General features: G+C 43.9%; 105 protein-coding genes and 3 pseudogenes (2 of these 108 cut by a window edge). 66 read left to right on the forward strand and 42 right to left on the reverse strand.

Features of this window, described 5'->3' with window-relative positions; translation table 11 throughout:
* Positions 1-273 carry the 5' end (the start) of an aspartate/glutamate racemase family protein gene (locus tag SNR28_RS01830; RefSeq protein ID WP_375749318.1) on the reverse strand. The gene continues 414 nt to the left of window position 1, outside the view, so the window shows 273 of its 687 coding nt (coding positions 1-273); it begins with the start codon at positions 271-273; its stop codon lies beyond the left edge, outside the window.
* Positions 274-414: 141 nt separating this feature from the next.
* Between SNR28_RS01830 and SNR28_RS01835 the strand changes: the two genes are divergently transcribed.
* Together SNR28_RS01835 and SNR28_RS01840 are read left to right on the forward strand one after the other, a co-directional pair.
* On the forward strand, positions 415-1,308 hold the full coding sequence (locus SNR28_RS01835) for a LysR substrate-binding domain-containing protein (protein ID WP_375749319.1): 894 nt from the start codon (positions 415-417) through the stop codon (positions 1,306-1,308).
* Positions 1,309-1,538: 230 nt separating this feature from the next.
* Entirely contained in the window at positions 1,539-3,161 is a 1,623-nt protein-coding gene (locus tag SNR28_RS01840) for a methyl-accepting chemotaxis protein (RefSeq protein ID WP_375749320.1), read from the forward strand.
* A 97-nt stretch (positions 3,162-3,258) separates the two neighbouring features.
* Here SNR28_RS01840 and SNR28_RS01845 read toward each other — a convergent pair whose 3' ends face one another.
* Positions 3,259-3,978, reverse strand: coding sequence for an SDR family oxidoreductase (locus SNR28_RS01845; RefSeq protein WP_375749321.1), 720 nt, complete (start codon positions 3,976-3,978; stop codon positions 3,259-3,261).
* 165 nt (positions 3,979-4,143) lie between these two features.
* On the reverse strand, positions 4,144-4,704 hold the full coding sequence (locus SNR28_RS01850; protein WP_375749322.1) for a carboxymuconolactone decarboxylase family protein: 561 nt from the start codon (positions 4,702-4,704) through the stop codon (positions 4,144-4,146).
* A 236-nt stretch (positions 4,705-4,940) separates the two neighbouring features.
* Here SNR28_RS01850 and traF point away from each other — a divergent pair, with 236 nt between their 5' ends.
* Positions 4,941-6,068, forward strand: coding sequence for a conjugal transfer protein TraF (gene traF, locus SNR28_RS01855; RefSeq protein ID WP_375749323.1), 1,128 nt, complete (start codon positions 4,941-4,943; stop codon positions 6,066-6,068).
* 1 nt (position 6,069) lies between these two features.
* Here traF and SNR28_RS01860 read toward each other — a convergent pair whose 3' ends face one another.
* The 3 genes from SNR28_RS01860 to SNR28_RS01870 form a co-directional block, all read right to left on the reverse strand.
* Positions 6,070-6,345: a hypothetical protein gene (locus tag SNR28_RS01860; RefSeq protein ID WP_375749324.1), complete on the reverse strand. Its 276-nt coding sequence runs from the start codon at positions 6,343-6,345 to the stop codon at positions 6,070-6,072.
* Between the two features lie 99 nt (positions 6,346-6,444).
* Positions 6,445-6,837 (reverse strand): SirB2 family protein, encoded by a 393-nt coding sequence (locus tag SNR28_RS01865; RefSeq protein ID WP_375749325.1) that lies wholly within the window; start codon positions 6,835-6,837, stop codon positions 6,445-6,447.
* A gap of 72 nt (positions 6,838-6,909) precedes the next feature.
* Entirely contained in the window at positions 6,910-9,177 is a 2,268-nt protein-coding gene (locus SNR28_RS01870) for a nitric-oxide reductase large subunit (protein ID WP_375749326.1), read from the reverse strand.
* A 277-nt stretch (positions 9,178-9,454) separates the two neighbouring features.
* Between SNR28_RS01870 and glgC the strand changes: the two genes are divergently transcribed.
* A complete protein-coding gene (glgC, locus tag SNR28_RS01875; protein ID WP_375749327.1) occupies positions 9,455-10,729 on the forward strand; it encodes a glucose-1-phosphate adenylyltransferase in 1,275 nt (424 codons plus the stop codon).
* A gap of 77 nt (positions 10,730-10,806) precedes the next feature.
* On the opposite strand, the gene SNR28_RS01880 is transcribed toward glgC, so the two are convergent.
* From SNR28_RS01880 to norR, 3 genes are all read right to left on the reverse strand, one after another.
* Entirely contained in the window at positions 10,807-12,147 is a 1,341-nt protein-coding gene (locus tag SNR28_RS01880; protein WP_375749328.1) for an MATE family efflux transporter, read from the reverse strand.
* A gap of 94 nt (positions 12,148-12,241) precedes the next feature.
* Positions 12,242-13,081, reverse strand: coding sequence for a helix-turn-helix transcriptional regulator (locus tag SNR28_RS01885; RefSeq protein WP_375749329.1), 840 nt, complete (start codon positions 13,079-13,081; stop codon positions 12,242-12,244).
* Between the two features lie 38 nt (positions 13,082-13,119).
* Positions 13,120-14,691 carry a nitric oxide reductase transcriptional regulator NorR gene (norR, locus tag SNR28_RS01890; RefSeq protein ID WP_375749330.1) on the reverse strand — a complete coding sequence of 524 codons (1,572 nt, stop codon included), beginning with the start codon at positions 14,689-14,691 and terminating at the stop codon, positions 13,120-13,122.
* A 194-nt stretch (positions 14,692-14,885) separates the two neighbouring features.
* On the opposite strand from norR, the gene SNR28_RS01895 reads away from it, so the two are divergent.
* From SNR28_RS01895 to SNR28_RS01915, 5 genes are all read left to right on the forward strand, one after another.
* The gene (locus tag SNR28_RS01895; RefSeq protein WP_375749331.1) at positions 14,886-15,659 is read left to right on the forward strand and encodes a ferredoxin--NADP reductase; all 774 of its coding nucleotides are present in this window, start codon (positions 14,886-14,888) and stop codon (positions 15,657-15,659) included.
* A gap of 17 nt (positions 15,660-15,676) precedes the next feature.
* The gene (locus SNR28_RS01900; protein WP_375749332.1) at positions 15,677-15,802 is read left to right on the forward strand and encodes a hypothetical protein; all 126 of its coding nucleotides are present in this window, start codon (positions 15,677-15,679) and stop codon (positions 15,800-15,802) included.
* Positions 15,803-15,894: 92 nt separating this feature from the next.
* The gene (locus SNR28_RS01905; RefSeq protein ID WP_375749333.1) at positions 15,895-16,335 is read left to right on the forward strand and encodes a hemerythrin domain-containing protein; all 441 of its coding nucleotides are present in this window, start codon (positions 15,895-15,897) and stop codon (positions 16,333-16,335) included.
* A 6-nt stretch (positions 16,336-16,341) separates the two neighbouring features.
* On the forward strand, positions 16,342-16,599 hold the full coding sequence (locus SNR28_RS01910; RefSeq protein ID WP_375749334.1) for a DUF2249 domain-containing protein: 258 nt from the start codon (positions 16,342-16,344) through the stop codon (positions 16,597-16,599).
* Positions 16,599-17,894 (forward strand): hypothetical protein, encoded by a 1,296-nt coding sequence (locus SNR28_RS01915; RefSeq protein WP_375749335.1) that lies wholly within the window; start codon positions 16,599-16,601, stop codon positions 17,892-17,894. The genes SNR28_RS01910 and SNR28_RS01915 overlap by 1 nt, the downstream gene beginning before the upstream one ends.
* A 69-nt stretch (positions 17,895-17,963) precedes the next feature.
* Here the strand turns inward: SNR28_RS01915 and SNR28_RS01920 are convergent, their stop codons facing one another.
* On the reverse strand, positions 17,964-18,851 hold the full coding sequence (locus SNR28_RS01920) for a DMT family transporter (RefSeq protein WP_375749336.1): 888 nt from the start codon (positions 18,849-18,851) through the stop codon (positions 17,964-17,966).
* Between the two features lie 189 nt (positions 18,852-19,040).
* Between SNR28_RS01920 and SNR28_RS01925 the strand changes: the two genes are divergently transcribed.
* From SNR28_RS01925 to SNR28_RS01945, 5 genes and pseudogenes are all read left to right on the forward strand, one after another.
* Positions 19,041-19,748 (forward strand): helix-turn-helix domain-containing protein, encoded by a 708-nt coding sequence (locus tag SNR28_RS01925; protein ID WP_375749337.1) that lies wholly within the window; start codon positions 19,041-19,043, stop codon positions 19,746-19,748.
* A 96-nt stretch (positions 19,749-19,844) separates the two neighbouring features.
* Positions 19,845-20,768: a DMT family transporter gene (locus tag SNR28_RS01930; protein WP_375749338.1), complete on the forward strand. Its 924-nt coding sequence runs from the start codon at positions 19,845-19,847 to the stop codon at positions 20,766-20,768.
* Positions 20,769-20,812: 44 nt separating this feature from the next.
* The gene (locus SNR28_RS01935; protein WP_375749339.1) at positions 20,813-22,483 is read left to right on the forward strand and encodes an EAL domain-containing protein; all 1,671 of its coding nucleotides are present in this window, start codon (positions 20,813-20,815) and stop codon (positions 22,481-22,483) included.
* 267 nt (positions 22,484-22,750) lie between these two features.
* Positions 22,751-23,680 (forward strand): annotated as a pseudogene (locus tag SNR28_RS01940) (CHASE3 domain-containing protein); the annotation flags it as partial.
* On the forward strand, positions 23,675-24,829 hold the full coding sequence (locus SNR28_RS01945; RefSeq protein ID WP_375749939.1) for a methyl-accepting chemotaxis protein: 1,155 nt from the start codon (positions 23,675-23,677) through the stop codon (positions 24,827-24,829). The pseudogene SNR28_RS01940 and the gene SNR28_RS01945, both read left to right, overlap by 6 nt.
* Positions 24,830-24,933: 104 nt before the next feature.
* Here SNR28_RS01945 and SNR28_RS01950 read toward each other — a convergent pair whose 3' ends face one another.
* From SNR28_RS01950 to SNR28_RS01965, 4 genes are all read right to left on the reverse strand, one after another.
* Entirely contained in the window at positions 24,934-26,064 is a 1,131-nt protein-coding gene (locus SNR28_RS01950) for an ABC transporter ATP-binding protein (RefSeq protein WP_375749340.1), read from the reverse strand.
* 71 nt (positions 26,065-26,135) lie between these two features.
* The gene (locus SNR28_RS01955; protein ID WP_375749341.1) at positions 26,136-26,618 is read right to left on the reverse strand and encodes a glycosidase; all 483 of its coding nucleotides are present in this window, start codon (positions 26,616-26,618) and stop codon (positions 26,136-26,138) included.
* Positions 26,619-26,685: 67 nt separating this feature from the next.
* Positions 26,686-27,678, reverse strand: a complete 993-nt coding sequence (lpxD, locus tag SNR28_RS01960) for a UDP-3-O-(3-hydroxymyristoyl)glucosamine N-acyltransferase (protein WP_375749342.1) — start codon at positions 27,676-27,678, stop codon at positions 26,686-26,688.
* A 20-nt stretch (positions 27,679-27,698) separates the two neighbouring features.
* Positions 27,699-28,745 carry a porin gene (locus SNR28_RS01965; RefSeq protein ID WP_375749343.1) on the reverse strand — a complete coding sequence of 349 codons (1,047 nt, stop codon included), beginning with the start codon at positions 28,743-28,745 and terminating at the stop codon, positions 27,699-27,701.
* A gap of 441 nt (positions 28,746-29,186) precedes the next feature.
* On the opposite strand from SNR28_RS01965, the gene SNR28_RS01970 reads away from it, so the two are divergent.
* The 6 genes from SNR28_RS01970 (at position 29,187) to SNR28_RS01995 (ending at position 35,796) form a co-directional block, all read left to right on the forward strand.
* Positions 29,187-30,377 carry a maltose ABC transporter substrate-binding protein gene (locus tag SNR28_RS01970; protein WP_375749940.1) on the forward strand — a complete coding sequence of 397 codons (1,191 nt, stop codon included), beginning with the start codon at positions 29,187-29,189 and terminating at the stop codon, positions 30,375-30,377.
* A 3-nt stretch (positions 30,378-30,380) separates the two neighbouring features.
* Positions 30,381-31,667 (forward strand): carbohydrate ABC transporter permease, encoded by a 1,287-nt coding sequence (locus SNR28_RS01975; RefSeq protein ID WP_375749344.1) that lies wholly within the window; start codon positions 30,381-30,383, stop codon positions 31,665-31,667.
* 2 nt (positions 31,668-31,669) lie between these two features.
* A complete protein-coding gene (locus tag SNR28_RS01980) occupies positions 31,670-32,503 on the forward strand; it encodes a sugar ABC transporter permease (RefSeq protein WP_375749941.1) in 834 nt (277 codons plus the stop codon).
* 16 nt (positions 32,504-32,519) lie between these two features.
* A complete protein-coding gene (locus SNR28_RS01985; RefSeq protein ID WP_375749345.1) occupies positions 32,520-34,304 on the forward strand; it encodes a glycoside hydrolase family 13 protein in 1,785 nt (594 codons plus the stop codon).
* A 56-nt stretch (positions 34,305-34,360) separates the two neighbouring features.
* A complete protein-coding gene (locus SNR28_RS01990; RefSeq protein ID WP_375749346.1) occupies positions 34,361-35,152 on the forward strand; it encodes a TrmB family transcriptional regulator in 792 nt (263 codons plus the stop codon).
* 122 nt (positions 35,153-35,274) lie between these two features.
* Positions 35,275-35,796, forward strand: coding sequence for a DUF2058 domain-containing protein (locus SNR28_RS01995; protein WP_375749347.1), 522 nt, complete (start codon positions 35,275-35,277; stop codon positions 35,794-35,796).
* Positions 35,797-35,901: 105 nt separating this feature from the next.
* Here the strand turns inward: SNR28_RS01995 and SNR28_RS02000 are convergent, their stop codons facing one another.
* The 7 genes from SNR28_RS02000 to SNR28_RS02030 all read right to left on the reverse strand — a co-directional run bounded on the left by SNR28_RS02000 (position 35,902) and on the right by SNR28_RS02030 (position 41,944).
* Positions 35,902-36,291, reverse strand: a complete 390-nt coding sequence (locus SNR28_RS02000) for a VOC family protein (RefSeq protein WP_375749348.1) — start codon at positions 36,289-36,291, stop codon at positions 35,902-35,904.
* A 60-nt stretch (positions 36,292-36,351) separates the two neighbouring features.
* Complete coding sequence (locus SNR28_RS02005; RefSeq protein ID WP_375749349.1) at positions 36,352-36,756, reverse strand: helix-turn-helix transcriptional regulator; 405 nt, start codon at positions 36,754-36,756, stop codon at positions 36,352-36,354.
* Positions 36,757-36,923: 167 nt separating this feature from the next.
* Entirely contained in the window at positions 36,924-38,246 is a 1,323-nt protein-coding gene (locus SNR28_RS02010; RefSeq protein WP_375749350.1) for a flavodoxin domain-containing protein, read from the reverse strand.
* Positions 38,247-38,261: 15 nt separating this feature from the next.
* Positions 38,262-38,438 carry a hypothetical protein gene (locus tag SNR28_RS02015; RefSeq protein ID WP_375749351.1) on the reverse strand — a complete coding sequence of 59 codons (177 nt, stop codon included), beginning with the start codon at positions 38,436-38,438 and terminating at the stop codon, positions 38,262-38,264.
* Positions 38,435-39,664: an FMN-binding protein gene (locus SNR28_RS02020; RefSeq protein WP_375749352.1), complete on the reverse strand. Its 1,230-nt coding sequence runs from the start codon at positions 39,662-39,664 to the stop codon at positions 38,435-38,437. The genes SNR28_RS02015 and SNR28_RS02020 overlap by 4 nt, the downstream gene beginning before the upstream one ends.
* Before the next feature lie 168 nt (positions 39,665-39,832).
* Positions 39,833-40,720, reverse strand: coding sequence for an AraC family transcriptional regulator (locus tag SNR28_RS02025; protein WP_375749353.1), 888 nt, complete (start codon positions 40,718-40,720; stop codon positions 39,833-39,835).
* Between the two features lie 564 nt (positions 40,721-41,284).
* Positions 41,285-41,944 (reverse strand): GntR family transcriptional regulator, encoded by a 660-nt coding sequence (locus tag SNR28_RS02030; protein WP_375749354.1) that lies wholly within the window; start codon positions 41,942-41,944, stop codon positions 41,285-41,287.
* 251 nt (positions 41,945-42,195) lie between these two features.
* Between SNR28_RS02030 and SNR28_RS02035 the strand changes: the two genes are divergently transcribed.
* Genes SNR28_RS02035 through SNR28_RS02050 form a run of 4 tightly spaced genes read left to right on the forward strand, consistent with a single transcriptional unit; the run spans position 42,196 to position 46,480 of the window.
* The gene (locus tag SNR28_RS02035; RefSeq protein WP_375749355.1) at positions 42,196-42,528 is read left to right on the forward strand and encodes a UxaA family hydrolase; all 333 of its coding nucleotides are present in this window, start codon (positions 42,196-42,198) and stop codon (positions 42,526-42,528) included.
* 2 nt (positions 42,529-42,530) lie between these two features.
* Complete coding sequence (locus SNR28_RS02040) at positions 42,531-43,706, forward strand: UxaA family hydrolase (protein ID WP_375749356.1); 1,176 nt, start codon at positions 42,531-42,533, stop codon at positions 43,704-43,706.
* Positions 43,707-43,754: 48 nt separating this feature from the next.
* Positions 43,755-44,876 carry a mandelate racemase/muconate lactonizing enzyme family protein gene (locus tag SNR28_RS02045; RefSeq protein WP_375749357.1) on the forward strand — a complete coding sequence of 374 codons (1,122 nt, stop codon included), beginning with the start codon at positions 43,755-43,757 and terminating at the stop codon, positions 44,874-44,876.
* A 32-nt stretch (positions 44,877-44,908) separates the two neighbouring features.
* Complete coding sequence (locus SNR28_RS02050; protein ID WP_375749358.1) at positions 44,909-46,480, forward strand: BCCT family transporter; 1,572 nt, start codon at positions 44,909-44,911, stop codon at positions 46,478-46,480.
* 469 nt (positions 46,481-46,949) lie between these two features.
* Here SNR28_RS02050 and SNR28_RS02055 read toward each other — a convergent pair whose 3' ends face one another.
* The 3 genes and pseudogenes from SNR28_RS02055 to SNR28_RS02065 all read right to left on the reverse strand — a co-directional run bounded on the left by SNR28_RS02055 (position 46,950) and on the right by SNR28_RS02065 (position 50,969).
* The gene (locus SNR28_RS02055) at positions 46,950-47,705 is read right to left on the reverse strand and encodes a helix-turn-helix transcriptional regulator (RefSeq protein WP_375749359.1); all 756 of its coding nucleotides are present in this window, start codon (positions 47,703-47,705) and stop codon (positions 46,950-46,952) included.
* Positions 47,706-47,739: 34 nt separating this feature from the next.
* A complete protein-coding gene (locus SNR28_RS02060; protein ID WP_375749360.1) occupies positions 47,740-49,575 on the reverse strand; it encodes a hybrid sensor histidine kinase/response regulator in 1,836 nt (611 codons plus the stop codon).
* Positions 49,576-49,938: 363 nt separating this feature from the next.
* Positions 49,939-50,969, reverse strand: a pseudogene (locus SNR28_RS02065) (acyltransferase).
* A gap of 262 nt (positions 50,970-51,231) precedes the next feature.
* Here SNR28_RS02065 and SNR28_RS02070 point away from each other — a divergent pair.
* Both SNR28_RS02070 and yghU read left to right on the forward strand, forming a co-directional pair.
* Entirely contained in the window at positions 51,232-51,912 is a 681-nt protein-coding gene (locus SNR28_RS02070; RefSeq protein ID WP_375749361.1) for a glutathione S-transferase family protein, read from the forward strand.
* Between the two features lie 63 nt (positions 51,913-51,975).
* On the forward strand, positions 51,976-52,833 hold the full coding sequence (yghU, locus tag SNR28_RS02075) for a glutathione-dependent disulfide-bond oxidoreductase (protein WP_375749362.1): 858 nt from the start codon (positions 51,976-51,978) through the stop codon (positions 52,831-52,833).
* Between the two features lie 67 nt (positions 52,834-52,900).
* On the opposite strand, the gene SNR28_RS02080 is transcribed toward yghU, so the two are convergent.
* Complete coding sequence (locus tag SNR28_RS02080) at positions 52,901-53,500, reverse strand: TetR/AcrR family transcriptional regulator (RefSeq protein WP_375749363.1); 600 nt, start codon at positions 53,498-53,500, stop codon at positions 52,901-52,903.
* 297 nt (positions 53,501-53,797) lie between these two features.
* Between SNR28_RS02080 and SNR28_RS02085 the strand changes: the two genes are divergently transcribed.
* Positions 53,798-53,986: a hypothetical protein gene (locus SNR28_RS02085; RefSeq protein WP_375749364.1), complete on the forward strand. Its 189-nt coding sequence runs from the start codon at positions 53,798-53,800 to the stop codon at positions 53,984-53,986.
* Positions 53,987-54,067: 81 nt separating this feature from the next.
* Here SNR28_RS02085 and SNR28_RS02090 read toward each other — a convergent pair whose 3' ends face one another.
* Positions 54,068-56,029 carry a TonB-dependent receptor domain-containing protein gene (locus SNR28_RS02090; RefSeq protein WP_375749365.1) on the reverse strand — a complete coding sequence of 654 codons (1,962 nt, stop codon included), beginning with the start codon at positions 56,027-56,029 and terminating at the stop codon, positions 54,068-54,070.
* Between the two features lie 381 nt (positions 56,030-56,410).
* On the opposite strand from SNR28_RS02090, the gene SNR28_RS02095 reads away from it, so the two are divergent.
* Positions 56,411-57,568, forward strand: coding sequence for a GGDEF domain-containing protein (locus SNR28_RS02095; protein WP_375749366.1), 1,158 nt, complete (start codon positions 56,411-56,413; stop codon positions 57,566-57,568).
* Positions 57,569-57,622: 54 nt separating this feature from the next.
* Here SNR28_RS02095 and SNR28_RS02100 read toward each other — a convergent pair whose 3' ends face one another.
* Positions 57,623-58,279 carry an NAD(P)H-dependent oxidoreductase gene (locus SNR28_RS02100; RefSeq protein ID WP_375749367.1) on the reverse strand — a complete coding sequence of 219 codons (657 nt, stop codon included), beginning with the start codon at positions 58,277-58,279 and terminating at the stop codon, positions 57,623-57,625.
* A gap of 234 nt (positions 58,280-58,513) precedes the next feature.
* Here SNR28_RS02100 and SNR28_RS02105 point away from each other — a divergent pair, with 234 nt between their 5' ends.
* The 3 genes from SNR28_RS02105 to SNR28_RS02115 are packed head-to-tail and all read left to right on the forward strand — an operon-like array spanning position 58,514 to position 60,102.
* Positions 58,514-59,056 (forward strand): helix-turn-helix domain-containing protein, encoded by a 543-nt coding sequence (locus SNR28_RS02105; RefSeq protein WP_375749368.1) that lies wholly within the window; start codon positions 58,514-58,516, stop codon positions 59,054-59,056.
* Complete coding sequence (locus tag SNR28_RS02110) at positions 59,040-59,771, forward strand: AzlC family ABC transporter permease (RefSeq protein WP_375749369.1); 732 nt, start codon at positions 59,040-59,042, stop codon at positions 59,769-59,771. The genes SNR28_RS02105 and SNR28_RS02110 overlap by 17 nt, the downstream gene beginning before the upstream one ends.
* On the forward strand, positions 59,764-60,102 hold the full coding sequence (locus SNR28_RS02115; RefSeq protein ID WP_375749370.1) for an AzlD domain-containing protein: 339 nt from the start codon (positions 59,764-59,766) through the stop codon (positions 60,100-60,102). Before SNR28_RS02110 ends, SNR28_RS02115 begins: the two co-directional genes overlap by 8 nt.
* Before the next feature lie 53 nt (positions 60,103-60,155).
* Here the strand turns inward: SNR28_RS02115 and dcuC are convergent, their stop codons facing one another.
* Positions 60,156-61,523 carry an anaerobic C4-dicarboxylate transporter DcuC gene (gene dcuC / locus SNR28_RS02120; RefSeq protein WP_375749371.1) on the reverse strand — a complete coding sequence of 456 codons (1,368 nt, stop codon included), beginning with the start codon at positions 61,521-61,523 and terminating at the stop codon, positions 60,156-60,158.
* Positions 61,524-62,101: 578 nt separating this feature from the next.
* Between dcuC and SNR28_RS02125 the strand changes: the two genes are divergently transcribed.
* A complete protein-coding gene (locus SNR28_RS02125) occupies positions 62,102-63,409 on the forward strand; it encodes a dicarboxylate/amino acid:cation symporter (protein ID WP_375749372.1) in 1,308 nt (435 codons plus the stop codon).
* A 78-nt stretch (positions 63,410-63,487) separates the two neighbouring features.
* Here the strand turns inward: SNR28_RS02125 and SNR28_RS02130 are convergent, their stop codons facing one another.
* The 4 genes from SNR28_RS02130 to SNR28_RS02145 form a co-directional block, all read right to left on the reverse strand.
* A complete protein-coding gene (locus SNR28_RS02130; protein ID WP_375749373.1) occupies positions 63,488-64,447 on the reverse strand; it encodes a LysR family transcriptional regulator in 960 nt (319 codons plus the stop codon).
* Between the two features lie 14 nt (positions 64,448-64,461).
* Positions 64,462-64,767 (reverse strand): DUF1330 domain-containing protein, encoded by a 306-nt coding sequence (locus tag SNR28_RS02135; protein ID WP_375749374.1) that lies wholly within the window; start codon positions 64,765-64,767, stop codon positions 64,462-64,464.
* Between the two features lie 182 nt (positions 64,768-64,949).
* Positions 64,950-66,284, reverse strand: a complete 1,335-nt coding sequence (locus tag SNR28_RS02140; protein ID WP_375749375.1) for a diguanylate cyclase — start codon at positions 66,282-66,284, stop codon at positions 64,950-64,952.
* Positions 66,285-66,668: 384 nt separating this feature from the next.
* Complete coding sequence (locus tag SNR28_RS02145) at positions 66,669-67,553, reverse strand: LysR family transcriptional regulator (protein ID WP_375749376.1); 885 nt, start codon at positions 67,551-67,553, stop codon at positions 66,669-66,671.
* A 205-nt stretch (positions 67,554-67,758) separates the two neighbouring features.
* Between SNR28_RS02145 and SNR28_RS02150 the strand changes: the two genes are divergently transcribed.
* Both SNR28_RS02150 and fghA read left to right on the forward strand, forming a co-directional pair.
* On the forward strand, positions 67,759-68,907 hold the full coding sequence (locus SNR28_RS02150) for an S-(hydroxymethyl)glutathione dehydrogenase/class III alcohol dehydrogenase (RefSeq protein WP_375749377.1): 1,149 nt from the start codon (positions 67,759-67,761) through the stop codon (positions 68,905-68,907).
* Positions 68,908-68,966: 59 nt separating this feature from the next.
* On the forward strand, positions 68,967-69,806 hold the full coding sequence (gene fghA / locus SNR28_RS02155; protein WP_375749378.1) for an S-formylglutathione hydrolase: 840 nt from the start codon (positions 68,967-68,969) through the stop codon (positions 69,804-69,806).
* Positions 69,807-69,884: 78 nt separating this feature from the next.
* Here the strand turns inward: fghA and yegD are convergent, their stop codons facing one another.
* On the reverse strand, positions 69,885-71,237 hold the full coding sequence (gene yegD / locus SNR28_RS02160; protein ID WP_375749379.1) for a molecular chaperone: 1,353 nt from the start codon (positions 71,235-71,237) through the stop codon (positions 69,885-69,887).
* Between the two features lie 209 nt (positions 71,238-71,446).
* Between yegD and SNR28_RS02165 the strand changes: the two genes are divergently transcribed.
* The 13 genes from SNR28_RS02165 (at position 71,447) to SNR28_RS02225 (ending at position 84,773) form a co-directional block, all read left to right on the forward strand.
* Positions 71,447-73,135 (forward strand): pyridoxal phosphate-dependent decarboxylase family protein, encoded by a 1,689-nt coding sequence (locus tag SNR28_RS02165; RefSeq protein ID WP_375749380.1) that lies wholly within the window; start codon positions 71,447-71,449, stop codon positions 73,133-73,135.
* Positions 73,136-73,309: 174 nt separating this feature from the next.
* Positions 73,310-74,065: a DUF3450 domain-containing protein gene (locus SNR28_RS02170; protein ID WP_375749381.1), complete on the forward strand. Its 756-nt coding sequence runs from the start codon at positions 73,310-73,312 to the stop codon at positions 74,063-74,065.
* A complete protein-coding gene (locus SNR28_RS02175; RefSeq protein WP_375749382.1) occupies positions 74,062-75,399 on the forward strand; it encodes a MotA/TolQ/ExbB proton channel family protein in 1,338 nt (445 codons plus the stop codon). Before SNR28_RS02170 ends, SNR28_RS02175 begins: the two co-directional genes overlap by 4 nt.
* A 56-nt stretch (positions 75,400-75,455) precedes the next feature.
* On the forward strand, positions 75,456-75,941 hold the full coding sequence (locus tag SNR28_RS02180) for a MotA/TolQ/ExbB proton channel family protein (protein WP_375749942.1): 486 nt from the start codon (positions 75,456-75,458) through the stop codon (positions 75,939-75,941).
* 16 nt (positions 75,942-75,957) lie between these two features.
* Positions 75,958-76,362 (forward strand): ExbD/TolR family protein, encoded by a 405-nt coding sequence (locus SNR28_RS02185; RefSeq protein ID WP_375749383.1) that lies wholly within the window; start codon positions 75,958-75,960, stop codon positions 76,360-76,362.
* Positions 76,363-77,040 (forward strand): energy transducer TonB, encoded by a 678-nt coding sequence (locus tag SNR28_RS02190; protein ID WP_375749384.1) that lies wholly within the window; start codon positions 76,363-76,365, stop codon positions 77,038-77,040.
* Positions 77,037-78,224, forward strand: coding sequence for a hypothetical protein (locus SNR28_RS02195; RefSeq protein WP_375749385.1), 1,188 nt, complete (start codon positions 77,037-77,039; stop codon positions 78,222-78,224). Before SNR28_RS02190 ends, SNR28_RS02195 begins: the two co-directional genes overlap by 4 nt.
* 124 nt (positions 78,225-78,348) lie before the next feature.
* Entirely contained in the window at positions 78,349-79,095 is a 747-nt protein-coding gene (locus tag SNR28_RS02200) for a substrate-binding periplasmic protein (protein ID WP_375749386.1), read from the forward strand.
* Positions 79,096-79,220: 125 nt separating this feature from the next.
* The gene (locus tag SNR28_RS02205; RefSeq protein WP_375749387.1) at positions 79,221-79,871 is read left to right on the forward strand and encodes a CoA transferase subunit A; all 651 of its coding nucleotides are present in this window, start codon (positions 79,221-79,223) and stop codon (positions 79,869-79,871) included.
* Positions 79,872-79,876: 5 nt separating this feature from the next.
* Positions 79,877-80,542 (forward strand): 3-oxoacid CoA-transferase subunit B, encoded by a 666-nt coding sequence (locus SNR28_RS02210; RefSeq protein WP_375749388.1) that lies wholly within the window; start codon positions 79,877-79,879, stop codon positions 80,540-80,542.
* Entirely contained in the window at positions 80,539-81,723 is a 1,185-nt protein-coding gene (locus SNR28_RS02215) for an acetyl-CoA C-acetyltransferase (protein ID WP_375749389.1), read from the forward strand. Before SNR28_RS02210 ends, SNR28_RS02215 begins: the two co-directional genes overlap by 4 nt.
* Before the next feature lie 147 nt (positions 81,724-81,870).
* Positions 81,871-84,135 (forward strand): EAL domain-containing protein, encoded by a 2,265-nt coding sequence (locus SNR28_RS02220; RefSeq protein WP_375749390.1) that lies wholly within the window; start codon positions 81,871-81,873, stop codon positions 84,133-84,135.
* A 92-nt stretch (positions 84,136-84,227) separates the two neighbouring features.
* Positions 84,228-84,773, forward strand: coding sequence for a cytochrome b (locus SNR28_RS02225; protein WP_375749391.1), 546 nt, complete (start codon positions 84,228-84,230; stop codon positions 84,771-84,773).
* A gap of 13 nt (positions 84,774-84,786) precedes the next feature.
* Here SNR28_RS02225 and SNR28_RS02230 read toward each other — a convergent pair whose 3' ends face one another.
* Positions 84,787-85,935, reverse strand: a complete 1,149-nt coding sequence (locus tag SNR28_RS02230; RefSeq protein WP_375749392.1) for an amidohydrolase — start codon at positions 85,933-85,935, stop codon at positions 84,787-84,789.
* Positions 85,936-86,133: 198 nt separating this feature from the next.
* Between SNR28_RS02230 and SNR28_RS02235 the strand changes: the two genes are divergently transcribed.
* The 3 genes from SNR28_RS02235 to SNR28_RS02245 all read left to right on the forward strand — a co-directional run bounded on the left by SNR28_RS02235 (position 86,134) and on the right by SNR28_RS02245 (position 88,859).
* Positions 86,134-87,114 (forward strand): LysR family transcriptional regulator, encoded by a 981-nt coding sequence (locus SNR28_RS02235; RefSeq protein ID WP_375749393.1) that lies wholly within the window; start codon positions 86,134-86,136, stop codon positions 87,112-87,114.
* Positions 87,115-87,156: 42 nt separating this feature from the next.
* Positions 87,157-88,485 (forward strand): D-serine ammonia-lyase, encoded by a 1,329-nt coding sequence (locus tag SNR28_RS02240; protein ID WP_375749394.1) that lies wholly within the window; start codon positions 87,157-87,159, stop codon positions 88,483-88,485.
* Between the two features lie 80 nt (positions 88,486-88,565).
* Entirely contained in the window at positions 88,566-88,859 is a 294-nt protein-coding gene (locus SNR28_RS02245; RefSeq protein WP_375749395.1) for a hypothetical protein, read from the forward strand.
* A gap of 17 nt (positions 88,860-88,876) precedes the next feature.
* On the opposite strand, the pseudogene SNR28_RS02250 reads toward SNR28_RS02245, so the two are convergent.
* Positions 88,877-89,230, reverse strand: a pseudogene (locus tag SNR28_RS02250) (Lrp/AsnC family transcriptional regulator); the annotation flags it as partial.
* Positions 89,231-89,407: 177 nt separating this feature from the next.
* Between SNR28_RS02250 and SNR28_RS02255 the strand changes: the two are divergent.
* Together SNR28_RS02255 and SNR28_RS02260 are read left to right on the forward strand one after the other, a co-directional pair.
* Positions 89,408-89,737: a hypothetical protein gene (locus SNR28_RS02255; protein ID WP_375749396.1), complete on the forward strand. Its 330-nt coding sequence runs from the start codon at positions 89,408-89,410 to the stop codon at positions 89,735-89,737.
* A 255-nt stretch (positions 89,738-89,992) separates the two neighbouring features.
* A complete protein-coding gene (locus SNR28_RS02260; RefSeq protein ID WP_375749397.1) occupies positions 89,993-90,523 on the forward strand; it encodes a transposase in 531 nt (176 codons plus the stop codon).
* A gap of 234 nt (positions 90,524-90,757) precedes the next feature.
* On the opposite strand, the gene SNR28_RS02265 is transcribed toward SNR28_RS02260, so the two are convergent.
* Positions 90,758-91,423, reverse strand: a complete 666-nt coding sequence (locus SNR28_RS02265) for an NAD(P)-dependent oxidoreductase (RefSeq protein WP_375749398.1) — start codon at positions 91,421-91,423, stop codon at positions 90,758-90,760.
* Between the two features lie 101 nt (positions 91,424-91,524).
* On the opposite strand from SNR28_RS02265, the gene SNR28_RS02270 reads away from it, so the two are divergent.
* Both SNR28_RS02270 and SNR28_RS02275 read left to right on the forward strand, forming a co-directional pair.
* Entirely contained in the window at positions 91,525-92,412 is an 888-nt protein-coding gene (locus SNR28_RS02270; RefSeq protein WP_375749399.1) for a LysR family transcriptional regulator, read from the forward strand.
* A 107-nt stretch (positions 92,413-92,519) separates the two neighbouring features.
* Positions 92,520-92,726 carry a hypothetical protein gene (locus SNR28_RS02275; protein ID WP_375749400.1) on the forward strand — a complete coding sequence of 69 codons (207 nt, stop codon included), beginning with the start codon at positions 92,520-92,522 and terminating at the stop codon, positions 92,724-92,726.
* Between the two features lie 61 nt (positions 92,727-92,787).
* Here SNR28_RS02275 and SNR28_RS02280 read toward each other — a convergent pair whose 3' ends face one another.
* From SNR28_RS02280 to SNR28_RS02295, 4 genes are all read right to left on the reverse strand, one after another.
* Entirely contained in the window at positions 92,788-93,228 is a 441-nt protein-coding gene (locus SNR28_RS02280; RefSeq protein WP_375749401.1) for a MarR family winged helix-turn-helix transcriptional regulator, read from the reverse strand.
* A 155-nt stretch (positions 93,229-93,383) separates the two neighbouring features.
* Positions 93,384-93,608: a hypothetical protein gene (locus tag SNR28_RS02285; protein ID WP_375749402.1), complete on the reverse strand. Its 225-nt coding sequence runs from the start codon at positions 93,606-93,608 to the stop codon at positions 93,384-93,386.
* A 116-nt stretch (positions 93,609-93,724) separates the two neighbouring features.
* The gene (locus SNR28_RS02290) at positions 93,725-95,083 is read right to left on the reverse strand and encodes a phosphomannomutase CpsG (protein WP_375749403.1); all 1,359 of its coding nucleotides are present in this window, start codon (positions 95,081-95,083) and stop codon (positions 93,725-93,727) included.
* A complete protein-coding gene (locus tag SNR28_RS02295; RefSeq protein ID WP_375749404.1) occupies positions 95,080-96,435 on the reverse strand; it encodes a glycosyltransferase in 1,356 nt (451 codons plus the stop codon). The genes SNR28_RS02290 and SNR28_RS02295 overlap by 4 nt, the downstream gene beginning before the upstream one ends.
* Before the next feature lie 312 nt (positions 96,436-96,747).
* Between SNR28_RS02295 and SNR28_RS02300 the strand changes: the two genes are divergently transcribed.
* The 7 genes from SNR28_RS02300 to SNR28_RS02330 all read left to right on the forward strand — a co-directional run bounded on the left by SNR28_RS02300 (position 96,748) and on the right by SNR28_RS02330 (position 106,308).
* Positions 96,748-98,445, forward strand: a complete 1,698-nt coding sequence (locus tag SNR28_RS02300) for an alpha-amylase family glycosyl hydrolase (protein ID WP_375749943.1) — start codon at positions 96,748-96,750, stop codon at positions 98,443-98,445.
* A gap of 65 nt (positions 98,446-98,510) precedes the next feature.
* Positions 98,511-99,860, forward strand: a complete 1,350-nt coding sequence (locus SNR28_RS02305; RefSeq protein WP_375749405.1) for an ABC transporter substrate-binding protein — start codon at positions 98,511-98,513, stop codon at positions 99,858-99,860.
* Positions 99,861-99,984: 124 nt separating this feature from the next.
* Positions 99,985-100,848 carry a carbohydrate ABC transporter permease gene (locus tag SNR28_RS02310; RefSeq protein WP_375749406.1) on the forward strand — a complete coding sequence of 288 codons (864 nt, stop codon included), beginning with the start codon at positions 99,985-99,987 and terminating at the stop codon, positions 100,846-100,848.
* A 6-nt stretch (positions 100,849-100,854) separates the two neighbouring features.
* Complete coding sequence (locus SNR28_RS02315; RefSeq protein ID WP_375749407.1) at positions 100,855-101,817, forward strand: carbohydrate ABC transporter permease; 963 nt, start codon at positions 100,855-100,857, stop codon at positions 101,815-101,817.
* Positions 101,818-101,821: 4 nt separating this feature from the next.
* Complete coding sequence (locus SNR28_RS02320; protein WP_375749408.1) at positions 101,822-102,919, forward strand: ABC transporter ATP-binding protein; 1,098 nt, start codon at positions 101,822-101,824, stop codon at positions 102,917-102,919.
* A gap of 153 nt (positions 102,920-103,072) precedes the next feature.
* On the forward strand, positions 103,073-104,080 hold the full coding sequence (locus tag SNR28_RS02325) for a LacI family DNA-binding transcriptional regulator (RefSeq protein ID WP_375749409.1): 1,008 nt from the start codon (positions 103,073-103,075) through the stop codon (positions 104,078-104,080).
* Positions 104,081-104,439: 359 nt separating this feature from the next.
* Positions 104,440-106,308: a methyl-accepting chemotaxis protein gene (locus tag SNR28_RS02330; protein ID WP_375749410.1), complete on the forward strand. Its 1,869-nt coding sequence runs from the start codon at positions 104,440-104,442 to the stop codon at positions 106,306-106,308.
* 82 nt (positions 106,309-106,390) lie between these two features.
* On the opposite strand, the gene SNR28_RS02335 is transcribed toward SNR28_RS02330, so the two are convergent.
* Positions 106,391-107,098, reverse strand: a complete 708-nt coding sequence (locus SNR28_RS02335; RefSeq protein WP_375749411.1) for a substrate-binding periplasmic protein — start codon at positions 107,096-107,098, stop codon at positions 106,391-106,393.
* Positions 107,099-107,191: 93 nt separating this feature from the next.
* A complete protein-coding gene (locus SNR28_RS02340) occupies positions 107,192-108,088 on the reverse strand; it encodes a LysR substrate-binding domain-containing protein (protein ID WP_375749412.1) in 897 nt (298 codons plus the stop codon).
* Positions 108,089-108,353: 265 nt separating this feature from the next.
* On the opposite strand from SNR28_RS02340, the gene SNR28_RS02345 reads away from it, so the two are divergent.
* The 5 genes from SNR28_RS02345 to SNR28_RS02365 form a co-directional block, all read left to right on the forward strand.
* On the forward strand, positions 108,354-109,733 hold the full coding sequence (locus tag SNR28_RS02345; protein WP_375749413.1) for an aspartate aminotransferase family protein: 1,380 nt from the start codon (positions 108,354-108,356) through the stop codon (positions 109,731-109,733).
* Positions 109,699-110,517, forward strand: a complete 819-nt coding sequence (locus SNR28_RS02350; protein ID WP_375749414.1) for a 3-keto-5-aminohexanoate cleavage protein — start codon at positions 109,699-109,701, stop codon at positions 110,515-110,517. The genes SNR28_RS02345 and SNR28_RS02350 overlap by 35 nt, the downstream gene beginning before the upstream one ends.
* Before the next feature lie 103 nt (positions 110,518-110,620).
* A complete protein-coding gene (locus tag SNR28_RS02355) occupies positions 110,621-111,520 on the forward strand; it encodes an ABC transporter six-transmembrane domain-containing protein (RefSeq protein WP_375749415.1) in 900 nt (299 codons plus the stop codon).
* The gene (locus tag SNR28_RS02360) at positions 111,517-112,656 is read left to right on the forward strand and encodes an efflux RND transporter periplasmic adaptor subunit (protein ID WP_375749416.1); all 1,140 of its coding nucleotides are present in this window, start codon (positions 111,517-111,519) and stop codon (positions 112,654-112,656) included. The genes SNR28_RS02355 and SNR28_RS02360 overlap by 4 nt, the downstream gene beginning before the upstream one ends.
* Positions 112,653-115,343, forward strand: the 5' portion of a protein-coding gene (locus SNR28_RS02365) for an efflux RND transporter permease subunit (RefSeq protein ID WP_375749417.1). The gene runs 411 nt beyond the window's last position; only the first 2,691 of its 3,102 coding nucleotides appear in the window; the start codon lies at positions 112,653-112,655; the stop codon falls past the right edge of the window. The genes SNR28_RS02360 and SNR28_RS02365 overlap by 4 nt, the downstream gene beginning before the upstream one ends.

Raw genomic sequence — 115,343 nt, forward strand, 5'->3', positions numbered from 1 at the left:
GTTTAGCCAATAATGAGCCGTGTTACATGGAATAACCACTTTTGTTGCACCAGAGTCTTTCAAAGACATCAGGTTATTTAGCATAGTGTTCAACGGATCTTCCCCGTTTTCCATGATGCATTTGGTTCGGTCTGGAATAATTGGGTTATTCGAAATTATCATGGGTATATGTTCTTGATCAGAACGAGCAGGACTTTTCTCCACAACACGTTTTACGAAATCAACAGTTGCCATTGGCCCCATTCCGCCTAATATACCTAACATCTTACTCATGATAACTCCTTTGTTGAGGTAAAAGTTATCAAATAAAACTTGGGTAAAGAAATGAAATAACTGGCACAGCTATGCATGAACCGCATAGCTATAGGGTCGTGAATACTTCTATACTCATTGTGGGCAGAAAAGGAAAACTACGTGACTAATATAGAAACAAAATGGTTGTTGGATTTTTTAAAGTTGGCGGAACTGCGTAACTTCTCAAAAGCGGCCATTGAGAGAAATGTCACGCAGTCTGCATTCAGTCGGCGCATTCAGGCGCTGGAAAATGCGGTTGGTTGTCAGTTATTTGATCGAGAGAAAACCCCGATTGCTCTGACCGAAAACGGAAAAGCATTCCGAACGAGTGCCAGAAGTTTAGTGACTCAACTGGAGTACGATCTGGAGCGGTTGAATGATCTGTCTGTATTGGGCAATCAAAAAGTCAGTCTGGTGGCCGGACACTCTATTGCCACGGACATCCTACCGAGAATTCCTTTGAACCTTTTTACAGAAGAACGAGAAATCATCTTAGATGTAAGGGCTTTGGATATCGATGATGCGGTAGACATGTTGCAGGAAGGCGCGTGCGACCTTGTGATGAGTTACAAAAACACTCAATTGCACTATCAGCCTTATATTTCGCACAAGCTTGGTGAGTCGAAACTCTTTTGCGTTACCGGGTTAGATGACAAAGGAAAACCCAAGTACCAACTATCAAAAGATAAAATTACCCCCTGGGTTATGCATTCGACGCGCAGTTTCATGGGACGGCTTACGCGAGAGGTGAGTAACCAGTATGCGCTGAAACCGATTTTCTCTTCGTCTATGACAGAGTTAGTAAAAGCTTTGATTATCCGTGGTGAAGGGATAGGTTGGTTGCCAGAACATTCCATTCATGACCAGCTAGCAGCAGGACAACTGGTGGTACTAGATGAACCTGACAACTCAATGATTGCAGAGATCTATGCTTACCGTTCACAAACGAAATTGCATCCGGCAGCCGAACGAGTCTGGCAAAAGCTGACGGAATATACTCAGGTCGAATGGTGATTATTTAACCAAGCGAGTATTAAGCAACTGTATTAATATCGAGACATCAGGATTGATGTCTCAGATTACTATATTCATAGCCTAGATTTTGGGTATTTCCATTTTATTTTTTAATGTATGTTCTATGTTTATATATGCATGGCTTATAAAGGTAATGTTTATAAGTAAATGCTTAAAAAGTACATAGTTTATTAATGTGCATAAAAATAAATATACGCTAGGGATACGTTATGGCTTGGTTAGGTAATCTATCAATTAAACGGAAGTTACATCTACTTGTTTTTATATCGTCCATCATTATTACAGCAATTGCCCTCTATGGTTTGATGGAGCAGAGGAGAAATGCGCTTGTTGAACGTAAGGCTAAGTTAGAGTCTCAGGTTGAGCAAACTGTTGCTTTGGTTAATTATTATCGGAACCTTCAGACAGAAGTTGAAGGTATGACCGCCAAAGAGCGTGCCCTCAAGGCTCTCAGCGCTCTTCGATACGATGAGAAGAACTACTTCTGGGTGACAACGCCGAACCTTGAAGTGTTGATGCACCCGATCAAACCCAACTTAATTGGTAAAGATGCAACTGGCTTTCAGGATGGAAATGGAAAGTTCCATTGGCAGGAAATGGCCAGAATCAGTCGTACACCAGAGCAAAAAGGCTTTCTTGATTATGCGTGGAAGTCGCCCGATGGTGAGCTTCTGGAAAAAGTTTCTTATGTCTATTATGTCAAAGAGTGGAACTGGATTATTGGCTCGGGAATTTTAGTTTCCGATATTAATCAGGCCTTTATTTCTAATGTGGTAAAAACAGCCGTTGCTATATTTATCGGCATGTTATTGCTGGCAACAGTCAGTTTTATCATTGGCAGAAATATCGTTAACCCTATTGAGTACCTGTTAAATAAAGTTCATCTGATTTCAGATGGGGATATGACCATACGCTTCAATACAAAACGTAAAGACGAAATTGGTGATATTAGCCGTGATATGAATCAGATGTTGGAAAGGCTGCAATCCGCTCTGGTACTGGCTAGTGAGTCAGCTCATCAATCGGTTGATCTTGTCAGCAGTATCGCCTCATCAAGTGAACAGACAGCGCAAAGTACTAACTCGCAACACACCCAATTGGAACTTCTGGCTACAGCAATGAACCAGATGAGTACGGCAAATGCGGAAGTATCCCGAAATGCCGGACACGCATCTACAACAACGGAATCTGTCTCTGAGCTTGCTGACCGTAGTAGTAAAGATATGGAAGTGATGGTGCGGAGTATTGAGGATGCGGATAACCAAATGGCGAAGACATCAGATTTGGTTGAAGAACTGAATGCGGGAGTGTTGGCCATAGCTGAAGTGATTGATGTCATTAAGGGGATTTCTGAACAAACCAATCTACTAGCGCTCAATGCGGCAATTGAAGCGGCACGAGCAGGAGAGTATGGAAGAGGTTTTGCTGTTGTTGCTGATGAAGTCAGAATGCTGGCAACTAATACCAATAGCTCGACAGAGCAAATTCAGGATTCAATTACAAAGTTAACGTCTAGCGCTGAGAATGCTTCAAGTGCGGTAGGCTCTAGCAGGGAAAAGGTTCGTGAATGTGTTTCTAAATCAGAACACACACGTAACGAGCTTATCTCTATGATAGAGATACTGAGTCAGGCGAATGACATGGTGACCCAAATAGCCTCATCTTCTGAGGAGCAGCATGCGGTATCCAATGAGATTAACGAAAATATCGTTCTTATCAGTCAATCGGCCCATGAAGTGAGAGAAGCTGCAACTGGGGTTGCTGGTCAAAGTCAGGCGTTGGTAGATAACGCCGATCAGCTAAATTCCAGTTTAAGATACTTTAGTGTTTGATTCCTCTATCTCTATAGAACAAAAGCCTCACATCATCGATTACATATAGTAACTAAAAAGATGTGAGGCTTTCTGCAATAAGGGCCGAACCTTTTAATTAAGGCTGTTGGCGAGTTGCAGCGATAACTACTTCGCGGATACAAACACCTTGAGGTTGCTGGTATGCATACTCAACAGCGCGAGCGATATCGTCAGCGACCAATGCACCACCCATTGAGCCTTTCCACTCTTCGTAACCATTGATGATATCATCAGAAGTCGTATGAGAAAGTAGTTCAGTCTCTACGGCACCTGGTGCGATAGTTGTTACTCGAACATTCGAGTCAGCCACTTCTTCACGTACATTTTCAGAGATAGCGTGTACAGCAAACTTAGTACCACAGTATGCCGCATGGCTTGGGAAAGTCTTGCGTCCTGCTACCGAGCTGATGTTGATGATGGTACCAGACTGACGCTCTTTCATCGGAGCAAGCACTGCGCTCATGCCGTTCATCAAACCAATCACGTTTACATCGAACATGGTTTTCCATTCAGCAGCGTCTTGTACATCCAGTGGGCTTAGCAGCATAACGCCAGCGTTGTTAACGATGCAGTCTGTTGGGCCGTAAGCTTTTTCTGCTTTTGCGATAGCCGCTTCAAATGATGCTTTGTCAGTTACGTCTACTTTTTCACAAAGAGTGTTTGGCAAATCAAGTGCTTCAAGACGGTCGATACGGCGTGCCAGAAGAAGAAGTGGGTGGCCTGCATCACTAAGACGACGAGCAATAGCTTCACCAATACCTGAACTTGCACCTGTAATCACAACTAACTTTTTCATAATAATCTCCTGTTGAGCAACGCCAATCGCTGCGATGGAGGTATATTAAGAAATTGCTTAGTGTTGATATATAGGCTTTAAGTTCAAAGACTGTTGTTGCTGTGCAACAATAACTGGTGGGGATGTAACCAGCACCTGAGTGCTGGTCTATTTTTTTTCGAAGGCTTATTCAGGGTTCTTTGGCGTTGGTATTTTACAAAACCCCTGAGCAGGTACGTCGAGTGCGGCATTGAACTTACTTGAAAGGTTTTGAAACGCAATTAACCCGGTCAGTTCTACCACGCCATCGTCATCGAAGTGCTTTTTCACCTCAGCCATAATCTCGTCAGTGACTTGCTGATCTGAGTATGTCACAGCTTCAGTATAAGCAAGCACCGCGCGTTCTTTCTCATCGAACAGGTCGCTTTCTTTCCAATTATCCAACGCCTCTACTTTATCCATAGACCCTGCACGATTTGCCAGTGTCATAGAGTTGATGTCTACGCAGAATTCACACCAGTTGATCTGAGAAACCCGGACGGTTACGAGTGAACGTAGTGAAGGTGAAAGGGGAGAACTTTTTCTGTCGAGTGCTCCATAGAGTAACGCCACGGTCGAGAACAGCTTTGGCACACGTCCCCAGACTAATCCGGGCATCAGGACTTCACCGTACCTTTGTTTTTGACTCCAGAAAAATGGTTTGAGGAACAATGGGTACTCTTTTAGCGACTTGACGGAAACTCTCATAGCTTGCCTTTTGTATTGGGTTATTGGCGGTATCTTGCCTAAAACTAATAGACTTTAAGACCGGCTGCAAATGAAAAATCATTCAGATTAACTATAACTGTTTACCAGAGCTGACCCATTTCTGACTTTCTTTCAAAAACTTAACAGGCATGCCTTGCGAACTATGATGTCTGTTCAGGAACGAATCGCTGATGGTAGGCACTATTTTCTTTCTTATCAATAGATGGATTTGAGTCGTGAACATAAGAGTTAAACAAGGCGTATGTATTTGCGCAGCATTGATACCGCCAACCAGTTCTGCATCGGATGCGCGAAGCGCTGCAATGGGAAACGCAGGTGTAGCAAGCGCAGACTATATGTCCGCTTCTCTATACAATCCTGCGTTACTATCGGCATCTTCATCGCACAATTCTATCGGCTTGATGTTTACCGGAGATAGAAGTTTTATCGGCAATGAAGAGCGTTTAACCAGCCTGGAGAACATCGATACATTTGGTGATTTATATGAAGATTCACCACAAAACATAACTTCTCAGTGGATTGAGCAGGTAAACCGGGATCTTGATTCTGTCGATGGAAAAGCTCATGGCGTGGTTAACACAAACGCTGCTGTTGTTCTTGCGATACCTAACTCTTCTTTGCCAATGAGTTTTTTTATGCAGGGGCGGATGACGAATATATATAGCTCAACGTCCGGTGAATATAAAACTGATAGTGCAGCAGACACCTATGAGAGAGTAGACAGTTCCGACAGATTTCTGAACGGAGTAATAGTGGCCGATTATGGTGTCACTTTCTCACGATCATTCGACCTGAAAGGCTCAAGCGTTTCCTTTGGTATCTCTCCAAAGTTTCAGGCTTTGGCAATCTACGAGCTCCTGAGCGATGGTAATGATGAACCCAGTGGCGATGATCTGGATTTTAGCGAGTACGGATTTAATATGGATATTGGTGCCGCGTGGAAACGAGGCCATTGGCAAGCAGGTATAGCGGTTAAAGACATAGCAAAGAAAAGGCTTGGACTGAGAGACGGTGGTTATTACGACCTGAATCCGCAAGCGACATTAGGTGGTGCCTATCTTGGAAGCAATTATGTGGTCACGGCAGATATTGACCTGAACGAGCAGAAGCACTTTTCTCATATAGAGGATGAAACCCAGTTTGTAAGATTAGGAGCTGAGTATAGCCCTTCAAACTGGCTGCATCTGCGCCTTGGTTATCAGTCCGATATGGAGCAAACCGTAGATGATATGTTTACCGTAGGCATTGGAGTGAGTCCCTGGGATAAAGTTCATCTGGATTTCACCGGGGGATTTGGAGAGGAAGCACTTGGAATGAAGATGGATGTAAAAGTGCTTATTTAGATCAAAGGATATTGTTTCTTACCAGGCCACGTCTGACATTGGTACATAACTTTCCAAAGCGTCGGATATCATCGAAGTTAGGTGATATCCCTCTATTTATCGAGTTCTCCCAATACGACAGTTCTGAATCCACCAGTTCCATCAACTTCTTCGGGCACCCAATGCAATTGTTTTCGGTCCCACATACAAAAGTATCTTCCTCGTACAAAGGTAGCTCTTGTTTTGCTTGCTCAATGATGCTGCGCATTGCAGTTATGCGATCGGGTTTAACACTCATGCTGTTGGCTTAATGAAATGCTGATCCAATGTAATGATGGCTGTCGATTATATCTGGTTAGACATAATTCGCTATTACCCTGTAGAAGTATCTTATTTGCTAGAACAGTAAAGCAGTATTCTTGCCAATAGCCAATGTCACGATAAAAACCAGCCAACCAATTGAGGCCGAAAAATAGAAGTAGCGGCTTTTGATGCTCGCCTTTTTCCTCATCGCCAGGAAGCCACAAAAAATATAAAAGAAAACCCCACATAGTTTGAATGTTAGCCATGGAGCCGCATCGGTAAATGGGGTAAAGCCGGTTACCGAGATAAGTGCAATACCACTCGATAGCAACAAGGTATCGTTGAGGTGAGGCAGGTGTTTAAACCATGTAGGTTGCAGCTTAGCTATTTCAAAACGGTAGTAGCGGAAAAAACGAAAAAGATAGAGAGAAATACTAATGAGTACAGTGAGTACATGGAACTGCTTTAACTCCAGATACATTGTCATCAACTTAACCCTTCTTAGAATGATGAAGCCCGGTTTCCTATTATTGGTTGCCGGGCTTTGATTTACTTAAAATTAAGAAGCCGTTGCTGCTTTACCGCTGGTTTTGCGAGTAGGAGAAAGCAGAAGCTTGGCAAAGAATGCCGCGAGCATCAGGCCACCGATACCAAATACGATATCACCAGGAACTCGGAGCCATACCAACATTTCAACAAGGTCACTGTGAATGACTTCTGGTGAACGTGCGTACCAGTAACCGTGTTCGATAACAGCGAAGAACTGAACGATACCGACAGGTAATAGTGACATAAAGATCATGCCTAACAAGCCCAGGTTCATAGACCAGAATGTCCACTTAAGCAGTTTGTCGTCCCAGTTTGCAGATTCGCTCACCAGACCGCGCATACACGTTAACATCAGACCAATACCCAGCATTCCGTATACACCCATAAAGGCACCATGAGCGTGAGTAGCGGTTGTGTTCAGACCCTGAATAAAGTACAGAGCGACTGGCGGGTTGATAAGGAAACCAAGGATACCTGCACCAACTAAGTTCCAAAATGCGGTTGCAACGAAGAACATGATTGCCCACTTATAGCGAACCATCCACTGCGTGCTCTTTTGCATTCTGTATGTTTCAACAGCTTCAAATCCGATAAGCGCAAGTGGAACCACTTCCAGAGCAGAGAATACAGAACCCCAGGCAATAACGGATGTTGGTGTACCAGTGAAGTACAAGTGGTGCAGTGTACCAATCAACCCACCTGTCAGGAATACAACGGTTGCGAATAATACCGCACTGTTTGCTGATTGGGCTCTAATCAGGCCAAGACGGACAAACATGAGCGCGATTACCGATGTCGCAAACGTCTCGAAGAAGCCTTCTACCCATAGGTGAACGACCCACCAACGCCAGTATTCTGCAATGGCAAGGTTAGTGTGCTTGCCCTGGAACAGACCTGCACCATAGAACAGACCGATAGCAACACAAGACGCGTATAGTACCCATACGACAGACTTCATTTCGCTGTCTTTTGATAGTGCTGGTTTGATAGCTGCAGTGACCAGTGCTAACCAAATCAGAAGGCCAACAAGCAACAGGATTTGCCAGATACGGCCAAGATCAATGTACTCCTGACCCTGATGTCCTATCCAGTAACTCAAGTTGATATCAAAGTACTGTTGCACTGCCATCCATTCACCAGCCATGGAGCCAAGGACCACAATGACAAGCGCAACCCAAAGTACGTTAACACCCAGTCGCTGGAACTTAGGTTCATGTCCTGACAGTGCAGGAGCAATGTATAAACCTGTGCCTAACCAGGCTGTCGCAATCCAGAACACCGCCAGTTGCGTGTGCCAGGTACGGGTAACAGAATATGGAAGTATTTCAGCCAGAGGGATACCGTAGAACTCTTGTCCTTCAACTGCATAGTGAGCGGTGATACCTCCAAGGAAAACCTGAAGTAAGAACAGACCCACAGCGGTAATAAAGTACTTGCTAAGAGCTTTTTGTGATGCAGTTGGTTTGATACCAAATAGCGGATCTTGCTTTGGAAGTGAAGGTAACGGATGCTCCTTCAGCGTCGCGTGATACCAGGCTAAAGCACCGACACCGGCAATCAGAACAACAACACTCAGAATTGACCAGACAATATTGTCAGATGTCGGTGTGTTACCAACGACAGGATCGAAAGGCCAGTTGTTTGTGTAAGTGTAGTTTTCTCCAGGACGCTCTGTCACGGCTGCCCATGCACCCCAAAAGAAGAATGCCGAAAGCTTATCGCGGTTTTCTTCAAGAGCGATGGTGTTTTCCTTCATCGCATAATCTTCACGAGTTGGCTGAAACTCTGGGTTGTCTCCAAACAGGTTGGTGTAGTAGCTCTGAAGTTGCTTGATCGCTTCAGAACGCATGTCTGAGATGATTAGCTCGCCTGATTCTTTGTTATATCCATTCGGTCGGATATCACTGCGTAGCAGGCTTTCAAGTTTGGCCCTATCGGCTTCAGAAAGTTGCGAAAGAGGTTGAGAAAACTGGGTTTTCGCAGCAATTTCAAGCCAAAGTTCGGATTCACGGTGAACCCAGTCGGCGGTCCAGTCAGGCGCAACATATGAGCCATGCCCCCAAATTGAACCTAATTGGTGACCACCCATAGTACGCCATACTAGCTGACCATCCTGAATGTCATTTTTAATGAAAATGACCTCACCGCTTTCAGATTTCACCACTTCTGGAATGGGTGGTGCTTGTCGATAGATTTCGCTCCCCAGGCTAAGAAGGATAGCGAAAGAGGTGATGCAGACGATCACCAGTGCTATCAGCGAGTACTTTTGTTTAACCATGCTCTGATCCTTTCATTTGTTATTTATTGCGTTGGCTCGTGCATGGCTTATTACAATTGGCGTGCCAGATTTTAAGTGATTGATATTTAAGAGTTGACTCTGGATTGTTGTCATAATGATTGTGTTGTTGATTTGTCAAAATGAGCATTGTTGTCATATTGATTGTAGGTTTGGTGCTGAAATTTTGATCAGGTCGACTAAAGTCAAATCGCATGCACCAAAATATCAACTATGTTTATGGGGTAATGGACTTAATAAATACACAGGGACACTTAAAATGCCTCATGCCTATGATCGACATATAAGTAATCTCACCAAAAATACCTACGCAGTTATTCTGGCTGGTGGTCGGGGAAGCCGGCTTCATGAACTTACCCAATGGCGGGCTAAGCCTGCTGTCTATTTCGGTGGCAAATACCGGATCATCGATTTTCCACTATCGAACTGCTTTAACTCGGGTGTCTGCCGGGTTGGAGTCGCGACACAATATAAATCGCACTCACTGATTCGTCATATTAACCGGGGATGGGGACATTTTCGGGCAGATCTGTCGGAATTCGTAGAGATACTTCCCGCATCTCAACGCCATGGTGATGACTGGTACGCCGGAACGGCAGACGCCGTCAGACAAAATCTGGATATTATCCGAAAGACAGGCGCTAAATACGTTTTGATTCTGTCCGGTGACCATGTCTATCGGATGGACTACGGTACTCTTATCGCGCAGCATGTTGCCAATAATGCGGACATGACGGTCTGTTGTGTGGAAACTTCCGTGGATGAAGCGCGTGGCGCATTTGGTGTGATGGCTGTTGACGAAAACAACCGCGTTCAGGCATTTGATGAAAAACCGGATGAACCGAAAGAGCTACCTGGTAAACCGGGGTATTGCCTTGCTTCAATGGGGAACTATGTTTTTGATATAGAGTTCCTTTTTGAGCAACTGGAGAAGGATTGTATTAATGAGGCGTCAAGTCATGACTTTGGCAATGACATCATCCCGTCTGTTATCAGCTCTCACAACATCTTCGCATTTGCTTTTACCGACCCGGACAGCAGCAAAAAGCCTTACTGGCGTGATGTGGGTACGCTGGACTCGTTTTGGGAAGCAAACATGGAGTTAGTGGAGCCAGAACCTCAGTTGGATTTATACGATAAGACCTGGCCTATGATGACCTATCAGGAGCAACTGCCTCCCGCCAAGTTTATATTCGATAATGATTTCCGTCGTGGAACCGCTCTGGATTCTACCGTTTCAAGTGGTTGTATTATTTCAGGTTCTACGATTCGTAAATCTCTACTGTATTCACGAGTACATACCCACTCTCACAGTCTGATTGAGTATTCGGTGTTGATGCGTGGATGCGATATTGGGGAGCATGCAAAGCTGCGTCGGGTTATTGTCGATGCTGAGTGCCGGATACCTGAAGGGCTGACCATTGGCTATGACAGGGAGCAAGACATAGCCAATGGTTTTCGTGTATCAGAAAAGGGTATTACCTTAGTGACAAAAGATATGCTGAATGCGCTAGCAAAGCGCAAACAGAATTAGAGAAGCGCAATCAGGGTTAGAGAAGCGCAATCAGAACTAGAGGACTAGATGGCTTAACTTAATTTAGACCTAGGTAGTTAAGCCATTTTCAACTGCATATTTTGTTGCTTGATAAAGGAAAGCAACATAACTGCGCTAATCCCTGCAGTCAGTAATTCTGCAAAAAAGATGCTAAGCCAAATGCCGTTAACAGGCATGATAATTGGTAATAACAAGATCCCCAATACGACGAATACAAAACCCCTAGCCAATGAAATGATGCTTGCCTGAGCAGGTTTCGCGATTGCCTGAAACAAATTCGCCACCACCATATTGAACCCCATAAACGGTACGGAGAAGAAGAAGTAGAGTAGGGCTATTGCCGACAGTTCGACCAGTTGCTCTGAACCTGAAAGATATACTGAAGCGATCATCTCCGAAGTCACACTAACGACCAGTAAGAAAGCGATACCGCTACCAATGGAAGCTTTAAGGCCAATGTTCAAAATTTCCCTAACTTTTTCAATGCGATTCGCACCATGGTTAAAACTGATGATTGGCTGGCAAGCCTGAGTGATACCAACGATAACAAACATAGCAAATACACCAATACCGGAAGTCAGACCATAAGCGATGATGTAATCTTCACCGAATTGGCGCAGTAGGACATAGTTGAACAGGATAATGGTCATTGCTGATGTCACTTCGATAAAAAACACAGGCATACCTATTTTCAAAATGCCTTTGCTATGACTCAGACCAACGCCATTCAGATTCAGTTCTAGGACACCTTTTTTATATACGAAATGAGTAATCAGAATAAGCGCAATTGAAATTTGAGCCAGACCAGTTGCTAAAGCCGCACCTTTCATCCCCCAACCAAACTCCATTACAAAGACGTAGTCCAGAATCAGGTTCACAATGGCACCTGCTGACATCGCATACATTGTCAGTTTAGGGTTAGTGTCGTTTCGGACGAATGAAGACATGACCCAGCACAATGAGTACAACACGTAAAACTTAAGTAACACAGACAGATATTCATGGGTCAGATCGGCCATATGCCCGCTAGCACCCATCCAGCCAATGATTTCTTCGAGCCAGATAAGGAATACGATTACGAAGAAACCGGTAATGAGGAAAGTCATTAACATGGCCTGACTAAATAAAGTCTGACCAATTTTTGTGTTTCCTTTACCAAACTCGATAGACATCAGCGCCGCCCCACCGATACCAATCATCATGGCAAGTGCAGAGAAAAACGAAAAGGCAGGAATAGCCAGAGACATGGCACCAAGTCCCTGGGGACCAACACCTTGCCCGATAAACCAGGCGTCACCCATAATAAACAGGGACTTAATCACCATCCCAGTTAGTGCAGGAAGCAGGTACTGAACAAAAGATTTTCTGACAGGATCGGTGGACAGATTAATAGACATGAACTCGCTCTAAGTAATACCAATTAACAGATTGGTTGGCATTATCGACACTTAGAGTCATCGATTAAAGGGAGATTCTGACTATAATATGGCACTATTTGAACGTCGCGTTCCTAAGGGACAGTGGCGAGTAGCCAGTATGATTCGCGTAAAAGCGTCCAAAATAGGAAGGGTCACTGAACCCTAACTCTAACGCGATGTTCTTTACTGACTTAGTCGTGAAGATCAAATCTCTATTAGCTTCAAGGATGATTCGCTCGTGAATTAACGTGGTGACGGTTTTGCCCATAGCCGCTCGGGTAAGTTCATTTATGCGCTTATTAGTGAGTGAAAGCTTATTTGAGTAGAAATCGCATCGCTTTTGAGTTTTATAATTATCTTCTATCAAAGAAAGAAGTTCAGAGACACGCGAGTCTCGCTGGTTTCTGACCACATCGTCCAGCGTTGAATAACGGGCAACGTAAAACAGAAAGCTGATGGTTAACGACTCTATCAGATCCCAGTTTGGCTTTTCTCGGTTGGTTTCTTCATGAATCAGCTGGAATTGAGCATCCAGATATGGATAAGCGTCATCAGTCGTGTCGATATAAGGTGAACGATTTGCCTGTATTGAGAAAAACTTGTCTAGTAAGGCCTGCTTGCGGTATCGCTTGTCGACAAAGTCGGTGGAAAAAATGAGCATGTTTGTCCGCCCGCAATCAGGCGCGGTTTCGTGCACCTGTCCTGGTGTCAGAGCGAAAATTCTGCCTTTCTTGTTCTCATATTTTTGAAAATCGATGACCTGAGAGCCGTGATTATCTAAACACCAGACAAACTCAAAGTAACTATGCCGATGTGGAATGGCATATTTACCTTGATCTTCTTCTCCTGTTAATACTACGGATTTACAGGGTGTTCCGATTTTTAGTTCAATCAGGTTGTGTAAGTCTTTCACACGGTATCCCTCTGGAAAGTTCTAAGCTCTGCTCGTCATTACTTTTCGGAGTCACCCTTTAGCTTCAATCGTTTCATTAACCGATGTAGATTTCCGGGATTCACTTTTAGTTGCTTTGCCGTAGCGCTCAGTTTTTTATCATTTTCCAGATAAACCTTTTGAACAAGCTGGGTTTGGAACTGATCCATCGCCTCTTTTAATCCCAGTTCTTTGAAAGAGGAAAAGTCCTGTTCTAGTTCAAGTGGGACACTTTGGTTTTGTTCCGTCAGATTGGCTGAACCATTTGTCGATAAGTTAAAGTGAGAAGGAATTAACGTCAGTTGGTCGCTCTGATTGTTGGCTCTGGCGATGACAGAGGCACGATTGATTGCATGCTCCAGCTCACGAACGTTTCCGGGCCAGGTATAACTTTGAATCGTGGCCAGCGTTCCCGGAGCAAGGCTGATACTGGTTACTCCCAACTTGTGGGCGCAACGTTCGGCGAAAAAGCCAGCTAATAGCACGGGATCTTTTTCTCGCGCTCTCAACGGAGGAACAAACAAAGGGAATACGCTGAGTCGGTGGTACAAGTCAGCGCGGAACGTTCCCTTGGTGACTTCTTCGTGCATAATTCGGTTTGTTGCTGCGATGATGCGCACATTGACTTTGATATTTCGGTCATCACCGACACGCTGTATATCACCATACTGAAGTGCTCTGAGAAGTTTTGCTTGTAAAGAAAGAGACAACTCTCCAATTTCATCCAGAAAAAGAGTCCCGTTATCAGCAAGCTCAAACTTACCTTTTCGGTTGCTGATGGCTCCGGTAAACGATCCTTTCACATGACCAAATAGCTCACTTTCAGCTACGGATTCTGGAAGAGCCGCGCAGTTAAGGTAAACCAAAGGTTCTTTGTTTCTGGAGGAGTGAGCATGAATTGCATTGGCGACAAGTTCTTTACCCACACCAGTTTCACCCATAATAAGCACTGATAAATCGGTATCGGCTACGGCGTTGATGTGATTTTTTAGTTCCTCCATTGATTGAGACTGACCAATAATCTCAGCACTCTGGCTCAGGTGAGGTGCTCGCTTGGCTGTCCCTGTTTCGATTCCGACAGCGCGTTCCAGCTTCTCCATCAGCAGGGCTGTATTCAGACTGCTTGCGGCAAGGGCGCTAATAATCCGAAGATCATCGTTTTCGAACTCATCAAAACCCGTTGGATCGAATGCATCTATGGTAACCGCTCCGATTAGGCGGTCTTCCTGCATCAATGGCAGACCGATGCATGAATGAACTTTTAGTTCGTCATCGTGGTTTGGAATGAGCCCGTCATAAGGGTCTGGAAGGTCACTGTCGGAAGGAAACCGAACAATATCGCCGGCTCTGGCGATGGCTTCAAGCCTGGGGTGTTGTTCGACAGAGAAGCGTCTACCCATCACATCTTTACTCAACCCATCAATGGCTAAAGGTACAAATTGCTGATCTCTAAAAAGAAGCAGAGCCGTAGCATCACAGTTTAGAGTGGTTCGAATGGTAAGAAGTAACCTGTCAAATCTGTCCTGAGCAGAAATACCAGAAGTGATGTCCTGAGCGACTTGTACCCATTCACGTCCAACCTGAGCAACCATAATTTCACCATGCATTATTTTGTATAACTGACAATAAATTTATCCTATTAAGAAAGTAAAGTCATTGTCATTTTAACAACAAAATTAGTGTGGATAATATAGGCTATTGATAATTAACAATAAAGAGAACGGGCATGATTCGTGCTCTTATAAGTTTGCTGTATAAAGCACTCAGATTAAGACAGGAGGTGCTGATGGTGAATAGCTTATTAGGTTTTGTCTCTGCTGAAGTCGTTGAGCGTACTGACTGGTCAGGCGAACTATTCTCTCTGGTTATCAAAGTTGAAGGTGTGAATTTCCAAGCCGGACAGTTTACTAAACTAGCGCTCTATGACGAAACAGGAGAGTTTGTTCGTCGGGCGTACTCAATCGTCAATCATCCACGCCAGTACGAAGAGTACGGACTGCTAGAGTTTCTTATTGTCACCAGTGAAGATGGACGCTTATCCCCATTGTTGCACCAACTTAAGGCAGGTGAGCAAGTATACGTGGGAAAAGAAGCCGCGGGATTTATGACGCTAAGTGAAATACCGCTGTATGCACGGGACCTGTGGATGCTTTCAACCGGGACGGCAATAGGACCTTTTTTGTCGATGTTAGAGGACACGAAAGTCGGGTCACGATTCAATCATTTGGTGCTTTGTCACGGAGTCAGATATCAAAAAGATCTTGTCTATCAGGAACGTATTCAAACACTCAGCCAACGTTACCCAGGAAAACTGATTTATGTACCAATTGTATCTCGAGAACAGGATCCCGGAAGTCTATCTGGAAGAATCCCGTTGCTGCTTAAAACCGGAATGCTCGAACAAACAGCCTGCACCACCCTCAATCCGAATGAGAGTTTTCTCTACCTCTGTGGAAATCCTGAGATGGTTAAGGACACGGCGGATACCTTAAAAAACATGGGGTATCAAAAGCACCTTAGGCGAAAACAAGGGCACTTCTCATCTGAAAATTATTGGTAATTACAAGGGTAAAAAATATGAGCTATCTATTCTCTACAACAAAGATTGTGATTGGTGCAGTTGGACTGTACTACGGTGCGGCATTAATCGCCTATCTTCCGGATCTTTTGTACCGACTTTTATTCGAAATAAGCATGATGTGACGGAAAACATCAATATACGACTTTAAAGGTATATATTTTACCGTATGTTGTTATTACTATTAATAATTATAATGTAATTAAGCGAGAGACCTATGTCTTCAATCCAAGGGTTTATGACCCAACATCATAAAACGTGCGATGAACTGCTCATTGACGCAGAAGGGAAACTGGCTGCTGGAAACTGGGATGATTTTGCAGCTTCCTGGACAGAGTTCGAACAGGAGACTTTGCACCATTTTCAGTTAGAGGAAGAGATTCTGTTTCCTGAGTTCGAGGCTCAAACTGGTATGACTGGCGGACCGACGATGGTTATGCGTCAGGAACATGCTCAGGCTCGTGCGTTAATGGAACAGATGAATGTGGCGGTGAACGACAAGAACACCGACAAAGCCATGGGCATTGTTGAGAGTCTGATGATTCTTATTCAACAGCACAATATGAAAGAAGAGCAGATTCTGTATCCGATGTCGGACAATCACCTTCATAACAATGAAGAAGTGGTTGCCAAGATGCAAAGCAAAGAAAGAGGTTAGCTTTAAATGGTTACCGTCATCGAACTCGATGTCAGTACATTAGAGCCCCCTCAACCCATGCGAGAAATATGCGAGAAGTTAGAGCAACTTGAGCTGGGTAAAGTATTGCATGTTACGCATCGACGTAAACCCGTTCCGCTATTTGAGATGCTCGAGTCAAAGTACAAATATTTTCATCAGGAACTCCAGGCTGATGATCATCATATGTGGTTTTGGCTTAGCGCAGATAAAGATGCAGAACAATTCGTACGGGATATAAAATAATGAGAATGACAGGGCTTAATTTTGAGTCCATCCCTAGTATTGATTCACCTTTTCGGTTTTATCTTACCGCACCGTTGTTCGCTATTTTGGCTTCCTTGCTGCTGATTGAACAGGGATCTAACCTCTGGCTGACTCGCTGGATGCCATCTACTCTGGCTATTACTCATCTTGTTGCACTTGGTGTGATGGGCATGGTTATGATTGGCTCCCTATTTCAGGTGATGCCGGTGCTGTGTGGCGCACCTATCCCGATAACCGGTACCCGATTGACAATTTTGCATCTGACCTTTGCGTCTGGTGCGCTTTTTCTTTGTGCAGCGTTCATTGGGCTGGTGAGTTTTGACTATGGTTTTATTCTGCTAGGGTTAAGTCTTGGTTACTTTTTGTTTTCATTACTCAAAGTACTCATTGTTCAGGCGAGTGGAGAGCAGACCCGGTTACCCATTCTTCTGGCGATTACCGCCCTTGGTATCGTTATGTTTGCCGGCTTGATGCTGCTATCGGGCTACCTGTGGGGCTGGCAGGTAACCACAGGAAAGAGTCTGACTAACCTGCATGCAGGTACTGCGTTATTTGGCTGGATAATGTTGCTGGTAATGGCGGTGAGTTTTCAGGTCATTCCTATGTTCCATGTTACGCCGGTTTTTCCGCGATACTGTCAAGTTGGACTTGTGGTAGCCACGCTTGTCGGGCTTTGGTTAATTATCGCAGATACTCTGGCAGGTACGGAGTTTAAGCATGTGGGCAGTCTCAATGCCTTTGTTGCAATCTTGTATGCACTGCTTGGTCTAAACCGTATTAGTCAACGAAAACGTAAATTGCCGGATGTGGTGATTTCCTACTGGCAGGTTGCATTTACCTGTTTAGTTATCGGCTGTGCCTTGTTGATTGCGCTGCCTTTCTTGTCTGGAGAATGGCGCTCGAAAGCAGAAATCCTGATGGCACTGGTCATTGGATGTGGATTTATTCTGGGTATTATTCAGGGCATGATACTGAAGATAGTCCCATTCCTAATAAGTCTTCATCTTCAGTCGGTTGCGATGAAGAACCCGGCTTCCATGATGCTGCTACCAGACCACTACAGTTTAGTCAGCAGAACTCAGGGTAAAGTACAGTTTTGGTTGTATATTCTGGTTTTAGCTTCCGTTGTCGTATCGTTTGTTGAGCCAGAGCTGACACGAGTTTTGGGTGCTGTGTTCATGTTCAACTGGTTGTGCGTTGGATACAACATCGTGAAAGCGTCAGGCAGCTATCTGAAAGTGCGTGATGAAATGCTGAATTATACAACCAGCTAAAAATGAGATGAGTTGTCTTAAGAACAGATTGAAGGGCTTTCTGACTTTGGTTAGAAAGCCCTTTGCACATTAGTTAGCAGGAGCGGTTTCTCTGTTCGCTGGCTTCATTCCTTGTGCAATGCTTGCCACTATAATGATGCTACAGCCTAGCATCTGTAATGGCGTGAGAGATTCCTGAAATACCAGCCACCCCAGCATCACCGCGGCGATGGGCTCAACATAGGATATAGTACTGAAAGTGGCTGCAGGCATTCGTTTTATCGTATAAACGGCTAGTACGATGCCCAGAAAACCGGGAAACATACCGGTAAGTAGCATCCATCCCCATTGAGAAACAGTAAGAGATAGTTCGGTGTTGATCAGCATAGGAGCAACACACAGGGCTCCAACCAAAAACTGCCAACTGCATTTCGTAAATTCTTGATAATCGGAAGGGATCATTCTGTTAATCAGAATAAAGCCTGCATAACACGCCATTCCACCTAGTGCGAACAAGAAGCCAAGCCAGGAAGTTTGCTCTGTGGCAGAACCCTCAGGTTGGTACATGACAAGCGTAAATCCAAACAAAACCACTGCGATGGAAGATATCGAGTAAAAACTGAGCCTCTCTTTAAGCAAGAAGTGGGCAACAATACTGGCAACCGCTGGAGCCATATAGAGCGTCATGACGGCGATAAGCATGGTTGTATAACTTAATGATGCAATGAACAGCGTCATAAAGCCCGCCAGCATGACACCATTGAGCAATATCAATGGATGAGGCTTTTTGCGCAGCTGATGAGTTTGTCCGGTTACCAGCATCAACACTAGCAACAGGCCTCCACCTATAAACAACCTGAAAAATGTTACAGTCGCTGCATCCAGTTCCGAGAGGCGGGCAAGAATACCAATGGTACCCATGCTAACGGCAGCAATAGAAGCGAGAAGTACCATTTTAGGTGTTGTTGAGTTAGACATGGCGATGATTCGATAACTGGCGTTGAGAAAGTAAAATACGAAACGCCATGTTACACCAACAGAGACATTGATGTATCTAATTAATATCCAGTTATAAAACTATATGGGATATCTTTGGAAGGAGACTTTTTCAGCCAGTAAGTGCTATTGTGTCTCTACGACTCACCGAGGAAACAACTTAGATTTACTATGATCAACACACTTTCAATCCGTTCATACAATCGTCAGAGAAAAGGGCATGTTCATGATTATCATCAGCTTGTCTTACCTCTGCGAGGCGTGATCAACATTAGTGTTGAGTCATTCATAGGCAAAGTGGCTCCAGCGGAATGTGTCGTTGTGAAATCGGGCGAAATGCACCACTTTGATGCTCAGGCAGAAGCAAAGTTTGTGGTAGCGGATTTGGATAAGTTGCCGGATGACATTTTGCAATCTGACACGATTGTTTTTTCTATTAATCAACCGCTACTTCAGTATTTAAGTTTCGTGGAAGCACAGCTTAAGTTTCAGATAAACCCTCAAGTTGAACAGTTGATGTTTGATACCTTCTATACTCTCTTATCTGAGCAAAAGTTGTTCAGGAAAACGGATGCAAGAGTAAGGGCAGCACTGGAACATATAGAAAGTCATTTGTCGCAAGAGCTTTCAATTTCACAACTCGCAAGCGTTGCATGCCTTAGTCCTACCCAGTTTAAGAAGATATTTAAAGAACAAATTGGTGAAACGGTGACGAGCTACATCATCAGACTACGAATGGAGAAAGCCCAGGCCTTGCTACTTCATACCGACTACCCAGTTCAGATTGTTGCTGAATCGGTGGGGTATGCCGACCTTTCCGCCTTTAGTCGTCGTTTCTCACTACAGTTTGGTATTTCTCCGTCAAAGTATTCCCGGTAATGCGTCCACACAGCGGGAAATACCGTCCGATCTGCAAAAAAATATTGATTCCACACGCGTAAGATCTCTTGCACCTAAAAAGTGAAAGAGATACTTATGCAAAGAGATAATAGTTCGTTTTCTGGTGTATTTGCGGTGATAGTCGCCAGTATTATTTGGGGGACGACGGGCACAGCTGCAAGTTTTTCTCCAGATGTCAGCCCATTGGCGACGGGTGCTTTTGCCATGGGGGTGGCTGGCATTCTTCTAGTTCTTCGGTCATTGAGAAGCCTTCGAAGAAATGCTGTGTTATTACGAAAAAATAGGGTGTTACTTGTTGTAGGTGCACTGTCGGTTGCTGTCTATCCGTTAGCATTTTACAGTTCCATGAGATTGTCTGGTGTCGCTATCGGTACCGTTATTTCCATTGCGACCGCACCCTTGTTTACGGTTATTTTGGAGCGGCTTATCAGCAAAAAAGCGATAAGTGCCCAATGGTTTTTGAGTTTTCTGTTTGGCAGTGCAGGAGTAATATTGCTCACTTTAGGTAAGCAAGGTGGTGAGACTTCAGGTTTAGCTTCTGGCAGTCAACATTGGGGAATTTTGTTGGGTTTAGTTGCTGCGCTTGCTTACGCGGTCTACTCGTGGACCGCTCGAAAGCTGATTTTGAAAGGCATAAGCTCAGACAGTGCGTTGGCAGGACAGTTTGGCCTGGCTTCGCTAATTTTATTGCCATCATTGCATTTTACTGGAAGTAACTTGCTCACGGGACAAATAAATATTGCTGTCGCTGTTTATATGGCGATTGTACCCATGTTTGTCGGTTACATGCTGTTTGGATTTGGTTTAAAGCATATTGAAGCTAGCAAGGCGACGTTGATAACACTGTTAGAACCCGCAGTTGCAACATTATTAGCTATCTGGGTGGTGGGTGAAACGTTTAGCATAGTAGGGTTGACGGGGATGCTGGCTATCGCTGTATGTATTGCGTTACAGATGATTAAGATCCCACAATTAGCGAGAGTTCCTAATTCTTACTGATAATGTTATTCTCTCGTTAATTTACCGTATGTATAGCTAAATACATGGCTGACGCACTTCAACGAAGATATATAAGCATGTTCAACTCCGCAGTCGAAGGGCTGTGGATCATGACGCCTGATGGAAAGGTTTCTTTCTATAATCACTCGTTTTATGAACAGTTCGATCTTGAGCTGAATAATGCAAACCTTGAAGACTGGACAAGATTGATCCATCCCGATGATCAGAAGCAATTTGATGAGCGGGTAGATGACCATCTAAACGAAGATGAAAAGAATCAGGAAAGAGTATATAGCCAGTATCGGGTGCTAAAAAAAGACGGCAGTTACTGCTGGATTGAAGGCGTTGGTGTCATGCAGGAAGATGCGGAAGGTGAGTTTATGGTGGGGAACCACCGTGATATCACCGAGCAAAAAAAGCTGGAGTATTCGATTCGAAGGCTGGCTTTTTTTGATAAAGAGTCCGGTTTGCCTAACGGTGATCAATTAAAAATCGATTTAGGTAACAGGCATTCAAACGTCACGCTTATACAGATTCATCTTGAAGGTATTCGTTCATTTATTAATCAGTACGGTAGCGGTAGTGTTCAGCAGATAGTCGATCAAATTGTACTGTGTTCAGAGGTGTTTGCTGCTTATCCGAGTAAGTTCTATCGCACCGACGTTGATAACTTTTCTGTGCTGGTTACAAGCGCGGTTGCTGAACAACACCTGGCTGAACTCTGTCAGGAGTTTATTTCGTTGTTTCATCGGGCATCGAATGAAAATGGCATTCTATATGCTGGTGGAATCTACATAGGTGCATTCCCTTGTCATGATAAAGATATGACTCCAGGGTCGATTATCGCTTGGGCTTATCAGACTTGTGAGTACGCGTTACGCCATGAAGCCGCACATTGGGCCGTATGCAATAGCGAAATAAAGATCAAAGTTGAGCGCTATTTTTATATCGAAAGAAACTTAAAAACCGCCATCGAAAACGATGATATTTCTATTCGGCTTCAACCTATTGTTTGCTCTCGCTCGAAGAGTATCGCCAGTTTCGAAGCCCTTGCTCGTTGGGAAAACAGCGAGATAGGGGAGATCTATCCAGATGAGTTTGTGCCAGCAGCGGAACGTAAAAACCTGATTAGTGCGCTAGGTGAAAAAGTCTTTACTCAGGCGGCTTCTTTTATTGCCTACTACAACAAGATTTGGAATGGCGATATTAAAGTGAACGTGAACATATCGGTTCTTCAGTTGTTGGTGAGTGGTTTTCCGGAAAATCTTCTTCGTATCGCTCAGGAAGAGGGTACGTCACCTCGAAATATTGTTTTAGAGCTTACGGAGTCTGTACTTCTGGAAGGGCAGTATCAGGCGATGTCTCAGCTTAGAGAGCTGGAAAGAATTGGTTTCGAGCTGGCTATGGACGATTTTGGTTCAGGGCATAGTTCCGTAACTGGCTTTTTTAAACTCCCTTTCAATAGCCTGAAAATCGATAGAGAGCTGGTTAACGAGTCGATGAAGGAAAAAGAGCCGTTCGCCTATCTTGAGTTCCTTACCATGCTTTGTGCTATGAAAGGCCGAAGAGTAACGGTTGAAGGCATTGAAACAGCGGAAATGATCAATAAGTTTTCCAATATGGATGTTTCCCATTATCAAGGATATTACTACTCAAGGCCGATGAAGCTGGAAGAAGCGCTTTCGATTACTCCAATATCAGTTCTGCCGTACTAACCCCCCTTTTCTTACCCTTATTTGTATCATGGTTATCATTGAGAAATGTGACCTAGAACAGACCCTGATTGCATATTGCTGACCATAATTACTGATAGTTTAAATAATAAAAACTAATCATGTCTACGGTTATGTCGTACCAGATATTGTTGTGCTAGGAATGAAATTCTGACCTGTAAAATCGGACACGAATAGGTGGCTCACATGTTATCTGGAATTGGTTTTAGAGTTAAGTTGCTGGCAAGTTATGCGGTTATTCTTGTTTTAATGCTTCTGGTTACCACAACAGTCTTCTTTGGAGTAAGGTCCCTTAGCGACAACTTTCGCTGGGTTGATCATACCCACAATGTCATTGAAACAGCGGCCGAAATAGAAGCCTCAGCAGTAGATATGGAAACCGGCATGCGAGGGTATCTTCTTGCTGGAAAAGAGGAGTTTCTTGCTCCCTACAAGAGTGGGAAAGACACGTTTGACCGCCTTGTTTCTGAGCTAAGTCAAACCGTCTCAGATAATCCGGCTCAAGTTCAGTTGTTGCGAGAGCTAGCGGACACAATAGGACAATGACGATCTGATGTAACTGAACCCGCGATATCGCTACGTAGGGAAATTGGTGATGCCCAGACCATGAATGATATGGCGGCTGTGATTCAACAAGCCAAAGGCAAAGCGTTCTTTGATAAGTTCCGCAGTCAGATGAACACTTTCATAGAAAGGGAACAGGTATTGCTTGAGCAGCGTCAGCACGACGTTCGAAATAGCCTTGATTTGGTTGAAGTTCGATTGCTGAATGAGTGGGTAGAACACACTTATAAGGTGATAGCGACCGGGCGTTCACTAGTACTTGCTGCTGTTAACATGGAAACAGGTATGAGAGGGTTCCTGCTGGCAGGTAAAGAAGAGTTCTTAGAACCGTATAATCAGGGTAAGTCTGACTTTTTCCGCATTATCGACGAACTTTCCTCTACGGTTTCAGATAACCCTCAGCAAGTCACTTTACTTGAAGAGAGTAGAGAAACCATCAGTAATTGGATTACACAGGTGGTGGAATCTCAGATTTCCATGCGTCGTGAAATAGGTGATGCCAAAACCATGGATGATATGGCAGATCTGATTGCTCAGGCTCGAGGCAAGGTGTATTTCGATAAGTTCAGGGAACAAATTCAGCTGTTCAAAGAGCGTGAAGTGAAGCTAATGGATATTAGAAAAGCATCGCTGGAGAGCACTGAGTCTACCGTGATTTCGATTTCCATTGTCGGTACTCTGGTCGCTGTCATTGCAGGGATAGCAATCGCTATCACACTGACTAAGTACGTAATGAACGTACTCGGTGGGGAACCTGCGTATATAGCCCGTATAGTAAAATCTGTGGCTAAAGGCCGGCTGGATGTTGATAAACGATCAGGTGCTGGGGCTAAGGGTATTTTTGCTGAGATGCTCAATATGGTCGACTCCCTTGATGACAAGGCACATCTGGCACAAAAAATATCCTCAGGTGAACTGAATCATCACGTTAAGCTTGCTTCTGGCGACGATTTGTTAGGTATATCGTTACGTGACATGAATGAAAACTTAAATGAAGTATTATCGGAAACACAACATGTCAGCAGCGAGATATCTCAAGGAAGTGGCAGTGTTTCAGAAACTAGTCACAATTTATCGCAAGGTGCTTCACAGCAGGCCCAAAGTTTGGAAAACATCTCCGCTTCGCTAAATCAGTTAGTCACACAGATCAACAGCAACGCAGGTAATGCGGAACAGGCTCAGAACCTGACATTTAACGCTCGTGGAGCCGTAGATACAGGTAAGACACAGATGTCTGAGATGGTTTCTGCTATGGAAGAGATATCTGAAGCAAGCAAGAGCATTTCAGACTTTATCAGTACGATTGACGAAATTGCAGAGCAAACCAACTTGTTGGCGTTGAATGCCGCCATCGAAGCGGCCCGAGCTGGTGAACAGGGACGAGGATTTGCCGTTGTTGCTGATGAGGTAAGAAGCCTGGCTGCACGCAGTAGTGAAGCAGCAGAACAGACGTCTAAACTCATCGCCAACTCTGTTGAGAAAACGGGGCACGGTAGTAAGATTGCCAATGAAACCGCACAAAGCCTTGAGCAGATTTTCGAGAGCATCAATCAAACAACAGAACTCGTTTCTGAAATCGCAAGTGCCTGTCGGGAACAAGCCATCGGTGCTGAGGAGATTAATAAGGGTATTGCAGATATTGATTCTATCACTCAACAAAACAGCGATATCGCCCATGAGAGCGCAGCCGCGGCTGAGCAATTGGCAGCGCAAGCGAAGGCATTAGAGCAAATCTTGATGCGTTTTACGTTGAGAAATGCGTAGAAATACTCAACGATAATAAAACAAAAAAAAGGAGGCTTATATTAAGCCTCCGAAAGTGTCCCTGGGCCCCTTATACCCTGAACAGGACGGTGGGGTGCTATACCCTACATCAAATTGCTAGTTAAGTTCTCTTCCGTATCAAAATCAAATACATGGCAAAAAGCAGTGTTGAGGTTTATGCGTAACTTTTTGCCAATATCAGCTGTGGTGATTGTCTGATCGGCAACTCTTGCAATGATTTCTTTGCCATCAACATTGAAGTAAAGATACTTTTCGTTCCCCATGTTTTCGACCACAGTTAACTCGCCTTCGAAAGTATTCAATTCTTCGTTGGCGGACGCTAAAGAGACATGCTCCGGGCGAATACCCAGTACAACAGGCTTATCGATATGACCTTTTAGCGCTTCTTGTTTTGCTTCAGGAATGAGCATTCGTGCGCTATGAGTGATATCAACAAAAAGTTGTCCGTCATCTTCTCTCACTACCGTATCTATCAGGTTCATCGCAGGTGAACCGATAAAGCTGGCAACAAACTTGTTTGCAGGAAAGTTGTATAGGTTAGCCGGAGTGTCGACTTGCATTATATTTCCCTGGTTCAAGACACAGATACGATCACCGAGTGTCAGTGCTTCCGTTTGATCATGAGTAACATAAATCATAGTTGCGGGGTTGCCTTCTTCTTTCAGAGCCTGATGAAGCTGAGCAATTTTTACGCGCATAGAGACTCGGAGTTTAGCGTCGAGATTGGAAAGCGGTTCATCAAATAAAAACACATCTGGCTTACGAACAATGGCACGTCCGACAGCGACACGTTGCCGCTGTCCCCCCGACATTTCTTTGGGTTTTCGGTAGAGCAAATCTGTGATTTCCAGTTTTTCAGCTGCTTCTTCAACCCTTTGCTTAATTTCCTCTTTAGGACGCTTTTGCATTTTCAGACCAAAAGCCATGTTGTCAAAAACCGTCTTGTGAGGGTATAGCGCGTAATTCTGGAAAACCATCGCTATCCCTCTTTCTTTGGGCGGGAGGTTGTTTACTACGTTATGGCCAATCCGGACTTCTCCACCAGATATATCTTCTAATCCTGCAATCATTCTGAGAGTCGTGGATTTTGCACAACCGGAAGGGCCAACAAAGACCATGAACTCACCATCCTGAATATCCAGGTCGATACCGTGCACAGCCTTAAAACCATTCTCATACTCTTTTTCTACTTTTCTAAGACTAACGCCTGCCATTTTTCTCTCCTGCCAACTTCAACTTATGGCTAACTAATTAACGACTTACTCAAGTTTCAACAAATGAACATCTACTTACATTTACTTACCATCGCGACGACAGGTTTTTTCTCTTCGGTTAGCTTGATACTCCATAGGTACTTACCGTCTTCAGGAAGTGCAACAACAGTATCTTTAGCAAACCCACCACGTTTTAATTCTTTTACCTGACCAACAACCAATTGTTTTCCAGCTGCTGTGTATTGTGGCGTCCAACTCATCGTTGCAAACTGCAGGCTTACGTTCCCGGCTTTTTCATCACTTACTACCTGATACAAGCCCTCGCCTTTATGACCCATTTGGCGAGCAGGCATGTGAATCCACTGTCCATCAGGGAAAGTACCCACAACAAACAGAGATGGACGAACAGGGCCTCTGTCTTCTACTGTCGCAAGGGTGCAATCTGTCATTCGTGGGTCTAGATTTTCAGTAGTTGCTACAGTTTGCTCAGTAGTACTGGCGCAACCCGTAATGAATGAAGTTAATAAAGCAGATAATAGTAGTGTACGTTTCATAGCGTATTCTCAGTTAAGTTGTTAGGTTCGGATTCACTTCCAGATGAATAGAAAAGGTTAAAAACGTTTAACGGCTAAACAAATTAAATAGTGATCGTTTACCGTTCTTCTTCATGCGTTCGTATTCTTTGGTTAGCTTGTTCAACATCGCCAAATTTTTGTAGTACTCTCGCGAGTCTTTGGCCGGATAGCCAAACAGGTCACTTCCTTCAGGGCAGGAGTGGCTAACACCTGACTTTGCTTTAATGACAGAGTTTTTTCCTATAGTAATGTGCCCGGAGGTGCCCGCCTGCCCGTGTACGATTACGTTATCCTCTAGGATGGTATGTCCTGCGAAACCAGTTTGTGAAACCAGTAAACAGCTTTTTCCGACATAACAGTCGTGACCAATTTGAACAAGATTGTCTATTTTTGTACCTTGCCCTATAACTGTGTCACCCATCGTGCCCCGATCGATAGTATTGTTGCAGCCAATTTCGACATCATCTTCGATGATTACTCGGCCAACACTCTCAACGCGCTCATATCGGCTTGTTTTTCCAGCCATATATTCAAAACTGAAGTTACCAATAGAGTTGTTTGAGTCGATGGTGACATTGTTACCTATCACCGTGCCTTCCTTGATAACCGTATTGGCGTGAATGGCCACGTTGTCACCGATGGTTACGCCGTTCATAATCTTCACTCCAGGCATAAAATGGCAGTTTTTTCCGATGGAGCAGTGTTTACCAATGTAGACATCAGAAATATCACTGGTATTTCCTTGATCAAATAGCTGATATTTTTTGACTTTGTAGTATCGAAGCAATTGGTTCAGCTTATCGACATCTAAGGTTTCGACGATGATTTTTGATCTAGCGTTACATTGCAGGATCTCTTTAGGACCCAAGACAATATCCGCTAAAGTTTCAGAGATGGCTTTTATATCTTTATTCGAAAATACAATAGCGAGTCCCCCAGTTTCGGAACCCTGTATTGGACGGATGCGTGAGAACTCTAGCGAGTCATCCCCTTCAACTCTGCCGCCAAAGATTTTGGCTACCTCTGAAACTTTGATCATAGTGTTAACCTCGGAAGAAATTAGAAGCGGTATAGTGCTTGTACGAAGAATGTATCTTGTTCAATAGTCTTTTTATCACCAGCAAGATCCGCGAAGTTAGATACAGTTTCATCTTCTTCTGCTCGTTCGTATTCCGCTTTTAGCAACCAGTTGTCACCGACTGCCTGCTCGTAGCCAATAGTGGCTTTACGGATGTCTTTCAGGTAGGTCGCCCCTTCGCCATACCCGAACTTATCTTTAGTTTCGTTCTCACCAATTCGGATTCGAGTGTAAATTGTGCCGGCATCTTCAAAGCTGTATTGAACGATGGGTTCAAAATACATTTCTGTAAAGTCAGTCTTGTTATCTAAAGAACCGTTTGAAGCGAAGCCTTTGGTGTCTTTAATCTGATAGAAAAACTCAACTCCAAGTTCCCAGTTTCCGAAGCGCTTGTAAGGTTTGAACAGCAGGCTGTATCCCTTTTCTTCCGTTTTATACCCATTTTTAGTTTCATCGCTAAACAGATACTCAAGGTTGGAGTAGAAACCCGCACCATACTCGTTATTCCAGTATGTTAGGTAAGGTCTTACGCTGTGCTCCGCCATTCTCTGAGACAAACCTTTGTCACCACTTAGGGTGTCGTAATCCCCGTCTGTATACTCAAGGTCATAGATCAAACCACTGTCCCAGCCGTTTGATAGTTTGAATCCTTTGTCTAAAGAGAGCAGGTGCTTATACCCTTCTTCTTCCTCTTTCCAGGTCACCTTGCCAGTAGTTGCCACATCTGTTTTCGTGCGTTCATGTAACTTGAGACCATAATATGCGGCAAAGTCCCATACAGGGTTGCTGTAGTAGAGGCTTAGTACTTCAAAGTTTTTTGTCTTCTCAGTTATTTTTGCTCCACCGTACTTCTTAAAGTTCTTTGTTACTTTGTCTTCGTACTCGTAGGACATACCAACATGCCCACCAAATTGCATTGACTCATTAAAAAAGCTATCAGAATGATCAATGCCGGTATCAGCGGCGAAAGATTGTGGAGAAACGGTGAGTGCCACAGCTACGGATACAGAGAGTATTGTTCTTTTCACACTTAATTCCTTATCAACCCGGATTGGGTAGTCGTAGTTCAATTGTGTTTTTGTAGTAGTTCATCGTGAACGCCTAAATATCATTAAGTAAAAAAAAATATATTTCTCCTGCGCTGAACTCTAATTGAGAGCTTGGTCACCTTTCATACGTAATTATGGTGATTTGTGTCACACTTGTGTGTCTGTTGTCACTAGTGAGAGAGAAGGTTTTCGTGTGGGTTTATTACAATAGTTGAGATCCTGGCTCCAGGAATATCTGTATTTTTCGGGCTTAGGTGCGTTGATGGTAAAGGTTTTGGTGACTGGTGTCACAATTAATAGGCGTTTAACGGGTATTTGGTTGATTTAAAAATGTGCATAACTATATTGGTAGTATATTGTGTACTACTACGAGATGATTAAATGAAAACTCAATGGATGAAAACAGCCGCAATAACTGCAATGGTTGCAGCAAGTGTTCAGGCTAATGAACTTGATATTGCTCCGGAAAACGGTGCAGATCTTCTCGTCTGGACTGACAACAGTACGCTGGAATATATGAAGGCAGCTGCGAAAAGTTTTAACGAAGATTTTGGGTATGACGTGGCGTTTACGTTTCGCGGTCTTGCTCCTATAGATTCTGCATCACGAATGATTCAGGATGGTGGTGCGACACGTGTTGCTGATGTGGCTGAAATCGAACATGACCTGCTAGGTCGTCTGGTTGTTGCTGGGGGGGCAATGGAAAACCTGGTATCTGCTGGACATGTTGACACTCACTTTATGCCAAATGCTGTCACTGCATCTAAGTATCAGGGAGTGAGTTACGGGTTTCCTGTTAGTTACGCGACAATGGCGCTCTTCTATAACCGTGACCTACTCTCTAAAGCACCGGAAACGTTCGAAGAGCTGAATGCTTTTGCAGAAACTTTCAATAACAAGAAAGAAAACAAATACACGCTTCTTTGGGACGTTCAGAACTATTATGAGTCGCGCATGTTTGTGACGTTGCACGGTGGATATGAGTTTGGCAATAACGGTACCGATGCAAAAGATTTAGGCATCAATTCCCAGGCAGCACAAAAAGGTATGGCTGCGATGAAAACATTAAAGCTAGCCAACAACTCAAACCCTATTGACATGCGCAACCCACAGGTTCGCCGCGGCCTGTTTAGTGAAGGCAAGGTCGCAGCCATTTTAGATGGCCCCTGGGCGATTGAAGGATACGAAAAGAGTGGGGTGAATTTTGGGGTGACACCGATACCAACTCTGGAAGGCGTGCGACCAAGAACGTTTTCAACAGTTCGTTTAGCCGTAGTTTCCTCTTATAGCGAGTATCCGAAAGCAGCTCAGCTTTTTGCTAAATACATATCTTCAGACAAAATGCTCAAGCTTCGTTATGAAATGGCAAAGTCCACTCCACCAGTAGAATCGATCATGGAAGAGATTATCGTTGGGGCGGACGAGGCCACGATTGCACTGGTTGCGCAGGGTTTCCATTCTGACGCCATGCCATCTATTCCTGAAATGGGCTATTTATGGTCACCGATGGCCAGTGCAATAACTGCAATGTGGGTGAATGATCAGGAACCGAAACAGGTGCTTGATCAGGCAAAAGCGATCATCGAAGAGCAGATTGCATTTCAGGAGTAAACTATGTTGTTATCGTCAGAATCAAAACCTGCTATCAACATCCCCATCTCTTTATTAGTGATGGGAGGAACCCAGTTCAAGAAAGGTCACCTGATTAAAGGAGGGATATTTTTCCTTCTTCAGATTCTATTTCTTGCGTATCTGCCTGAGATGATAGGAGCATTGAAAGGCTTAGTGTCTCTGGGGGATGTCGCTCAGGTTCGCAAGGGATTTAAAGTTATCCCTGGTGATAACTCTATCTTCATGCTAGTGGAGGGAGTGATAGCCGTTATTCTGCTTTTCTGCTTCGTGTGCACTTACCTGATTAACATTAAAGACGCGCGAGTTTGCAAAGCGTGCTCTTTGAATGCGATTGAGCAGCTGAAAACGGTTTACAACGAAAGATTCGCACTGATAGTTCTCTCACCTGCATTGTTAGCGAGTATCGCTTTTATCATAATGCCGATCGTTATTACTGTTTTGGTGTCATTTACTAACTACTCGGCACCACACCATATCCCACCTCGGAATCTAGTTGATTGGGTAGGTTTTAAAAACTTCCTGACACTCTTTGAGTTGAGAATCTGGTCAAGCACCTTTTTCGGTGTGGCTACATGGACAGTGTTGTGGGCTTTGTTTGCAACTGTTTGTACTTGTGGGTTTGGTTTTGTATTGGCGTTAGCGTTGAGCAACAAAAACATCAGGTTCAAAAAGGCGTGGAGACTCATTTTCATTCTGCCATATGCTATTCCGGCTTTCGTTACCTTGTTGATGTTTCGTCTCCTGCTTAATGGCATTGGACCTGTAAATGCAGTACTCAACTCGTGGGGATTTGATTCTGTTGCGTTCCTATCTGATCCGTTTCTGGCAAAAGTCACGGTAATCTTAGTTAGCGTCTGGGTAGGGGCTCCTTACTTCATGCTGTTAATTTCAGGTGCTCTCACTAATATTCCTCAAGATTTGTATGAGGCGAGTGAAGTTGATGGTGCGAATAAGCTGCAACAGTTCCGGGAAATCACCTTTCCTATGGTGATGCACCAGGTTGCTCCGTCATTAGTCATGACCTTTGCTCACAACTTTAACAACTTTGGTGCGGTATACCTGCTCACTGAGGGTGGGCCGATTAATCCGGAATACCGCTTTGCCGGGCATACCGATATTCTGATTACCTGGATTTACAAGCTGACGCTGGACTTCCAGCAATATCAGATTGCATCGGTCATTTCGATCATAATCTTCCTGTTCTTGTCAGTCATAGCAATTTGGCAGTTCAGAAGAATGAAATCCTTTAAAGATGATGTAGGAATGTAATGATGAATAGATTAATCGGAAAACTGGGTACAGCCATTGTTTATCTGTTCCTGTTACTTAACGCATTGCTTGTTCTCGCTCCCGTTATATGGACGGTGCTGGCTTCCTTTAAACCTGGCAATAACTTATTCACTTCGTCATTTACTGATATTGCGTTTACGTTGGACCACTACAAGGCGTTGTTTACAGATACGCCTTATCTGGATTGGTATTGGAACACTTTTGTTCTAGCCACAGCCAACATGCTTATTTCACTGGTTATCGTAACCATGACGGCTTTTGTGTTTTCACGTTACCGCTTTAAAGGTAAACGAAATGTCATGATGAGCATTTTGGTATTGCAGATGTTTCCGGCGTTTCTCTCAATGACAGCGATTTACATCTTGCTGACCAAGCTTGGTTTGATTGACACATACGCTGGTCTACTGTTCGTGTATGTCACTGGCTCATTACCTTTTATGACCTGGCTGGTGAAAGGATATTTCGACGCGATACCAACATCTTTGGATGAAGCTGCAAAAATAGACGGGGCAGGTCATATGACTATCTTTGTTGAGATTATCCTGCCTCTGGCAAAACCTATTCTTGTGTTCGTATCTCTGGTGTCGTTTACCGCACCATGGATGGATTTCATATTGCCGACGCTCATCCTTCGCAGCGAAGAAAAAATGACATTGGCGATTGGCATTTTTAGCTGGATATCTTCTAACTCTGCGGAAAACTTTACACTGTTTGCCGCTGGCGCATTGTTAGTTGCTGTTCCCATTACCTTGCTATTTGTTGCAACTCAAAAACACATCACGACCGGGCTTGTCAGTGGTGCAGTAAAAGAATAAACGTCAGGAATAAAAAATGATAACAATAAGTTCACTTACACACTCGGCAAAGAGTGCGGATAGTTACGCTTACGACAATACAACATTACACATTCGCTTTCGCAGTGCAAAAGGAGAAGTAGACAGAGTTGCATTGTGGATTGGAGACCCTTACCACTGGGCTGAAGGAGGCTTGGATGGTGGCAACCTTGGTGGCAGTGATGCACATGGCTGGGTTGGCGGCAATGAAGTTGAAATGAAATTAGAAGGCTCAACAGAGCATCATGACCATTGGTTCGCGGAGTTCAAACCACCAAAACTTCGTAGTCGATATGGCTTCATTTTATATGGAAAAGAAGGTGAAAAACTGCTGTTTGGCGAAAAGCGATGTGTTGATATTTCCACTGATGAAAGCGCTGAAATAGAACTGAGTAACCTAAGTAATTTTTACTGTTTCCCGTATATCAATCCTCGCGATGTTCTGAAGACACCTAAGTGGGTTCAGGAAACCGTGTGGTACCAGATTTTTCCAGAACGCTTTTTCAATGGTAAACCTGAGATATCCCCACAGAATGTTCAGCCTTGGGGAACCACACCAACAGAAACCAACTTTATGGGTGGAGACCTTTGGGGAGTAATAGAGAAACTCGATTACCTTCAGGAGTTAGGTGTTAACGGACTCTACTTCTGTCCGGTATTTACCGCCAATGCTAACCATAAGTACGATACAGTCGACTATTTTGGTGTTGATCCTCATTTTGGCGGTAATGAAGCCTTTAAAGCTCTGGTTGATGAAGCTCATAACCGTGGTATGAAGGTCATGTTAGATGCTGTGTTTAACCATATTGGTGACCAACATCCGATATGGTTAGATGTGGTTGAAAACGGTAAGGAATCGAGATTCGCAGACTGGTTTTGGATTAAAGAGTTTCCAGTATATCCGGATGTTCCCAAAGAGGAGATCGATCTATGGAACTTGAACTATGAGACATTCGGCAATGTTGCTGAAATGCCGAAGCTAAACACAGAGAATGAAGAGTGTCGCCAATACCTGTTAGATGTGGCGGAGTATTGGGTAAAAGAGTTCGATATTGACGGTTGGCGGCTTGATGTCGCAAATGAAGTCGACCAGGAGTTTTGGCGTGACTTTAGACGCGTCGTTAAAGGCATCAATCCAGAGTGTTATATTTTGGGTGAGATATGGCATGAAGGTATGCCGTGGCTGCGTGGTGAACAGTATGATTCACTAATGAACTACCCTCTGACACAAGCAATGACAGATTACTTTGCGCTGGGTACTTATGACAAAGAGACCTTTATGAATGCTGTTACAAGTTCTTATCTCTCTTATCCCAAAAATGTCAACGAGGCCATGTTTAACTTGCTTGAGAGCCATGACACTACAAGGCTAATCAGCTTATGTAATGGAGATAAAAGGAAAGCGAAGTTAGCTTATTTGTTTATGTTTACTCAGGTTGGCGCACCATGTATTTACTACGGTGGTGAAGTGGGTATGCATGGTCGTCGTGGCTGGGGTAAAGAAGACAACAGAAAGTGCATGATATGGGATGAATCTGAACAAGATCTGGATTTCAAATCGTTTATCCAGTCTCTAATACAGCTACGGCATGAGCATCCCGAATTTAATTTACCGGAAATGGCTTGGCTTGAAATCCAGCATGAAAGTGTTGTCGCCTATCGTAAAGGGAGCATCATTTTTGTGCTCAACAATAGCGAATCTCTCGTCGAAATGGAGTATGAAGGTGAGAAGCTTACGCTTTCCCCTTATGGGTTTTCCGTTATCGGTTCTCAATTCTCTTAGTATCGGTATAATCAAACACAGGGTTGCAGTAAGTGAATAGTTTTAGAGGAAATCTCGTGTCAGAGTTGGTTACGAAATTGATGGATTTTGGTTTTACGAAGACGGATGCCTTAGTCTATATCAACCTTTTAAAAAACGGTCGCGCCAGTGGATACAAAATTGCTAAGGATATTTCGTTGTCGCGTTCGTCGGTGTACTCCTCTATCGACAACTTATATAAAAGTGGCTACATCTTTATGTCAGATGGTGACACAAAAGAGTATGAGGCGAAATCTCCGGAACTGATTTTTAACCAGATTGAGCAAAAGACGGTTGAGAATATTCAGGTTCTTAAAAAAGAACTTTCTAAAATGATGTTACCGGAAGAAAAGGAGTTTATTTATAACGTTCCTGGGCATAGTAATTTATTCCAGAAAGTAAAAGAGATGATAAGTCAGGCTCAGGTAGAAATTTACTTAAATACGGATTTCGATCTTAAACTTCTGGAAAAAGAACTTGTAGAAGCGGTAGAAAGGGGAGTCAGGATCATTGCTTTCTCGTTCAATAGAATAGCCGTTCCTCACCCTAAGATTGAAATATACTCACGTTGGGAAAAAGAAGAGACGGATTATCCTTCACGCCGTTTTATGATGGTAAAGGATATGAAAACGGCCATCGTGTTTGATCACCGTGATGAGAGCGTTGGCTTGTACTCGAACAACCGTTTATTGGTGAAGATGGTTGCTGAGCACATCCATAGTGATATTTATCTGACGGAGTATGAAAAGCTTGAAGCATCACATCATTGTCGAATTGGTACGATGCATGAGTTGAACAACGATATGGCAAAAGTCGCTCAGGAATCGTAGTTTAGTTCTGAACACAAACACCTAAATCGTCCAATTAAGCCTGCACATTCTTGCAGGCTTTCTTTATTTACCCTTCTCATAAAGCTAAAATAGGCCGCTGAAATTTATAGTTGGAATTGAAGATGGCAAAACTATCCCTACAAGAACAGATGCTGAAAGCTGGTCTGGTTAACGAGAAAAAACTAAAGAAGGCGAAAAAAGGCTCTAAGAAGTCACGTGTTCAGGCTCGTGAAGTAAAAGCGGCAGTACAGGCAAATAAAGATGCTCAGTTAGAACGTGATCAAGAGTTGAATCAACAGAACAAAGAGCAGCAGCTTTCTAAAGAGATTAAAGCTCAGGTTAAGCAGTTAATTGAACTGAACAAGCTTGATCTAAAAGAAGGGGATATTAAGTACAACTTTACCGATGGCACTTTCGTCAAATCTCTCTATGTGGAATCTTTAATTCGCGATCAGCTTGCTAGCGGTGTACTTGCTATTGCTCGCTACGATGAAACTTACGTGGTTATCCCTGGTTCTGTCGCGAAAAAGATTGCGATGCGTGATGAAGAAACGATTATCGAAATTCAAAAAGCGGAAGAAGAAATTCCAGCGGAAGACGACCCATACGCAGATTTTGTCGTGCCTGATGACCTGATGTGGTAAAGGATTCGCGTTCAATCATAAATTCAGTTATCCCTGCGGCAGCAGGGATCTGACTTGGTAAATTGAGGCTTTCTATTATCAACAATTGATAATCCTACCGAAGCCTTATAACTCCTGCATCAACTGAATATAGTTCCCGCATGTGTCGTCAAGTACTGCGATCATGACTGGGCCTGCTTCTCTTGGTGTAATTGAAAACTGAACACCTAGTTCCGACAGCCTTTCAAATTCTTTATTGAGATCGTCGACAGCGAACGATGTCCATGGAATCCCCGCTTCCTTCAACGAGCTTTGGTATAGCCTGGCAGGTTCAAAAGCCATAGGTTCAAGTAACAATTCAACTCCAGATTGCTCTTGAGGAGACACGACAGTTAACCACTTATGCTCTCCCAGTGGAACTTCGGTTTTTTTGATAAAACCCAAAATATTTGTATAGAAATCCAATGCCTTGTCCTGATCGTCAACAGGAACACTTGTTACGCAGATCTTGATCACTTGTATAACCCCTTGCTGTTATGGAATAAGTAAAAGATAGCGAAAGCATCGGCCGAAAACTTATTCTAGATTGCTTTTATTGAGTTTCTGAAACTCTTTTGGAGAGTATCCAGTGCCTTTTTTAAAAACCGCTGAGAACGTCGTTAAGCTTTCGTAACCCACGTCATAGCAAGTATGAGTTATGGAATAGCCTTCTTTAAGAAGCGCTTTGGCTTTTGAAATACGCATATCCTTAAGATAGTTTCTGGGTGTCACTCCGTACATCTGTTTGAATGTTCGTACATAGTGAAAACGAGACATAAACGCAGCTTTCGCTAGATCATTTAACTCAATGCGTTCGGAGTGATACTTTTCCATAAACGCCTTTGACTGTCTTATCAGGAGATATTGTTTCGGGCGCAAAGGTATCTCACTGTATAAGCGATCTATCTCTTTTTCATAATATGTTTTCGGAGCAGACGACATCGAGCCTCAATAGCTAAGTAGAGCACACTATTTATTTTAACACGGTTATTGACCAGTGTGCTTTGGCCTTTCTTCCACCTTGTTAGTGACTCGGGCAAGGTTTGAGTATTAAAGAGACAGCTATGCTTGGAATAATCCCAATCCACATAATCCCAATCCACATAATCCTAAAACAGCTCAAACGTGATCTGTTTGCTATTAATCATGTTAGTGAGTACGTTCTTTGCCTCTATTTTCTCCGAGAATCTTGGCTCAAGAGCTTCTGAAACAACAGACAGTATTTCGTCTTTGAGTTCTGGGCGACCACAGACATAAAGCTGAGCATTTTTATTTAACAGCCATTCAGCGAGTCGCTCTTTATTTTGAGCAAACTTGTTCTGGACGTACATTTTGCGCTCATCATCCCTTGAAAACGTGGTTTCTAGGTGAGTTAAAAAGTTGCTGTTCTCATACTCTTCTAACTCCTGTTGGTAGTAATAATCGTGTTCAGAATATCGATTACCAAAGATAAACCAGTTTTCACCGGTATGGTGCTGTTGCTCTCTTTCTTTCAGCACACTCATCATAGGAGCAATACCGGCACCCGTTGAGATCAGTATGGTTGGAATATCTGAATCTGGCAGAGCCATACCATTACCCGTTTTAACTGATACATCAAACTCTGTGCCGATCTCCAGTTGGTTAATCAGATAATCAGAACAGGCACCATTTTTTAGCTCTCCGTCCAGCATAAACTGATGCTTCGCAACACATAGCGAAATCTGGCTTGGATTTTCTGTTGGTGAGGATGCAATAGAGTACAATCTCTCTTTCTCGCTACCCTCAGGGATAATGGCCATGAGATCGTTGACTTTGTATGCTTCTTTCATCTCACTGAGTATGTCAAAAGTAAGTTGATAGGCCTGGTTTGAGTTTGTGGGAGCCTCGTTACCTATGGAATGCAGTGGTGTTCTAGATGCAAGAGAGAGTTTTACAGGTGTGGAGAGTGCCGTTCCTTGTGAGTTATCGATTTCCTGATCAAGTTGTTCTGATAACCATCTACGCCAGATATCCATTGGATTGCCGCTAACCGTTACAGGAACTTCTTCTCGTACAGCCCCCATCCTTTGAAGCTCTTCGTGCATTAGTTTGCCAGCTAGACAGAAATGCTCATAGCTTTGGTCTCCTAAGGCCAGGATGCTGACAGGTACGCTTAGGCTCGGGTATTGTTTCAGTAGTTCATAAAACTGTTTACCATCGTCTGGTATTTCTCCGTCACCACAGGTACTCACAATCATTAGTACTTGCTTGTAAGTATCAAAATCTGATGGTTTTAGTGATGAAAGCGAAGATATGTTTGCGCTTCTACCGGATTGCCTAATGATATCCCCTGATTGATTAGCGAGATTTGCCGCGGTGCCTGTTTGGCTTGCGTAGCAAACAAGTACGTCCTGATCTGCATAAACCGGAGTAAATAGAATACTCATAAGTGCGTGGGCGAATTTATTCATAACTACGAGGGCCTGCTAAAAATTTCTGGAGAATGAGTCGAAAAGAAACGCGATGATAATGGCGCTCGCTACGATAAATATCGCTAGTGAGAACCACTGAGACTTTCTCACTTTCATGGTTTTTTTCTCCGGTACCGGTGCTTTCTCTTTTTGGGGTTCAGAACGTGTTTCAACTTGTGTATTAGCACTCATAGCTCAGCTCCTTTGTCTCTCTTAAGAAACAGCTTGAGTTGATAAGCTACGTTGTTTCTTAAGTTTGTTATTGTGGTGAGCATTTCACCGACAGGACAAAAAAATCGACAGAACATGTCTGGAATAAAAAAGGCGCCTATCAAAATTGAAGGGAGTATGAACCATTGAATCCCTTCTCCTTGCAGAGAAAAAATCATTGAGAAGGGCTCATAAGAGCCTGCGCTTGGGTTGGTAGTAAGAAAGCCAATCATTAGTGCTGCCCACAAACCTACTTTGGGAATATAGCGGCCATATTTCAGAATCAACGGATGCATCGGAAGGTTGATAGAACTCAACTTATGCAGAACATATTGGACGCCGTGGAATGGGCAGATATTGCCACAGTAGATGTTTCTTCCAAGCACGCCAATAGCGATAAACACGCTCCCTAGTAAAATCCAAAATTCCAGGTTTTCAGACAGGGTAGGAGTAAAGCCCATCAATAAACCCGAGAAGTTACCAACACTGATTAATTGGTTTGCCATAAAACCTATTATCACCGTGCTACCGATGACGTACGCAAGCTTCAGCTTTTTGTTGCCTAACCAGATGTTAATGAAAGAAAGCAATATAAGCATCGCGAGAAGGGCATGGTTAACCGTGTAGGTTATCTCTTTGTCTTTCAGTTGCGGTGTCAGGCCGAATTGACTCGTAGCAACTTGATAAGATGCCTGAGTATTTGCGCGCATGATGGCATTTGAGCTTAAAGTTGCTCCACTCACCGCATCCCACTGTTTATCCCAGTTTTGTAGCGAATCTAACTGCTTGTTTTGTAATCGACGAAAGTAACCTGCATTTCTAAGTTTCTGGATATATGCTGGTGTGTCATTGTGATCCAGAATATCGACAGACTTAACTACGCCTTTCTCTGAAATAGTTGTAGCGGTTGTGATGGGGCCGCCATAGCTGTTGTCAGTGGCGACAGATACAAAGTAACGGTTGCCCTTGTTGAACATCGTAAACAGAGATGTGCTTTGGTCTATCGATTTGAGCTCAGCTTGTGGGTGCAGCTTTAATATTTCTTGTTCCCAATTAGGAATATGCGCCTGTTGACCCCAATACCAGGCAAATCCCAATGAAACCAGTGCGAGTAAGCGAAATACTTTTCGTATATCAAGACGCCATTTTATGGGGCTGGTGGAAGTTCTTGATTGGCAAGATTGTGAAGAACAGGTGTTGCAGCTCACAATAAATACCTCTATGTGAAAGTGGAAAATATCTACCATTACTATCCGCTCAACGCTCGAAAGTGTCACTGGGAAAAATCCCAGTAACACAGTAGAAGTAAATGAGATTAAAACGGAGCTCGCATTTTTTCGCTGCTAAATATAGGAGGTTTAAGCAGGAAAGTTGAGTCAGGCGACTTTACGGTTTTCTGAGTTGCTTAACCGAGTGAAGTTCTTAGACAAATTTCGGTACTCACTAGGTGTAATATTTGTCGCGCGCTTAAAGAACTTAGCTAAATTGGTTGATTCGCTATAACCGAGCTCCTCGGAAATATCGGTGATAGGTTTAGAGGTATGTGCCAGCATATGTTTTATTTCGACAATGATGCGGTCATCGAGAATCTTCTTAGCAGACTTCCCTTTTATTTTTTGGCAGGCAAGGTTCAGTTTTTTTAAGGAGGTATCTAAGAGAGTACTGTAGTCTTTAATATTGTGATGAGTTTTGTAGTGCTCTTCGACCGCTTCCCTAAACTCTTTGTATGTCTGCAGTGTCTTTCTTTCGATTCTGGGAATATAGGTAGTTGCGAGCCTTATCAAAGCTCTATACATAATAACCCTTAGCAAACTGCTCTTTATAATTGGCGAGACCATATCTTCGTTTTGATTGCATTCATCATAGAGGTTATACACTTCAGAAATGATGCTGCCAGGAATGTTCTCAACGATGTTGATATTGTTGATTGCATGGCAAACGTCGAAATCGCAATCGAGATGATCTTTCTTAAACAACTCTGTTTCGTCAAACGAGATGACAAAACCCTCCAGTTGGTGAGAAGAGTCGAGATGATGCAGTTGGAAGCTGCTGATAACGAGTAGGGTTCCTGGGTTCAATCGGTATGTTATTCCATCAATCTTATATATTCCGCAACCACTGGTTATTAATATCAGTAGGTTATCCTCAGCAGAAAAACAATGGCTAAAGTTGGAGCCATTTGGATTGGCAATGATGTGCTCAATTTTATATGAGGTTATGGCATCCAAAGAGTGGATAGGAGAGCGAGAGTTACTTTTGTTCATACTAATCGGTGTCTTTATCAGCGGTTGAGAATAGAGTTCAAGATTCACCGTATTAATGATGCCGAGATGAAGGGTTAAGATCACTGGTAAAAATATCAGTGTTTCAGATATTTCTATCAGTACGCTGGATAAGTATTATTCGGATGTTCGAGAAATAGTGTGATGGCAGGGCAGATAAAAAAAGAGCCAACCGCAATATAGCAGTTGGCTTATAGATATTGTGAACAATTAGTATTCACTAACAACGTCAGTTGGCTAGGTGACCCTCGGCTTTAAGAAGGGTCGATGAATATAATGCACTATGTGTGCCAACTTTTTTATAGATTTAAGCAAACGATTGCCTGAGTGAATGATATAAGAATGAGCCAAGTTGGAAATACATATTTGCAAATTGCAATCGCAAAATGCGAAAAATATCGAAATAAGATGTTGAGCGAGTTATTAATAGATATGAATGATTTTAGGCTTAGGTATTTATAGCTAGTAGATATAAGAAAAGATGGGGTTTGGACATGAGTCAGAGAACGAGATGCTCTCTGACTATTCTTGTATGGAGCTAAAAGATTATCGATCTTGCTCTTTCAGCTTGTCACTGACGTCTTTAAACGTCGAAATATGTTCTTCGGCATGAAGTGCGGCTGATTGAGGATCGTTATTGCAAATAGCATCTACGAGTGGTCGGTGTGCCTTAACAATAACAATAGGATCATAAGTCTCCAGGTCGATGTTAAAGAAAAGAAGCATCTGATTCGTTACTTTGCGGTAGATGCTTGCCAGGCGACCATTGCCACTCAAGTTTACGATTAATGAGTGAAGATCGAGTTCAAACTCACTTTTTCGTTGAGTCGATACAAAGCCACCTTCCGCTTCGTCTACAAAATCGTCCATCAACTTATTGAGCTTTTCTTTGCCTTCGTCATTCGCATTTGTTGCTGCCAACCATGCAGCTCTACTCTCAATAGCCACCCGCATATGGTAGATTTCCCATAGGTCGTGCTGATCAATTTCTATAACCTGCCAACCTGCATACGGCTTCTGAACTACCAAACCTTCATGTGAAAGGGTATTAAGTGCCATGCGAATTGTGCTTCTTGATAGCTCAAGATCTTTAGCGAGGCTGCTTTCGATGATTTTTTCACCCATCTTAAGCTCACCTGTCAAAATTAATTTTCGCAGATATTCTGCTGCCTGTTCCTCAAGACTAACTTTATTAAATTTGGCCATCTCTGGTACTACCGCCTGATAACTATTCGTAACCAACTGTTTTTTATACTGCCTTATCCATATTGCCGGTGTGAACTACGAAATTTCCCTACCGGAACATATCGTGACGATTGTCTAACAATTTGACAAAAATTACCAGAGTTCTGCTAATCATGATCTATTTCTCATTTTAAAAACGATCTTTTCGTATAATTGCCATCAAGTCGATTGTCCGACAATCCACAATTGGTCAATTATTAGGAAAGAGTAAAGTGAAAAAAGCTATTCGTCTTGCGTCCAGAGACAACGTGGCAACCTTGTTATCCGATGCGGAAAAAAATGACTGGGTTGAAGTGATAGATGAGAACCGAATTGCAATCGGTAAGTTTATGGCGCTTCAGCCTATTCCTTCGGGGAACAAAATTGCGCTGAGCAATATTGGAGAGCAGAAGGAAATTTATAAGGCAGGGTATCCGGTTGGTCACAGTATCAAGCTCATTGAAGCGGGCGATCTGGTTCATGTACAGAACGTCCGTAGCTCAAGGGTTGATATTCCAGAACCAATTATCAACCAGATTATTCAGCAAATGCAGATCGAGTGTTAACTATGCAATATTTCCAAGGTTATAGAAGAGCAAATGGTCAGGTAGGCATCCGCAATCACATTCTTATCATTGCGATCGATGAGTGTGCGGAAGGGATTGCTCAGGCCATTAAGCAAAAAGTTCCTGAGTGCGTCATCGTCACCAACCACTACACCTGTATGTATGGTGGCAATGAGGAAATGGTCAACACCATGATTCAGTCTGCACTCAACCCCAATGTTGCGGGAGCGCTGGTGCTGAATATGGGGTGTGGAAGTATCGACCCTGATCTGGTGACTGATCCGATTAAAAATGAAGGCAAACAGGTATTCGGCCTTTCGATCATCAAATCTAAAGGTACTCGAAAAACAATTAAAGAAGGGGTAGCACTTGCTCGTGAACTTGTTCGATTAGCAGAAGAGGTTACTCCTGAACCAACACCTATTTCAGAACTGGTTGTCGGCATTAAGTGTGGTGGTTCTGATACCAGCTCGGGAATCGCATCTAATCCTTCTGTAGGGATGGCAGCCGACATGCTGGTGGACTTGGGCGCAACTTGTATTGCTGGTGAACTTATCGAGCTTATTACTTGCGAAGATATTTTACGCCAGCGAGCAGTGAGCAACGAAGTTGCCGACAAAATTGAGCGCCTGATCAAAGAGGAAGAACATCGCTGGCACATTGAAGGCACTGATGTCGAAACGATGAGCATCGGAAATAGTGTTGGTGGCTTGACGACACTAGAAGAAAAAGCGCTTGGCGCCCTGCATAAAACAGGTAGTCGTCCTATCCAAGATGTCCTTGAAATTAACCACAAAAGAATCCGTAAGCCGGAAAAACCGGGATTTTACCTGTCAGAAGCAACCCATCTTTGTGGTGGCTCGGGTATGCATTTCGCGGCTTTAGGTGCTCAGGTCATTCTTTGGACGACTGGTGGTGCTGGTTTTAACAACCCGATTGTTCCTGTTGTTCGTGTAAGTGGAAACGCCTCGCAGATAACCGACGACATAGACGTCGATGTGAGTGGAATTATGTCTGCTGATTTAAGTGTTACCGAAGGTGGAGACGCCGTGCTGGAACGCCTCTTTGAAGTGGTTAAGGGAGAGCAAACGGCAATTGAAGAGATCGGTTTTGCTTTCTGCTCCTTGTATCAGAAAGACCAGCGTCTGGAAAAACTTATCTGTATCGAAGCTTTATAAATTTAATCATTAAGGAGTACCCATGCATAGTACATGGGTAACACAATTATGCGCATTACCAATATTGAAGTGATATGTCTGAGAGTACCGACCGTAGATGGCATCTGCGAGTGGGGTGAAGACGCAGTTATCGTCAAAGTCCATACCGATCAAGGCATTACAGGTATCGGGGAAGCTGACAGCTCTCCTGAAGTTGTAAGAGCTTGTATCGAGACTAAGAACTCAAACCTCTACTGCTACGGCCTTAAAGAGTTACTGATCGGGGAAAACCCGCTAGAGATAGAACGACTGTGGAACAAGATGTACTGGGCATCCAACTACTTTGGACGTCGTGGTGCCGGAATCCACGCTATCAGCGCGATTGATATTGCACTTTGGGATATTGCCGGACAGTTCTATGGTGTTCCGCTCCATACGTTGCTTGGTGGTAAAAACCGCGATCAAATTCGTGCTTATGGCACTTTTATTCCAGCGGACAAGCCTGAAGACAACCGGGAAATCGCTAAGCGACTGGTCGATCAGGGCTTCACCAGTATTAAGTTTGGTGGCGGTGTATTTGGTGATGATCCTGAAACGGACTACCAAATCGTCAAGCATGTTCGTGAAGCGGTGGGCGATGATATTGAGGTTCAGATTGATTTGGCCTCCAAATGGCGTACATCTGGTCATTCTGCTTACATGTGTGGCCGTCTTGCCGAGTTTAATCTTAACTGGGTTGAAGAGCCTGTACTCGCTGATGATCTTAAAGGATATGCGAAGTTATCTAACCGCATTGATGCCAAGCTGGCTGGTGGTGAGTCCCTGACGACACGCTATGAGTTTCAGGCATTTTTAGAACAATCCAATGTCGACATTGTTCAACCTGATATCACTCGCTGTGGTGGTATTACCGAAATGAAGAAAATCTACGATTTGGCGCAGCTCCACGGTGTCCAGCTCGTACCTCACGGATTTAGCACAGGTATTTTGCTTGCTGCATCCGTTCACTTTCTGGCGTCTTGCGAGCATGGAACTCTGATGGAGTACTCGCAAAGCCAGAGCCCCCTGTTTACCGACCTTGTTACAAACCGACTGCCGTTTGACAACGGTTTTGTTCCTGTACCTGACGAACCTGGCCTTGGAATCAAACTGAGTGATGAAATCATCAATCAGTTCCGGGTCGATAAGTAGTAATAAGTAAAATCTAATTAGAGATAAATAACATGAAAGAATCTAACCGACAGATAGACAAGCCTTTGATGGTGATAAGTCTGACAACCATATTTGGTATTGTGGCCGGCCTTTCTCTTTTCCCGGAGCAAGGGAATGCCATTGCAAAAACCTTGTTTACGATTTTGACTGAACAGTTTGGTGAAGTGTTCCTGCTGTTTGGCTTTTTCAGCGTGATTATTCTGGCCTGGCTGGGATTTGGCAGACACGGCTCAATTAAGCTAGGTGAAGGCGACCCTCAATACCCATTTTTTACTTACCTTGCGATGATGATCTGTGCAGGACTTGGCTCAGCAACAGTTTACTGGGCATTTGTTGAGTGGGCTTACTACTACATGGGACCACCTATGGGTATTGAACCATACTCAACGACAGCAGCTGAGTGGGCTACCAGCTACAACATGTTCCACTGGGGTATTTCTGCATGGTCGTTATACTGTATTGCATCACTACCGGTAGCATATTCGTTCCATGTTCGTAAGAACCCACAGCTTAAGCTTAGCGCGGTATGTGAAAGCATCATGGGCCGCTACTACAACCCAGCGATCGGTAAACTTATTGATACTATCTTTATCTTCAGCTGTGTTGGCGCGATGGGCATTACACTTGGCCTAAGTGTACCTATGGTAACGGAAGGTATTGCGACACTACTAGGTGTTGAAAGCAGCTTTGGTATGAACGTAGGCTTGATGCTGGCGATAACTGCACTGTTTACGGTTAGTTCATACGTTGGCATCGAAAAGGGTATGGCGAAACTAAGTGACATGAACACTAAGCTTGCTGTTATCTTCGTTCTTCTGGTACTTATTGTCGGTCCAACATCATTCATCATCGACCAGATGACTAACGGCTATGGTCTGATGCTTCAGAACTTCATCCGCATGAGTCTGTGGACTGACCCTGTAGAAGGTGGCTCTTTCCCTACTTCATGGACCGTATTCTACTGGGCATACTGGATGACATATGTTCCGTTTATGGCGCTGTTTGTTACTAAGGTGTCGAAAGGACGCACTCTAAAAGAAGTAATCATCAGTATGGTTCTTGGTGGAAGTGCAGGTTGCTTTATCTTCTTTGGTGTTCTTGGTAGCTACAGCATGAGTACTCACCTGAATGATTTAGTGAATGTCACAGACATACTTTCAAATGTTGGGGGTTCAGAAGCGGTAATAACGGTATTACAAACATTGCCAGCAAGCTCTCTGTTTATTGTTATCTTCGCAATCATGTCGACTCTGTTCTTGGCTACAACACTGGATTCAGCGTCCTTTACACTGGCTGCGACAGCGGCAAACCAGTTGGATGAAAATGCGAACCCACCGACATACCTTCGTCTGTTCTGGTGTGCGATTTTGGCTGCTGTACCGCTTACCATGATGTTTATCGACGCACCGCTAAGTACGATTCAAACGCTGGCTATTGTCACTTCATTGCCACTTATGATCGTCATCTTCATTATGCTTTACGGTTTCTTTAAGTGGATTAACGCTGAAGAGGGTGCTGAATCAAAGGCATCGGCAACCGAGCAGGAAGTGGTTGAAATGAAAGAGAGTGACTCTCTGGCGTAAAAATCTGCCCAAAAGTCATCTGAATGAAGCCGGGATTGTTCCCGGCTTTCTTATGTTCGGCGCGTAGAAAAGTAGGTGTGCAAGCTGAGTAAACTAAATTTTGCCTATGACATTTTGAACTTTGTATTTTCAGGCATAACAGTATCGGTGAATTTTTATGCACTAGAGCCTTAGCTCTATAAAGAATATAAAACTTTGATGATATAAGTTTTACGAATTCAATGTGCAAATTTTAGGACGTATTATGTCCTGTTAAGGGTTATATTTTGTCTTTATTTGTCCTATGTTTGCCGGGCAAAGTTGAGATAACTAACATGTCTGTACAGTTGTAAAGTATTACACAGAAGAATATTTAACAGCGGTGGTTGGCTATAAATACATAATTTAATTAAAACAATTTGTACATGTCTGGTGGCGAAAGCCACCTTTTTTTTATCCCAATATCTCGAAGAAGGAAGTAAATCTTTTCCTATTCTGACTTAAGTGATCCAAGTTCGCTGAAGTCTGGTAAATAGTTTCCTTCACCTACCATCAATGCAATTGTGTAGTTGTCTGTCTTTCTATCTGAATTTTTATGTTGTTCTCTTAGCATCTCAACAAAATAACTTCGCATGTTTTCAAGGAACGATGAGTACTCATTTTTTGTCATATCAACGTTTACGATTTTTATTGAGGTATTTGGATAGAGTTTGGGTTGGCTGCAAACCTCAGACATATCGTTGATGGTTTTTTTATATATCATGCTGGCATAGCGTGATTTAGGATGAAAAGTGGCGTGTTTTGGTGTCTTTATAGTGATTCGGTCATTTTTCCCGATAGTGACAACACCGATGTTCTCTAGTTTTCTGAGCATTAAATAGATATCCGACCTTTTCAGGCTATTTTTCACTGCTAGCATAGAGATATCTTGCTCTTTATAGAGTTGTATTAACAAGGCATAGAGATCGGGTTCGCTGCTAAATGCTTCGTCTTGTTCTGATGTGAAAAAAAACACTTGTTCCATGCTCTTTTCAGCGGTTGAAAACAGTTCCGTTAGGCTTATTTTAAGCAAACTGCATATCGATGTGAGCCTCTCCAATGAGAACTCTTGCTTATTGTTCAGTGAACGAACGATTGTTTTTTCAGACACATCCAAATGCTCTCCTAGATTCTTATAGCTTATCGACTGCTTCTTTAACAGCCTTTTGAGCTCTTCAGTCACATACGGATAAATGTTTTGCTTCATGATGATTACTTCACTTCACGGAGTTACTCTGGGTTTAAATCCAGTCTGATATTGTGTTGAGCAGGTGGTTCTTTTTGGCGGGTTTTATCAGGTGATCTGACATATAAGAAGCGCCTATTTTTTCGAGCATATCATGAGAGTTATCTCCGGTATGAGCGATTATCGGAATATCGGCAAACTTCTTATTGGATTTTCTAATACGCGTTGTGGTCTCAATTCCATCCATGCCGGGCATTTCGATATCCATGAGTATCAGGTCGATTGGCTCGGCATCTAACACCGTGAGAGCTTGCCTGCCATTTTCGGTTTGAATGACATCAAACCCCTGCTGCTCTAATAGTACAGCGGTAAACTTTCTTAAGGACTCGTTGTCATCAACGATCATGATTGTACGTTTATCATCAATCGCGGTAGGTTTGGCACTTAAGACGGGTGCTAAGCTTTCAATATCAAAAAGCAGGTTGTTTAGGATATTAGTAATGCCATCCTGAAAAACGCCAAGCTCCAGATAGAGAGGAGAGAGGTTCGATTTACAACACCTCTGTGTCGGCTTTCCTTCACACAGATAGACTATTTGGGCATCGGTCGTGGCCCACAGAGATTCAAGCGTGTTCAGTATACTCTGGTTTTCCTTCAAGCTATGAGCATTGAGAATGATCACGTCATATTCAAAGCCATGCTTTGTTCGCTGTAGTGTTTCAGCAACATTAAGTTCGGTAAAGGGAACACCTAACTCATTAGTAGCAATGTGCATGTTTGCACTCAACGCTGGATGCTCATTGACTAACAGTATCGACTTAGCGCTCGTTAAATCTCTTTTAATCTCTTTAACAACCTTCGCATCAAGAACCGGTAGTGTCAGAGTAAACTCGGTCCACTTACCAACCAGAGAGCGACATTGAATATCCCCTCCGAAAGAGTGCATCACCTTCTTGCAAAATGGCAGTCCCAAGCCATATCGGCCAGACTTTCCTGTGGTGTAAAAATCTTTGAATATGTTTTTCAATACGTTCGGTGCGATACCTGTGCCTGTGTCCCGAACAATAATCTTATTTTCGTTTTCATCGCAGTAGGTTGAAATACGTATGCGGAAATCAGAAGAGCTGGAATGATAGAACGCATTTTTGAACAGGTTGAACATGACGTACTTTAGTAAGTTGTCACTTCCAAAAAACGAGAACGCTTGCTTGGTTCCAAATGTAATTGCAGTCCGGTCGTTTGAGTTTTTGTAGCTAAAAGATTCAACGGCATTTTCAATCGTTTTAAGCGCTGAGTATGTCTTGAAAGTTGTACGGGAAATTCGATTCTCATCGATCGAAGCGAGCAGCAAATCGATGGTTTCATTACCGCTATGAATAATTTTTGTGGCTTGTTCAGTTACTTCACGTAATCGTTGTATGTCCTTACGTTTTATCTGATATGAATCGGTTTTTTCTTGTTTTTCATCAGGGATTAGAGTTTGTATGACATCAATGGATGCACTCAGGCTACTCAGAGGATTTCGCATTTCATGGGCGATACCCGCACCAAATGATTTAGCCAACGCGACTTTTGAATCATAGTCGACCTGATATCGATTAAAACAAAAGCTGCCAAACAGATAAATAAAGAAGAACACGGGCAACTGAGCGTAGTCCATTGTGATCGTTAAGCCGGAGCCTTTTGCCATCCAGGCACAGATAACAGCGACACTTATTCCGGTGATACTTTGCAAGAGCACTATCCAGGTAATATGCACGAGCAGAATATGAAGGAAGATCGCGGACATAAATGACATCACCCAAATGTGAGACCAGTCATTCATCAACAGCATATAGAAAAAGAAAAATGGCAGACCAATGGTTATCGCTACCATGTAAAACCAGTGCATCTGGCTTCTGTATCGGGCTGTTAACTTGTTTCGGAAAATAATGCCCAGGAAGAGTACCGCACAAAATATCCGTAGCGTAAGGTTCTCATATGGTTGTGGGAACAGAAAATGCCAGACAATATAGTAAAGCGGGAAACCAAAGAAGCCCAACCACCCTATAAGGGTTAAGTTGGGTTCGGCATATTGGTAGACTTTACGTATATCGTTGCTAAATTTGATTTGATGACTCCAGAATGAAATACAAGGCTGTCAAGGTAGCCTATCGAATAGCAGTCTCTCATTAATTGATTTGGTGGATACTACTTACTGGGCGATATATAAGCAACGATGTCTTTCTGGTAGTGTTAATTCCACAACTAAATTCTACCTGAGCAATGCTCTTTTCAGCGGAGTATGAGATATAAACCAGACAAGGATGAGAGAAACAGAAATCGTGCCGCTGGTTACTACAAAATCTTTAAGATAGCCATCAATTCCCAATGCACCTGAAACGTTCATCAGTGCGATCATGACGAGTAGATGCGAAACATAGATACCCAAAACCATACTGGCTAATTTAAACACAACAGGGCTGTCTCCTAAGTTTGGCTTAGCAAGCAAAGCCAAAAACAGGCCAGTTCCCCATAATGTGGTACCCATTAAAAAGTCATGAGTATTGAAGGGTACGTTGAAACGGTATAACCAGCTTGCTTCTGCGAAATGGATAACCATGCCGAATAATGCAAGATACAAGGCGGGTTTATACGCCATGGTGTAGGACTTACGACGTATCTCGAAACCAATCCATACCATTAGGGTACTAAAGAATGGGCCATTTCGGGTAAAGAAGGGAGTCCAGACCCCGGTTAAGGATTCATAACTTCCACCTGCCAAACCATAGACATAAAGACCAGCGGCAATATAAGGAAGCAAAATCATAAGTTTGTAGCGTACACACAGTCCGATGACTGCTACACCACAGATTAAGCCGGGAATAAACCAAAGATGAACCAGTCCGCCTTCCATCAAAGTGTTCAACGGAGTTTGCATCAACCATCCCCAATATCCCATTCTTTCTGCCATATAGCTCTGATTTATCACGGTTTCTAAATTGAACGGCATAAGCAAACTGAAAATACTCCAAACCACCCAGATTTTAAGTAGTGGAAGACTGTAGCCCTTCAGAGTTGCCATCGGCATCTCAGTCAATTTCGGTTGGATCAGGTAGCCAGAGAGAATAAAGAAAAATGGGACACCAAAACGCGCCAGTTGATTAATGACATATCCGAGCCAAGGAATCTCATTAATAAGGGGGCTTCATGCAGTATATGGCAATGCAAAATGATGATAGCGAACATCGCAATGATACGGCCAAGTTCAAGGCTGGCGATTCGGTTTGAATGCTCCGATGGCATAGTGGTTCCTCAATAAAACTAGACCCGAAAAGGTTACCATTTGCTAGATATCTACCTAGTGCGTATTGGAACTTTTGAGATCTACGCATGTTTCAAAGTGTAACGTACTGTTAAGCAACATCTCTTTGTTAATCAGCGGTATATTTCTCATCGCTTTCGTGAATAACATATAAAGAAATCACATGAACGACTGTTCAAATAATAATTGAACGATCGTTCATGTTGTGTTTGAATAGTTGACAGGTTTTGTAAGGAGACATCTATGATTCAGTTTTACTATCACGCTACACCGAACCCTTCTAAAGTCGCTTTTTTTCTGGAGCATACCGGCCTGCCTTATGAGCTTATTCCGGTAGATACTGCAAAGGGAGAGCAGCACCTTCCGGAATATCGTCGAATCAATCCAAATGGAAAAACGCCCGCAATTCTAGACGATGGGATCAGGGTGTTTGATTCGAATGCCATACTTCTTTACCTGTCTGAAAAGAGTGGGCAGCTAGCTGGTGCACCAGAAGATCGAGCAGAGTTACTTTCATGGCTCATGTTCATAGGTACAGGATTGGGGCCATTCTCAGGACAGTCTGTTCATTTCCAGCGCGCAGCTCCGGAGCAGGTACCATACGCGATAAACCGTTACCTGCGTGAAGCACAGAGGCACTATGAAGTGTTAGATAAGCATATGGAAGGCCGAGAGTATATTGTGGGTGACGAGCTCACTATTGCGGATGTTTCTGCATGGGGCTGGATAGATAAAGCGCAGGTTGTTTTAGGGGAAGAAGGATTAGAGCCTTACCCTAACTTAAAGCGTTGGTTCGAGAGTATCGATAAGCTTCCTGCTGCCTCCAGAGCAAGAGAAGTGGGCAAGGGTATAGAGTTCAAAGCTCCTGTCGATGAAGATGCCAGAAAGGCGCTTTACCCTTCAAATTATCCGGTTGATTCATAAATAATTTCTAATTACCGTATTTAGTACTAGAGTATAGAAAAATAAACGAAGAGAGTAAGTGAAATGAGCAACGAATACGTACCACCTAAAGTATGGGTAAATGAGTCGAGTGGCGGAAACCAATGGGCCAATATTAATAGTCCTGTTTCGGGTGCAAGGTTTGAAAGAGAATTGCCGGTAGGTGAGCATCCTTTCCAGTTGTACTCACTTGGAACGCCTAACGGGCAGAAAGTCACCATCTTATTTGAAGAGCTGCTTGCTCTTGGTATTAAGGAAGCCGAGTATGATGCTTACCTGATTAAAATTGGTGAGTCTGATCAGTTCTCTTCCGGGTTTGTTGGTGTTAACCCGAACTCTAAGATCCCAGCTCTGGTGGATAAATCCGGTGATGAAGCGGTTAATGTGTTCGAGTCAGCGTCGATACTGGTTCACTTAGCTGAGAAGTTTGACAAGTTTTTGCCAAAAGAGGGCAGCGCCAGAACTCAGACATTTAACTGGCTTTTCTGGGCTCAGGGTTCAGCTCCGTTCCTTGGTGGTGGCTTTGGTCATTTCTACGCTTACGCTGATGAAAAGCAAGAGTACCCAATTAACCGCTTTGCAATGGAAGCCAAACGCCAGCTAGATGTACTGGATAAGCAGTTGGCAAACAATACGTATGTATCCGGTGAGGAATATACTATTGCCGATATGGCTATCTGGCCTTGGTACGGTAATTTGGTACTGGGTAACCTGTATAACGCAGCTGAATTTTTGCAGGTAGAGAGTTATGCCAATGTAGTTCGCTGGGCAAAGGCGATTGAATCTCGCGAAGCGGTTCAGCGCGGTCGTATTGTCAATCGACCATTCGGTGAGGAGTGGGAGCAGGTGCTAGAGCGTCACAGCGCTGAAGATATCACTGAAAAGTTAAAACAAAAACCATAGAGCCGTCGTAAGCAGAGTAAGAGTCAGCAATGTATACCGACTCTTACTCTATAACTTTTTCCCGTGATTAATACTTCACCTGTTTTAATGGGCCAGTGTCGAAAATATCATTGAGTAACTCTATTGCGTCTTGCTCATTGTCATTCGCACGAATATAGGTACGCAGCCCTATAACTTGGATCTGAAGGTATCGAGCAGTTTTAATCGGATCAATGGAGCAGTCTAGCTCTCCCTTATTAATCGCTAGTTCAATAACTTTAGCAAACTGAGTTTCAACATTTTTTAGTAGTCGTTTAGCTTCAGTTAGTAACTCATGGTTATCTTCGGTTAATTCTCCTACAGTTTTAACCAACATACACATACCACTTGGGGCTGAGTGCCTTGAATCAATAACTGAGGCTTTAACAAAGCTCCTTAGTGCACTTAGTGGAGAGAGGTCAGAGTTAATACAATTTGCTATACGTTCGTCAAAATCAGCAGAGTATCTGTTCAGAGCTTCTTTAAATAAGTTTTCTTTACTGCCGAATGCGGAGTAAATACTACCAGGACGCATATCAATAACGTCTTGTAGGTTACGCATAGAGGTTGCGTGGAAGCCTTTCTCCCAATATAGGTTCTTTGCTTTTTCTACCACATTGGCTCTATCAAATTTTGCTTGATTACCCACTTGAACTAACCTCAATATTACGTTCCTGAACGATCGTTCATATTACTCTCACTGAGTCTGAAAATCCACTGAATCATGGCAATGCTAGCTCAAAGAGCCGGGCGGTTTCTAGTACTACGTTTGTGAGAATATGTGTAACCGGTACATGTAAAGCATGTCTGAGATCACTAACAACAAAACTTTCCCTAGTCCGTATGGGTTAATCATTAATATAAATTGATCTAGATCATTTCTAAATCCGCTTACCGTGTATTATGTTGCAAGTGTGTTATGAGATGGTATTGGAGAGGTAACCATATGGAGTTGAAAAAAGACCCTAAGTGCTATACGGATGTTTGTATTAATGGCAAGTGGTTTCACCACGATCACCTAACGACTAAGGCTTATATGCTAAAGGGTGGAGCCTCACCAGAAGTAGAACTAGCTAAAGTTCCTACAACGGAAGATGAGTTGATAGAGATGTTAAATAACGTTGAGATTAAGTAACGTTTTAAGCATAGAATCATAAATAAGGGGAAGCAGATGCTTCCCCTTATTATTTTTAACCTAGATTAACGTAGTTAAGTATTAGAAAACGTATGAAGCTGATAGTTTAACGTTTCTGCCTGGCTCATAGTCCTGGATGCTTTCACTGGTATACGATGCGTGAGAGTAATATTGCTCATTGAAGATATTCTCAATCCCAGCAGTTACAGTCAGATCCTCAATGTTCATCGGCATCCAGCGCAGTGATACATTGTGGACATCATAACCCTCTTTAAACGTGTCATTTTCAACGTCTTTATCAAGGTCGAATGCAACAAGCGAGTTCCAGTTCAGCGTAAGATCTTGCGTGATTGCGTAACCTAGGTTGAAGGACAGACTGTCACCAACTTCATAACGCAGAGCCTCTCCGGTTTGCTTACTTTCTGAATCAGAGTGAGAGTAAGTTAAGCGTGCATCAAGTGCAGATTTTGACATCGTCAAAGTTGATTCGTAGCCCTTGATTTCGTAGTCACCTTCATTCTTGTATTCTCCCAGGTTATCACCTCGGCTACTGCCTGCGTTCCAGTCATCAATATAGTTATCGATGTTAGTTTCGAACAAAGTTACAGAGAATCCCACATAATCCAAGCCTGCAACATACTGTTCTTCATAAGCGACACCAACTTCGGTGTTTACACCAGTCTCTGCCTGTAGGTCATCATCGAACTCGGTATTGTAGTTCATGTATGTTTCACGCAAGGCTGGTCCTTCAAACAGTTCCGTCGCGCTGGCTTTTAGAGTCCACTGTTGAGTTAACAGGTACTTCGCTGCCAGACCCCAGGTAACATCTTCGAACGTTTCATTAAACTCATCGACAGGTGATTCCATGTTTGCCTTATAGTAGTTGTAGCGAACACCCGGAGTGACATAAAACTTATTAGTCAGTCCAATCTCATCTTCAGCGTAAATAGCAAATGAATCCACACTCTCTTCGTTCACAGCGACGTCAGCTTCGATACGGCTGGATACTTGCTCGTAACCTTCCATACCATAACGCACTGAGTGGGTCATACCAGCGAGTTCTAAATTAGACTCTGCAAGTGCGTTGAAGCCAGTATGAACAGTACTACCTGTTGCTTCATCTGGAGTATAGAGAAGTTCATTACGGTACAGTGTCGCTCGCATATTGATATCGTCGCCATAATCCATTTCGTAGTTTAGGGCCATGGAGTTTCGTTGGTATGTTGTCGGCTGAGTTTCCATGTCTTCGTCCTGGTTCCAGCCTCCGCCAAAGTTCGATCTCAGATAGTAATCACCTTCATCGACATATTGGTCATAACTGAACTCTAGTCGGTTAGACTCGTTAATATCCCAGCCAACTTTAGCCATCCCGTTCTGTACAGTACCTTCGTTACCCTCAACTAAGTCGCCAGCACCATTCTGAAAATTGTCTTTATCGGTATAGGTGAAGTAAACCATAGCATCTACTTTGTCGGTTAATTGTGCGTAAGCCGTTGCAGATGTGGTGTAATAGTCATTGCTACCATAGGTACCGTATAAACGAACGCCACCACGCTCACCAGGACGCAGCAAGTCTTTAGCATCTTTGGTTTCAAATGCTATACCACCCGATAAGCCGCCTGTCAGAACGGAGTTGGTACCCACACTGACATCTACGGCTTTCAATATATCTGCGTTGATCAATAGGTTGCCAGAGTGATGGAACATATTGTTGTTTTGGTTCATACCATCGATGGTGATATTTAGATCAAGCTCATCGGAACCTCGAATATTAATACTCTGGAATGTTGAGTGAGTCCCCCCAATATCAACACCAGCTTGGTCACGCAACAGGTCACTAAGGTGGTCTGCCTGCTTCATTTCGATATCTTCTTTCAGCATTGAAGAAGAGTTGTTGATTTCTGTTCCCCAAACTTGCACCGTCTCTGGTGCTTCTGGAGTTTCTGTTTGCTCTTCTGCAACGGCACTAAAAGTTAAAGAAGATAGAATTGCGCTGATAACCACTGCTGTCGGTTTTAACGCGAAAGGTACTGCTTTTGGCATTTTTTAATGTCCATGTAATTGTAATGAGAACGATTCGTATTACACCAGAATTTTAAAAAACGACAAATTTCAATATCTTATGCTTTCATGAGAATGATTATCAATAAAGATATCAAGAGCGGATTTCGCAAGAAAGTGTTACCTTGCTCCCATTTTATTGGCAGAAAAGTCTTAAATATCGTGTGGTTATAAAAAGAAAAAATTCTTAGTTGATTAATTGCACAACAGGGTTTCTGTTTTGTTTAGAATGGCTACATGAACGAGTATCTGTTCCAAAGAGCAACATCTCAATCTACAACATCTAATTAGACGGCACTGATTGCAGTTTCATATACTCATAAACATTAGGGTATTAGAAACTACTTGTACGTTGGTGAAAACATGCTGGATCCGATAACGTCAGTATTATCATATGGTATTGCGCAGCTTGCATGTGCCATTGCGATGCTACTTGTTGGTTTCTGGAACCCCAGCTTGCAAGGAGTGAAAGAGTGGGGCATTGGGAGGATGCTCATTTTTCTCGCGACAGTGGTTATTGCAATGCGAGAGACAATTCCCCTACCAGTTTCCTCTATTGGCGGTCATTTTCTTTTTCTGCTTGGGGCTTACATCATTTGGGATGGTTATCGTAAGTTCTTAGACAACTCCGCGACGGGACAAAGAAAGCTAGTGCTGACGTGTTGTGTGCTATTTATGTCTGTCATGGTTTACGGCTCACTTGTTCATCCTAGCTTCGCTATACGAATGAATGTCACCACCATAGCTGGCATTTTCTTTCTAACCTTATACACATGGCAGTTCCATACCACCGCAAGTAAGGCAAAGTATCGGGCTATCAGATTCTTAAAAGCCATCTGTGTTATTGCAGTGCTTCATTTAGTTTTACGACTGCTTGTTTACACGTTTGGTCTGGCTGGTAATTCGCTTGCTTCCGCGGGTAATCTCACTGCTGCCAGCTTTGTGTTGGAGATTTTCCTGCATGTACTTATATCAACGGCCTCTTTAGCATTGACGGTAGAGTACTTGCAAAAGGAACTCACTCAGGCAGCAGAAAGAGACCAGTTAACCGGAGCGTACAATCGACGTTCTTTCTTTACCATTCTGGAAAAGCTTTGCGCGGGAACGAGACGTGATCACGCTCCAATGGCCGTTTGTTATATCGATCTGGATCATTTTAAAGATGTGAATGACCAGTTTGGGCATCGCATCGGCGACCTGGTATTGCAAAGGTTTGTGGCTATGGTGGAGTCAGTGATAAGAGAACGGGACTTGTTTGCTCGTTTCGGTGGCGAGGAGTTCGTAGTTGTTCTTCCGGATACTGAGTTGGAACATGCTCAAGAGATCGCGGAAAGAATACGTGAACAACTCATTTTACAGGCGTTTCCAGGCGTGCCATCCGGGTATGTAACCTGCAGTATCGGTGTTTCGGCGGTAGATGAGCTTTCAGGAGAACAGGCATTCGACAGTTTACTGGAACGTTCTGATAACGCTTTATATAACGCCAAGCGTTCTGGCAGAAATATGGTTTGTACAAACTAAAATGGCCAGACTTTCAAGCCTAGCCATTCAGTTTATTAGATGTTAATCAAAGGATTAGACTACAGTCACAACATCTTCTTGAGCTAGACGAGCTTTAGGTGGACCGAAGTTCCAATCTTCCGCATCTTTGCGGTAACCCATTGCTAGCGCTACGTCACATACGTGGCCGTCTAGTTCTTCACCAAATAGCTCTGTCAGCATTTCAGCGTCAACACCTTCCATTGGAGTAGAGTCGATACCAAGACGAGCCAGCACGTGAAGGATGTTACCCAGAGCGATGTAAACCTGAGCTTTAGTCCAGCCACCGTTGTAGCCGCTTTCGTCCGTGTTCATCTCAGCAAAAGCGTATGCACCCATAAACTGGTCGTACATATCAGCTGGTAGGTGACCAGAGCTTACTTCAGCATCTACACGCTTGCTGAACTTCTCTTTAGTAAACTTAGGGTCGTATGCCAGTAGAAGCGTGTGTGAAGCTTCTTTTGCATGCGGTTGGTTAAACTGGAAGTTATTAGCATAAGAGTCATGCATGCGCTGTTTTGCTTCGTCACTTTCGACAATAACGAACTTCCAAGGCTGAGAGTTGATAGAAGAAGCAGAAAGACGAAGAGCTTCCTTGATTACTTCCATATCTTCAGCAGAGATACGCTTATCAGCGTCATATTTTTTAGCAGTGTAACGGCTATGCAGATCTTTGATGATTTGATGAGACACGATCTTCTTCCCCAATTAATTGTTGATGTTTGGCTATCAAATAGAGTTAGCACTCTGAATTTGTTGTAGCCATTATAAGCAAGCTGTCTGATTGAAAAAGGCTTACTTAGTTGAATGACTTTCTCCTTTTTATTGATAATCGAAACCAAAAATAAATTAGTGTTTGACAAATAATCGTTCCTTATATAGAACGTTCAATATATAGAACGATAAAATGAGAGGAAAAGTTCGGCAATGGATAAATCTATGTTAACAACGCTGGGGCGCAACTTGCAGAAGCTGCGTTTAGCAAAAGGTTGTTCGCTCTCTAAGCTGGCCGCAGATGCGGGTATTGCCAAATCTAACCTCTCCCGTTTAGAGCAGGGAACAGGGAATCCAACAGTGGATACTATCTGGCGTTTAGCTGTTGAGTTAGATGTTCCATTCGGTAGTCTGGTTGCGTCAGTAACCACCCCTTTTGGTGATGAAGGTGTGCAGTTCAAACTCATCGAGCAAGGTACAGACAATCCACAGGTAGATGCTTACTGGATGTCTATGGCTCCCCACTCAGAACGGATTTCTGAACCTCACTCATCAGGTGCGACAGAGTCGGTGACCATTATTAGTGGGCAACTGGAAATAACGACAGAAGGTAAGACGACCATTCTTAAAGCGGGTGACCGATTCTCGTTTGATGCAGATAAAGCGCACGAATATCGAACCGATGATCTTTGGTCAACCTTATTGCTTACGATCACTTATGCAGAAAGGGGGGAGAGCAATGAACACAGCGGTTGACACAGCAAGGACTAACCCTTGGTTTCTAGGGATTAGAGACGCTTTACCCCTTATGGGCGGATACGTTTCTGTTGCGGTTTCGTTTGGGGTTATTGCGCTGCAATCTGGATTCAATATCTGGGAAACCATTGCCATTTCCACGCTTGTTTATGCCGGAGCCTCACAGTTTTTGTTTGTTGCTATGGTGGCATCGGGTGCGCCAGTTTGGCTTGTCATAGCCCTGACATTACTGATTAATGCCCGGCATGTGGTATATGGGCCGAATCTTGCTCCGTATGTTTCTAAGAGTCCCTGGTGGATTGTGTTGATGCATGGTCTGACTGACCAAATCTTTGCATTGGCACATACTCGCTTTCCACAATTAGAATCCGATCAGCGTCTAGCGTGGTTTAGTGGTGCAAGTTTAATCGCTTGGGTGAGCTGGATTGGTGGTACTGCCCTTGGTGCGATCATGGGCGGCGAGCTTATCGCACAGTGGCCACTCTTAGGAGAGGTATTACCTTTTGCATTGCCGGCACTGTTTCTGGTACTTCTTGCCCCTCGTTTTGACTCGTTTTCCTGGACGATCACTTTGGGTGCCGCAACGGTAGTGGCGTTAACACTCACACTGATTGGTTACTCGAATGCAGCTATTCCACTTGCTGCTGTTTGTGGCACCTTACTGTATTACGTTGTACGCGATAAAAGCTTAAAAGCGGGGAAGAAAAATGGGTGAATCGACCTGGTTGGCGCTGGCAATCATTGCTTTTGGTACATTCTTAATGCGGGTTGGTCCATTGTTTTGGATGTCAAGACGAATCAAACGAAGCGAGAATGGTAATGCGCTGGCACATGTTCCTGTATGGTTAACAGTGATGGGACCAGTAATGATTGCGGCTATGTTTGGCACATCTCTGATACCGGCAACTCCCTCCATTCTTACCTGGTCAGCAACAGCCGTGGGAGCCATCTTTACGCTACTGGCATGGTATAAGACGCGTACATTAGGCGTACCTGTATTGGTTGGGGTTGTAGTGTACGGTGTTATTGTTGCTTTTGGTGGGTAGACAAACAGGGAAGCGAGCGCTTCCCTGTATTTTAACTATTCTATACGCAGTTATTATGCAGACATTGGCACAAGCACAAGGGTACCCAAAATCACTGTAATCAAACCTGCTAACACAGGGACAGAAGTTCGTTTTACGACTTCGAATGGCGATATCTTACCCATACCAGAGGTTGCAACTACTACACCAGATACTGGCGAGATGGTGCGACCCAGGTTTGAAGCTTGTAGCATTGGAATAATTAGGAATGCAGGGTTTAGTCCCATCTTAGCGGCTAACGAAGGCGCTAACTCTACAAATGCATAGAAAGGTGCGTTACCCGATCCGGTTGCAATAGCCGCAGCCACCGTCAGCCCCGTCAGAATAAGCATTAGCGCAACACCGCCAGCGCCCGCTTTATCAGCCAGGTGAAGCAGGTTATCTATAGCACCGATAGACATTAGACCTTGAGCGAACACACCTGCTGCAACCAAAAGCATGACCACACCTTTGAATGCATCTGCCATACCCTGATAGCAAGACTCCAAATCTTCCAACGTTTTCTTGCCGTTAAAGCGTTTCGTTGCGAAATCAACAATAGCACCTAGGAAGATAGAACCTACAACAATGGTATAAATGTCTAATGACAAACCAGGAATCGTACGGCCGTTAAACAGGAAAACACCCAGGATTGGCAAGAAAGGAAGAATGCAGTAGAAAGCAGGCGCATTAACTTCGATTTCAGAAACGTCGACACGTTCCATCGGTGTGTTTTCTTTATTATCCAGGTACTTGTTCCAGAAAAAAGCAGCGGCAGCCATGACTATGATGGCGCAGATCGAAACAGGTAACACAGTCTGAACTGCAAATACATCCAAAGCGAGTCCTGATTTCTCAGCGGCAATAACAACATCACCTGATGTTGGAGAAAGAATAATGGCTGCTGGAGAAGCACATACTGCAACGGCTGCAGGGCGTGAGATGCCCATCGCTGTCATCATAGGAAATAGCGTAGCCATAAGTAATACGCCAAGACCGGTTGCAGAACTTACCGCCAAAGACATCAGACAAGCTACGATATAAGCCGCGACAAGCAGCACATAAGGTGACTTGATAACAGAAAGAGGCTTAGAGAACTGTTTTACAACAACATTGTTGGCACCAATGTGCGTCATATAAGAAGCGAAACCACACAATAGCATGATCTGCATACCCAGGCCCCCTCCACGATACTTAAGCATGTATTTAACGTACTCAAGCGCATCGGTAATTACATTACCTGTAGAAGCCACTTTCTCGGGCAGAACGGTATGACCCAGAATACCTGTTAATAATAGAAGAAGAATACCTGCGGTAAGGAGAGTGCCTGCAGGCTTATAACCTTTAACGATAAAATAACCGACCGCGACGGTGACGGCTAATCCTAATAATAGCTCTAACATAACTTTTGCTCGTAATTGTAAGTAGATTTAAAAAACTGTTTAGAAATGTTTCGAGGATAGTAGCGAAATTTATATTGCCTCTCGATGTCTATTTTGTTTCGTTATGATCTAGAGCAAAAATTTAATAAAGTATTTTTTAAAAGATGAATGAGCTGCTTAAATTTTGTATTTGTAGATGTTAATACTGCTCATATCTAAAAAAACAACATATAAGAAATGTGAATAATAAGGGGTGTAAATGATGATTTATACCAATTGGTGCCCGCCCGTTTATGGCTTATAAATAGCCTATTTGGCTATTTATAAGCCATATTTTGAATTTCCCTTTACTAAGGATGTTTATTGCAAATTATTTGAAAATTATTAATTGGTTTTCAATATGTTGCTATGTTGATTTTTCTGTATTCATTTGGTTGTGGATTGGTGTGTTTTTGGTAAATTATCCAAAAATTGTAGTGATATGGATCACGTTTACGCCTCAGTCGTGGGAAATCTCTTTTTGTTCTGTCGATTCACCTGATAGCCTCCTGTGCTCCTTGAATTTGAACTCAAGGAAAAAACTATAAGGAGTGTTCACAATGAATACCAAGAAACCTCTTTCGCTGACTAGCCGAGTTATCATCGGTATGGTAGCGGGTATCTTGACAGGATTTGCTATACGCAGCCTCTTCGCCGGTAACGGATTTGTCGACGAATATATAGTTAATGGATTACTAGAAGTAGGCGGTAAAATCTTTGTCGCCAGTTTAAAAATGCTTGTTGTTCCTCTGGTGTTTGTTTCACTGGTTTGCGGAACAAGTTCACTTAAAGACTTATCAACCTTGGGACGAATGGGTGGTAAAACACTCGCTTTCTATATCGCAACAACAGCGGTAGCGATCACACTGGCTCTTACAATGGGGAACCTGTTCCAACCAGGCGCTGGTGCTGACTTAACAGCAGCAAGTTCTTTCCAGTCTACAGAAGCACCTTCTTTGGGACAGGTCATCATTGATATGTTCCCGACCAACCCAATCAATGCGATGGCAGAAGGTAATACACTGCAGGTTATCGTATTTGCGGTACTGTTCGGTATTGCAATCAGCGCGGCAGGCAAGCCTGGAGAACGTGTTGCAGCACTATTTTCTGACTTGAATGATGTCATCATGAAGTTGGTTGCACTGCTAATGAACATCGCGCCATATGGTGTGTTCTTCCTGATGGCGAAACTGTTCACAGGACTAGGTTTAAGTGCAATCATCAACCTTGCAGAATACTTCCTTGTATTGGCAGGTACGTTAATTCTTCATGGTCTGGTTACATACAGCCTGATGCTGAAAGGTTTGACTGGTTTAAGCCCGATTACGTTCTTGAGAAAGATGGAAGATGCAATCATGTTTGCATTCTCTACTGCATCCTCAGCTGCAACCATTCCTGTCACTATGGAAACAGCAAAAAACCGTATGGGTGTTGCTAACCGTATTTCATCGTTTACAGTTCCACTAGGTGCGACGGTCAATATGGATGGCACTGCAATAATGCAAGGTGTAGCAACTGCGTTTATTGCTCAGGCATTCAATATCGATTTAACTATGACGGATTACGTAATGGTTATTTTGACTGCAACACTAGCCTCTATTGGTACTGCGGGTGTCCCGGGTGTTGGTTTGATCATGCTGGCTATGGTGCTTAATCAGGTCGGTCTGCCGCTGGAAGGTATCGCACTTATCATGGGTGTTGACCGTCTATTGGATATGATCCGTACTGCTGTAAACATCACAGGTGACTGTGCCGTTTCTGTCATCGTAGCGAAATCTGAAAATGCTCTGGATGTCGATAAGTTCAAAGATCCAAAAGCAGGTGAGAAAGAAGAAGAGATTCACTTGCATGAGCTAAATGCACAGTAATACTCAAGTCTAAACCAATGCAAAACGGGGCCTATTTCAGCCCCGTTTTTTTGCGCAAATCAGTTGATATCCCTATCTCTATATTGCGACCCTTTTGTACATAGTTTTGTAGTTATCAATGTACGACTCCCATTTGGGCGGGGTTCCGATAATATCCTGAACAGCTTCAATGAATAGCTTTACTATGGGTGTCTGATTACGATGTGGATATACAGCATAAATTCCCCACTCGTTGGCAGGCAAGGTATACTCAGTGAGCAAAGGAACAAGCGCTCGTTCCTTTATAGTTCTATCCAGAGTAAACAGAGGAATTGAAGCGTAACCCAGACCTGAATAAACGGCTTCGTTACAGGCGCTAACATCGTTCACTTCAAGCCTGCCTTCTATATGATGTGTGTGCATAGCGTTGCTTTCAGGTGATTCTGAAATAGCAAGTTTATCGGTTTTGTACACTCCGTTTGTATAGATGATGCCAGGAAGTTTAACGAGTTCTTCCGGTGTTTTAGGCATACCGTGTTTCTGTACAAATTCTTCTGATGCGAGAAGTGCAACTTTGTTGTCCGCTAACTTTTTCGCTATCAGGTTCGAGTCACGAGAAGGACCAATTCGAAATGCGATATCAAATCTGTCCCCAATGATGTCTGTTTTTTTGTCACTCAACTCAAGCTTGATATTAATGTCGGGATATTTATCCATAAAGCTGTGAATTGCTTTCTGAACATACATATTTCCGAACAGGGTCGGGCTGGTAACTCTCAGAACCCCTTGTGGCTTTTCGTGATAAGACTTAGCGATGAGAACAGTGTCAGTCAGTGTATTTCTAATGGATTTAGCCTGACTGACTATTCGTGTGCCTGCGTCGGTTGCAGAAAGCGCTCGGATTGAACGATTCAGAAGTCGGACACCTAACTCGCCCTCTAATATTTTAAGTTGTTTTGATATAACTGAGCGGTCGAGATTACGAGACTCAGCCGCTTTAGAAAACGAACCATGAGTGACTACGTCAAGAAAGATATCGAGTCTCGTCGCCATATCCATAATGGTTTCCTTAATTACGCTAAATCATCTTTGCCTTCAATCAGAGCATGATGACTTATAGAGCCTTCTGTACGAGCCTGCAGGTGTGGAACGTATTCAGGGTCGTTCATAAAATCCAGTGCAGCCTGGCGTGATGGCCATTCAATAATAATTCGCAGTGCTGGATTTTCAGCATCACCTTCAACTCGCTCATGTGTGCTGGTACGAGCTAGATATTTGCCGCCATACTGTGCAACCAGTCTGTTTGCCGGGCCAATGTAATCAGGTACCCAATCCTGAGTGGTAGGAGTAACTTCTAGAACAGAGTAATAAGTGGACATAGTGGATCTCCAGTTTTTATGTGGATGCTTATTCAGCAAGGATACAACCAGTGTGGTACTGGTTTAACAAACTGGAAATAGAATAGTTTATGCGGCTTGTTTTGATAATTGGACTTTATGAAGTAACAGTATCAATAAAAACTAAGTAATAGAGATGGCAAAGGTATGTTGATTGGTGACAGTTAAACCGTTCTAACACAGTTTCTGCCATCATTTTTTGCGGTATACAAAGCTTGATCTGCTCTGTCTAGTAAGGACTCCAGGCTATCCGTAGGAATAAACTCAGTAACACCAACACTCACGGTTATCTTGCGCGGGAGTTCTTTTGTCTCTTCAACGTTAACCCTGATTTTGTCTGCGAGATATGAGGCATCCATAATGTGCGTGTTATAGGCGATGACAACGAACTCTTCACCACCCCAGCGCCCAACAATGTCAGCTTTGCGCACAGAAGAGTTGATCGTTTCTGCCAGACATTTAAGGGCTTTGTCACCTACAAGGTGACCAAACTCGTCATTGATAGACTTAAAACGATCGATATCGATCATTAGAAGTGAAAGTGTCGATTGATTACGACTACATTGTTCCATCGCTTTTTTGGCAGTTTGCTCAAACATCTGACGGTTGTATAACCCAGTCAATGTATCTGTGGAGGCGATCTCCTCTAATTGTTTATGGAAGAAATTGATGACCCATGAAACCGTAATTAAGGTAAAGAGTATCGTTGCGACACCGATAATAATGTTGATAAACAGTGTTTCATCAACTTCAGTAAAAGTGAGTCCCTCTTCCTGCTCGACCATCATCCACCACTTCAACTGTGGTAGATATCGCAGGCTAATCAGGAAGTTTTGATCTTCGCTTCTGTGCTCAAATAATGCGTCTTGTTCGTTCGGGTTTCCGGCAATAGCTTCTTTTAAATCCGGTATCACAAGAATTGAATCTGAAGTATGTTTCCCCCCTTGTGATTTAGAAACGATCTGCCCTTCATTGTCGATAAAGTAGATGTTCTGTTTATACTGGTTACTAAAGCGAGACAGGATGCTCTCAATCGATTTAAGTTCAAGCCCCAACCCAATAACCCCTACAAGCTTGCCGTCTTCTATCATTTTATGATTAATAAACAGAGTTGGTGTGTGTGCTTTGTCTATGTTGGGCCCAAGGTTTAGCTCATAGAGGTTGTCACCAGCGATAAAGTCAAAATACCACTGAGCCATAGGGTCACCCTTCTTTTCGTATACGATGAAACCCTCAGAGTTGTAGTATTGCTGCGTTTTTGCTGACACCATAAAACTGATTGTCGCGTTATTATGTGTCTTGATATTCGCAAGATACCGAACAATCTCTTGTTGTTGGTTTTCATCAGTTTTCAGCCAGTCCAGAATAAATTTGTCGTTAGCAAGTACTGAAGAAGTGATGACTGCGGGAAGGATGTTTAAGGTGATTTCGGTAGAGGCTTCGTGTACGGCTTTGGGTAATTCAGCATCGATTATCTTTGTCTTGAGGCTGCGGCTCATAAAACTATAACCAACGACATTGGTTACAACAAATCCAAAGATCAGCAGTAAGGCAATGATACAGATTAACCATTGCCTCCTCGTTTTGTTGCTAGCTGTTTTGAACATGCTCAGCCTTGTTTTTGTTGTGTAATTATAGGTATAGCATATGAATGCAGTTACAGCTTAGCTTTGCATTGAAAAACAGCTTATTGAGTATTGATTAACCTCAACTCGGGATAAGAAAGTCGAAATAGTTAATTATTATAAAGACTTACTTTATCTTTTTGACTCAGTACTGTCCTTTTTGATGGATAACAAGGCAAAATCATAAGTCAATAGCTTGTCTATTGTGTTGATTTTAACGCAGTTAGACGCTGAAAGGGCTGTGCTGAGTGGCTTAAATTATCCCGAGTTGAGGTTGACTAGATTATCAGATAAGAAATCGATTAATAGGCGAACCTTAGGTGAAAGGTTGCGGTTGTTTGGAAAAAGTGCCCAGATTCCTTCCCTTTCGTCACGGTATTGTTTCAGCACTTCGACAAGCACACCAGATTCTATATCCTGCTGGACATAGTAATCGGGAAGTTGCACCAATCCTAATCCCCGCTTTGCAGCATCATTGAGAGCCAAACCACTATTGCATTTAACACGACCGGAAACTCTGACAGATTTTTCTTTTCCTTCTTCCCTAAAGCGCCAATAGTCAATCGAACCACTTAGGCATTGGTGTCCACTGAGTTCTGATAAGGTGTGCGGAGTGCCATGTTTCTCCAGGTAGGCCGGGCTGGCACAAACATGCAGTTGCCGGGTCGCCAGGCGTCGGGCCATCATGTTTGAATCCTGAAGCCTGCCCAAACGAATAGCCACATCAATTCCGTTTTCAATGAGGTCAAGCTGCTGGTTAGTCAGGACAAGTTCCAGCTCCAGTTCTGGATAGAGCTCAAGAAACTGGTGGAGTAGGGGCGCAATATGCCATTCTCCATAAGTTACGGGTGCGGTCACTTTAAGCAGGCCCTTTGGAGTGGATTGCATTTGAGTGACTGCAAGCTCTGCAAGTTCCAGGCCTTCAACCAGGTGTTTGCACTGGTGGAAATAGAGTTGGCCCGCTTCGGTTAAGGTGACTTTGCGTGTTGTTCGGTTTAGCAACTTGACGGCAAGTCGTTCTTCCAAACTTGAGACACGGCGGCTAACCTGAGCTACTGATGTCGAGAGTTTTAGCGCAGCGCCAGTAAAACTGCTGGCTTCCGCTACCGCAACAAATTCAGAAACACCTTCCCAGCTTGCCATTTTGTTCCCTCTCCACTTTTCATTCTGAGCAATAGAATATCCAATTTTAGTTGATTATTACAAATACGTAAAAATGAATTTCAATTTGATGGGATTATCAGCGAAATAGAAATATCTATACTAGCTTTAATTCAATAAGGGAGTGGTGTGGCAACGTGCATTGCGTTTGTTAACCGCTTATCTATCAGTGACACAGGAAAAGCACATGGCAATTTCAATTAAACCGGGACAAGAGTCTATTAAATCAAAAGCTGCAGTCGCATGGGCTGCGGGTGAACCACTTAAAATGGAAGAGGTTGACGTACAGCTTCCTAAAAAAGGTGAGGTTTTAGTTCGCATCGTTGCAACAGGTGTGTGTCACACTGATGCATTTACATTGTCTGGCGACGATCCAGAAGGTATTTTCCCTTCTATTTTGGGTCACGAAGGTGGTGGCATCGTTGAGATGGTAGGCGAAGGAGTAACAAGTGTCGAAGTCGGTGACCATGTTATCCCGCTTTACACTGCTGAATGTGGCGAATGTAAGTTCTGTAAGTCAGGAAAAACTAACCTTTGCCAGGCCGTTCGTGAAACTCAGGGCAAGGGCTTGATGCCCGATGGAACAAGTCGTTTCTCTATCAATGGTGAGCCAATTTATCATTACATGGGTTGCTCTACTTTCTCTGAGTACACAGTGCTACCTGAAATCTCGTTGGCAAAAGTAAATAAAGAAGCACCGCTTGAAGAAGTTTGCCTGCTTGGTTGTGGTGTGACAACGGGTATGGGCGCTGTGCTAAACACTGCTAAGGTTGAGCGGGGCGATACGGTTGCTATCTTCGGTCTTGGTGGTATTGGTCTATCAGCCATCATTGGTGCACGTATGGCAGGTGCGAGCCGCATTATCGGTGTGGATATCAACGAAAGCAAATTTGAACTTGCACAACAACTGGGTGCGACGGATGTAATCAACCCTCAGAATTTCGATAAGCCTATTCAGGAAGTGATTATTGAAATGACTGACGGTGGTGTGGATTACTCATTCGAGTGTATCGGTAACGTTAATGTGATGCGTCAGGCTCTGGAATGTTGCCATAAAGGCTGGGGCGAATCTGTCATCATTGGTGTTGCTGGTGCAGGTCAGGAAATTTCTACTCGTCCGTTCCAGTTAGTGACAGGTCGCGTATGGCGTGGTAGCGCATTTGGTGGTGTGAAAGGTCGTTCAGAACTGCCTGAAATCGTTAACCGTTACATGGCGGGTGAGTTTGGTTTGCAGGAATTCATTACCCATACCATGGGTCTTGAAGAAGTGAACGAAGCGTTCGATTTGATGCATGAAGGTAAGAGTATCCGTACTGTTATCCATATGGACAAATAAGACTCCGAAAACATACAGCGCTGCGTTTATCGTGGCGCCTAAATGAGGACAGAACAATAATGACGATTGAAAACACAAGTCAGAATAAAGTCTTTGGCGGTTGGCACAAGCAATACAAACATCAATCCAGAGTACTCGATTGTGAAATGCGCTTTGCAGTTTACCTGCCAGCCGATGCGACTTTCGAAAGTAAAGTTCCGGTTCTTTACTGGCTATCGGGGCTTACTTGTACCGATGAGAACTTTATGCAAAAAGCAGGAGCTTTTAGGAAGGCTGCAGAGCTAGGTATTACGATTGTTGCAATGGATACCAGCCCGCGTGGAGATGATGTGGCTGACGATGACAATTACGACTTGGGCAAAGGTGCTGGCTTTTATCTAAATGCCACTGAGGCCCCTTGGTCACGTCATTATCATATGTATGATTACGTCACAAAAGAACTCCCGGAGGTCATAGAGAAGCACTTTCCTGTCTCCGATATAAAGTCGATCGCAGGCCACAGTATGGGTGGACATGGTGCGCTGACAATAGGTTTGAAAAACCAAGAAATGTACCGCTCTATTTCTGCTTTCAGTCCGATTACTAACCCAATGCAATGTCCTTGGGGGCAGAAAGCGTTTCGGGCTTATTTGGGAAACAATACAGAGAACTGGAAGCAGTATGACGCTTGTGAGCTATTGAAAAGTGCTAATTCGTCGTTGCCGATTCTTGTAGATCAGGGTGATGCGGATGACTTTTTATCAGAGCAACTGAAGCCAGAGTTGCTGCTTCATGCTGCTAAAGAGAGTGGTTCCGAGGTCGAGCTTCGAATGCAGTCAGGCTACGATCATAGCTACTATTTTATCTCTAGCTTTATCGACGACCATCTGGCGTTCCATGCGCGCTATTTGTTTTCATGAGTTGAGCTAAGGTTAAGCCGAATGCGCTCTTTTAATGTTCCAATCGAAAGAGCGCTTTATTAACTGGACTAGTTTATCCTACCGAAAACAAACATCAGCCCATCTTGCCAAGCCCGCGGTCACCGAACCAAAGTAGCTACCACTCACTATCTCAGTGTCTGGTAACACCGACTGTATTGCGGCTTTTAGCAGTGGAGAACGAGCGGAGCCACCGGTCATGTAGATAACATCGGGTTTGGCTTGTCCCAGTTTTTGGGCCTCAATGACCACTTTCAGAATTTTGTTCACCGGTTCAGTAATGGCATCAGACATTTGATCTTTAGTAACTGAAATATCGAACGCTTCTTTAAGCAAGTCCACAGAAGCGACATGTTGATCAGTTTCTCCCAACGCGATCTTAGTGGTTTCTGCGGTTCTCACGATACTGTGCCCCAGAGTGCCAATATAAGTATGCAATAGTCGTGTTAATTTATCGGGACACTCTGAACCTTTAACCAAATCCATTAATGTTTTTTGGTTTTCTGGCCGATAAAAGTCCCTTTGGGCGATGACGTCGTTGATTGCAATACCGTTCCAGAACTGGGCAATGGGTACTGGCAATCCTGAACTCTGGTTTGTGCCTAAACCGAACTCACGCATAAATCGTCTGAAAGCAATGGCTATATCGAGATCGTTACCACCGATACGTATACCGGTATGTGCAAGCAATGACTCAGAACGATCACTACGGCCTTGCCAACTTGGCCCCATATGAATCATTGAGCAGTCCGAAGTACCACCGCCAATATCAACCACCAAAACAGTTTTATCACTGGTGAGTGTTGATTCGTATTCAAGTCCGGCCGCGACAGGTTCAAATTGAAACTCGATGTTCTTGAACCCGGCACGATTAGCGGCTTTGCGAAGAATATTTTCAGCTTGCTGGTTGGATCGCTCTCCACCACGCCCATGAAAATTTATGGGTCTGCCAATCACTACATCTGATACGTCGTTCTCAAGGTGGCTTTCAGTTTTTCGTTTTATGTTTGCCATCATGGCGCACACCAGGTCTTCGAAGAAAGAGAGCTGCACATCTCTCAATCCCAGTGTTCCCAGGAACGACTTAGGTGATTTCACGTAGTATACGTATTTGGGATCGTCGAGATAGAGGTTAAGGGCCGTCTGACCAAACTGAACATCATCCGTTCTGATTTCCAGTCCTTCTTCATGGTTCTCTTTGATGGCTCTGCGAAGCACCGCTTCTCCAGTTTCGTCTGATGGCCGGATATTCAGACAACGAAAAAGGTACTCAGAGACTGATTCTGGATTTGGGGCACTAAGTGTAGAGGGCAAATAAAAGTCAGAACCCGAGAGTGGAATATGAGTTAATTTCTCTTCTATGCACTGAGCAACAGAACAGTTTGAAGTACCAAAATCAAAACCAATAGCCATGTCAGAACCTCTCAGAATCAAAACGGCCGCACACTATATAGCGAGTTAATCGGTTTGGCTAGCGTTGTTCCGATGAAAAATTGTAAGCTCTGAGTACCGCTCTGAAATAGCTTGTATAAGAGATCCGACCTCAGCTCTGTGAACCATTAACTATACTCAACACATTGCGATAAAAGGCAATTGACCACCTTCTTGGTGTGGAGGCAGTTATGATTCCAGTCAATGAAGCCTTATGGACTCAAAGTAAGGCGAACCGACTTTCTCCCCGTTTTGAACAGAAATACAACAATATTGTTCAGCAGTTTTTCTCTCGGGACCCACGTCACTGGCCTATATACCAACTTGCAGAACTTGGCGATCTTGTTACGCGTCGGAAGTTTCTCAATCTTCACTCGAATGTCTCTATGGCGGAACGTTTAGAGACAGAATCTCGTATTCCTCAACACTCCAGTGACGCCGTCACTCCATTTGACCCGCTTGCGCTCTATACCGCGAACATGTCCAAAAACTGGGAAGACCCAGCATCGGTAGAAAATGTCGTAACGACCCCGTGCGACCCGGCCATTCACGGTGCCATGCTTGCGACCATCGCTAACCCCAATCTGGTTTCACGTCAGTATGCGGGTGGGGCGGTAGAACTTGAACAGGTGGTTATCAGACAAATAGCGAATCTGGTTGGGTATGATGATAAGACAGCAACAGGTTTATTTACTCAGGGAGGAACCTTTTGCAACCTCTATGGCTACTTGCTTGGTTTGCGGAAAGCTTTCCCGGGTTCTTCAGTGAATGGTTTGTCAGAAGAGACATTCTGTATGATGAACTCTGAAGCGGGTCATTACTCAAATATGACCGATTTAGCTTTGTTAGGTGTGAGCATCAACAAACAAGTGATGCGAATAAAAGTGAATCGTGACAACCAGATCGATACGCAGGACTTTAAGCGCAGAATGATTGAGTGCGTTCAAAAAGGCATTAAAGTGCCCACCATTCTGCTGACTTGTGGAACAACGGATACTTTTGCCATTGATGATGTTGAAGCAATCTACCATATTCGGGAGGCGATCTGTCATCGTTATAACCTTAGTTATAAACCGCATATTCATGTTGATGCCGCGGTCGGTTGGAGCCTGATGTTTTTCAATGAATATAACTTTGATGAGAACAAACTGGATATTAATCCAGCCACTCTTTATGGTCTGGAAACTATCATGCCGAAAGTCAGATCATTGCGCTTTGCGGATTCAATTACCATCGATTTCCAAAAATGGGGGTATGTGCCTTATACCTCAAGCATGATTATCATCAAAAATGGCGATGATATGGAGGCACTGAAACAGGATCCAAGATATTTCACTTATTTCGACCCTAAGATGAAAGAAGACTCTCACCTTCAATCCACCATAGAATGTTCACGAAGTGCGGTTGGAGTATTCTCTGCATACTCTGCTCTCTCTTACATTGGCATCGAGGGCTATCAATTGTTGATGGCTTACTGCATGCAAAATGCGAACTATCTTCGTTATTTACTCTCGACTCAGGAACATTGCCGGGTGGTTTCCGCAAGTAATCAGGGACCGAGTGTGACTTTCAGGCTTTACCACCCGGACTTAAAAGAAGATCCTTATGAACTGTTCGATGAAGAAAGGCGGGTTGTCGATGATGAGTTTTTTGACAGCGAAGCCAATCATGCGGCTTACCACCGGAAAAACTTCACAGCTCGTCGAGGACGTTGCTTGCACACCAACTGGGTAGAGTCTATCGCTCATACCGATTACAATAGCTCTGGCTACTGTCTTTACCTACCGGGTGAAAAAGCGGTGTTCTTTAATCCGCACACCACTCGTGATCAGATCAGAGACTTTGTAGAGCATCTCTATTTTCATCGACACCGGGTGTAAACCTTAGTTAATATCGCTCCGTATATCACGGAGCGATTGTTTAATGTCATTTTCTTTACTTTATTCTGACCCTGCTGTGGGCAATATCGCTTTGGTTTTAGTTCTTAATCGAATATCATTCTCATCTTCACGGGCATCCAGAATGATGTGGAACGAATAACTTTCGGAATCAAAATGCGAATACCAACTTTAATCGCTACAACAATAGCGATGTCGATGCAGGTTCAGGCATCTTCTCTTGATCAATCTGCACAGCTTGAGCAGTCAATCATCTCTAATGCAAAAAACAGCCAGCAGGTTGTGACGAAAAGTTCAGATGAAGCTTATGAGCTGCAATCTGAAATCGATGCGCTGGAAGCAGAAATTAAAGGTTTGGAAACCTATGAAACACACTTAGGGAAGGTGATTGAGAGTCAGAACAACGAAATCGCTGATCTGAACTTGCAACTCGAAGAGATTGCAGAAACCCGAAAGAGCATTGTTCCTCTTATGTATGAAATGCTGGAAGGCTTATCCGAGTATGTAAGACAAGATATGCCTATTCGCCATCACGCCCGATATGAAAGAGTTGAAAAGCTTCGTGAGCTGATGACTCAGGCGAGCATCAGTGATGCAGAAAAATTCCGTCGCATACTAGAAGCGTACCAGATAGAACTTGATTACGTGACCAAGATGGGCACTTATACCGGAACTATTGAGATAGATGGTAATAAACGTCAGGCTGAGCAACTCTATCTTGGGCATCTTTCCTATATTGCCAGAAGTCTGGACAAACAGAACTACTGGGTCTGGGATAACACTAAGCAAGGTTGGAAAGCATTGGATAGCTCTGTAAACACAGAACTTGATAAAGCTTACCTAGTGGCGACAAAAATGGCTTCGCCTGCCATTCTTCGCTTGCCTCTTTCTCAAATGGAGGTAAGTAAATGAGACCTTTGAAATCATTTTTGATAACCACTCTTATCGCTAGCTCGGTGCTAGGCGGTGGCGCTGCTTATGCACAATCAGATCTGCTTACTACTACAAAACAGGCTCACGCTGATGAGAGAGAGCACAACATTCAGCGAGAAGGACGCTTCCTGAACGAAGAAGAGAAACTTCGTTATACCCGCGACCAACTGCTTGCCAGGAAACAGCTGCTTGAAACAAGCATAGATAACCTGAGTTCGAACTTTAGCGAGAACGAACAGATTCTTGCAGGTAAAGAGAAAACGCTCCATCTGGAATCAGGAAGCCTTGGTGAGCTATTTGGTGTTGTTCGTCAGGTCGCGAAAGAGCTAAATGTTGAGCTGGCGGGCTCAGTCACAGCAATAGAACAGTCGGAGAATATAGCACAAGTTAAAAGTATCGCGTCAGCTAAGAAGCTTCCATCCAGATCTGAGTTATACGCTCTATGGAACACATTTAACGATCAGTTACAGGCTGGCTCGAAGATCAACGAAGTCGTTGTCCCTGTTGTTCAGAGTGACGGTGTCATCAAACAGGAACAAGTTCTGAGAATTGGTGCATTTGGGTTAACAGACAGTAATGGTTATCTAAAGTGGGGTGGTGAAAAGTTAGGAGCAAGTGCTTACAGTGTTCAGCCAGAGTTTACTCCTTCCCTGAGTAACTTAGGTCAGGGTGATCAACTTATCGCTTTCGACCCAACTAAAGGTAAGCTGCTTGAACAGCTGGCTATGAAGCCAACGTTAAAGCAAAGAATTGAGCAAGGTGGTGCTGTTGGTAAAGTGATTCTGGCTCTTCTAATCGTTGGTCTTCTTATAGGTTTGGTTCAAGGGGCATTCTTGTTAAGTAGCCGAATGAAGATCAACGCGCAGTTAAAGAACACAGACACTATTGGCAACAATGCGCTGGGTCGGGTACTCAGTGTCTACAAATACGACGAATCGCCCAATGTCGAGGCTCTGGAGCTTCGCCTGTTTGAAACGGTACTTGATGAGCAGCAGAAGCTAGAGCGCGGTCTTTCGATGATCAAACTTCTGGCTGCACTTTCACCAATGCTAGGTTTGCTTGGCACGGTAACGGGTATGATCGAAACCTTCCAGGTGATTACACAGTTTGGTAATGCCGATCCCCGAATCATGGCTGGTGGTATTTCCACTGCGCTTATCACTACAGTCTTGGGTCTTGTCTCTGCAATGCCGCTGCTGTTTATGCACAACGTACTGAGCTCTCAGGCTGAAAGCATACGTACCATTCTGGAAAAACAGGGTGTAGGCATGGTTGCTCAACGGGCGGAAAAAGAGATGGAGCTTAGCCACTAGTGGAATGGGTTAGCTTGTTTAATGATATCAGCTTAGGTGCTGCGTTAGATCAGTTTATGGCTCGTGGAGGGCCAGTTCTCTGGTGGCTGGCAGCATTGATATTAATCTTCTGGCTCGTGGCTTTCGAAAGGTTAATGTTTCTGCTGGTTGTATTTCCTAAGAAGCAAAAAGCCTGGATGGAAGCATGGAATGGCAGAGCTGATCACCAGTCCTGGTATGCACGAAAACAACGTGATTCCTGGTTAAGCGAAGCGCATCTGGATTTGTTTCAGAATGTCAGCCTGATGAAGCTGCTTATTAGCCTGTTCCCGATGTTGGGACTGCTTGGTACCGTGACCGGAATGATCTCTGTTTTCGATGTATTGGCAACAGAAGGGACTTCACAACCACGCCTTATGGCATCGGGTATATCAATGGCAACCTTGCCGACAATGGCGGGAATGGTTGCGGCACTCGCTGGTGTGTTTTCTTACTCAAGACTGATGGCCGCAATTGAAAAGCGAGAAGTACATTTAGAAAAAATGATGAGGAGCCGAAAATGAGGCCGAGGAGCGACCAATGAGATTAGGGAGTCGTAGAAAAAGCCAGGAAGAGGCTCAGGTCGATATGACATCCATGCTGGATATCGTATTTATCATGTTGATTTTCTTTATCGTGACCAGCTCGTTTGTAAAAGAATCTGGTGTCGAAGTAAATCGCCCACAGGCTTCGAACGCAGTAAGTCAGAAAAATGCCAGCATATTTATTGCCGTCACCGCTCAAAATGAAATCTATATAGACAAGCGAGTTATCGACAAAGAGCGCGTACAGGCAACACTGGAGCATTTAATTACGGAACAACCGAATGCTTCAGTTGTTATTCAGGCGGATGAATTTGCATTTAATGGCACAGTTGTTTCTGTCATGGACTCTGCAAAGGGTGCAGGTATCAGTAACATCGCGTTAGCAACGGAGCAGAAGTAGATGTTGCGTTATCTGCTTGCGCTTCCTTTGGCAGCATTGGCTTGTTATAGCCTGATTGGCGTGATGGCCTGGATGGTGGATTTAAACACTAAACCAGAGAGGCAAAAATCTGAGCCGCTTCAGTTTAATATTTTTGCTTTGGAAAAGGAGCAAGTGAGCGAAAAAAGAAGGCGTTCATTACCAGAACCTCCACAACCCGAACCGCCTGCGCCTAAACCAGAGCAACCGAAGATGAAAGTGCAGACAGCGATGGCAACGCCAAAGCTGGAAAGTGTTCCTGATGTTCAACTCGATCTATCGGTGACAGGTATGGAGGTTTCGGTCCCTGTTCAATCCGTCCAAGGGCCAGAAACGGATGCTCCGATACAGCCATCCAATGCATCACTGGCTCAAATTGGTCAGACTCAGCAGGTAATGCCATTGCACCGAATAGAACCGTCTTACCCTCAAAAAGCATTGCAAAGAAAAATTGAGGGTTATGTATCTCTTCGGTTCACGATTGATCGGTCTGGCAAGCCGACCGATATCGAAGTGATTGATGCTAAACCAGCAAGGATCTTTAATCGTGATGCGATTAAAGCACTTAGAAGGTGGCGCTATCAGCCAAAAATGGTGAATGGTGTTGCCCACGAACGGGTTGGTCAGGAAGTAAAACTGGAGTTTAAGATTCGTCGATGAATAACAAAAAGTATAAACGTTCATTGTTATTACTAGCACTGACTCTTGGTGTTTACGTACCACCATCATATGTTGTGGCAGCTCAAAACCTATCCAACTATACCGTTCGTAAGGTGCAGAAAGCTTATCAATTTCAGCAGGAAGAGAGAGTATCGGATGCGATAGAGCTGCTGGCAGATATTGAACCAAGTCGCGAGTACGATAAAGCCTATGTAAACCGTATGCTAGGGAATTTGTACTGGCAGACAGGGCAGAAAACACAATCTATCAACCGATTGACCCTTTCTGTTGACTCAGATGTCTTACCGGAACAACAACAACGGGATACAAGCAAAATGCTGGCAGATATTCTGCTAACAGAAGGAGAGTACAAGCAGGCGGAAGTACGATATCAGGGTATGCTGCAATACTATTCTGAGGCTGAAAATCTTGAATGGCTCTGGTTGCGGATTGCACAGGCACAATATCAACAGAAAAAGTGGACTTCTGTTGAGCAGTCTGTGGATAACCAGCAAAAATTTCAGAAGCAAGCAGGCATGAAGCCGAAAATTATGCCATTAAACATGAAGTTAACGGCGCAGCTTGCCCAAAAGAAGTATGAGGGTGCAATTTATACAACCAGGGCAATAAGAGAGCTAGAACCAGACAATCACCTATGGTGGAAGCAGCTTACTTCGCTTTATTTGTATACAACTAATTACGATAAAGCGCTGGAAACGTTAAAACAAACGGAACGGGCTGGCTTTGAATTGAGTCGCCAGCGATTGGAGCTAATGGCGCAACTTTATGCTCAGGCTAAAGTGCCGTACAAAGCCGCTGAAACCTATCAAAGACTGGCAGATAAATATGGCTCGGCCGATTATATCGTTCAGGTTGCTAGCAATTGGCAAACCGCAAAAGAGTGGGGGAAGGCAGAATCAAGCTGGTATCAAGCTGCTAAGGAAGAGAATAAGCATTTTAAAGAGTATGCTTTGCTGAAACTTCGGCTGCGTAAGTATCAGGAAGCGTTGGATGCGATAGACAAAGTGCCGGATAAAGACGCTTCCATGTTGTTAACGAAAGCGGGAGCGTTGAGCTCGTTAGGCGACAACAAAGCGGCATTGGAAGTGGCGACATTAGCTCACAAAATGGAGCCATCAAAATCGACACTTGGCTGGATTAAGTATCTATCTAAACTTGATTGATCTGAGTTTAATAAGGATATTGTTAATTATTTGCGAACCAAATGGTGAAATAAACTATAATTAACAGCAATGTATTAGGGGTGCATACTTATTTGCTCCTCTGCCTTATACGAAAGGGATTTAAATGAAGTTTTCGGGATTAAAATTAAAGCTGTCTATTTTCCTGTTGTTTTCCGTTATTTCTCATACAACGGCCGCGGAGATACTAAAAGTAATGCTCCATACGGGATCGTTTCCCCCTTATTTTTTTGAAGATGGGGATTCGAGAACTGGCACAATAAAAGACATCTTTGAAGCACTTTCCGAGGAAACGGGTGACACTATCGAGTATGTCCGAGTTCCGTTTAACCGTGCCCTATATATGTTTGAAGCAGGGGAGATTCATATCGAACCCATGACGAACCCTGCTTATCGGGGTGAATCAAAGGTATTGGGTGAGTACAGTATTCCATTCACGGTAGCTGATGAGACGATTCTGTTTAACAAGAAGCATTTCAAGGAAGTGAACTCTCAAGACGATTTGCTTGGAGAGGCTATAGGGGTTGTTAAAGGCTACTACTACCCTAAGTTTTCCCCTTATTTTGAAGACGGAAAAATTGAAGCTTATCCAGCAAAAAGTGAAAACAAACTTATTCAGTTATTACTTACCGAACGTATTTCTCAAGCCCTAATCAATAAAGATTTTGCTCAATACCAGATCAGAGATCAGAAACTAAGTAGCAGTTTAGTCGTTGGGAAACCTTACCACTCTTTAGATATGATGATTCGCTTTCACCCTTCCAAAAAGGAGGCGGTGCACAGATATAACAAGGCCATTACTAAGCTCAAGGATAATGGCACTATCGAACGTATCTACGATAAATATCGTTGATTCAGAAAGTCATATTTAGGGTCGCACTCCCCTTTCACTGACGAAAAGCACCCTTCCATTCATGCTGTGTTGTATTTTGAATAACGGAGTAGAGTGAACGTATCTTTTAGAAAAGGACGTTCACTATGCTTCGGAAACCTATCTTATCACCGAGCCAAGCTGCCTCTAAAATCGAAAGTGGGATGACACTTATGGTTGGTGGTTTTATGGCTGTCGGAACCCCGGAAAACACCATCGATGCCATATGTGCCAGCGGTGTGACAAATCTGACCATCATTTGCAACGATGCTGGGCTACCCGGTAAAGGTGTGGGTAAGTTGATAGAAAATGGTCAGGTTTCCAAGTTGATTGCTTCTCATATTGGTCTCAACCGTATTGCCGGTGAAAAGATGAATGCTGTTGAGATGGAGATTGTACTCACGCCTCAGGGGACACTGGCAGAGCAAATTCGGGCTGGTGGTGCTGGGCTTGGCGGTGTTTTGACAAAAACCGGCCTAAATACTCTGGTTGAAGAAGGTAAGCAGAAAGTGACGGTGGGTGGTGAAGAGTACCTACTCGAAGAGCCATTAAAAGCCGATGTATCGCTACTGAAATCTTCCACTACAGATGTGTTTGGTAATACCGCATTCAACAAAACCACAGCAAATTTCAACCCTGTGATGGCAACGGCATCTGAAGTCGTCTTAGTTGAACCCGATGATCTGACTGAGCCCGGTGAAGTCGATCCAGCTCTGTTTACACTCCCTTCTGTTCTTCTCGATTACATTGTGAGGTAATTACTATGTCTGCAAAAGAAGCTATCGCCAAACGTGTGGCTGAAGAATTGAATGTAGGAAATCTTGTGAACCTGGGTATTGGTATGCCGACCAGCGTGGCTGATTTTGTTCCCGCTGAGAAGCATATCGTTTTTCAGTCAGAAAATGGCATGGTCGGTCTCGACTCTGCACCGAATGAAGGAGAAGAGGATTGGGACTTAACCAATGCGGGCGGTCAACCTGTGACTGCTGTAGAAGGTGCGGCCTACTTTGATTCGACGCTCTCGTTCTCTCTCATAAGAGGAGGGCATGTTGACGCTACGGTGCTTGGTGCAATGGAAGTCGACCGAAACGGAAATCTTGCGAACTACATGATTCCGGGTAAGTTAGTCGCGGGAATGGGCGGAGCAATGGATCTTGTGAATGGTGCCAAGAAAGTGATCATCATGATGGCCCATTGCAATAAGAACGGTGAACCCAAGATACTTGATAAGTGTACTTTGCCCTTAACGGCAACAGCATGTGTCGACTTAATCGTGACTGATTTGGCGGTGATTGAGCGAACAGAAGAGGGGCTGTTGCTCAAAGAGATTTCGTGTAATACCACGCTTCAAGAAGTGATTGAGAAAACGGGGACCGAGTTAATTGTTTCTCCGGACCTTACTGTATTTGGTGAAGGAGAATCAAAATGAATGAAGTAGTCATTATTAGCGCTAAACGTACGGCTATTGGTAGTTATCTTGGTGCTTTCTCGGATGTGACCGCAGTTGAGTTAGGCGTCACCGCTGTCAAAGCTGCAATATCCGACGCAAAGCTAAATCCCGATCAAATCGATAACGTTATTCTCGGAAATGTTCTTTCAGGTGGATTGGGCCAGAATCCTGCTCGACAGGTTGCTATCCATGCGGGGATTCCAAAGGATAAGACCGCGAATGTTGTTTCTATGGTATGTGGTTCTGGTTTAAAAGCGGTAATGGATGCCGCCAATCAGATTCGACTTGGTGAGGCTGAAATTGTGGTTGCTGGTGGGATGGAGTCGATGTCCAATGCGGGGCATATACTGGAATCTCATCGAAGTGGTACAAAAATGGGGCATAGCCAGCTCACTGATACCATGCTGCATGACGGTCTGACCGATGCTTTTGGTGGCTATCATATGGGGATGACAGCAGAAAACCTTGCTAGGAAGCGTGAGATATCTAGGGAGCAGCAAGACTCGTTTGCACTGCAATCCCAAAACAGGGCAGAGCATGCAATAAAATCTGGACGATTCAAAGGTGAAATTGCTCCTCACACTATCGTTAGCCGAAGAGGAGAAGTGCTTGTCGATACGGATGAGTTTCCAAAGTTTGGTGCGACGCTAGAAAGTATCTCAAAACCAAAACCAGCATTTGTTCGGGATGGAAGCGGAACGGTGACTGCTGCCAATGCATCTGGGCTCAATGATGGTGCCGCTGCTTTGGTCTTGATGAGCGCGGATAAAGCAAAACAGTTAGGTTTAGAACCGCTGGCAACCATAGTGTCTCAGGCCGCAGCTGGTGTTGACCCAGAGGTGATGGGATATGCACCAGTCCCCGCTTCCGAAAAAGCTTTAAAAGCAGCGGGACTCAGTGTTTCAGAGCTGGACCTTGTTGAAGCGAATGAAGCCTTCGCAGCACAAGCCTTGTCTGTTTGTCAGGGGCTCGATCTCAACCCGGAAAAAACCAATGTGAATGGTGGAGCTATCGCTCTGGGTCATCCTATAGGCGCGTCAGGCGCGCGCGTACTAGTTACTCTTGTTCATGAGCTAGAAAAACGCAATGGCCGATACGGTTTGGCAACGCTCTGTATTGGTGGCGGGCAAGGCGTCGCCTTGGTGATAGAACGAAAATAACCACACATATCAAGCAGGGCGTCTATGCCCTGCTTACGCTTTGTTCTTAAATTTCTATTTGTCGTCTTAAAAGTGATCAGTAATAACTAAGTCTAGTTTGATAACATGTACCGTACTTGTATGACTTAGCCCGTTTACTCAAGATTCATGAGCGATACGATAAAAAAAACAGAACAACATTTAATAGATAATCTCACCGAGAAGATTTTTCACGAAAGCGATAGCTCTCTTCTTCACGCTATGCAGAATGTGAATGAAGGCCTGTGGGACTGGAATCTTGACACCGATGAGGTTTTCTACTCCCCGAAATGGAAAAACATGCTTGGCTACGGAGCGCACGAGCTTGATAACCATTTGGATACGTGGAAAAAAATCGTCCACCCAGAAGATCTGGATATCATACTCAATCAAGTAGAAGAATACTTAGCCGGGGATCTTGATCTGTTAGAAGCTGAGATGAGACTTAAACATAAAAATGGTCATTATCTTTATATTCGCAGTGTCGCCTTCAAGGTAGAAAGTACTTCTTGTCGCAATCGATTGATCGGTTATCACATCAACATCACCTCTCTTAAGAAAGAAGAGCAGTACAATAACAAAAGCAGAAAAGTCCTGGAAATGATTGCAAGGGGAGTTTCTGCCCCCGTTGTCTATGATGAAATCGCACGGTTATTTGAGAGCCGTTATCCGGGACTGAGGTGTTCAATGCTTGAGTTAGAGGGGGATACGCTTTTGCATGGCGGTGCCCCAAGCCTTCCTATAGAGTACTGCGAAGCGGTTAACGGTTTAAAAAACGGACCTGAAGTTGGGTCCTGTGGTTCTTCTACATATACAGGAAAACGCGTATTAGTCGAAGACATCGCAACAGATCCCAAATGGTCTGAATTGAAAGATTTTGCTTTGCCTCATGGGATGCGATGTTGTTGGTCAGAACCTATAAAGAGCTCTACAGGCAAGGTATTAGGGGCTTTTGGGATGTACTACAATCATCCAGCGATGCCGAGCCAATCTGAGTCAGAAGACCTAACATCGGCTGCGATGCTCACCGGACTTGTCATGGAGAGGGATCAGAATCAAAAGCGAATCAGAAAGATGGCATTTACTGATGAACTTACCGGGTTACATAGCTTGGGATTCAACAACCTCTATCTCGGTCAGTTAATATTGAAGGCTAAGTTTTCCGATCAAAGATTCGCGGTTCTGTATCTTGATCTGGACGACTTTAAGAGTGTGAACGACAGTCTGGGACATGATATTGGAGACGCACATTTAAAAGAGATAGCTGGTCGTTTACTCACGGTAAGCGACAACAAGCATACAATTACCCGCTTGGGTGGAGATGAGTTTTGTATCGTTGTTGAAAAGTTTGCAGACGAACAGGAACTTGGTCAGATAGCACAGCAGTACCTGGACGCAGTATCCAGACCAACCTTAATTGCGAAGCGTAGATTTACTCAGACAGCCAGTGTAGGAATCGCCCTGTTTCCAAAAGACGGTAAAGATATAAAACATCTGAGAAAAGTAGCGGATACTGCGCTGTATGCCGCGAAGGGTAGTGGAAAAAACAATTACGTTTTTTACGACCCTCTACAATCTGAGAATGCAGAATACTGTTTTAAGGTTGAACAGTTACTCAGAGAAGCTCTGGAAAATAGAGATCTGAATCTTGTATACCAGACTAAAACGAACCTGGTTACCGGTGAGGTCGAAGGCGTTGAGGTTCTATGTCGTTGGTACCACCCTGAACTCGGGCACGTTTCACCTCTTGACTTTATAGCAACAGCCGAACGAATTGGTGTGATAGAGGCGTTAACTAATCAGGTGATTCAGAGTGCTTTTTCTCAATATGTAACCTGGAAATCGGTTGGGTTGAATATCGGACCGATTGCTATAAATATCTCCCCCAATCTGCTTATCAATCCTGAGTTTGTCCCTCTCCTACGGGAGATGATGAATACGACTGGAATGGAAGCGGAAGATGTTGAACTGGAGATAACGGAGCAAGTTATACAAAAGGAAAAAGAGAGCATTGCAGCGATCCAAAACCTGAAAGGGATGGGGTTCAGGATTGCGATCGATGATTTCGGAACAGGCTATTCTTCCTTTGCGTCCCTAAAGCACATGGATGTCGATGTCCTTAAGATAGATAAATATTTCATCAATGATTTAGTTGCTGACAATAAAACAGAGTTGCTTGTAAAGTCAATGACGACAATGGCACATGACCTTGGATGTACAGTCGTCGCAGAGGGAGTAGAAGATAAGGAACAGCTGATGGTCCTAAAGCGTTTGGGGTGCGATTTAGCTCAAGGTTACTTACTAAATCGTCCGATAGAACCAGAGCTACTACCGAACGTTCTGTCAAAGTATCATTTCCCTAGTATGAATTACGTTGATTCGTACGTAATTTAACTCATGAATATTTCGTATACGTTTCGTTCATAATACATTCATACCGATTATTGTACCTTAATTCAGATTTCAGTCTGAATTAAGGTATAAAAATGAACACCAAAGATAAATTGTCCTTACCTACCGTTGTATTGCATGGAGTCGTTGCAATACTGATGATATACATGCTTGTTTCCGGATTAATAATGGAAGATTTGGAACAGCAATGGTTCTTTGACTCTCATACATCCATCGGTGCAGTTATTGCTCTTGTTGTTGTCCCAAGAGTTATTGTCAGAATCTTCGAAGGGTGGCCCAAGCCAGTAGGCGAATACACGAAACTTGAGAAAAATGCTGGAAAAATCGTGCATTGGATTTTGATCGTATCGACCATCCTGATGCCTTTATCCGGCATTATGATGGCGATTGGTGGCGGTCATGGCTTAAGCTTTTTTGCCTGGGAGATTGTTGCCGCCTTACCCGAACAATCTGGAGAAGTGAGCACGGTTTACCCATTGATCGAAGAATTTGGGGATTCTATCCACTCTTTTGTTGGGTCTAACTTACTGCCTGTTGCGCTAATTCTGCATGTTGCTGGGGCGATCAAGCATCACATGATAGATAAGGACCGAACTCTTGTCCGTATGATGGGTAAGTAAAGAGTCTGCTCTACTAGGAGCTTCGCAACCCATGTATTTCCTTGATTAGCGCCATAAATAAGTTGCATGCTGTATCTAATATCTCGTCAGGAAAATCGTAATCAGGGTTGTGCAGCTCAGGGTGATGCTGACCACTTCCTATACCAAAAAGAGCGCCATCAAACTTCAGCAAAAACTCGGAGAAATCTTCGGACCAACGCAAAGGTTCATTAAGCTCTGTGATGGATAAACCGAGCTTTTGCGCCTGACTTTTTAACAGCTCCACATGAGAATCTGAGTTAACAGCCGCATTAAATGGTTCGTGCCATGAGTGCGTGATGGCCAAATCACTGTGTTGCTGCATATGACTCAGTTGGTCGGTAAGCTGCTGTTTCATACTGTTAAAGGCGTGGTTGCTCTCGCTACGAAGTGTGGCCATGATTTTCGCGCTCCCGGCAGAAACACCGTAAGCCTCTTCCCCTAGCTTGGCATAAACAATAGTGACAAGGCTGGATTTGTCTTCACTCTGCTCTGGTAACTGTTGTAGAAAACTGATGATTTCCACCATCTCACCGACAGGGCTAATTCCCTTTTCCGGGTAGGCTGCGTGTGAAGTTTTACCTTGCAACTCGATGCAAACGCCGGTTGAGGCACAGGCAAACGTTCCTTGCTTTACCACTATTTCATGTAACGGATGGCCGGGTAGGTTGTGATAGGCAAATACGTTGTCAACTTTGAGGTCGTTCAGCTTAGGATGGTTGAGCATCGAATTGGCACCTGTTCCTGTCTCCTCCGCTGGCTGAAACAGTAAAACAACTTTCCCTTGCTCAGGTGGGTTTTGACTTAGTGATTGAGCAACTTTAAGTAGGGAGGTTGTATGTCCATCGTGACCGCATCCGTGCATCACACCATCATTTTGCGAAACATGAGCGTGTTTCGCTTTTTCCTGTACAGCGATTGCGTCAAAATCGGCCCGCAGCAAGGTAGTTGGGCCAGGTTCTTTGCCTTCAACGGTACAGATTAATCCGTATCCACTAATGTTAGTTACAGGCTCTAGTCCAAACATCTTTAGTTGCTGTGCAATCGTTATGGCTGTTTCACGTTCATGGCAGGAGAGTTCCGGGTTTTGGTGTAACTTCTTCCGGTAACCTGGAGCATCAAATGTTGTTTTGTTATTGCTCATCGTGAGTTTCTCCCTGAATGCCTCGAATGTGCGCAATTGACAATATGGATGACGTTATAGACTGTTCTGAATATTGTAAACCTCTTTGTTGTTAACGAAATGTTGCTCGACTTCTCACAAGTTAAATGACGGTATAAAAGTAAGCCTCTGTTTGACATACAATATTTATAAAATTGAGCAAACGTCAGGGAACAGACAATGACAAAGGAAGGAGCAAACAGTAGCGGGCTTATTGGGGGAGGTACGATTGAGCCTCAACAGCTGGTCAGGATGCTTTTCTTTATTGAGTTAATCAATGGCGGTTCAATCAGCAAAGCGGCTGAAACCATGGGAATCTCGATCAGTACTGGCTCCAGATGGCTTGGCGATCTAGAGAATGAACTGGGGATTACCCTCTATCAAAGAAACAACCCTAATGAGAGGCTCACCGAAGCAGGGATGTTCTTGTACGAGAAGTTTTCGGATATCACCAATGACATTCATCTGATGCTCAATGAGTTATCAAAGTTCACTTCTGAACCACGTGGCAACATCAAAGTATGCTGTACCCCTGTTTATGCGGAAAGTGTTGTGCTTCCTATTATTGGAGAGTTTGTTGAAGCGAATCCCTTGGTCAACATTGAACTGACGTTAACTCCCAGAGGTCTGGATTACCATCACGACCATGACTTCATTATCTCTGCCATTGCGGGTGTTGCTTCAGATAAAGATTCAGAGCTCCTTCTGACACGCAAGAATCTGATTACTGAACGGTTCATTACCGTCGCGTCTCCGGAATACATCAGAAAACATGGGGAACCTAAGGTACCTTCGGAGTTAAATAATCATCGTTGTTTGTTCTCTAACACACTGCAAAATCAGAAGCAGTGGGTGTATAAGCAAAATGGAAAGCAGGTACCTATAGAGATAATGAAATGGATAGAGCTTTCTGATGCCAAGATGATGCTATCCGCTGCGCTCAATTCAACAGGGATAACCTACCTACCTGAATTTATAGTGAAAAGGCATATTGATAGCGGCAAGCTGGTCAAGATTTTGGATGAATATGAAACAGACAATTGGCTGCTGAATATCTACTATTTACCACCAAAATTTATGACGCATTGTGCCAAATCATTTAAAGAGTACTTCTTATCTCGTTATAGTGAAAAATTAATAGAGTTTAAATCTTCCAATTAAGGGTACACTCTTATCTGGACGTCATCCCAGAAAGGAAGCCTAATGCCCACAATTGATGTAAACGAACTCACTCGCCGTTTTCCACTTCTCAATCAGCTTATTTCACTAGAAGAGATATCCTGGTTTAACCCTGCTTCCACAAGACTTGAGCAGGCGCTTCCTTATGTTGGGTTGGGAGCAACAGATATACAGGATGCCAGTGAGCGACTAAAACGCTTTGCACCATACTTGGCAAAGGCATTTCCTGAAACTGCGGCTTCCAATGGGATTATTGAATCTGAACTGGTCGCAATACCTCAAATGAAAAAACAGCTAGAGGCGTTAGCAGAGCAACCTTTGCCTGGGAGTCTGTTGCTGAAAAAAGACAGCCATCTTCCTATCTCGGGGTCTATTAAAGCCAGAGGTGGCATTTACGAAGTCTTAACTCATGCCGAAAAACTGGCGATGGAAGCCGGTTTACTTGTTTTAGAGGATGATTACAGCAAGTTAGAAAGTGAAGACTTCAAACAGTTCTTCAGTCAGTTCAGCATTGCGGTCGGCTCGACGGGTAATCTTGGTTTGTCTATCGGTATCATGAGCGCCAAGTTAGGGTTTAGTGTCTCTGTCCATATGTCTGCTGACGCGAGAGAGTGGAAAAAAGAGAAACTGCGTTCACATGGTGTCAACGTCGTTGAATATTCGGATGACTACAGTGTTGCAGTGGAGCAGGGTCGTAAAGAAGCAGAGAAAGATCCATCCTGCTTCTTTATTGATGATGAAAACTCAAAGACGCTATTTTTAGGGTATTCAGTTGCGGGAGAGAGGCTGAAAGCTCAATTGGACGAAGCGGGGATAGTGGTTGATAAAGAACACCCGCTATTTGTTTATTTGCCTTGTGGTGTTGGCGGGGGCCCAGGTGGTGTTGCGTTTGGATTGAAAATGGCGCTAGGTGACCACGTACACTGCATTTTTGCTGAACCTACCCATTCACCATGTATGTTGCTTGGCGTGCATACCGGACTACATGATGAGATCTCAGTACAGGATATTGGCATCGATAACGTAACAACAGCAGATGGGCTAGCAGTTGGTCGGGCATCTGGTTTTGTTGGCAGAGCGATGGAAAGGCTTCTGGATGGTTACTACACCATTTCAGATGAAAACATGCTTCGTTATCTGAGAATGCTGAATCAATCAGAATGCATCTTGTTAGAGCCTTCAGCATTGGCCGGGATGGCAGGACCAATGAACGTTTCTAGAGACAAGGAGTATCTGCAGCACCTGAGGCTTGATGAAGCAACTTTGAGTAATGCAACTCATCTTGTTTGGGCAACGGGTGGTGGAATGGTCCCAGAACGAGAGATGCACGCTTATCTAAACAGTGGTATGTGAGAAGGTTCTCGTTAACCGCTTTATTTATATGGTCTTATGTCTGGATAAGTGTCGTTTCCAAGAGATGTAGAGGTATAAATATGGAATTCATTGCAAAAAGAGAAGATGGCTGGCAGTTGTATAAAGCGAGTGAGCAGTACTTCGAGTCAAAAATTGAGTTGAGTGAAGAACAGCTCGCAACGGATGGTGAAGAGATGCTGATGAGCTCTGGCAATCTCAGACAACTGGCTTTTAGCGAGTCATCCATTAAGGGCTGGTTCAGCAGTGAAGGCGCAGCTGAAGATTTTCAAAAAGTCCTGGCTGCTCTAGAGCCACTTATCGTAGAGATGTGGAAAGAGAAGAAGATAGAGTCATGGGTAATGGAGATTTACTAGAACCGTAGTAACTCCTATCAGAATAGTTTGTCTTGAGTACTACTTGAATTTCTTAGATCGACTTCGGTAGTAAACTTTACCGTTCTCAACGAAATCGAGGTGTGAAATTTGCGTATGTTAAGGTCTTTTCGCAATGAACCCTCGATAAATCGTTCATATGCAGGAATACTGTCTACCTGCACAATCAACAGAAAGTCGTAGCTTCCCGATATCTGATAACACTGTGTCACTTCAGGATACTTCAATATCGATTGACGAAAGCTTTTATAAACATCTCCTCGATCACTATCCATTTCGATTGATACAACAAACGTAATACGATTCCCGACAAGCTTAGGGTTGATAATTGAGACATCTCCAATGATAACGCCAGCCAAGTTATGTCAATTATTATGAATGGACAATCGGTCAGATTGAAAACCTTGCGGCTATCTTTTGCGTGATATCTGTTTTAATCATTATGTTACGACTATTGAAGTTCCTTAAAATTGAACACCTTATGTCGTTGCTGATGGTGCCTTTTTTGAAGGTGTTAAGAGTCAGTAGGGATGCGGCTAATCTGGCTGTTATCGGCATCACACTGGGTCTTTCCTATGGCGGCGGCTGTGATTATCAATGAGGCCCAAAAGGGGCGTCTCACAAAGCATGATGCGGTAATTACCGTGTTGCTACTTAATTTGGTTCACAGCGTGTTTGAAGATACCGCTTTGATTTTGCTACTTGGAGCAGATCTGAACATGATCCTATGGGGAAGGATAGTATTCTCGATTGTTGCAACAGCTATTATTTCTCATGTCTATTTTGCCGTGGTAATAAAAAAAGAGCGACAGTTTCTTGATAGCTGCCAGAGTTTGCAGCGGATCGCTGATAGGCACTGATGAGTCTAGCGGTCAACGTGAAATCCTTCATTTGGAACATGGCATAGCTCGTGTGGAATTCGCAGGTGAAAGGTATTGGACAGAAACTTGCATCCTCGTTCTAAGGTTCCAGATTCACTTTTCCTCGTTCCCACGCTCCGCGTGGTAATGCATATCTAGTTTAGAAGTGCCACGCATAGCTCACATATTCTCCCATCTTTCATTTTTGACCCAATGCATAATCAGCAAAGAGATCACAGAATACAGAGAGGAAACATGGGAAGAAGTCGATACAAAATCGTGCACCAGGATGCCCCTCACTTTGTAACTCTAACTGTATTGCACTGGATACCTGTTTTTACCCGACCACAAACCGTAGACATCTTGTTTGATTCACTAACTTTTCTAATGAACGAAGGTGTGAAAATACATGCCTACGTAATATTGGAAAACCATTTGCATATGGTCGTCCAGAGCCAACAATTAAGTCGAGATATCGCTCGATTTAAATCCTACACGGCCAAACAGCTAATTTCGTATTTAAACCAGAACAAAGTAAAAACGATACTCGACCAGTTAGCGTTTTACAAAAAGGCACACAAGAATGACCGCACTTATCAGTTTTGGCAGGAAGGAGTGCATCCTGAGTTGATACAAAGTGATGAGATGATGCGTCAGAAGGTTGAGTATATCCACCAAAATCCGGTTAAAAGAGGATATGTTGATCTGGCTACCCACTGGCGATATTCAAGTGCACGCAATTATGAAGGTGAAAACGGACTGATTGATATTTGCAAGTCGTGGTGATTTATTAAGCTCGATACGCATTACCACGCAGAGCGTGGGAACGAGATCCAAATTTCAGTGATACTTCGTTGTGGGTCGAAATGTGGTCGTGCGGAATGTTGTGAACACGTTTTCGTGCATTTGTGTGAGAAACCATCAAAGGACGAGATACTTCGTATCGTCTATGTGCGTTGCTAGGATTTTCTCGTTTCCTAGCAACGTCTGCCCTCAGCAGTAACGAGGTGATTGATGTAGTCAACTGGCCATATACACGCCCTTACCAATAAACTGAACATCGTTTACCTGATCTAATAAAAAACGGGACAGTAGGTGCGTAGAAATTTTACCTCCCTGAAACTTTTCAGCGTTGGTTTTGAGTGGTTTGTCTGACAGAGCATCATCCATCGCGCCACAACGGGCGATGGTCCAATCAATATCTGATTGGCATAGTAGTTCATACTCCTTCTCTCGATCGACATAGATATCTCCCAGTAGCCGAGGAGCAACTTGCGCCAATAAAAAGTTCATGAAAAAACCGTTTCGATCTCCTGGTAATTTAAGGCTCACTCCTCCCGTTAAAACTAAACGACGGATACCATGTGTTGCCAATAAAGGTAGTAAAGCTCTGGTACTGTTATAACACGGCAGTTCTTTAGCAGACTCTTTGGCGGCTTTCATGCTTTCATTCATCCCGGTAGGACCTAAAGTTGATACGACTGCATCAGCTCCTTGTAACAACACGTCTAAATCTTCTCTGTCTCTAGCGTCCCCTTGGATTACTGTGATCTGAGCGTGCGGTGGTACCCTTGATGGTGTGCGTGCCAACACCCTTAGATGATAACCGCGTGCCAAAGCTTCCTTGATAACTTGTTGTCCGACGCGCCCTGTACCACCAAGTAAAGCAAGTGTTTTTGTCGTCATAATTCGCTCCTCAATATTATTTGAGTGCAGTATGCCACTTGTTTGAATGTAGGATTAGTGACTATAATTTGTCATCTATGATCCTATAATGGTATCAATAAATGTTGCTGAATTACCTAAAACCCATGGCTATCTTCGCTGCTGTGGTAGAAACCGGTAGCTTTACCCTCGCTGGAAAGCGTTTAGATATGCCGCGCGGTAAGGTGAGCGAGCAAATTAGTCGGCTGGAAAGTTACTTAGGTGTGAAGTTATTTCAGCGAAGTACCCGTAAGGTTAGTATCACTGAGGAAGGGGAAGCTTTATATCAGCATGCTCGGCATCTGATGCGGAGTGGTGTAGAAGGCGTCGATGAGGTCAAAAGTTTTGCAGAAGAAGTAAAGGGAAAGATACGGATAACAACGACCAATGATTTTTACCAATGCCTATTATTACCAATTCTGAAGCGTTTCCATCAAACCTATCCAAAGGTGCAGTTTGATCTCCAAATCACGGAGCAAGCTATGGCCATCATCGACGACTCAATCGATCTCGCGATTCGGTCTGGCGATCTACCTGATTCAGGCCTTATCTCGTTACCACTCGTCACTACACAGTTAAAACTGTACGCTAGTCCCGAGTTGAAGCACAACCTTCCTGATCACCCAGAGCAACTTGAATTATATGACTGGGTGGCGATGAACAATGGTGGTCAAATTAGTCCGCTGACTCTGAATCATCAAGACGGAAGACAAGCTACCGTGCAGCCTCGCTATCAACATCTAGCCAACAGCATTTCTAGTTATTCCCTGTTAATAGAGCAGAACTTCGGTATTGGTCTGATGACCGAGCACACTGCAAATGTTTTGGTGTGTCAGGGCAAGTTGATTCCGGTATTGCCAGATTGGTTTTATCAAACTATCCCGATTTCCCTGCTTTACCCTGCACGTCTGCACATGGCCACGCGCACCCGGTTATTATTGGAAGAAATACAGTCTTCACTTAATCCTTGAGCCGTAAGTGTTTGGTTGTTGTTAGTCACAAGTTGATAACAATTTGCACACATTAGTGTCTTGTACTAGCATTAACCTTTGTTGCTCTATGGCTAGGAGAGGCATAAATGGATGTTAAAAATCAAATAAAAGAAGCTTTAGAAAGAATAGTAGAATCAACTAATTATGATATGGAAAGGCTGGTTATCGAACATGCACAGCCCAATGATGTCAGGGTGACTTTTACCAACGATTATGAGTGTGAGGTTGCATTTAAGTACTCAGAAGGTGAGCTTTTCTTATGTGCAGATGGCCGGCAAATGCCACTAAAGTAAGTTGAGTTCAGGCTCATTCAGTTTCAGTTAAATGGAGCCTGAACAACTCCGCTCTCGCACATCAGTCGATTACAAGGTTTTTGAGTAAAGAGTCACTGATTCGTTTCAATTCAAGCGCTTCTTCTCTTGCGATATTAATTTTGCAGGAGAGTTTTTCAGGTACAGACACAGCATCGTCTTTTAGTGATTCGCCCTTTTCAGTCAGACTGATTTCCATCACCCTTTCATCTTTACTACTGCGATTACGACTAATCAGTTCTTTTTGCTCCAGTCGTTTTAACAGAGGCGTTAATGTGCCAGAGTCCAGATGCATCTTTTTACCAATCTCTTTGACATTTAATGGCGCATGTTTCCACAAAACGATCATTGTCATGTATTGAAGATAGGTGAGGTCGAGTTCATCCAGTAATGGTCGATAAGCTCTGAGTACCGCGTTGCTGGCACTATAAAGCGAAAAACAGATTTGGTTTTCGATATCAATAATCTGATCAGAGTTGCTCATTTTGAGTTGTACCGTGCTTAACTAAATTGTGCTCAATATACTTTATTCAATGGAATATGCAAATGAGAAGAGAAAAGGGAGGGATAATAAAGACTCGGTTGGTAACACCGAGCCTTCGTCTGCGTTTTATTTTGATGATACTTGGAGTTAAGCGATTAGTGGCCTAAAGCAACCCATGAATCGATATCGTTTTGTGTTACGTCATCATGAGTTGTTGAGATTAAGGGCAGTAACCATAGCGAGCTGTTGGAGCTAAAGTGATAGTCAGTGATGACAGCACTTCCCTGGACAATGCTTTTACCGTTTTTGCTTGTGATAAACGCTTTGATCATATTAGCGTATTTCTCATTCTGAGCTTCTATTTTGTACACACTACTCATAACACACCACTGCTACTTACTTCTTATAATCATAAAAATACTACTGAATTAGATACTGGTCAGGCTAGTACCAAATATGAGATTGCTCATTATATCGGCACTAGTGGCTGGTTTTGTTATATCAGTTCAAGAATTTCTTCAGTTTTTTGTCTCATCAGGTCCGGGTTTGCCCGGCTTTCGACGTTCAATCGAATCACTGGTTCGGTATTCGATGCCCTTAGGTTAAAACGCCACTCTTCGAATTCAAGGCTGATGCCATCGGTTTTATCGATAGTAATTGCCTGTTTAGCGTACGTTTCTTGAATGACAGAGATGGTCTCCTGAACATTTTCAACTCTTCGGTTTATTTCTCCAGAGGACGGATACTTCTGGATTCTTTGAGCAACAAGGTTAGATAGTGGCTGATTAGCGACACTTACTAATTCTGCAACCAGTAACCATGGGATCATGCCGCTATCACAATAAGCAAAGTCGCGAAAGTAGTGATGTGCACTCATTTCGCCACCATACACAGCGTCTTTGTCTCGCATGATCTGTTTAATAAAGGCATGGCCTGTTTTAGATTGGATAGGGGTACCACCATTCTTTTGCACGGTATCAATCGTGTTCCAGGTCAGGCGAGGGTCATGGATTATCCTGGCGCCTTTGTCCTTCTTCAAAAACGCTTCTGCCAATAGGCCAACAATGTAGTAGCCCTCGATGAAGTTGCCGTTTTCGTCAAAGAAGAAGCAACGGTCGAAGTCTCCATCCCATGCAATTCCCATGTCAGCCTGATGTTCTTTCACCGCATTTGCAGTATCGGCTCTGTTTTCCGGCAATATTGGATTTGGTATACCGTTTGGAAATGTACAGTCTGGTTCGTTGTGAATCTTGATGAACTCAATTGGCGCGTTAAGCTTGCTTAGTTTGTGCTCAAGTATGTCAACAACGTGTCCTGCCGCTCCGTTACCCGCGTTGACCACCAGCTTCAAAGGTTTGATGTTTGCTGGGTCAATGTAGGTTAATAGGTGATCACTGTAGTCATCCAACATGGAGATCTTTAGCAGGCTTCCTTTGTGGGAAACATCTTCAAACTGATTGGTCTCTGCCAGTTGTTTGATCTCAAGTAGTCCGGTGTCGTTACTGATAGGCTTAGCGTTTTCTCTTACCAGTTTCATCCCATTGTAGTTAATCGGATTGTGGCTGGCGGTAACAGCAATGCCACCGTCTATCTGCGGGTTACTGGCAGCAAAGTAAATTTCCTCTGTGCCGGCCAAACCGATATCGAGAACGTCTGAACCACCGTCCATCAACCCACGCGCCACAGCCGCCTTAAGGATAGGGGAGGTTTCACGAGCGTCCCCTCCGACAGCGACTACTTTTGGGTTTAAAAACTGTGCGTATGCACGGCCGATTCTGTATGCAATATCTTCGTTTAGCTCTTCACCCAACTTGCCACGAATATCGTAGGATTTAAAACAGGTCAGAGAATTCATTTTGCAGCCTCTTCTGAATTGAAAACGGAGGCCAGAAGCGTTCTGAGTGCTGGGTAAGAGAAGTTTTTCTCACCAATCTGATAGTTGACGTCCATATTCTGTTTACGTAGGTCTTTATCAAGAAGGTAGGTCAGGGTTTGATCTACTGCCTTGTCCAGAACTGCATTTTCAACAACGGCTAAACCTGTTTCATCAAGGGTATGAGTATTGCCTAAGTCGATAATATTGAACTTGTAATCCGCGATATCCAGGTCATAAACCGGATAGCGGTATACCGCCATGGGTACTCTTGCGATCAAGCCTTCGAGGAACTGATTTCCCCAGCCTTCCAACAGGCTTGGGTAAGTGATGATGTCTGCATGACAGTAAACATCCCAAAGTGAATAAACCTTGGTTCCGTCCTCCTGACGTCTTGAGTGACCGACAGACTCATTAATAAACAATAACTCTACGTTGCAGGCTGCGGCTTTGTCTTTCAACAATGCTAAGTAAGGCTCATCCTCGTTCATACCAGCAAATACAAGGATAATACGGCTATCTTCGGTGAAAACACGTCCATTGTAGAGAGTCTTACCGACTAACTGATCACGTTTTTCATTAAGCTTGCTTAATAGGTCCAGGGCAATTTCAATACCCTTACGTTCAACGATTCGAGTTGCCTGAAGGAAGAAAAGGTCGTTCTCTTTGATTCCAAACCTTTCTCTAAGATCTTCATTAAACGAATCAATTTCCCACTGATTACCGTGAAAATCGAACACATTCGGAACGACTACTGAGTCAACACCTCTGCGTTGCTTTAGTTCGGTTTGTGCAATTCGGTTGATCACACAGTGGCGAATAAGCGGATGACTAGGCGGGAAATATTGCTCCAGCAAAGCTGAAATTCCCGGAACTGTTGGGTTGGAGTACTTTTCCCGTTCCCAGTGGAAGTCGTGATGGTGGCATATCACTTTGGTGCTGGTGCTTTCAATCGCCTTCATAAGCCCGATTGCAGCAGGTAAGTGATAACCCAATGACCAGATGTTATTTGGTACAACGATATCTATATCGTAGTTGTTTATTACTTCAATGATTTTATGAGAAATGGTTTCTGAAATGCTGTTGATCTCATTGAGCAGAACCGCTTCCGATTCAAAATCAGTTAACTCAACATAAGCGTTGTGAATGATTTTGTCGTTTACAGGGTTTAGATAATGCATTTCCGGAATGAGGAGCGCCTGGCAGCTTCCCGACGACCCAGCCATGTAGTGCACATTGTGTCCAAGTGCTTCAAGTGCTTGTTTCCATTTGTCCATTTCAAGAGAAACGCCATCGGTTTCTCCCACGCGGAAGTGTGCAAGTAATATGTTCATTTTGGTGCTCTCAGCCCTAACCCTTAGATTTTAACACGCGCTAATCTAACGGATTTGTAACCTGTATAGACAGGCTTTTTGTTGATTTAATCGTCAATAATTGATCTTGTTCACGAAAAAACAAAACCGGTTTTGATTATCCGGCAAAATGAGATTTAGCTCAAACATTCAGCGGAATTATCGCTCTATACTGAATTGCAGTTGAGTTCTAGCAGTGACATAAATTTTATCAGTCACTTTTTTTTGAAAGTTAACCGAAACCGGTTTTGTTGTTTTGGGTTAACAATTGTAGTTAAGGTAATGGAAAGAAAAATGGTCCAGGAGCAAACAAAATTCTCAGGTGTTAAAAAGGATCTGCAGCAGATTCTGGCTGGCGTCTACTCTCCGGCACAACTAAGTGTTCTTATCCCAAACCTGATGAAGGTTATTGAGGCTCAGCCTTCTTATCAGGGTAAAAAACAGTGGGTTGATCAAAGTGATATCATGCTCATTACTTATGGTGATTCCATTCAGGAAGAAGGCAAAGCCCCGCTTCAAACCCTGAATGAGTTTTTGAACGACAACGCTAAAGATGTTCTGTCGGCAGTTCACCTATTACCTTGTTTCCCATATACCTCAGATGATGGCTTCTCTGTTGTTGATTACTGGAAAATCAATCCGGATCTGGGTGATTGGAACAATGTTCAGGCACTGTCTGGTGATTACGATCTGATGTTTGATGGTGTAATCAACCACATTTCGCAATCCAGTGATTGGTTCCAGGGTTACCTTAAAGGCGAAGAGCAGTATCGGGACTTCTTTACAGAAGCGAATCCTGACCGTGACTACAGCTCAGTAACTCGCCCTCGCGCTCTTCCACTTCTGACAACGTTTGAAACCGCTCACGGCACTAAGCACATCTGGACGACATTTAGTGAAGACCAGATTGACCTTAACTTCCGTTGCCCTGAAGTGTTCCAGAAGATTGTAGAACTTCTACTTTTCTACGCAGAGCAAGGTGCATCATTTATTCGCCTTGATGCGATTGGCTTTATGTGGAAAGAGCTGGACACTCCTTGTATTCACCAGCCGCAGACTCACGCCATTGTTCAGGCAATGCGCGCAGTGATGGGTGCAGTCGCGCCTCATGTAAAACTGATTACTGAAACTAACGTTCCACACAAAGACAATATCAGCTACTTCGGTAATGGCGAGAACGAAGCGCACCTTGTTTATCAGTTCCCGCTACCACCGCTGACTCTGCATACTTTGCAAACTGGTAACAGTGAGAAGATCGTTGAGTGGATGGATAGCCTTGAGCCTTGTTCAGACAAGACAACCTTCTTTAACTTCCTTGCTTCACACGATGGCATAGGTGTTCGTCCGGTTGAAGGAATCCTGAGTAAAGAGCAGGTTAATCATCTTCTTGATGTTGTACAGACTAATGGTGGCCGCGTTTCGTTCAAAGATAACGGTGACGGTACACAAAGTCCGTATGAACTGAATATCAACTATTTTGATGCCGTTAGCGCCATTGACGCTGATGCTGAAACAAACCTAAACCGTTTTATGGCGGCACAGTCTATTCTTATTTCTATGGCTGGTGTTCCGGGAATCTACGTGCACAGTCTTCTTGGTTCGGGTAACGACTTAGAAGGTCTGGAAAAACTTGGGTACAACCGCGCGATTAACCGTGAAAAGCTGGTCAGAAGCGAGGTAGAAAAAGAACTTAACGACCCTGAATCGCGTCGCAGTCAGGTTCTGAATCGATTTAAGAAACTGCTCACCATTCGCAAGCAGGAAGAAGCATTTACTCCGTTTGCTTCCCAACGCGTTGTGAAATCTGGTGAGCACCTTATTACCTTTGTCCGTGGTGAGACAGTCGCTGTGGTCATTAACATCTCAAATCAGGTTGTCGAACTTGATACCAACACTCTGCTTGATGGTATCAGCCGCGACTTGATAAGCGGTGAAGCTGCTTCTGGCAAGCTTTCCATTCAGCCATATCAGGTAATGTGGCTGAGTAAATAATGGTTCGGGCTATCTCGGTAGCCCACTTAATAACAATATGAATCCTAATCGTAAGGGATAACACGATGAAACTAAAAACTCTGACTCTTGGTCTCGCTGCTGCGGGCTTATCTATGTCAAGTGTTGCAAATGCAACCACGGTTGAATTCTGGACAACACTGACTCAGTCTGATCGTATGCAGACAATCGAAGTTATGGCGGATGTGTTTGAAGCACTAAACCCAGGCATCGATGTGAAAGTAGTAGGTGTGGACGAGAATGACATTCCTAAGCAGATCGCTGCAGCAGCGGCTTCTAACACACTACCTGATATGATCGAAGTTGGGTCTAACCTTTCTCTGGCGTTTGCTGAGCAAGGTATCGTTGACCTTGACGCGACAACAGATGTTGTAAACAAACTGGGTAAAGAGCGCATCTATAAAGGTGCACTGAAGATGATCGAAGATCCAGCGAACGGCAAGTTTGTTGCTATCCCTTACCGTGGTTGGGTTCAGGGTATCTGGTATCGTGCTGACTGGTTTAAAGACGCAGGTCTTGAGCCACCAACAACATGGGAAAACATTGAGAAAGCCGCTAAGTACTTCAACAAGCCTGAAGAGAACCAGTACGGTATTTTGATCGGTACAAAAGCAGACAGCTTTGCTGAGCAGGTTTACACCCAGTTTGCGCTTTCTAATGATGCAGCTCAGTTCAACAAAGATGGTGAGCTAGTATTTAACTCTGGCGCTCAGAAAGAAACTCTGGACTTCTACAAGCAGCTATCTGAGTACACACCACCGGGTCCACAGACCTGGCGTGCACGTGACTACTACCTTCAGGGCAAGCTGGCGATGTTCTTCTACTCAACGTACATCATGGATGACATCGCACTTGCAGAAGCGGCAGCAAGTTCTTTGGGTACAGAAAACTTCCAAGACCTGAAAGGCGCAACATTCGATCCTGAGCTAGCGAAGAACACTCGTCTTGCTACGACAATTACTAAAACGTCACCTTCTACATTCGGTACGCTTGTTGGCTTCTCTATCATGAAGAACGACAACAAAGAAGAAGTGGATGCGACTAAGGCGTTTATCGAGTACCTGAACGAGAAAGATCAAGTGGTAGCTTACTCTCACATGGCACCGGGTGGTCACCTGCCAATGCTACGTGATATCGCAGAAGATGAAGACTTCCTGAACGATCCAAAAGGTATCTTCAACCGCTACGGTAAAGAGTCTATCAAAGAGATCATCGCTGGTTTCGACAACATCAAGAATTTCTCGGTTGTTGATGGTAAAGCGTTCCCTAAATCAGGGGAGATTTTCTCTAAGCAGATTATCCCACGTATGGTTTACAGTGCAGTAATCGAAGATCAGGACACAGCGAAGTCTCTAGACTGGGCTGAAACAGAGATGCAGAAAGTTATCGCTGAGTAAGATAATTTGCATAACAGGCAGGCAGAAATGCCTGCCTAATTTAAACAACACATGCGAATAATCTCATAAGTACTTAACGAGGAATGTGTGGTAAGTGCATTCCAAATTAAGAAAGGAAATACCCATGACTCCATTAGAGAGAGCAGAAGCTCGGTTTGGTTGGAAACTAGTGGCTCCGACACTAGGTATTATCGGCCTGCTGATACTCTATCCAATTGTTTTTAACGTCTACCTTAGCTTTTTTGATGTCAAGCTGAACGGTGACAAACTTTTTGTCGGGCTGGAGAACTACTCAAGACTGTTGTCTAACCCTGACTACTACGCATCTATCGCGACGACAGGCATTTACCTGTTTGGTACCGTTGCAGGTACAACACTTTTAGGTCTGGCGGTTGCGTTGCTAATGCGCGAACCATTTAAAGGTCGCGGTTTGGTAAGTGCGGCAATTTTAATGCCCTATTTTGCTCCGGTTATCTCGGTTGTATTCGGCTGGCAGTTCCTGTTTGACCCGGTGAACGGTGTCTTCAACTGGATGATGGTCGATGTACTGAACATACTGGACCAACGAACAAACTTAATCGGTGAACCAGACTCAGCGGTTTGGGTGGTAATAATCTTCGACGTGTGGAAACACTTCCCGATTGCCTACTTGCTGATTTTGTCGAAACTGACTTCTATTCCGAAAGATCAGTATGAAGCGGCTGCCATTGATGGTTATGGCCCGGTTGGACGCTTCTTCCACGTGACGCTTCCGGAAATCTACTTTGTATTGGCAACGGTCGTTATCTTGCGACTTATCTGGAACCTGAACCGATTTGAAGATGTGTTCCTGTTGGCGCCAAACGTAGAAACACTACCTGTATTTACCTACTACCAGGCATTTACCGGTGTTATCGACCAGGGTCTTGCAGCGGCAACCTCGGTTATCCAGTTCGGTGTGCTTTGTGTGCTGATTTGGTTCTATGTTAAGAAAATTCTTAAGTGGTAAGTGATTATGTTAGGTAAAAAAACTATTAAGGGACGTATCGGGTTCGTACTGGCCATCCTGCTACTAGTAAGCTTCTGCCTACTGCCATTTGCCCAGATTCTGTCTACATCGTTAAAGCATCAGTTTGACTGGGGTAACCCGTCACTGATACCACAGGTAGTCAACCTGGATGCGTATAAAGAGTTACTTGGACTGGCTGATGAAAAAGTGGTTGAAGTACCACCAGCAATTCAAAAAGTATTGGACAACCCTAAGCTGCCACAAGCGAAGAAAGACGCGATTTTAGCGAAATTCACGAATACTGAAGACGTATTCCCGTTTGGTCGCTTTATGCTGAACAGCTTTGGCTTATCCGCAGGTGCTGCGCTTATCTCTATGGTATTTGCTGTGATGGGGGCTTATTCCATCAGCCGACTGAGATTTTCAGGTCAGGTGATCGTCCAGCGCTCAGTCCTGTTTGTCTACATGGTGGGTGGTGTACTACTGATGGTGCCACTTTATCAAATGGCGGTGAATGTTGGCCTTGCCAGCAGTATGTGGGGGAGTGTTCTTTGTCTGTTCGCTATCTACATAGTTCAGACACTGCCGGTCGCACTTTACATGCTGGGTAACTACTTCCGTACTATCCCGTTTGCTCTGGAAGAAGCAGCGATGATGGATGGTTACTCCCGTAAAGAGGCGATTTGGAAAGTGGTACTGCCACTGTCACTACCGATGCTGGCGACAGTCTTTATGTACTGCTTCATTATCGGCTGGAACGAATACCTGTTTGCTTCGGTATTCCTGAAACAATTTAAAGAGTTCTATACATTGCCGCTGGCTCTGCAAGAGCTGTTTGTATCGAAAAACGCAATCTGGGACCGCATTATGGCAGCTTCTATGCTGACGCTGGCTCCGGTAATTATCTGCTTCTTGTTCGCAATGCGTCATATGGATGGCGGTAAAACTGACGGCGGTGTGAAAGGTTAATATTATGGCTTCTATTTCTTTAAAAAATATCGTTAAAAACTATGGTGATACTAAGGTTGTTAAGAACATCAGCCTGGATATCGAAGATGGTGAATTTGTTGTACTTGTTGGCCCATCTGGCTGTGGTAAATCAACGACGCTACGTATGATAGCTGGCCTTGAGCAAGCGACATCTGGTGAGATTACTATTGGTGATCGCGTGGTGAACGACGTAGAACCACAGAATCGTAATATTGCGATGGTGTTCCAGAACTACGCGCTTTACCCACATAAGACAGTGGAAGAAAACATCGTGTTTGCACTTCGTCGTCTGAAGATGGACGAGGCTGAGGTACAGCGTCGTCTTGAAGAAGTGTCGACCATGCTGAAGCTGGAAGACTACCTTAAGCGTAAGCCTGCGGATCTTTCAGGCGGTCAGCGTCAGCGCGTTGCCATGGGCCGTGCAATTGTGCGTGACGCTGACTGCTTCCTGTTCGATGAGCCTTTGTCGAACCTGGATGCGAAACTACGTAACCACATGCGTACTGAGATTGCTCAGATTCACAACAAGTTTGGTCGTACAAGTGTTTACGTAACCCACGATCAGGTTGAAGCGATGACGCTAGCAGACAAGGTTGTGGTGCTTCGTGACGGTATCATTGAGCAGGTGGGTTCACCGATGGATATCTTCCTGAACCCGAACAACATCTTTGTTGCGACCTTCATTGGTTCTCCATCGATGAACATTCTTGAAGGTCGTTTGTTTGCAGACTACCTGCAGCTAGGTGATTACAAACTGCCGCGTAACCTTCTATCAAGTGTTCATTTTGACGGTGAAGTACCGGCAGAAGGTATGGAAGTGAAAGTGGGTATCCGCCCTGACTTCTTCAACGACAAAGAGTTCTTCGCTGAGAGTGATACGACGTTTAACTTTGACCATATTGCAATTGATCTTGTTGAACCAATGGGCTTCGATAAAGAAGTGTTGTTCTCTCTAGGAGAAGAAAAAGTAAAAGCGCGTCTTGACCTTCGTTCTGAAGTAGAGCGCGGTAACAAGATGGAGCTACTGGTCGATCTTTCTCGTGTACTGCTATTTGATGCACAGACGGAAGAAAGAATCTAAGCGGACATAGCTCACATGTTTTAAGCGGTATAAATAAGCACCTGATCACTTGGTTGAAATTTATACCGCTTATTCGATCTCAATGTGTTAAATTCGTTGGCTGGCCAACCGCCTTCAGGGGTTGCCTTGGTAATTAAGGTTTAAAACAGAATCATGTCTATAAAAAAACTAGCTGAACATCTTGGACTTTCTAAATCAACGGTATCGCGTGCATTGAACGGGTATCACGATGTCAATCCTGAGACTCGTAAGAAGGTATTACAGGCAGCTAAAGATATTGGTTATAAACCTAATCCTACGGCTAAAAGGCTGGCTTCTGGCAAATCACGAAATGTGGGAATCCTTCTTCCTGCAAACTCACGTATGTTCGTTTCTCCCGCGTTCTCAAAAGTTCTGACGGGGGCTTCCGCTTTTTTAGCAAGACATGACTATCAGCTTATCGCAACTACGGTTGCAGAATGGCAAGATGAGTCCAAGGTCTATTCTGACTTTATTAAAAGCGGATTGGTTGATGGGTTGTTTATTGTTCGTACCCGCACGAATGACAGCAGGATACAGATGCTGGAAGAGCAGAAGTTCCCATACGTTTGTCTGGGTCATGATGAAGGTTACAAAGAAGACAGCTTTGTTGATGTCGATAACGAACTTGCACTGTACAACCTGACTAAAAGACAGATAGACATGGGACATAAGCGTGTCGCATTCCTTGACGCACCGTTAGAGCTGACCTTCTCACAGGCCCGAAAGCGAGGTTACCAAAAAGCGTTAAAAGAGGCGGGTATCGAATTTGACCCGAGGCTTTTGCTCAATGGTGAGTTGAGTGAAGAAGATGCGATAAAAATGGCCAGACAGGTCCTGTCGCTTGCAGAGCGTCCTACATCGATTCTTTGTGCTGATGACACTATGGCTCACGGTACTATCGCAGCCTGTGAAGAGCTGGGTTATCAGCCAGGTAAAAACATCGCAATCGCTGGTTATGGTGATTACGAACTGAGCCGATTTAGCAAACCTTCAATCACTTCTCTCAAGTATGACACCCGGAGTGTGGGTGAAGAGATGGCTAAAATGATGCTAAATAAGCTTGAGAAAAAAGATTTCGAAACCAAAAACTGGTTCTATGCCGATGTTGTTGCACGCCAATCGGACGAAGTTACCCTCTAATTAGATATTTCCAATTAGTGTCTATACTAAGTATTAAGAGATACGTCTTAAATACTTAGTCAGACCTATCATGTCACCTCTCTGACTAGCCTTTGTTCTAGGCGTTTCACTTCAAAATAATTCGATGTAATAAATAGTACTCAATTAGGGTTATATGCGCTTTATCACTCTATAGAGAAGAGCAAGTTAACAGTTTCCTATATTGATAAAAAATAGTGATAGATGCGTGCTATAACAAAATAAAGAAATAATAATGGGCTAGGCTGGTTTTGCAATGCGTTTCATATTGTAACAATATGTTTTTTAATGAAAAATAGAATTGCTTCAATAGGACGCAAGTTAATAGACAGGGAGTTAAAATGAAGTTTGCTCACAAGATTGTTATTGCTTCTGCAGCTTTATTTCTTATCAGTGCGTTTGCAGTGTCAGCATTTCAGTATTTCAGTATTAAAGCTGAAATAGAAGAGTCACTGGAAATTAGCCTGAACGATATTCTGAATGGTGTCGACGACAATATAGTTGCTGAGATGAAAGGTCGAAGCGATCTGGCTCTTTATACCACCGAAATGGCCGACATGCATTCTACACCAGAAGGTATTCGTTCCATATTAGATCAACCCTCTTTAAAGAAACCTTTTGTATTGGTTGGTGCTGGTTTGGAAACCGATGGTAAAGCTATTCCAGGAACCGCTAGCTGGGACCCAGGACCAACCTGGGATGCTCGTGTTCGTCCATGGTATAAGGATGCGAAAGCGGCCAATGGCTTGATCGTCACTTCTCCATATGCCGATTCGGTAACGAAAGAAATTCTTATCTCGATAGCTACCCCACTTAAAGAGAATGGCAAATTTCGCGGAGCGGTATTCTTTGACGTAAGTTTGGTTGGTTTGGCAGAAATCGTAAACAAAGTAGACCTATTTAACGCAGGTACTCTGTTCATTGTGGCGGACGATGGTACTTATATTGCCCACCCGGAAGAAGAACGAAATGGTCAGCCGTTTTCTAAGTACCATCCAGATATTAATCTGAGAGAAGGTGTGCAGTACGTTGAAATGGATGGTGATGATTATCAGTTCCGATTTGTAGAAGTTGAAGAGTATGGTTGGTATATAGGTGCCGCGCTGGATCAAACCATATTACTTGAAGGTGTGACTGAAACAAGAAACAGCTCAACCATCTTCTCTCTGATATCCGTTGTGATCAGTATTGTATTGCTTCTAGCGCTTATTTATCAGTTGATGAAGCCACTAGACAGTCTGAACGATGCAATAAAAGACGTTGCTTCGGGACAGGGTGACCTGACTCAGCGACTCAGCACTAATACAGACAAAGAGTTCTCAACATTGGCTGCGGGTTTTAACGAGTTTACCGAAAATCTACAAACCAGAATTCGTAACCTTAAAGGAATAAGTGAAGAGATCTTAAGGGGAGCGGAAGCCACATCAGGTGCAGCGAATGAATCGGTAGGCGCAATGAATGAGCAGTTGCAGGAAATAGAACAGCTTGCGACCGCGATGAATGAAATGTCTGCGACGGCTAACACCATTGCCGACAATGCTCAAAGTGCTTCATCGGCAGCGCTTGAAGCTAATGAAGCGACTCAGGCAGGTGCAGATATCGTAGCTAATACGACTAACTCTATTTCAGATCTATCTGGTAGTGTTCAGGATGCGGTTGAACAAGTGAAGAACCTGGAAGAAGCAACCGGAAGCATCGAGACGGTATTGGAAGTGATCAACGATATCGCAGAACAGACAAACCTCTTGGCACTGAATGCCGCGATTGAGGCGGCTCGTGCTGGTGAGCAGGGACGGGGATTTGCGGTCGTAGCAGATGAAGTACGTAATCTGGCCCAAAGAACTCAGGAATCGACTACAGAGATACGTAGTATGATTGAGCAACTTCAAGCGGGTGCTTCTTCTGTTGCTAATGCAATGGGTAAGAGTAACGAGACTGCTGCAAGTACGGTTGAGTACGCACAAGAGGCGACAATGGCTCTTGAGCGAATCCGACAATCTATTGAGCAGATATCGGACATGAACCTTCAAATTGCATCGGCCGCTGAAGAACAGAGTCTGGTATCTGAAGAGATCAATACCAATACTCAGAAGATTAAAGATCTGTCCGTGATGGTTTCTGAAGGGGCAAACAATGCGAGTGTTGCAATGCAGGTTCAGGCAGAAAACGTGAGGGACCAAGAGAAGATTCTGAATCAGTTCATCGTATAACTGTAAGCCAGTCACAAACGTTAAAACGCCAGACTTTCGGTCTGGCGTTTTTGTTTGTTTGTCATTTTTTATCTGTTCATGATTAGTGGTGATTGTACATATCCCAGATGCGATCAAACTCTCCGCTTTCCCACATCTCTTTCAACGTTGTCGTGATTTCTGGCACCAGATCAGCGTGGCTTTTGTGAAGGTAGTGGTATAGGAAGTGTGTCTCAATTGGTGGTTCTAACACTGCGATATCTTCCAGTCCCATATGATCAATCAGTTCCCATCTTTCGACCCTGGCGACAGCCACATCGGTTCTTCCGGCGTCTAGCTTTTTGAACATCCCAGTCAGACTATTACTTTTGTCTGCATCAAGATTGTGTTTACTGATCGCGGTTTGAATAATTTTCAGCCCGTCAGGGTAACCCAGGGAGTAGCCATCAGGAATACTTCCCCAACCGTCAACTTTAAACTCGTTACCTTGCTTTACGAAAAAATGTAGCTGAGAAGAGTCCATCGGGAAATCGATACGGATTAAGTTAGGAAAGTTGCCTTCAATGCTTTTTGAACGTAACACTTCACCGTCCAGAATCCCTTTATTGGATAAAGCTATACCGCGGTTTCCCTGAAGGCTTCGAAACTTGATCTCAATACCAAGCTTTTGGTAGGCGTGTTCCAGAACTTTTACTGTAGGGTTCTCTGTATTTATGTTGTCAATTGCGGAAAAAACCAACACGTTATCAGCGGCATAGAGCTGACTACTCATAGAAAAAATAGCTATGGTTATAGCGCTAATTGGTTTCATTCCATAATAACCCTGCTTTGCGTAACACTATTAGTATAGAACCATTCTTACGCAATTAGGAGAATATGGACTCCGACCAGATATTTTTTTGTATTAATTCTCACCCAGCTCGTTATTTAGCCAGCTTTCAAACTCGTACACTTTCCTCAATCCTTTTTTATAACTTGGAATGATAACGTAATAGCCAAATGAGCTTTTCATGCGCATACTCAGCGGATTTACCAGTAATCCCTTCTTCTGCATTGGTGCCACCATGAAATCTGGCAATAGAGCCATACCTCTGTTATCCGTCACCGCTGTTAAAGACATATAAAAATGTTCATACCCGACTCGACGATAATCGGGTTCAAAGCTCAGTTCGAGTTCATTCTTAAACTGCTCCCACAACTGAGGACGTGTTACCTGAGGGATAAAATGGTGCTTATTGAGGTCATCTTTTTTCCTGATGGGATTCTTTTTGGTCAGTGTCGGGGATGCCACGAGTAACAGCGTTTCTTTCTGCAGCAGAGTTGCATGTTCGTAATGCTGGGATAGGGGAAGACAGCGGATAAAGATATCGTGATCGCTATTGCTGTTTTTCACCATGCCATCCCCGGTTTTAATGCTGACCTGTATATGGGGAAACCTCTGAGTGAACGCTTCAATTTTCTCTATCAACCATAAACTGGCAAAAGAAGGGGTGACATTAACGGTAAGTAGGTCTCTTTCTTGATCAGACTGCAGTACATTCGCAGTAGAGGATTGAATGATTTGTAGAGCCTCAGATACTTTAGGTAAGTAACGTTTTCCTGCATTGGTGAGTTCGATTCCATTGATATGGCGATGGAACAAAGGCTGGCCTAACTGACGCTCCAGTGCCGAAATCTGTTTACTTACAGCACCCTGAGAAATGGCGAGCTCTTCCGCAGCTTTAGAAAAACTCATGGTGCTGGATACTGCCATAAAGGTACGAAGCGCTTTAATCGAGGGTAGTTCACTTCCTTTTATCATTTCGTCTTCCTTACTGATTTAACCCCACAAAATATGAGGCCATTCCGTTTTCTCATGCATTTCGATTATGTATACAATTTGCTTAATAAAGGTGTCAAATTTTACACGTAACACATTGATCCTATGTGCACCACAGTGATGCGATGCACCAATTTTGTCAATGCCATTCCATTTGGTCATGCCCCCTGAAAAGTATTCGATTGTCTGTTTTTTGTTCGGGAGTTATCTATAGCGCTGGGTGAGCAAACTAATAGAGGATTCAGGAATGTCAAATGTGTTTCATCGCCATTGCCATAGTCAGTTGCCAACTGTCGTACGTGGTGAGGGTGTCTATTTATATGATAGCGATGGCAAGCGTTATCTCGACGGATGTGGGGGAGCTGCGGTATCAAACCTGGGGCACAACCATACAGCGGTGAAGCAAGCTGTTATGGCGCAGATGGAGTCTGTACCGTTTGCTCATACGGGTTTCTTTACGTCAGATAGCTCTGAACAGCTTGCTAAACTTCTTTCCGATTTGGCTCCGGAACCTCTTAATCATGTTTACTTTGTCAGTGGTGGTTCCGAAGCAGTTGAATCTGCACTAAAGATGGCTAGGCAGTACTTTGTTGAAATCGGGCAGCCAAAGCGAAACCAGTTTATCGCACGCAAGCAAAGCTATCACGGGAACACTCTAGGGGCCCTGGCTGTAGGTGGAAACCAGTGGCGTCGTACACAATTTGAACCTCTTCTTTCTGACGTTCACCATGTTTCTCCTTGTTACGCTTATCGTGATCAAAAACCGACTGAGTCTGAAATCGAATACTCGAAAAGGCTTGCGGAGGAACTGGAAGAAACCATCCTTTCTGTTGGCGCTGAATCGGTTATGGCTTACGTTGCCGAGCCGGTTGTGGGAGCGACCGCAGGAGCAGTGCCTGCAACGAAGCACTACTTCAAATATGTGCGCGAAGTGTGTGATAAGTATGGTGTACTTCTCATACTCGATGAAGTGATGTGTGGCGTAGGAAGAACGGGTACCTTTTACGCCTTTGAACAGGAAGAAATCGTACCGGATCTGGTTACAGTTGCGAAGGGATTAGGCGCTGGGTATCAGCCAGTCGGTGCTGTGCTTGCGAGCAGCAAAGTATACGATGCTATTGCCGAAGGTAGCGGCTTTTTTCAGCATGGGCATACTTTTATGGCACATCCTATGGCATGTGCTGCAGCGCTCGCCACGGTTAAGACCATTGTGTCTGATGGCTTATTGGAGCGAGTTAAGGTTCAGGGAGAGAAGCTAAAAAGCTTATTAGTAAAAGAGCTTTCACCTTTGCCTTACATAGGGGATATTCGAGGCAAGGGGATGTTTTTAGGCGTTGAGTTGGTATCGGATAAAGCGACCAGGCAACCTCTGGCAAGTACGACACCAGCACATAAACAGATTAAAGCAAAAGCGATGGAACTTGGATTAATGTGCTATCCGATGTCAGGCACCATTGATGGTAAATCTGGTCACCACATTTTGCTTGCTCCTCCTTTTATCATTAGTGATAACGAGGTAGAGGAGCTGGTTTGTAAACTCACCACGGCAATAAAAGAGTGCGCGTCAAATTGGGATGTAAAGGAGCAGCAAGATGAACAAGAAAGTCGCTATTATCACTGCGCCTAACGGAGCCAGAAAACAAAAATCTGATCATCCGGCAGTGCCTATTTCTGTCAGAGAAATTGTCGATGATGTGATCGCTTGTCGTGATGCAGGATCAGCGATGGTACATGTTCATGCTCGAGACAATCATGGCAAGCACAGCCTAGCCATTGATGACAACCTGATACTGTTAGACACCTTGAAGCAGGAAGTGAAGCAGAGTGTGATTATCCAGTTGACTACTGAGGCAATCGGTCAATACTCGCCAGAACAACAAATGGTGTTGATTAAAGAGACTTGTCCGCCAGCAGCATCTTTTGCTCTGAGAGAATTAATTCCAGATGATAGCTATCTGAATACAGCAGAGTCGTTTTTCCGTTGGGTGTCCGACCAAGACGTGCTTGCACAGTACATTTTGTATGATCGGGAAGATGTTAATCGATACCTATCTCTTTGTCAGGATGGGGTTTTACCCCAAAAGGGGCGCCATGCTTTGTTAGTGTTGGGTCGATACCACAAGAATCAAATGTCAGAACCAACAGACTTACTGCCTTTTTTTACTCAAGAGCTATTGGACTATGAGCGTTGGGGTGTATGTGCATTTGGCCCTAAAGAGCATCAATGCTTAACGACCGCGATGTTGCTAGGAGGAGATGTTAGAGTTGGATTTGAAAACAACCACCTCGACAGGTTTGGTGAGCAGGCAAAAGACAATGCCGCTCAGGTTTCTGAACTGGTGATGCAGTCTAAAGCACTTAATTTAGAACTTCATGATGCCTCGTCCTATGCTCAATTGCTGGCAAATTAAGACATATGATCGTCTTTAGATTACCAAGACAGCAAACTGAGACACTTTTTATCTATTGATGTCGTAAATAATTGCTCTGTATAAAGATTACGGAGCAATTATTTTGTCTGCTTATCCTGAATTTACCATCAGTTCCATTCTGAGAAACTACAAAGCTAAGGTAGTCACCACATGGCTACTTGTCGCACTTGAAAATGTATTCACCGTTCTTACTCCATTGTTTATTGGTTACGCCATAGATGACCTGATTAACGGAGAAGTAGAAGCACTTTATGGGCTAGCGGCTTTATTTACCTTACTTACTATCGTTGCGGTTGGCAGGCGTTTTTACGATACCCGCGCATACGGTGAAATCCGGGTGGATATCGGTGAAGAGGTCGATAAACAGATGCGTGATAAAGACTCATCGTCAGAGAATGTTTCTGTTCGCAATGCGCGCCTTGATATGTCACGTGAACTGGTTGATTTCCTTGAAAATGATGTCCCTCCATTAATGACTGCCATTATTCAGTTATTCGCATCGGTCATTATTCTTGCCGCTTTCCATATCAAACTAGGCATTGGTGCTGTGGTTGCGGGTGTGGTCATGCTGGCTATTTACGCTCAATTTCACGGCTACTTTGTACGCTTAAACGGCATGCTTAATACCCGAATTGAGCAGCAGGTGACGATTTTATCTCAGGTGCCTTTTCGTGGTATTCGTCGCCATCTTGAGAGAATTAAGCGCAGAGAAATACTAATTTCGGATGCGGAAGCCATCGTATACGGTCTGATATTTCTGGTTTTGTTTGCGTTTGTCACTATGAATTTGTGGTTATCTACTCTGGTTTCTTCGCCAACAGCAGGGCAGATCTTCTCTGTCGTCTCTTACTCTTTAGAGTTCCTGGAAGCCGCGGTAATGCTTCCGATTACCTTGCAAACTTTTTCTCGCTTAACGGAAATCAGTGAGCGTCTTAACAATATTAAAAAACCTGAGCTGGTTTGTACGGAGAAAAACGGATGAAAAATAAAAAAGTCCTTCCCATTGTTCTTAGCTTGCTGCTACTTGTTGGTGCAGGTGCACTTGTGATTCTTCTTGAACCAGAAGAAGTTCAACCTATCGTCAAAGAGAGAGTTTACCAGCCTGTCAGTGTTCTTACGGTTCAACCACAAACTTTTAGCGCTCACATCACGCTTACCGGTACAAGTCATTCACGTTGGCCTGTAGAGCTCAAAGCACCTGCCAGTGCAAAACTGATGTGGCTAAATGAACTGTTAGAGCCAGGTTCGCTGGTGAAAAAGGGCGATGTGCTGGCAAAGTTAGACACCACTCATCTAAGCTCTCGGTTAGCTCTGGCGCATAGCGCATTGAAGCAGGCCGAGTTGAATTTAAAGCGGGAAAAGCATGAACAGACCGTCGCTATTAAGATGCTATCGAAGAGTAACAGCTCAGCCTACGCCAGAAGAGAGCCTCAGATCGCATCAGCCAAGGCTGAATTGCAGCAGGCCAGGGAAGCTTACATCAGTGCCAAGCAACACGTGGATGATGCGACAATTATCGCACCATTTAATGCTGTTGTTCTGAGTCGAAGTGTCAGTCCGAGTCAGCAATTAGATGCTGGGCAGTTGCTTTTCGAACTTGCTTCCAGTGAAAGCCTGGACGTAACTGTCCCTGTTCCAGAGCAGCAATGGGAAGATCTGCTTAGCATACTGGATAAACCAACAATCGAAGTACTTGATAAGCAAAACAACAAGTACAGTGCGAAAGTCAGATATATCGCTCCTGAAGTGGACAGCTCGACCCGGCAGAGACGAGTCGTACTTGCTGTAGACAAGCCATACCTTCAATCGCCAAGGCTACTACCTAATCAACAGCTGAAAGTGGTTGTTACGTTGGCAAGCCGTGAATCTGTCGTGCGCATTCCCCTTAGCTCACTGACCAGAGATGGTCAGGTTTGGACCGTGGATGATGAAGAGAAACTCAGAATCGAAGAGGTTACTGTAGTCGAGGAAAAACAGGGTTATGCTTATGTTATTTTTGACAACGTTTTAGTAAGTAAGCGAGTGGTCACTTACCCGTTATTATCAATGATTGTGGGAACACAGGTGAAACCAGAACCAGTATCTGATTTGAGTTACCTTGCCGGGGGTTCTAAATGAGTTGGCTTACCAAATGGTTTATCAATAACCCGGTCGGCGCCAACCTATTAATGGTTGCTATCGTGGTGAGCGGTATACTCAGCGTTGGGCAATTGCGTGTTGAGTCATTCCCACAAATTGCGCCTTCCAGTCTGGTGATTCATGTTGCTTACCCGGGCGGGAGTGCGAAGCAAATCGACGAGAGTATTACTCAGAGAATTGAGGAATCCATCAGTGGCATTGGTGGAATCAAACAAATTACCAGTCAGTCGGAGGCCGGGCTGGCAACGGTTCGGGTTCGAAAAACCACTGATGCTAATCTGGATAAACTGCTCGATGACGTAAGAAACCAGGTCAATGCCATAAGTGGTTTTCCGGCTCGGGCTGAGAGACCTCAGGTGACGCGAGATGAGTTCACCAATTTGGCGGCTTTTGTCATCGTGTCGGCTCCAAGAGATGATGAGCAGCTCCAACCAATTGCGCGGCAAGTTGAGCTAGCATTAAAAAAACACTCAAAGATCTCTAAGGTGACAAACTGGGGACAGCGCAATCCGGTTGTGTTTATTGAGCCAGATATTGCTCAGTTACGTAGCTATGGGTTGAGTCTGGAAGAGTTAGCTCAGAAAATTGAGCAATCTTCTCTAGAAACAAGAACCGGAGAGCTAAAGAGCGCGAAAGGACGAATGGTCGTTCGTGGTGATGGATACGCAGATAACCTGAAAAAGCTCAATACACTAGAGATATTATCAACGCCTTCAGGCACGATTCGCTTAGGGGACGTTGCAAAAATACGCAGAGACTATGAAGAGAGCGGCTCGATTGTTCGCAACAATGGCGAAACTGCGATAGCACTTTTGGTTAGTACCAGACAAAGTGACAATCTATTGCAAGTCAGTGAGGCGATTCAGGAGACTCTAGAAAAAGAGCAACTGCGTTTACCTGAGGATGTCTCTCTGTCGACACTTGCCGATATGTCTCCGTATATTAAAGACCAATTATCCAGGTTGGGTAATAATGCATGGCAAGGGCTGCTTATTGTTGTCATTTTGCTCGGACTGTTTCTGGAGTTAAAACTGGCATTTTGGGTTGCGGCTGGTATCCCCATCGCGCTCTGTGGAGCTCTAAGTGCGATGAATATTGTCAATTACAGTATCAACGATATAACGCTGTTCGGCTTTATATTGGTGCTGGGTATTTTGGTTGATGACGCGGTGGTTGTCGGTGAAGCAATTCATACAGAACGACAAAAGACCAAAAATAGCAAAGAAGCAGCGTGGAAAGGCGTTCATTCGGTTTCTGTAGCCACTGTGTTTGGTGTGTTGACGACCATTGCGGCTTTTTCTCCAATGCTTTGGATTAATAATGATTTTGCGAAGGTACTTGCTGGCTTTTCCGCTGTGGTTATTTTTGCTCTGATATTTTCTCTGATTGAAAGTAAGTTTATTTTGCCGTCCCACCTTTCAGAAATGAAAACCAGTTCTGGTCGCAGTGGGTTGATAGCCAGAGTACAAACATTTGCCCAAAAAGGGTTGGATAAGTTCAATCAAGACATTTATAAACCCGTACTTCAATACTCTCTGCGCAATAAACTTGCATCATTACTTGGATTTATCGCATTTATTCTGTTGGCTTACGGTATGTGGTCAACAGGGGCAATTCGAAGCGCGCTTTTCCCGGAGATACCTGGCCGATATGTTACCGCTAAAGTCACTCTTGAAGATGGTGCACCCTTACCGTTGCAAGAGATGGCACTGGATAAACTGGAAAGCACGGCTTTGCAGCTTAGCGACTCGTTACAACAAGAGTACAACTTAACCGATAAAACGCTGACTAACTTGTTAGCGTGGTCAGACGGCTATGGTGATGTTGAAGTAACCGCAGAGCTAAGTAGCGAGGCACTTTCCTCTCTGCCAGCCAATCACCTGACAAACGAGTGGAGGAAACTGACTTGGCCTTTTGAAGGTGCTTACTCGGTGAAATTTACCTCTGCGGATGCACCTGCCGGAGGCACATTTATCTCCGTATCTGCATCAGATCGCGCTTTGGCTAAACAGGCCGCTAACGAGCTTAAGAAAAGTCTGGAAGTGTTGCCGGGCGTATCGGATGTGTTTGATGATGGAATGGGAGGCCAGGAGCAAGTTCGTATTGTACTCAATACATATGGCCGTCAGCTTGGTCTGACCCAGGAAAAAATAGCCAGACTCGCGGGTGACGCATTTGGTCGAAGGGAAATTCATCGCCTTCTTGAAGAAGGTCAAGAGACAAGGGTTGTTGTACGTTACCCGGCTATTGAGCGACTGACAACTGAGCAACTGTTGCTAACCCCTATTATTCTACCCAACGGAAAAAGTGTGGTTTTAGGTGATGTGGCGACTCTGAGAGCTGAGCGAGAACCTGAAGTTTTGTATCGGAGAAATCGTGAACAAGTGGTTAATGTTTACTGGGGGCAAGACAGGACGATTCAGGCTCCAGAAGCGACAATGGAGCAACTTAAAAGCGGCATTGAAGTGATAGAGAAACGTTACCCTGAGGTAAGCATAAAGGCCGGCGGTGAGTTCGAGGAGATGGGAGAGGTTCAGCAAGGGTTTAAGTCAGCAATGATCTTGACGGTTTTGTTGGTTTATATCTTATTAGCGATACCGTTAAAGTCTTATTGGCAACCGCTCATCATAATGGCCGTTATTCCGTTTGGATTTGCAGGTGCTATC

It is taken from the genome of Vibrio iocasae, assembly GCF_042245395.1.
GTDB classification, from domain to species: Bacteria; Pseudomonadota; Gammaproteobacteria; order Enterobacterales; family Vibrionaceae; genus Vibrio; species Vibrio iocasae.

What these genes read in the sequence shown, in the direction of transcription:
- SNR28_RS01840 (WP_375749320.1), top strand. Translation starts at nt 1,539, where the DNA reads ATGGCTTGGTTAGGTAATCTATCAATTAAACGGAAGTTACATCTACTT.
- SNR28_RS01845 (WP_375749321.1), bottom strand. Translation starts at nt 3,978, where the DNA reads ATGAAAAAGTTAGTTGTGATTACAGGTGCAAGTTCAGGTATTGGTGAA.
- SNR28_RS01850 (WP_375749322.1), bottom strand. Translation starts at nt 4,704, where the DNA reads ATGAGAGTTTCCGTCAAGTCGCTAAAAGAGTACCCATTGTTCCTCAAA.
- SNR28_RS01860 (WP_375749324.1), bottom strand. Translation starts at nt 6,345, where the DNA reads ATGAGTGTTAAACCCGATCGCATAACTGCAATGCGCAGCATCATTGAG.
- SNR28_RS01865 (WP_375749325.1), bottom strand. Translation starts at nt 6,837, where the DNA reads ATGACAATGTATCTGGAGTTAAAGCAGTTCCATGTACTCACTGTACTC.
- SNR28_RS01870 (WP_375749326.1), bottom strand. Translation starts at nt 9,177, where the DNA reads ATGGTTAAACAAAAGTACTCGCTGATAGCACTGGTGATCGTCTGCATC.
- glgC (WP_375749327.1), top strand. Translation starts at nt 9,455, where the DNA reads ATGCCTCATGCCTATGATCGACATATAAGTAATCTCACCAAAAATACC.
- SNR28_RS01880 (WP_375749328.1), bottom strand. Translation starts at nt 12,147, where the DNA reads ATGTCTATTAATCTGTCCACCGATCCTGTCAGAAAATCTTTTGTTCAG.
- norR (WP_375749330.1), bottom strand. Translation starts at nt 14,691, where the DNA reads ATGGTTGCTCAGGTTGGACGTGAATGGGTACAAGTCGCTCAGGACATC.
- SNR28_RS01895 (WP_375749331.1), top strand. Translation starts at nt 14,886, where the DNA reads ATGGTGAATAGCTTATTAGGTTTTGTCTCTGCTGAAGTCGTTGAGCGT.
- SNR28_RS01900 (WP_375749332.1), top strand. Translation starts at nt 15,677, where the DNA reads ATGAGCTATCTATTCTCTACAACAAAGATTGTGATTGGTGCAGTTGGA.
- SNR28_RS01905 (WP_375749333.1), top strand. Translation starts at nt 15,895, where the DNA reads ATGTCTTCAATCCAAGGGTTTATGACCCAACATCATAAAACGTGCGAT.
- SNR28_RS01910 (WP_375749334.1), top strand. Translation starts at nt 16,342, where the DNA reads ATGGTTACCGTCATCGAACTCGATGTCAGTACATTAGAGCCCCCTCAA.
- SNR28_RS01915 (WP_375749335.1), top strand. Translation starts at nt 16,599, where the DNA reads ATGAGAATGACAGGGCTTAATTTTGAGTCCATCCCTAGTATTGATTCA.
- SNR28_RS01920 (WP_375749336.1), bottom strand. Translation starts at nt 18,851, where the DNA reads ATGTCTAACTCAACAACACCTAAAATGGTACTTCTCGCTTCTATTGCT.
- SNR28_RS01925 (WP_375749337.1), top strand. Translation starts at nt 19,041, where the DNA reads ATGATCAACACACTTTCAATCCGTTCATACAATCGTCAGAGAAAAGGG.
- SNR28_RS01930 (WP_375749338.1), top strand. Translation starts at nt 19,845, where the DNA reads ATGCAAAGAGATAATAGTTCGTTTTCTGGTGTATTTGCGGTGATAGTC.
- SNR28_RS01935 (WP_375749339.1), top strand. Translation starts at nt 20,813, where the DNA reads ATGGCTGACGCACTTCAACGAAGATATATAAGCATGTTCAACTCCGCA.
- SNR28_RS01945 (WP_375749939.1), top strand. Translation starts at nt 23,675, where the DNA reads ATGGATATTAGAAAAGCATCGCTGGAGAGCACTGAGTCTACCGTGATT.
- SNR28_RS01950 (WP_375749340.1), bottom strand. Translation starts at nt 26,064, where the DNA reads ATGGCAGGCGTTAGTCTTAGAAAAGTAGAAAAAGAGTATGAGAATGGT.
- SNR28_RS01955 (WP_375749341.1), bottom strand. Translation starts at nt 26,618, where the DNA reads ATGAAACGTACACTACTATTATCTGCTTTATTAACTTCATTCATTACG.
- lpxD (WP_375749342.1), bottom strand. Translation starts at nt 27,678, where the DNA reads ATGATCAAAGTTTCAGAGGTAGCCAAAATCTTTGGCGGCAGAGTTGAA.
- SNR28_RS01970 (WP_375749940.1), top strand. Translation starts at nt 29,187, where the DNA reads ATGGTTGCAGCAAGTGTTCAGGCTAATGAACTTGATATTGCTCCGGAA.
- SNR28_RS01975 (WP_375749344.1), top strand. Translation starts at nt 30,381, where the DNA reads ATGTTGTTATCGTCAGAATCAAAACCTGCTATCAACATCCCCATCTCT.
- SNR28_RS01980 (WP_375749941.1), top strand. Translation starts at nt 31,670, where the DNA reads ATGAATAGATTAATCGGAAAACTGGGTACAGCCATTGTTTATCTGTTC.
- SNR28_RS01985 (WP_375749345.1), top strand. Translation starts at nt 32,520, where the DNA reads ATGATAACAATAAGTTCACTTACACACTCGGCAAAGAGTGCGGATAGT.
- SNR28_RS01995 (WP_375749347.1), top strand. Translation starts at nt 35,275, where the DNA reads ATGGCAAAACTATCCCTACAAGAACAGATGCTGAAAGCTGGTCTGGTT.
- SNR28_RS02005 (WP_375749349.1), bottom strand. Translation starts at nt 36,756, where the DNA reads ATGTCGTCTGCTCCGAAAACATATTATGAAAAAGAGATAGATCGCTTA.
- SNR28_RS02010 (WP_375749350.1), bottom strand. Translation starts at nt 38,246, where the DNA reads ATGAATAAATTCGCCCACGCACTTATGAGTATTCTATTTACTCCGGTT.
- SNR28_RS02015 (WP_375749351.1), bottom strand. Translation starts at nt 38,438, where the DNA reads ATGAGTGCTAATACACAAGTTGAAACACGTTCTGAACCCCAAAAAGAG.
- SNR28_RS02025 (WP_375749353.1), bottom strand. Translation starts at nt 40,720, where the DNA reads ATGAACAAAAGTAACTCTCGCTCTCCTATCCACTCTTTGGATGCCATA.
- SNR28_RS02030 (WP_375749354.1), bottom strand. Translation starts at nt 41,944, where the DNA reads ATGGCCAAATTTAATAAAGTTAGTCTTGAGGAACAGGCAGCAGAATAT.
- SNR28_RS02040 (WP_375749356.1), top strand. Translation starts at nt 42,531, where the DNA reads ATGCAATATTTCCAAGGTTATAGAAGAGCAAATGGTCAGGTAGGCATC.
- SNR28_RS02045 (WP_375749357.1), top strand. Translation starts at nt 43,755, where the DNA reads ATGCGCATTACCAATATTGAAGTGATATGTCTGAGAGTACCGACCGTA.
- SNR28_RS02050 (WP_375749358.1), top strand. Translation starts at nt 44,909, where the DNA reads ATGAAAGAATCTAACCGACAGATAGACAAGCCTTTGATGGTGATAAGT.
- SNR28_RS02055 (WP_375749359.1), bottom strand. Translation starts at nt 47,705, where the DNA reads ATGAAGCAAAACATTTATCCGTATGTGACTGAAGAGCTCAAAAGGCTG.
- SNR28_RS02060 (WP_375749360.1), bottom strand. Translation starts at nt 49,575, where the DNA reads ATGCACTGGTTTTACATGGTAGCGATAACCATTGGTCTGCCATTTTTC.
- SNR28_RS02070 (WP_375749361.1), top strand. Translation starts at nt 51,232, where the DNA reads ATGATTCAGTTTTACTATCACGCTACACCGAACCCTTCTAAAGTCGCT.
- yghU (WP_375749362.1), top strand. Translation starts at nt 51,976, where the DNA reads ATGAGCAACGAATACGTACCACCTAAAGTATGGGTAAATGAGTCGAGT.
- SNR28_RS02085 (WP_375749364.1), top strand. Translation starts at nt 53,798, where the DNA reads ATGGAGTTGAAAAAAGACCCTAAGTGCTATACGGATGTTTGTATTAAT.
- SNR28_RS02090 (WP_375749365.1), bottom strand. Translation starts at nt 56,029, where the DNA reads ATGCCAAAAGCAGTACCTTTCGCGTTAAAACCGACAGCAGTGGTTATC.
- SNR28_RS02095 (WP_375749366.1), top strand. Translation starts at nt 56,411, where the DNA reads ATGCTGGATCCGATAACGTCAGTATTATCATATGGTATTGCGCAGCTT.
- SNR28_RS02105 (WP_375749368.1), top strand. Translation starts at nt 58,514, where the DNA reads ATGGATAAATCTATGTTAACAACGCTGGGGCGCAACTTGCAGAAGCTG.
- SNR28_RS02110 (WP_375749369.1), top strand. Translation starts at nt 59,040, where the DNA reads ATGAACACAGCGGTTGACACAGCAAGGACTAACCCTTGGTTTCTAGGG.
- SNR28_RS02115 (WP_375749370.1), top strand. Translation starts at nt 59,764, where the DNA reads ATGGGTGAATCGACCTGGTTGGCGCTGGCAATCATTGCTTTTGGTACA.
- dcuC (WP_375749371.1), bottom strand. Translation starts at nt 61,523, where the DNA reads ATGTTAGAGCTATTATTAGGATTAGCCGTCACCGTCGCGGTCGGTTAT.
- SNR28_RS02125 (WP_375749372.1), top strand. Translation starts at nt 62,102, where the DNA reads ATGAATACCAAGAAACCTCTTTCGCTGACTAGCCGAGTTATCATCGGT.
- SNR28_RS02130 (WP_375749373.1), bottom strand. Translation starts at nt 64,447, where the DNA reads ATGGATATGGCGACGAGACTCGATATCTTTCTTGACGTAGTCACTCAT.
- SNR28_RS02135 (WP_375749374.1), bottom strand. Translation starts at nt 64,767, where the DNA reads ATGTCCACTTATTACTCTGTTCTAGAAGTTACTCCTACCACTCAGGAT.
- SNR28_RS02140 (WP_375749375.1), bottom strand. Translation starts at nt 66,284, where the DNA reads ATGAGCCGCAGCCTCAAGACAAAGATAATCGATGCTGAATTACCCAAA.
- SNR28_RS02145 (WP_375749376.1), bottom strand. Translation starts at nt 67,553, where the DNA reads ATGGCAAGCTGGGAAGGTGTTTCTGAATTTGTTGCGGTAGCGGAAGCC.
- SNR28_RS02150 (WP_375749377.1), top strand. Translation starts at nt 67,759, where the DNA reads ATGGCAATTTCAATTAAACCGGGACAAGAGTCTATTAAATCAAAAGCT.
- fghA (WP_375749378.1), top strand. Translation starts at nt 68,967, where the DNA reads ATGACGATTGAAAACACAAGTCAGAATAAAGTCTTTGGCGGTTGGCAC.
- yegD (WP_375749379.1), bottom strand. Translation starts at nt 71,237, where the DNA reads ATGGCTATTGGTTTTGATTTTGGTACTTCAAACTGTTCTGTTGCTCAG.
- SNR28_RS02165 (WP_375749380.1), top strand. Translation starts at nt 71,447, where the DNA reads ATGATTCCAGTCAATGAAGCCTTATGGACTCAAAGTAAGGCGAACCGA.
- SNR28_RS02170 (WP_375749381.1), top strand. Translation starts at nt 73,310, where the DNA reads ATGCGAATACCAACTTTAATCGCTACAACAATAGCGATGTCGATGCAG.
- SNR28_RS02175 (WP_375749382.1), top strand. Translation starts at nt 74,062, where the DNA reads ATGAGACCTTTGAAATCATTTTTGATAACCACTCTTATCGCTAGCTCG.
- SNR28_RS02180 (WP_375749942.1), top strand. Translation starts at nt 75,456, where the DNA reads ATGGCTCGTGGAGGGCCAGTTCTCTGGTGGCTGGCAGCATTGATATTA.
- SNR28_RS02185 (WP_375749383.1), top strand. Translation starts at nt 75,958, where the DNA reads ATGAGATTAGGGAGTCGTAGAAAAAGCCAGGAAGAGGCTCAGGTCGAT.
- SNR28_RS02190 (WP_375749384.1), top strand. Translation starts at nt 76,363, where the DNA reads ATGTTGCGTTATCTGCTTGCGCTTCCTTTGGCAGCATTGGCTTGTTAT.
- SNR28_RS02195 (WP_375749385.1), top strand. Translation starts at nt 77,037, where the DNA reads ATGAATAACAAAAAGTATAAACGTTCATTGTTATTACTAGCACTGACT.
- SNR28_RS02200 (WP_375749386.1), top strand. Translation starts at nt 78,349, where the DNA reads ATGAAGTTTTCGGGATTAAAATTAAAGCTGTCTATTTTCCTGTTGTTT.
- SNR28_RS02205 (WP_375749387.1), top strand. Translation starts at nt 79,221, where the DNA reads ATGCTTCGGAAACCTATCTTATCACCGAGCCAAGCTGCCTCTAAAATC.
- SNR28_RS02210 (WP_375749388.1), top strand. Translation starts at nt 79,877, where the DNA reads ATGTCTGCAAAAGAAGCTATCGCCAAACGTGTGGCTGAAGAATTGAAT.
- SNR28_RS02215 (WP_375749389.1), top strand. Translation starts at nt 80,539, where the DNA reads ATGAATGAAGTAGTCATTATTAGCGCTAAACGTACGGCTATTGGTAGT.
- SNR28_RS02220 (WP_375749390.1), top strand. Translation starts at nt 81,871, where the DNA reads ATGAGCGATACGATAAAAAAAACAGAACAACATTTAATAGATAATCTC.
- SNR28_RS02225 (WP_375749391.1), top strand. Translation starts at nt 84,228, where the DNA reads ATGAACACCAAAGATAAATTGTCCTTACCTACCGTTGTATTGCATGGA.
- SNR28_RS02230 (WP_375749392.1), bottom strand. Translation starts at nt 85,935, where the DNA reads ATGAGCAATAACAAAACAACATTTGATGCTCCAGGTTACCGGAAGAAG.
- SNR28_RS02235 (WP_375749393.1), top strand. Translation starts at nt 86,134, where the DNA reads ATGACAAAGGAAGGAGCAAACAGTAGCGGGCTTATTGGGGGAGGTACG.
- SNR28_RS02240 (WP_375749394.1), top strand. Translation starts at nt 87,157, where the DNA reads ATGCCCACAATTGATGTAAACGAACTCACTCGCCGTTTTCCACTTCTC.
- SNR28_RS02245 (WP_375749395.1), top strand. Translation starts at nt 88,566, where the DNA reads ATGGAATTCATTGCAAAAAGAGAAGATGGCTGGCAGTTGTATAAAGCG.
- SNR28_RS02255 (WP_375749396.1), top strand. Translation starts at nt 89,408, where the DNA reads ATGCGGCTAATCTGGCTGTTATCGGCATCACACTGGGTCTTTCCTATG.
- SNR28_RS02260 (WP_375749397.1), top strand. Translation starts at nt 89,993, where the DNA reads ATGGGAAGAAGTCGATACAAAATCGTGCACCAGGATGCCCCTCACTTT.
- SNR28_RS02265 (WP_375749398.1), bottom strand. Translation starts at nt 91,423, where the DNA reads ATGACGACAAAAACACTTGCTTTACTTGGTGGTACAGGGCGCGTCGGA.
- SNR28_RS02270 (WP_375749399.1), top strand. Translation starts at nt 91,525, where the DNA reads ATGTTGCTGAATTACCTAAAACCCATGGCTATCTTCGCTGCTGTGGTA.
- SNR28_RS02275 (WP_375749400.1), top strand. Translation starts at nt 92,520, where the DNA reads ATGGATGTTAAAAATCAAATAAAAGAAGCTTTAGAAAGAATAGTAGAA.
- SNR28_RS02280 (WP_375749401.1), bottom strand. Translation starts at nt 93,228, where the DNA reads ATGAGCAACTCTGATCAGATTATTGATATCGAAAACCAAATCTGTTTT.
- SNR28_RS02285 (WP_375749402.1), bottom strand. Translation starts at nt 93,608, where the DNA reads ATGAGTAGTGTGTACAAAATAGAAGCTCAGAATGAGAAATACGCTAAT.
- SNR28_RS02290 (WP_375749403.1), bottom strand. Translation starts at nt 95,083, where the DNA reads ATGAATTCTCTGACCTGTTTTAAATCCTACGATATTCGTGGCAAGTTG.
- SNR28_RS02295 (WP_375749404.1), bottom strand. Translation starts at nt 96,435, where the DNA reads ATGAACATATTACTTGCACACTTCCGCGTGGGAGAAACCGATGGCGTT.
- SNR28_RS02300 (WP_375749943.1), top strand. Translation starts at nt 96,748, where the DNA reads ATGGTCCAGGAGCAAACAAAATTCTCAGGTGTTAAAAAGGATCTGCAG.
- SNR28_RS02305 (WP_375749405.1), top strand. Translation starts at nt 98,511, where the DNA reads ATGAAACTAAAAACTCTGACTCTTGGTCTCGCTGCTGCGGGCTTATCT.
- SNR28_RS02310 (WP_375749406.1), top strand. Translation starts at nt 99,985, where the DNA reads ATGACTCCATTAGAGAGAGCAGAAGCTCGGTTTGGTTGGAAACTAGTG.
- SNR28_RS02315 (WP_375749407.1), top strand. Translation starts at nt 100,855, where the DNA reads ATGTTAGGTAAAAAAACTATTAAGGGACGTATCGGGTTCGTACTGGCC.
- SNR28_RS02320 (WP_375749408.1), top strand. Translation starts at nt 101,822, where the DNA reads ATGGCTTCTATTTCTTTAAAAAATATCGTTAAAAACTATGGTGATACT.
- SNR28_RS02325 (WP_375749409.1), top strand. Translation starts at nt 103,073, where the DNA reads ATGTCTATAAAAAAACTAGCTGAACATCTTGGACTTTCTAAATCAACG.
- SNR28_RS02330 (WP_375749410.1), top strand. Translation starts at nt 104,440, where the DNA reads ATGAAGTTTGCTCACAAGATTGTTATTGCTTCTGCAGCTTTATTTCTT.
- SNR28_RS02335 (WP_375749411.1), bottom strand. Translation starts at nt 107,098, where the DNA reads ATGAAACCAATTAGCGCTATAACCATAGCTATTTTTTCTATGAGTAGT.
- SNR28_RS02340 (WP_375749412.1), bottom strand. Translation starts at nt 108,088, where the DNA reads ATGATAAAAGGAAGTGAACTACCCTCGATTAAAGCGCTTCGTACCTTT.
- SNR28_RS02345 (WP_375749413.1), top strand. Translation starts at nt 108,354, where the DNA reads ATGTCAAATGTGTTTCATCGCCATTGCCATAGTCAGTTGCCAACTGTC.
- SNR28_RS02350 (WP_375749414.1), top strand. Translation starts at nt 109,699, where the DNA reads ATGAACAAGAAAGTCGCTATTATCACTGCGCCTAACGGAGCCAGAAAA.
- SNR28_RS02360 (WP_375749416.1), top strand. Translation starts at nt 111,517, where the DNA reads ATGAAAAATAAAAAAGTCCTTCCCATTGTTCTTAGCTTGCTGCTACTT.